Raw genomic sequence first — 113,574 nt, 5'->3', positions numbered from 1 at the left:
GCGGTTTCCAGCATGGCCAGCGAGCCGGCCGGGGCCAGCAGTTCAGGAGTTTTCATGGCCAACTCAGGCTTGGGCGGCAATGGGTGCCAGCACAGACTGCACATCGCCGCACTGGGCGCGCTGGCGCAGCGCATGCTCCATCACGACCAGCGCCAGCATGGCTTCCAGAATGGGCGTGGCGCGAATGCCCACGCAGGGGTCGTGGCGACCCTTGGTAACCACCTCGGTGGGCGCGCCGTTCATGTCGATCGAGGCGCGCGGCGTCAAAATGGAACTGGTTGGCTTGATGGCCACCGACACCTCCAGGTCTTGCCCGCTGGTAATGCCGCCCAGCGTACCGCCGGCGTTGTTGCCCATGAAGCCCTGCGGTGTCAGTGAATCACCGTGGCTGCTGCCGCGCTGCGCCACGCTGGCAAAACCGGCGCCAATTTCCACGCCCTTGACGGCATTGACGCCCATCATGGCGTAGGCAATGTCAGCGTCCATCTTGTCGAACAGCGGCTCACCCAGGCCCACCGGCACATTGGAGGCCGTCACGCGCAGGCGTGCACCGCAGGAGTCGCCGCTTTTGCGCAACTCGCTCATGTAGTCTTCCAGTTTGGAGACCTCGGCCACCGGCGCAAAAAACGGATTCCGCGGCACATGTTCCCACGACTCGAAGGCAATCGGCAGTTCGCCAATTTGCGTCATGCAGCCACGAAACACCGTGCCGTATTTCTCGAACAACCATTTCTTGGCCACCGCACCGGCGGCCACCATGGGCGCGGTCAAGCGTGCGCTGGAGCGACCGCCACCGCGCGGGTCGCGGATGCCGTATTTCTGGAAATAAGCGTAATCGGCGTGGCCAGGACGGAACGTTTGAACAATGTTGCCATAGTCCTTGCTGCGCTGGTCGGTGTTCTTGATCAGCAGGCAAATCGGTGTGCCGGTGGTTTTGCCCTCGTACACGCCAGACAAGATTTCGACCGCATCGGGCTCATTGCGCTGGGTGACGAATTTGCTGGTGCCCGGCCGGCGCCGGTCCAGGTCGGGCTGAATGTCGGCTTCGGACAGCGCAAGCCCCGGCGGGCAGCCGTCGATCACACAGCCAATGGCCGGGCCGTGGGATTCACCAAAATTGGTGACTGCGAAAAGGTTTCCAAAGGTATTGCCGCTCATGGGGCGCGATTATCCCAGAGCGGGGCCCAATCCGGGCGAAAAGCCGGAAACTACAGCCTTGGCGACTCGGCGGGTGCCTGGCCTTCGGGCCAATCATGAATGTAGGCCTTGAGCATCTTGTTTTCGAAGTTCTGGCTGTCCACCACAGCGCGGGCCACGTCGTGAAAGCTGATCACCCCCATCAGCATTTTCTTGTTCATGACCGGCATGTAGCGCGCATGGCGCTCCAGCATCATGCGGCGCACTTCGTCCATGTCGGTCTCGGTGGTGCAGGTCAGCGGAGAGTCGTCCATGGCGCTGCGCACAATGGTGGCGCTGACCTTACCACCCATTTTGACCAGCACCTGGGTCAATTCGCGCACGGTGATCATGCCCGCCAGTTCACCGTGTTCCATCACTACCAGCGAACCAATGTCGCGATCCGCCATGCGGGTGAGCGCGTCGATCAAAAGTTCATCCGGCGCAGCCGTAAACAGCGTGCCGCCTTTGATGCGCAAAATATCACTGACTTTCATGGTGCTCCTCGTTATGGACAGTTGAAGGTTAATCAATGGTTATAGAGTAAATATAGCCCACAATCCGACCGGCGCCATCAGTGATTTCCATCAGCTTGTGGTTAATTGGTTAAAAATAACGCCCACAAGCACCCAATTCCAACCGAAAGCCCCTTATGCCTGGCTACTCTGACCCCGGTTTTGACACCCTCGCCCTGCACGCGGGCGCGGCGCCAGACCCCGCCACCGGCGCCCGCGCGCTGCCCATCTACCTCACCACCTCATTCGTGTTCGAGAGCAGCGACCATGCCCAGTCGCTGTTCAACCTGGAGCGCGCAGGCCATGTCTATAGCCGCATCAGCAACCCCACCAATGCGGTGCTGGAGCAGCGCATCAGTGCGCTCGAAGGCGGCATTGGCGCCATTGCCGTGGCCAGTGGCCAGGCCGCGCTGCACCTGAGCATAGCCACGCTGATGGGCGCCGGCAGCCACATTGTGGCCAGCACCGCGCTCTATGGCGGCAGCCAAAACCTGCTGCACTACACGCTGCGCCGCTTTGGCATCGACACCACGTTTGTCAAACCCGGCGACATCGACGGCTGGCGCGCCGCAGTGCGGCCCAACACCAAACTCTTCTTTGGCGAAACCGTGGGCAACCCCGGCCTCGACGTGCTGGACATTCCCACGGTCTCTGCAATAGCCCATGCGGCCGGCGTGCCGCTGCTGGTGGACTCAACCCTGACCACACCCTGGCTCCTGAAGCCGTTCGATCACGGCGCCGACCTGGTCTACCACTCGGCCACCAAGTTCCTGAGCGGCCACGGCACGGTGATTGGCGGGCTGGTGGTGGATAGCGGAAGTTTTGACTGGGAGGCCTCCGGCCGGTTCCCCGAGCTTTGCCATCCCTATGACGGCTTTCACAACATGGTGTTTTCAGAAGAATCCACCGTCGGCGCGTTTTTGCTGCGGGCGCGGCGCGAAGGCCTGCGCGACTTTGGCGCCAGCCTTAGCCCGCATTCGGCCTGGCTCATTTTGCAGGGTATGGAAACGCTGCCGCTGCGCATGGCACGGCACATGAGCAACACCCAGCGTGTGGTCGAATTCCTGGCCAGCCAGCCCTTTGTGGCGCGCGTCGGCCACCCCATGCTGGGCAGCCACCCCAGCCACACGCTGGCGCAAAAGTTGCTGCCGCGCGGTGCGGGCTCGGTGTTCAGTTTTGACCTCAAAGGCACACGCGAGCAGGGCAAGGCCTTTGTCGAAGCCCTCAAGCTGTTCAGCCACCTGGCCAATGTGGGCGACTGCCGCAGCCTGGTCATTCACCCGGCCAGCACCACGCACTTCCGCATGGACGACGCGGCATTGGCGGCAGGTGGCATTACGCAGGGCACGATCCGCCTGAGCATCGGGCTGGAAGACCCCGATGATCTGATCGACGACCTGAAACGGGCACTGAAAACCGCGGAGAAAGCAGCATGATCTTCACCGTCAACGGCGCACCAGCCTATTGCTACACCGGCGGTAAAGCCTTCGATGCTGCCAAGCCCACCGCCATCTTCATCCACGGTGTGCTCAACGACCACAGCGTCTGGATTTTACAAACGCGCTACCTGGCGCACCACGGCTGGAACGTGTTGGCCGTTGATTTGCCCGGCCATTGCCGCAGCGGCGGCGAGCCGCCTGCCAGCGTTGAAGAAGCCGCCGACTTTGTGCTGGCCCTGATGGACTCGGCAGGGCTGGACAAGTCCGCGTTGGTCGGTCACAGCTTTGGCTCGCTGATTGCATTGGAAACAGCATCCAAAGCGCCCAGCCGCGTGAGCCAACTGGTGCTGGTCGGCATCGCCTTCCCCATGCGCGTGTCCCCTGCCCTGCTGGAAGCCTCGATCAGCGCGCAAATGAAAGCGCTGGAAATGGTCAACGTGTTTTCCCGTTCCACACTGGCACCGCCGCCGTCCGCTCTGGGACCGGGCACCTGGGTCTATGGCGCGTCGATGGCGCTGGGACGCCGCGTCATCGCGAGCAATTCAAAGACCAACGTGTTCTACACCGGCTTCAAGGCCTGCGACAGCTACCAGAACGGCCTGCAGGCCATGGCCCGGGTGACTTGCCCGGTGCTGTTTGTGCTGGGCAAGATGGACCAGATGACGCCGCCCAAGACCGCGCAGGAGCTGATCAAGCTGGCCAGCAATTCAAAGGTGGTCTATTTGCCCGGCGGACACCAGCAGATGAATGAAACGCCTGAGGAGATGCTGTCGGCGTTGAGCGGTTTTTTGGCGATGAACAAAGTGGGGTGAGGTGGGGTCAGTTGGCGACTCCTGAAGACCCAAAGCGGGTCTAGCGGTTGGAGGTCTGCCTGCTCCAAAGCGGCCGTTGACTACGATGAGTCGACGGACAGCTTTGGGTTGAACACTTCGTCAAAGCGAGAACCCGCCATGGGTTGATCGGTGGCAGTTGCCCCATCCGAGCGAACGACTGCTGATCCCGCAATACTGCCGGTCAGGAATGCAGACGTGAGGCTCAACCATCGCCGGTGCCGTTACCGAATGTGTTCAGACAGTCAAACACCGCCAACTGCTGCAGCCCATCTGCTATTGATGTCCTCACAGCTAGCCTGCACTCTTCTTGACCCGTGCGCGTTTGCGCCTTTCGAACGCCTGATGCCAGTCTTCTTGCCAAGACTGAAGCCCCAGGTATATCTGTTGGCTGGCGTTGCAGAGTTCCATGAGCGTGTGTACGTTCTGGAAACGCTTCTGATTCTCCTCATTCCAGCAGTGCGGGGGACGTTCCCAGGTCAGGATCTCGGTCCCCGTGAGGATCAATACGGGGTTCAACGGTCGCTCCGCTTTCCAGTACTTGCGCCCAAACTTTGTCAGCCGAATCAGCGCAGCGACTTCTTCCTTGGTAAGACTCTCGCGCAGCGTGCTGAAGACCAAAATCGCGCCAGGAAACGTCTCGGCAATGTATCGCATGCGCTGAAAGTCTTTGGCCTTGAAAAGACCGTAGGTCTTGCACTCCCCAAACAAGATTCCGTCTGTGTCCTCGCCGTAACTCATCTCTCGCCAAAACATGGCGAAGTCAGCTTCCAGATTCACTTTGCCAGGCGCAGTCGCCTCAAAACTAGGGACTGACGTGGTTCGGCGTGAGGACACCCTCCGTCCCGCAAGTGCTTCCATCGTGAGTAGAACCGAGAACGCACCGTCAGCAAAATTTGGCACGCTGAATGGTCCGGCCGTCCGATAGAACCACCCACTTCTACCCTGGTCAATATTGCCCACTGCGGGAAACGTGTTCAAACATTTCGGGCAGTCGAACTCCTCACTCAAGGCCACCATTGAGAACCAGCTGTTTCGCTGGCAGTTTGGGCACTTCGTCTGAAGACCGAGCTTGAAGACGCCTTTCTGAATGAACCATTCGTAGCGGTTAGCGTTGAGCTTTCTCTTGACTTCGGCTACGGACGCCTCCCGCTCAGCGATAACCCTGTTGTCCTTCTGCGAACCGTCTCTACTTACTGATCCGCCGTTCATGTGCTCGATCAGGGAAAGAACATCCTTGTTAGCGAGCATGCTGACCTCGCCGCCGAGTCGCTTGTAGATCTGCTTGGCCAGAATGCCAGGAGTCGACAGCTTCGCCTCCCACCCACGGTCCTTCAGCCAGGCGAAAAAGATCTTCTCCGACTCGGGCACTTTGCGCGACTCACCAGACACGCCGTCGACAACTTTGACCAGTCCGTGGCGCCCTACGCGCCACTCGCCATAAACGCTGGTGTAGCCTGAAATCGCTTGCAGCAGATGGTTGCCATCGACCTTTGGATAGACCTCGGCTAGATGCTCGTCCGCTCCAAAAAGTCGTAGATCGAACTCGTTCGCACAAACACCGTCGCTCCGCAACCAGTTCTCGCGAGCAAACGAAGGAATCAACGGTTTGATCCGAATAGAAAGGTCCTGTGCTCCCGCGATGTCAATGGCTTCCTCGTCCTTGCCATACACGTCTGCAACGCCGCCGTCCTTGCCTCGAGCCCATTCGTCCCAGAGCCTTGGATACCAATGCTGTAGGGACATCTGTCGTGTTGCGGAGCCCTGCGTGCCGTTCTCGACCGCCGGCCCCAGGGTCTTGGCGAATGCCTGCATCTCATCCATCGTGCTATTGCGGCTGCGAACTAAGCTGGCGACATCGAAGCCATTGCTCCCGTTCCCCCAGGGACGACGATGCGCGTCGAGAAATTCGACCACGACTTTCCTGTAGGACTCTTCTTCCAGGAACTGCTTCGGCAACGGAAGAACAGGGCGTCCGGAAGCTCTAAGGTTCCAGAAGTCGATGACGTCTTCGACTCTCGAGGCGTCCATGAAAAAGACCGAGGCGTTCCCACGGGAACTGTTCCCGCCCTGCAAGCGCGTGGCCCATTGAGTAATCCGTCTTGGAAAGAGCACGTCCCCGTCAGTGAGCTCGCTAAACTTGTCTGCTCGTGCCTCTGGCTTCGACAGGTCCAAGGCATCCGAGAACTCTTTATCGATGACTTCGGCAATGTGCACCGGGTACTCGCCAAAGACGCTAGCCCAGAACAGCCCCAACGTCTTTGGTATCGCGGGGAAGACGGCCTTGGCGGGAAACTTGGCCTTGAACTTGAAGTGTTCTTGGAAGATATCCAACAGTAGATCAAGAACGCCGATCCCGTAAACTGGATCGGTAGCGTCTCGACCTCGGCGGCCACTCCAAAAATCTTCCGGTTTGACGACCTTCAGCTTCGAATCGAGGATGTACTTCGGGAGCTCCTTTCCGAACTGGACTAGGATATCTGGGTCGAAGCTGTCCAGGTAGCCTCGCACTACGTTTGCTGCAAGTGGAGCCTTAAAAGGTTCATCGCGCCAACTGGCTGGCATGCGCTTGTACACGGGGATGATTGGAAAGAACATACCTCCCCACAGGCTGCACGCCAATCGAATCGCCTCGCGCACCTGTGGAACGCTGTTCGGGTCGACCATGAGAGCCAGTTTGAGCGGCCGGACCTTGATGTTTGCTGTACCGAGCATTTCCTTCCCCTGTTTTACTCACCTAGGTCCAGTCTAATTGATGACGCATCGCGCTCAAATGGAAACCGGTCTGCAGCGATTCCGTGTCACGAACAGCGCCCGAAGGCCATCGGCGTAAACTTCGCTGCGCAGAAGCGCCTGGTGGAAGCAGCTGCTCAGCGAAAGCCGTCGTCTGAGCTGGCACCGCAACCGGCAGCCACCGCGGCAGACGAGAAGTATACGAACGACTCCTGACTGGCAATACAGTGGACTGCCAGTAACCCGCCGTTCGTGACCGACAGCAACCGCTGCACACCTGTCAACCATTAACAGCATTGCACTTGGAAAACTCCTACCTGACAATCCCCAAAAACACCGCCAGGCAGCGGCCAATTTCATAAAGCAATTCATCGCTGGCCACGCCGAAGGTTTCACCCAGTTTGTCTCGCCGCACGGTCATGGCTTTATCGACCATGACCTGCGACGTTTTTTGCAGTCCATTTTCCTTGGTGGGTTGAACTGTCACACGGAACATAGGGGCGTCGATGAGGGTACTCGACACCAGCAAGACCGTTACCGTTGCATGCGCGTCGAACTACGTTTTCGTTTCATGTAACGCAAATCAAAGTCCAAAACCATCGGCCCGAGTCGGGCCTCCCACAGGGCAGGCGCAGCAGGTTGTAGGAGCAGCGCCCTGGCAGCGATTCCCATTTATTTATAAAACGCCTCCACCCTGCCCTTGAGTTTGATCAGCAGCGGGTTGCCCTTGCGGTCGCGCGTTTTGCCTGCGGGCACCTTGACCCAGCCTTCGCTCACGCAGTATTCCTCCACGTTGAACAGTTCCTTGTCGTTGAGCCGGATGCCGATGTCATGTTCGAACACGGCCGCCACATGGTGCGGGCTGCGGGCGTCGCTGGACAAGTGGTCGGGCAGCTCGGGTTTTTGCGGGGTGTCTGTCATGAGGTACTTCTTTGGATATCAAAATGAAAGAGGCCGATTTTCCAACATTCGGCAGTAACGAATTCCGGACGCTTCACAGCGCCTGGCGCATCGTCATTTCCTGCCAGCGTCCGTTTTCCCATAAATGCAGGGTGCTGGGTTCGCAGGGCAAGAGCAAGGTGTGCAACAAGGGTTGCAGCGGCGTGCTGTCGGGGTCGGCCAGCAGCACGTAACGCGCTTCGCCGTCGGCGCGCTCTTCCTGCAACTGGCCCACCCAATCGAGTTCCACCAGAGTCTCCAGCACGGGCTCGAGCTGCAGGGCATCGACCCTGAGCAGATGCGTCAAATCGGTCATGGTCAAACCCTTGTTCGGGGTGGTTTGCACCGGTGTCAACTGCTGCAGCACCTCAATGGCCAGCAAAAACTGCCAACCCTGGGCACTGGCGCGGCGCTGCACGCCGCTGAGCAGGCTCGGCAGATAGGCGGCAATCACCGCGCCCAGCAGCACAATCACCCAGCCCACATAAATCCAGATCAGCATGATGGGCAGCGTGGCGAAGGCGCCATACAACACCGAATAGGTGGGCACTTTGCCGAGGTAAATCACCAGCAGTTTTTTGGCCAGTTCGAAACCCACCGACACAAACAGGCCGCCCGCCCAGGCATGGCCCCAGTGCACCCTGGTATTGGGCACATAGCGGTATAGCGCGGCCATGCCCCAGGCTAGCAGCACGAATTGCAGGGTATCCAGCAGCAATTCAACACCGCCCGGCAGCCCGCCCACCAGCCCCTTGGAGGCCGACAAGGCATACGACGTCAGGCTCAGGCTCAGCGCCAGCAAAACGGGGCCGAGCGTCATCACCGCCCAATAGACCAGCACGCGCTGCCCCAAGGGGCGCGGCCGGCGCACCCGCCAGATGGTGTTCAAGGTGCGGTCGATCGTCAGAATCAAGGCCAGCGCAGTGATGAACAACACCGCCAACCCGACGCCGCCGAGCTTGCTGGCCTTGCCGGCAAATTGCGTCAGGTAGCCCAGCACCTGGCGCGCAATGTTGTCCGGAATCAGGCTCTGAATCAGCCACTGCTGCAGCACGCCCTGCAGCTTGGCAAACATCGGAAACGCGGTAAACACCGCCAGCGCCACGGTCACCAACGGCACCAGCGCAATGGTGGTGGTAAAGGTCAGGCTGCTGGCCGTCAAGCCCAGATGGTCTTCACGGAAACGCTCGCGCAGCGTGTGGGCCGTGTTTTTCCAGGGAAAATTGGACAGGTCTTTTAAAAAGGCATCCAGGCTTTGGGGCCAGTGGCTGCGGGCAGCGGGTTGTGAACTCATGGCCGCTATGATGCCACTGTCATGAACACGACTCTTAACGCACTGCCAACACGTGCCACCCCCAGCGTCGCCCTTACCCGCATTCTGGCGGTTGGCAGCCTGCTGGGGCTGATTGCCCTGGGCTTGGCCTGGGAACTGCTGCTGGCGCCCCTGCGCCCGGGTGGCTCGTGGCTGGCGCTCAAGGTGCTGCCGCTGTGCCTACCGCTGGCGGGCCTGCTCAAGAACCGCATGTACACCTACCGCTGGGTCAGTTTGCTGGTGTGGCTGTACTTTACCGAAGGCGCCGTGCGCGCCTACAGCGACAAACCTCCGGGCAATGTTCTGGCCATGGTGGAAGTTGTTCTGTGTCTCACCCTCTTTACCGCCTGCGCGCTGCATGTGCGGCTGAGGCTCAAGAACGCCGCCGAGGCGGCCAAGCCAGCCCTTGAGATACCGGATCCCTCCTCATCCAGCCATGCCAACCCTGCTCTCTGATCTTCAAGCCATCGTTGGCGCCGCCCATGTGCTGACCGAAGGCGACCTCAGCGCCTGGACTCAGGACTGGCGCAAACGCACTTCGGGCAAGGCGAAGGCCGTGGTGCGCCCGGCCTCCACCGACGAGGTAGCGCAGGTGGTGAAAGCCTGCGCGGACTATTTGGCGCAGCACCCCGACAGCGGCCTGAGCATCGTGCCGCAAGGGGGCAACACCGGCCTGGTGGTGGGTTCCACGCCCGACGAGACGGGCCGGCAAATTGTGCTGAGCCTGCAGCGCCTGAACGCCATGCGCGGCGTCGATGCGGCCAATCTGACGATGACGGTGGAAGCTGGCTGCATTTTGCAAACGGTGCAGGCGCAGGCCGCGGCTGCTGGTTTCTGGTTTCCGCTGAGCCTGGCGGCCGAAGGCTCGTGCACCATCGGCGGCAACCTGGGCACCAACGCCGGCGGCACGCAGGTGCTGCGCTTTGGCAATGCGCGCGACCTGTGCCTGGGGCTGGAGGTGGTGACGCCGCAGGGCGAGGTCTGGCAGGGCCTGAGCGGCTTGCGCAAGGACAACACCGGTTACGACCTGAAAAATCTCTACATTGGCGCCGAGGGCACACTGGGCATCATCACCGCCGCCACGCTCAAGCTCTATCCGTTGCCCAAGGCGCAGCTCACCGCCTGGGCCGCCGTACCTTCAGTCGAGGCTGCCGTGCAACTGCTGGGCATGGCGCACCAGCACTTGGGCGCCAGCCTGACCGGCTTCGAGATGATGGGCCAGTTTGCCCTGAGCCTGGTGGCCAGGCACTTTGACCATGTGCGTGTGCCGCTGTACCAGGGCAGCGCCTTTTGCGTGCTGCTGGAAAACGCCGACGCCGAATCAGAAGCCCATGCCCGGGCACAGTTCGAGGGCTTGCTCGAAGCCGCGCTGGACGCGGGTTGCGTGACCAACGCCGTGGTGGCCGAAAACCTCACGCAGGCGCACAGCCTGTGGCACATCCGAGAGAGTATTCCGCTGGCGCAAGCGCTGGAAGGGCTCAACATCAAGCACGACATTTCGGTGCCGGTATCCGCTTTTGCAGCGTTTGTGGCCAGCACCGATGCGCAATTGGCGCAAGCCATTCCCGGCGTGCGGATGGTCAACTTTGGCCACCTGGGCGACGGCAACCTGCACTACAACGTGCAGGCCCCCGAGGGGCAGGACGCGGCCGTGTTCTTGCGTGAGCAGGAAGCGCGCGTGAACAGAATAGTGTTCGACGCGGTGCTGGCATACGGGGGCTCCATTTCTGCCGAACATGGTGTGGGCAGCCTCAAAGTGGAGCACCTCACCCGTTACAAATCACCCGTGGCATTGCGCACCATGCGCGCCATCAAACAGGCGCTCGACCCACTCAACATGATGAACCCGGGGCGGGTGGTGCGGCTCGGTTAACCGAGAATTTAGCGGATCAAAAACGCCAGCACCCGGTCTGCCAGCTTGCCGTAGGGCGGCCACAGGAATTTGAGCGTGCTGAACCGGGTTTGGTAAAACACCGGGCGCATTTTGGAAAAGGTCTCAAAGCCTTCACGGCCGTGGTAGTGGCCCATGCCCGAATCACCCACGCCGCCAAAGGGCAGGTCGTGCTGGCCCACATGAAACAGCGCATCGTTCACAGAAACGCCGCCCGACATCACGCGGTCGATGAGGCTTTGCACCTGCGCCGCATCATGGCTGAACGGGTAGAGCGCCAGCGGGCGCGGCCCGGCGTTAATAAAATCGATCACCTGGTCCAGCGCGGCATAGCTGCACAGCGGCAGGATCGGGCCAAAGATTTCGCGCTGCATCAGCAGGCAATCCGGGGGCGCGTCCAGCACAATGTGCGGCGCAATTTTGCGGGTGGCCGCATCAAAGGCGGGCCCGTCCAGCAGGGGCAGCACTTTGGCGCCCCGGTCTTGCGCGTCCTGCAGCGCGTGCATCAGCCGCTCAAAAGCACGCTGGTCAATGATGGCGGTGTAGTCCGGGCTGTCAAGCCGCGGGTAGCGTTGCCGGGCAATGCTGCGCGCCAGGCGCACAAATTCATCCACCTTGGGCGCGGGCACCCAAGCATGGTCCACAGTGGTGCAGATCTGGCCCGCGTTGAGCAGCTTGACAAACATGATGCGCTCGACCGCCGTGCGCAGCGGGAAGTCGTCGCAGACAATGGCCGGCGCCTTGCCGCCCAGCTCCAGCGTGACCGGGCACAGGTTCTGCGCGGCGGCGGCCATCACCGCCCTGCCCGTCTGGCCGGAGCCGGTGAACAACAAATGGTCGAATTTGAGCTGCGAAAAGGCAATGCCCACGCCCCCGGTTTCGTCAAAAAACTGCAGCTTTTCCGGCGGGAAGTAGGCGGGCATGTGCTCGATGAGGTAGGCCGCCAGGTGGCGCGAGTTTTCACTCATCTTGACCATGGCGCGGTTGCCTGCGGCAAAGATGTAGGTCAGCGGTACCAGGCTCAGGTTGAGCGGAAAGTTCCACGGCACGATCACGCCCACCACGCCCAGCGGTTGTGGAATGACGCGGTTGCTGGCGCCCAGAAAATTGCGCCAGTCCACCATGCGGCGCTGCGGCTTCATCCAGCCGCGCAGGTGTTTGATGACATGGTCGATGCCGTCGACCACCGGGAACACCTCGGCCAGCAGGGTTTCAACGCGCGAGCGGTGGCCATAGTCAGCGCTGATGGCCTCGCACAGGGCTTCCTTGTGCTCGCGCACGAAGCGCTGCAAAGTGCGCAAATCCGCCTTGCGCTCGGCCAGCGTGGGGACAGGATGGGCCAAATAGGCTTGGCGCTGTAGCGCAAGGGCGGCCTCTAGCGGGCTCGGGGGAAGGGTCTGGTTCATGGTGTCGGGAAGTTTATTCCGGAAGGCTTGAACTAGTTGAACTCAGCCCCCTAAACCCCGGAGGAGCCAGGAGCCAAGATCATTCGCTGCGAGGGCGCAGCTCCTACAAAAGCCAACATCCGGCTGTTTTTGTGGGAGCTATGCGCTCGCAGCGAAATTCATGGAACTCACCACAAAGTTGCAAGCCGGCCATCGCTCAGGCGCACGGCGCGCGCGGCCATGGCGCGGGCTTCCTGTTCGTCGTGCGTGACCAGCAGCGTCGGCACGCCCGCGGCCTGGATGCGGTCTTTGAATTCATCGCGCAGGCTGGTGCGCAAATCGGCGTCCAGCGCCGAAAAAGGCTCGTCGAGCAGCAAGGCACGCGGCTCGGTGATCAACGCACGCGCCAGTGCCACGCGCTGCTGCTCACCGCCCGACAAATGCCAGACCTTGTGCCGGGCATGGTCGGCCAGGCCAAACAGCGTCAGCATGGCCAGCGCTTTTGCGCGTGCCTTCGACTTGTCCAGTCGTTGCTCGACCAGACCAAAGGCCACGTTGTCAAGCACGTTCAGGTGCGGGAACAGCGCAAAGTCCTGAAACATCAGGGCAAACCGGCGCTGCTCGGGTGGCAGCCGGGTGATGTCCTGGCCGTCAAACCAGACGCTGCCGCTCAAGGGGGTCTGCAAGCCCGCCACGATGGCAAGCAAGGTGCTTTTGCCGCTGCCGGACGGGCCGAGCAAAGCCACAATTTCGCCAGCCGCCACTGACAGGTTGATGTCTTGCAGCAAGGCGCGCTCGCCATAGTTCTGGCTGATGTGACGCAGTTCAAGCATGGTGCAAAACCCCAACAGGCAAGGCGCCGATCGCCGGCCGCCTGCGCTTGTGGCCATCCATCTCCGGCCACTCGATCAGCAAAAACGCCAGCAGCGCCAGCAGCATCAACAAGCTGGCCAGCACAAAGGCCTGGTCCAGGCTGGCGGCCCCCGGATGGCCCAGGCGCCGGTAGATCAGGGTGGTGAGCGTAGCCCACTCGGGGCGCGACAAAAACAGCGTCACGGCAAATTCGCCCAGCGCGGTGGCGGCGGCAAACGCCATGCCGCGGCGCAAGGCCGGGCGCAACAGCGGCAAGGTGACGCGCCAGAAAGTGCGCTGCGGGCTGGCCCCCAGCGTTCGCGCCGCGTGCAGCACATGGGGCGGCAAACTGTCCAGACCCGCGGCCATGGCCTTGGCCACAAACGGGTAAGCCAGCACGGCATATGCCGCCAGCAGCAGAGACAAGCTGGCGGTCCAACCCGGGTACAACAGCAGCAAGCCAAACGCCACCGTGACCGGCGACACCACAAACGGCAAAAAAGCAGCGGCGCGCCAAAGCACCGAGCGCTGCGCCGCCAGCGCATGCAGCACACCCAGCAGCGTGGCCAGCACCAGCGCCATGGCAGAAAAGCGCAGCGTGTTCCACAACGCGGCGCGCATCTCGGCATCGAACACGCTGGCCCAGGTGGCCCAGCCCGCCGCCAGTGCGCGCCACACAATCGCCAACACCGGCAGCGCGCAAATGAAAAACAACGCGCCCAGCGTCGCCAGCAAGGCCAGCCACTGCGCCATTCCGTGCGGCGGCCGGCGCAGCACGGGCTCGACGCGACTGGGCGCTGCCAGGCGCTTTTCCAGCAGCGCATACAGCAGGGCCACACCGCCGGTGAGCCCCAGCATCCACAACGCCAGCACACTGGCCTGCCCCAGTTGCAGCTCATGCGCCACCAGGGTGTAAATCTCGACCTCCACCGTGGCAAAACGCTGGCCGCCCAACACCAGGGCCAGGCCAAAACCGGCAAAGCAATACAGGAAAACCAGGCACAGGCTCGACATCAGCCACGGCGCAATGGCGGGCCACTCGATGCGCCAGAAGGCGCGCCACGGCGTGGCCCCCAAGGACCGTGCCGCCGCCACCTGACGCGCGTTGACCTGGCCCAGCGCATCGACCCCGGCGCGCACCACCAGGCACAGGTTGAAAAACAGATTGCCATACAGCAGCAGCCAGGGCGTGTCCTGCAGGTTGATGCCGAGCCAGCCGCTGAGCAGGCCGCGCGGCCCCCACAGTGCCAGCACGCCGAGCGCTGCCACCAGCGTCGGCACCACAAAAGGCAACATCAGCAAGCGCAGCACCAGCGCGCGCCCGGCAAACTCGAAACGCGCCAGCACCCAGGCCAGCGGCAAACCCAGCACAAACGCCAGCGCACAGGTGATGCCCGCCTGCGCCAGCGACCAGAGCACGCGCCAGCGCAAGTAATCATCTTGCCACGGCGTCCAGAATGACCATGTGCTGGGAGCGGCACCCGGCCAACTGGCCTCGCCGGTCAAGCCGGTCACCGCCAGCCGGGCCAGGGGCGCGATCAGCAAAAGCAACAGCGCCGCAGCGGGCAGCACGGCGAGCCACAGGCTGCCGCGTGCGCAAGCATGGACAAAGGACATCCATTGACGCACTTCATGTTTCATGACGCGTTAGCTCCCGCATGCAATCGCGGCGTGGGCGCCTCTCCTACAGGGTACCAATGTCAATCCCGGCGTTTTACTAGTACCGTATTTGAAGACAGAAGTTCTGCACCCTGTAGGAGCTCCGCCGTCGGGCCGATGGTTGTCCATGGTGTATGTTTATTTGAGCACCACCTTGGTCCAGCGTGCCACCCACGCGGCTCCCTGGCTGGCCATCACATGCGCGGCCGGGGCTTCGAAGGCGGTGGGCTCGACGGCATGGCGCATGACCTCGGCGCGCGCGGTGCCGATTTGGGCCGGGTACATCCACATCTCGGTCTGCAGGGCTTGCTGCACTGGCCCAGAGCGCATGAAATCGACAAATTTCAGCGCTGCGGCACGCTGGCCGCCGCCCCTGACCAGGCCCACACCTTCCACCTGACGAAAGACGCCGCCCTTGAGATTCAGGCTGGCGGTGGGGGACTCGGTGATTTTTTCCTTGCTGTAAAACACCTCGGCTGCCGGGCTGGTGGCATAGCTCACCACCAGCGGATAGGCACCCTTGTTGCGGGCAAAGTCGGTGTAATAGGCTTCGCTCCAGCCCTTCACCACTTTCAGGCCGTTGGCGCGCATCTGCCCCCACCAGGCAAAGGCTGGCTCCTCACCCATGCTTGAGATGGTGGCCAGCATGAAGGCATAGCCGGTGCTGCTGGTGGCCGGGTTGGGCGTGACCAGCCAGCCCTTGTAGGCGGGCAGCGTCAGCTCCTGCAATGTAGTGGGCAAAGCCATGCCGCCCTTGGCCACCGCCGCCTTGTCGTAGTTGAGCGTGACAAAACCATAGTCCACGGCGGCCAGCGCCGTGCCCAGCTGGGCATCGGCCGCATTCGCGGCCTGGGGCAAGCTTGGCTCCAGCACACCGGCCGCCAGCGCCTTGCCGACCAGCGTGTTGTCAATGCCGAACACCGCGTCGGCCACGGGCTGGGCGCGCGTCAGAATGAGTTTGTTGAGCATCTCACCGGCATCACCACCCTTGATGATCGCCAGCTTGAGGTTGTTCTGAGCCTCGAACTGCGCCAACAGGGGCTTGGGCAGGGCAAACGAACTGTGCACCATGACGCGCAGTTCATCGGCCGCCAGGGTTTGGGTTGACACAGACAAAGCCGCCAGCGCGGTGGCGACGAGGGCAAACAGACGACGGTTCATGGCAAGGCCTTTCAATGCGCCAGCGCAAGATGCGCTGGGTGAAAAGCAAAACCGGCAGGCGGCTGAGCTCGAACCTTCACGCTCCCTACGCTGGCATGATCCAGATCAGGTGTGGGGACTGTCTCAGTCCGTCTTGCAACGGACACCCCCGGTGAGGCCGCCATTGTAATGAGGCGGAGCCAAGGCTCAGCAGGTCAGCGTCTCCACCGCTTCGATCCCCGCCTGCAATCGCGCTTCATGCAGGCCGGCCACCTCGATCTGTGGCATGTGCATGGCTTGCAGCGCATGCTGGATACGGCTGTGAACCGCGGCGCGCACCACTTCGCTGGCGCGCTGCAAGCCGTCGGGCTGCCATGGCAGGTCGGGCGACAAAACCAGCGTCAGCGCGTAGCGTGCGTGCAAGGCGTGGGCGCAGTCGAAGAGTGACGGGTCCGAGAAATAAAAGTCGCTGTAAACGGCGGTGAGCAGCGGCGGGCTGTCGCAAAACACATAAGCACAGCCTGTTTGCAGGGCCTGTGCAGCCACCTGCTCTTCCCGCTCGAACTGGGCCCGCATGATGGCGCCTTGTTCGTCCATCCTGGGCGTGCGGCCCTGCAGGTCACAAAAGTCGCGCAACTGTTCTGGCACCCACAGCCCGCCGAAATGCGCCGCCAAGGCCTGGGCCAGCGTGGTTTTGCCGGTGCACTCGGCACCAATCAGGCAGATGAGCTGCGGGCTAGGCATAAGCGTAAAGCGTCACTGCGAGGAGCGTCAGCGACGCGGCAGTCCATGGATTCAGAAATCATGGATTGCTTCACTGCGTTCGCAATGACGATGTTTTTTCACATCAAGGCATGCAAGCTCTGCAGGCCACCCAGGTAGGGCCGCAGCGCCTCGGGCACGGTGACCGAGCCGTCGGCATTCTGGTAATTCTCCAGCACCGCCACCAGGGTTCGGCCCACGGCCAGGCCGGAGCCGTTCAAGGTGTGCACCAGCTCGTTTTTGCCTTGGGCGTTCTTGAAGCGGGCCTGCAGACGGCGCGCCTGGAAGGCTTCGCAGTTGCTCACCGAGCTGATCTCACGGTAGGTGTTTTGCGCCGGCAGCCAGACTTCGAGGTCGTAGGTTTTGCTGGCGCCAAAACCCATGTCGCCGGTGCACAGGCTCATCACGCGGTAAGGCAAGCCCAGCTTTTGCAGGATGGCTTCGGCGTGGCCGGTCATGACTTCGAGCGCTTCGTAGCTTTTGTCGGGGTGCACGATCTGCACCATTTCCACCTTGTCGAACTGGTGCTGGCGGATCAGGCCGCGGGTGTCGCGCCCGGCCGAGCCCGCCTCGGACCTGAAGCATGGCGTGTGGCCGGTGAGCATGATCGGCAGGTCGCCTTCAGCCACCACCACATCACGGACAAAATTGGTCAGCGGCACCTCTGCCGTGGGAATCAGGTACAGCGCCGTGTTGTCGGGCTGTTCCTCGCCCTCCTGGCCACCTTTTTTAGCAGCGAACAGGTCGCCCTCGAACTTGGGCAGTTGGCCCGTGCCCTTGAGCGTGTCGCCGTTGACGATGTAGGGCGTGTAGCACTCGGTGTAGCCGTGCTCTTGCGTTTGCACGTCCAACATGAATTGCGCCAGCACCCGGTGCAGGCGCGCCACCTGGCCCTTCATCACGGTAAAGCGCGCGCCGGTGAGCTTGACACCCATGGCAAAGTCCAGCCCCAATGGTTCACCCACATCCACATGGTCCTTGACGGCAAAGTCGAAGCTGCGCGGCCCCTTCCCGTCAGGACTCCAACTGCGCACCACCAGGTTGCCATGCTCGTCCGAGCCCACCGGCACGCTCTCGTGCGGCAGGTTGGGCACGGCCAGCAGCAGGGTTTGCATGTCCAGCTGAATCTGGTCGAGGCGCTTGCTGGAGGCCTCCAGCTCGTCCTTGATGCCCGCCACCTGCGCCATCACGGCGTCCACCTCGGCGGCACCGGCCGGCCCCTTGGTCTTGAGCTGGCCGATTTGCTTGCTGGCGCTGTTGCGCTGGGCTTGCAGCGCCTCGGTGCGAACCTGAATGGTTTTGCGCTCGGTCTCAAGCGTGCAGAAAGCGGCCACATCCAGAAAGGCTTGCGGGTTCTTGCGGGTTTCCAGGCGGGCCACCACATGGGCCAGGTCTTTGCGCAGCAGGGTAATGTCTAGCATGATGGTGAAAATATAAAGGGTTGTGAGGTGTCACTGCGAGCGTAGCGCGGCAGTCCATGCAGTCGGAAGTCGTGGATTGCCACGCCGCTGGGCGGCTCGCAATGACGATATTTTTGCTTAATCGGCTTCATTCTGATCCAGCCGCAAGCCCTTGGGCAGCGGAAACTTGACGCTCTCGGGGTCGCCCGGCATGCGCTGCACCGACACGGCGCCCAGCGCCTTCAGGCGGTTGATCACCTGCGCCACCAGAATTTCAGGGGCTGACGCGCCGGCGGTCAGGCCCACGCGCTGGCAGCCCGCAAACCACTGCGGCTGCACATCGTCTGCGTTATCGACCATGTAGCCGGGCGTGCCCAGCTTGCGCGCCACTTCGGCCAGGCGGTTGCTGTTGGAACTGGTGGGGCTGCCCACCACCACCACCACATCCACCTGCGAGCTCATCAGCTTGACGGCGTCCTGGCGGTTTTGCGTGGCGTAGCAAATGTCTTGCTGCTTGGGTTCGCGCACGTTGGGAAAGCGCGTCTTGATGGCCGCGGCAATGGCCGCCGCGTCATCGACGCTGAGGGTGGTTTGCGTCACCACGGCCAACCTGGCTGTCTGCGCCGGCTGGATGCGCGCCACGTCCGCCACGTCTTCCACCAGGTGAATGCCGCGCTCCAGCTGGCCCATGGTGCCTTCCACCTCGGGGTGGCCCTTGTGGCCGATCATGATGAACTCATAGCCCTCTTTGGCCAGCTTGGCCACTTCCACATGCACTTTGGTCACCAGCGGGCAGGTGGCATCGAAGACACGAAAGCCGCGCGCGGTGGCATCATGTTGCACCGCCAGACTCACACCATGGGCCGAAAAAACCAGCGTGGCGCCCTTGGGCACGTCATCCAGATCCTCAATAAAAATCGCGCCCTTGGCCTTCAGGTCATTGACCACATAGGTGTTGTGCACAATTTCATGGCGCACATAAATGGGCGCGCCAAACTTGGCCAGCGCGCGCTCCACAATCTCGATGGCGCGGTCCACGCCGGCACAAAAGCCGCGCGGCTCGGCCAGCAGCACCTCCAGACCCGCTTGTTGGTTCATAGGACCCCGATCACCTGGACTTCGAACGTGACCGGATGGCCCGCCAGCGGATGGTTGAAGTCAAAGCGCACCGCCTCGCCCTGCGCGTCGCTGCGAAAGTCCACGATCACGCCGGCAAATTCACCCTGGCCGTCCGGCGTGGCGAACTTGACCACATCGCCCACCGCGTAGCTTTCATCGGCGGCACCGAGTTCGGTGAGTTCCTTGCGCGCCATCCACTGCAGCATGTCGGGGCTGCGCGGACCGAACACCTCGCCGGAGGGCAGTTCCAGGGTGGTGCGAACGCCCTCGGCCAGTCCGATCAGGCGCGCCTCCAGAGCGGGCGCGAGCTCACCGGTGCCCAGGGTGAGCGTGGCGGGCGCGGCTGCAAAGGTGTTGACCACATCGCCAGCCGGGCCGCTCAGGCGGTAGTGCAGGGTCAAAAAGGAACCGGGTTGGATCGTGGCGCTGCTGCTTGTCATGAAGTTCCTGTGGTGCAAGGGTGCGGTAATGGTGGCTGGCATAAACTGGGTCACATTGTAAAAGCCGCACCATGCCCCTCAAAGACCTGCCCCCCGATGCCCGCCCGCGTGAAAAAATGCTGGCGCGCGGCCCCGCCGCGTTGAGCGATGTGGAGCTGCTGGCGCTGCTGCTGCGCACCGGCATCAAGGGCAAGGGCGTGTTTCAACTGGCGCGGGAGCTGCTCGACATCAAGCCCGGCGCCGACGGCCAAAACGGTTTTGACGGCATTGCCGGCCTGCTCAACGCCACCGCCGAAGACCTCAAGCCGGTCAAGGGCCTGGGCCCGGCCAAGCGCTCCGAACTGCTGGCCGTGCTGGAGCTGGCCCGCCGCGCGCTGTCGCAGCGACTGCAGGAGCGCACCGTTTTTGCCACGCCGGACGCCGTCAAGCAATTTTTGCAACTGAAACTGGCAGCGCGCCAGCAGGAAGTGTTTGCGGTGCTGTTTCTCGACGTGCAAAACCGGCTGGTGTCGTATGACGAAATGTTTCTGGGCACCTTGACGCAGACCAGCGTCTATCCGCGTGAGGTAGTGCTGCTGGCGCTGAAACACCAGGCCAGCGCCGTGGTGCTGTCGCACAACCACCCGAGCGGCTCGGTGCAGCCATCAAGAGCCGACGAGATGTTGACGCAGACCCTCAAGACCACGCTGGCGCTGATCGACGTGCGCGTGCTCGACCACGTCATCGTGGCCCCGGGCGAGGCGCTGAGCATGGCAGAGCGGGGGCTGCTGTGAAGCCGGTCAAGGTCAAGACACTGGGCGACCTGAAAGTGGTCAAGCGCGCCATTGCCGAGCAGGCTCAACTGCGTACGCTGCAAGCCAGCCAGGAGGTCAAGGCGGTCAAGCAGGCCGCCAGCGACAAAGACTTGTTCACCCGGGCAGCGGGTGCTGTCAAACCGCTGGCTGACAAGCGCAAGCTGCACCACGCCCTCAAGCCAAAACTGCCGCAGGCCATGCAGTACCAGCGCGATGAAAAAGAAGTACTGAAAGAAGCCATCAGCGACGAGTTCGATGTCTCGACACTGCTCGAATGCGACGAGCACCTGAGTTTTCGCCGCCCCGGCATTGGCGTCGATGTGACGCGCAAGCTGCGCCGCGGCGACTGGAGCATCCAGCGCCAGATCGACCTGCACGGCCTGCGCCGCGACGACGCCCGCGAAGCCCTGAGCATCTTCATCCGTGAGGCGCACAAACAGGGCATCCGCTGCGTGCGCGTGGTGCACGGCAAAGGCCTGGGCTCTCCCGGCAAAGCGCCTGTTTTGAAAAGCCGCGTGCACAGTTGGCTGGTGCAAAAGAACGAGGTGCTGGCCTTTGTGCAGGCCAAACCGGCCGATGGCGGCGCCGGCGCGCTGGTGGTGCTGCTGATGGCGGCGAGGGCGTGAGTTTTAGCCAAAATTAAGCCTTAAAACGAAAAAACCCCAGAACATCTCTGTTCTGGGGTGATTCGTTTGGTGCGGCTGGCAGGAATTGAACCCACGACCCTCTGGTTCGTAGCCAGATACTCTATCCAACTGAGCTACAGCCGCTAAGCTGCATATTCTAGCAACGAAACCCGGCTCTTTTGCCCATGGCAGCGCTCAAGGTCCTGAAAAATTCGGCATTTTTTGCGCTTCCGGCTGGTTGCGCATCCAGTCTGCCGTCTGATAAAACGACTTGTTCAGCCGTTCGCGCAACTCCGGGGGCACCCCGGTTTCAACCATCGCCTGATCCATGCAGGCCAGCCACTGGTCGCGCTCGACCACGCCAATCTTGAACGGCATGTGCCGGGCCTTCAGGCGCGGGTGACCAAAACGGTCGGTGTAGTATTGCGGCCCGCCGAGCCAGCCGCACAAAAACCAGAACAGCTTTTGCCGCGCGTCGTCCAGCAGACTGCCGTGCACCACCCGCAATTCAGCGTAACCGGGCTCCAGGTCCATCAGGTCATAAAAACGCTCGACCAGTGCGTGCACTGGTTCTTCGCCACCGATCCACTCGAATGGGGTGTCGAAAGCGGGTTTTTCTGCAATGTTCATCGTCATGGTGATTTGTAGTCCTTCTTTTCCAGTCGTTGCCACTAGCGCCTGGCCGCCTTCATCGCTTCCACCAGCTTGACCGTCTCCACGCTCACGGCGGTCTCGCGCTGGCTGCCGCTCGCCTTTTTGATGATGTCGAGCTGCTTGAGGTAGTCGTTGATGAGAATTTGACTCATGGTGGCCCTGGTTATTTTGCTGTCATGCGCAGCTTGGCCAAATCATAGACCGCGCTCTTGTCTCGTCTGCCCACGGCAATCGTGAGCAACAGCAATTTGTCGTCCATGACCTGGTACACCAGCCTGAAGCCCGCGCTGCGCAGTTTGATCTTGTAGCAGTCCGGCATGGCTGTGAGTGCCGCCGCCGGCACACGCGGGTTGTCCAGACGGCGTAGCAAAACCTTGGAAAATTGCTGGCGAATGCTGCCGTCGAGCTTGTCCCACTCGGCCTTGGCCTCGGGCAAGAACTGCAGGCGGTAGCGGGTCATGCGGCAGGTGCTACGCGGCAACTTGCATCATTTGCCCGCGGCCCTGGCAGCGCGCTTTGGCACATCACGCGCAATTTTTTCAAGTTCCTCACGACTGACGTCGATGACCTTGTCCGGGTCGGCTTGCCAGGCTGCCATGCGCTCTCGCACCACAGGCAGCAACTGCAGGTCGTCCAGCACATCCATCAATGCTTCGTAACTGCGAGCGGGCACCAGGTAGGCCGAGGGTTTGTTGTGATGAAGAATTACCACGGTGTCAGCACCGGCATCGCGGATCACGGCCGACGGGTTTTTCTTGAGTTCGGTGATGCCTATCGAGGTTTCCGCGAGTACAGCGTCCATGTCGGTGTTCCTGTGCGTGGTGTGATGTGAGCCTGATGTTAACAAAAGACCACTTAAATGGTCTGATCACTGCGCCGCATTGCGCAGCGTCTGCACCACCGGGCGACTCAAGACCTCGCGCAGGCCCCACCAGCCGGCGGCCAGCGCCAGCACGGCACCGGCCAGCGCGCCCAGCAGCGGCACCCACCATGACACCACCCAGTCGAATTCGAACACGTAGCGCGCCAGCGCCCAGCCCACCGCGCTGGCGACGATGGAGGCCAGAAAGCCCGCCAGCAGGCCGACACCGGCCAGCTCGATGCGCTGCACCTGGCGCAGCAGGCTGGCGCGCGCACCGACGGCGCGCATGATGGCGAATTCGCGGGCGCGCTCCTCACGCGTGGCGCTCACAGCGGCAAACAGCACCACCAGACCGGCAGCCAGGGTGAAGGCAAACAGGAATTCGACCGCGCCGATCACCTGGTCGAGCACGCGCTGCACCTGGGCGATGGTGGCGGTCATGTCAACGCTAGTGATGTTGGGAAACTGGCGCACCAGCGCGGCATCGAAGCCCCTGGTGTCGGGCGCCTTGAAGGCGCTCATGTAAGTGGCAGGCACACCTTCGAGCGTGTCCACCGGGTACATGACAAAGAAGTTGGCACGCATCGAAGCCCAATCGACCTTGCGCAGCGAGGTGATTTTTGACACGGTTTGCTGGCCGCCCACGTCAAAGCTCAGGCTGTCACCGAGCTTGAGGCCCAGCGTTTTGGCAATGCCCTCCTCCACGCTGATGGCGCCCGCCTCATTGGCCTGCCAGCGCCCGGCCACCACCACGTTCTGGTTGGGCTGGGTGGCGCTGTGCGAGAGGTTGAACTCGCGGTCCACCAGGCGCCGGGCGCGATCATCCGGGTAATCCTCGGGGCTCACGTTGCGCCCGTTGATGGCCACCAGACGGCCGCGGATCATGGGGAACCAGTCGAACTGCGCCACACCCGCGCTTTTGAGCGCCTGCGTGAAGTCAGGACCCTGCTCGGGCATGACGTTGATGACAAAGCGATTCGGCGCGCCGGGTGGCGAGGCCGCGCGCCAGCTGCTGATCAGGTCGGTGCGCAACAGCACCAGCAACACCAGCGCGAGCAGACCCACGGCCAGGCTGCTCACCTGCACCACGGCAAAGGCCGGGCGCGCCGCAATTTGCCGCGTGGCGAGCACCACGGCCGTGGGCGCGGTGGCGTCGTTGACGCTCACGCGCAGCAGCTTGACTGCCAGCCAGCTCAAGACCGCGAACAGCAGCGTGGCCCCGGCAAAACCGCCCACGGCAATCAATCCTAATTTAAGGTCGCTGCTGGCGGCCAGCAGCAAGGCGGCAAAACCCGCCACACCCACGCCCAGTACCATGAGGGACGCCGGTTTGAGCCCGCCGACGTCGCGACGGATCACGCGCAGCGGCGGCACCTGGGCCAACTGCAACACCGGCGGCAGGCCAAAAGCCAGCAGCAGCGTCAGCCCCATGCCCATGCCGAACAGCACCGGCCAGATGCCGGCCGCAGGCAAGGCTGAATCCACCAAGCCGGCGAGCAGCGCGACAAAACCGTAATGCACCGTAAAACCCAGCAGCACGCCCAAGGCGCTGGCGAGCAGGCCGATCAGCACAAACTCAAAGGTGTAAGCGGCGGCAATGGTGCGCTGGCGCAAGCCCAGCACGCGCAGCATGGCGCAGTCGTCCAGGTGGCTGCTGGCAAAACTGCGCGCCGCCAGGGCGACTGCCACGGCACTCAGCAACGCCGCCAGCAGCGCCACCAGGTTCAGGAATTTTTCAGCGCGGGTGAGCGTGGTGCTGAGCTCGGGGCGGCCGCCTTCGAGCGCCTCCACCCGGGCACCCCGCACGGCGTGCGACTCGACCTGCGCTTGCGCCCAATCGACAAAACTTTTCACCGCGCGCGCCTCGCCCGCCACCGCGAGCCGGTAACGCAAGCGGCTGGCCGGCTGGATCAAGCCGGTGGCTTGGACATCGGCCTGGTTGATCATCACGCGGGGCGAGAAATTCATGAAGCCCGCGCCCCGGTCGGGCTCGTTGACGATGATGCGAGTCACCTTGAAGGTGCTGTCACCCAGCAGCAGATCGCCCCCAACCGGAACAACCAGCGCATCGAGCAACGCGGCATCGACCCAGGCCTGGCCGGGCTGTGGAATGTCGCTGGTCAGGGTGCCGTTCGAGTCTGGCTGCTCGCTCACACGCAAGCGCCCGCGCAAGGGATAGCCCTCAGTCACCACTTTCAGCGTCACCAGCTTGATGGCGCCACCCGCGGTGTCCGGCGCTCGCGCCATGGTGGGAAAGCTCATGTGCTGGGTCTGCTGCAAGCCCAGGGCGCCTGCTTTTTGCAGGAACACCTCAGGCATCGGGTTGTCGCCCACCACCACCGCGTCGCCGCCCATCAACTGGCGCGCATCGCGCTGCAAACCACCCTTGAGCCGGTCGGCGAAAAAGCCCACCGCAGTCAGCGCCGCCACCGCCAGCGTCACGGCCACCATCAGCAAGCGCAGTTCACCGGCGCGCAAATCACGCGTGAGCGAGCGCCAGCCCAATTCGACAAAAGAGATTTTCATGGCGCAACGATAGCGCACTCAGGGAAAAGCCGGGGCCAGGCGGGTTCAGCAACCCGACACGGCGGGCGTGTTTGGACACCTCAGATCAATAAAACTTTGTCACTGCGAGCGAAGCGCGGCAGTCCAGGCAGTTTTGAATTCATGGATTGCTTCACTTCGTTCGCAATGACGGAATTTGTTCACGAAAAGCGGAGCGCGATGACGAATCCAGATCGGCATTCAGCGCCGCAACACGCGCTCCTGCCAGTTCGGGCTGCAACTGCAGCCGATGGGCCGCGCTGTAGCACAGGAAGCGCTTGTTGGTGGCGCGGCCGATGGTGCACAGGCCCAACCGCTGGGCCACGTCCAGCCCCATTTGCGTGATGCCGCTGCGCGACACCACGATCGGCACACCCATTTGCGCCGACTTGATGACCATCTCGCTGGTGAGTCGTCCCGTGGTGTAGAACACCTTGTCAGCGCCCGACATTTTTTGTTCCGGATTCATCCACATCCAGCCGGCAATGGTGTCGATGGCGTTGTGGCGGCCCACGTCTTCGACGAACACCAGCATTTCCGGCCCGCGAAACAGCGCGCAGCCATGCACCGAACCGGACGATTTGTAGGTGGTTTCCTGCAGCCGGATGGCGTTGACAATGCCGTACAAGTCGGCTTGCGAGAGCGTGGCTGCGGGCAAGGTGATGCTCGCCACCTCGGCCATCAAGTCGCCAAATATGCTGCCTTGACCACAGCCGGTGGTGACCACGCGGCGGGCGGTGCGCGCCTCGATGTCCGAGATGCCCTGGCGGGTTTTGACGGCGGCGGCGCCAACGTCCCAATCGACCGTGATGGACTCGACCTCGGCCACGCTGGCCACCAGCCGCTGGTTGCGCAAAAAGCCCAGCACCAGCAATTCGGGGTGCGCGCCCAGCGTCATAAGCGTGACCAATTCACGTTTGTCCACGTAAACCGTGAGCGCACGTTCGGCCGGGATGGACACGGTGTCGGACGCACCAAACTCGTTGACGACCGATACCTCGCGCGTCAGCGGCGCGCGGGCCTGGGTGAGTCGGGGCAGCAAGCTCAGGATTTTTTGGCTGGTTCAGCCACTTTGGGCGCAGCGGGTGCGGCAGCAGCGGCGGGAGCGGCACCCGCCGGTGGATAGACAAACGGGCCGGGGTCAGCACAAGAACTGGCTGGTGCTGCAGCGGCTGCCCCCTTGACGGGCGCTTTGGCCTCTTTGGCGACAGGCACTTTTTTGTAGTGAGCAACCACTTTGTCTTGCGCCTTGCACAGCTTGAAGCCATCCACTTTGCCCGTCCACGCGGTTTTGGCCGCCGCTTCAGCCGCCTTGGCCTTGGCTTCATCTGAAGGCGCGGGCAGCTTGGCAAAAGCCACAGAACTCATCAGCGCCAGCGCAAAGGCGGCACTCAGGGTTTTCATCATCTTGTTCATGGGAATGTCTCCAACGGTGTCACACTTGAACCGGATTGCCCGCCGGGGCCGCTGCTGCGCCCACAGCTGCACGCTGCGCCGGAATCTTGCCGGCCTTGATGTCATCGTACCAAAGCTCATGATGCGCCTTGGCCCAACCTTCATCGACGTAACCGGTGCGCATGCCCTCATAGGCGTCCTTGGTGCCCAGCGTGCCCATGTAAATGTGGCCCAGAAACATGCAGATCATGGCAACGTTGGACACGGCGTGCAGCATCAGGCCGATTTGCATGTTGCTGCGGCTGTAATCAAACACGGGCAGCAAGTGGTTCAGGAACAGGCCGGTCAGCACCGCGACCAGTCCCAAACCAAACACGCCGCCCCAATAGGTGACCTTTTCACCGCCATTGAAGCGGCCGGACTTGACCTCTTTGCCCTCGATCAGCCCGCCGCCTTTGAGGAACCATTCAAGGTCGCCCTTGGCTGGCAGGTTGTCGCGCATGAAGGTGATGATGACCACAGCCAAGGAGACCGCGAACAGCGGGCCGGCAAAGTTGTGCGCGTTCTTGAGCGCATACGCCAACCAGCCGAACAGGGTGGTGCCCATAATTGGCAACAGGAAAAACTTGCCAAAGGCCATCACCACGCCAGACACGGCCAGGATGACGAAAGCAATCGCATTGGCCCAGTGGGCAGCGCGCTCGAACGGCGTAAAGCGCTCGACCTTGCGCCCGGTGTATTCCTCGTGCGCCACCATCGGGCCGATGCGCCAGTGAAACAGGCCAATCGCCACCAGCACGATCAGCACCAGTGAGCCGCCATAGGGAATGATCCAGTTGTTGCGCACCTGGCGCCAGGCCTCGCCGGCATTGGTCAGGCGCGAACCCGGGTATTGCACAAAAGGCTGGATCAGCACGCCGGCCTCGGGTGCCTGGGATTTGGGCAGGCTGCTGTAGCCCGCCACGCCCGACCCCACCTGGCGCCACATGGGCGCGTTGTTGCCGGGTTGCACGCGCGCGCGCTCGCCGTTGGTCTGGTTGGCATAACCCGGCTCCTGGCTGGCATCGGGCTTGACATCGGCGATGTTCTGGCTCTGGATGCCAGACATTTCCGCAGCGGGTGCCGCCACGGCTGCAGGTGCAGGTGCGGCGGCAGGTGTGTTTTGGGCCACGGCGCTGCCCCAACACAGGGCCAGCGCGGCGACAACTGAAAAGGCTTTGATCATGGTGGCCTCCAGCTCAGTTCATGCGGGTGTAGTCGTTTTGACCGTACTGGTTGCGCGCTTTCAGCTGCGACTCCCAACTGGCTTTGTCACCCGGTTTCCAGCCTGGATTGGCAAACGCCTTGCCGGTGCCGGCGTAAGCCGGTGCATCGTGCTTGTTGGTCTCGAGGGCCTGGGGTTTGTCGCCGCAAGCCGCTAAACCGGCCACCAATGCTGCAGCAAAAATAATGGCTTTCATGATTTCGCTCCTTCAGGGGCGGCCACGCCGGGTTGGCCAGCCTGTTTGGACCCGTAGGCGGTGCCCCAGCCCCACACTTCGGCACCCTTGCCACGGCGCAACACGCGGTTGCGGAAGATGTCGGCCACCACGTCGCCATCACCGGCCATCAGGGCCTTGGTGGAGCACATTTCGGCGCAGGCGGGCAATTTGCCCTCGGCCAGGCGGTTGCGGCCATATTTCTCGAACTCGGCCTGGCTGCCGTTGGCCTCCGGGCCACCGGCGCAGAAGGTGCACTTGTCCATCTTGCCGCGCACACCAAACGTGCCTTGCGATGGAAACTGCGGCGCGCCAAACGGGCAGGCATAAGAACAGTAACCACAGCCGATGCACACGTCCTTGTCGTGCAGCACCACGCCCTCGTCGGTACGGTAAAAGCAGTTGACCGGGCACACCGCCATGCAGGGCGCGTCCGAGCAATGCATGCAGGCCACCGAGATGGATTTTTCACCGGGCACCCCGTCGTTCAAGGTGACGACGCGGCGGCGGTTCACACCCCAGGGCACTTCGTGCTCGTTCTTGCAGGCGGTGACGCAACCGTTGCATTCGATACAGCGCTCTGCATCGCAAACAAATTTCATACGGGCCATGTTTTTCTCCTAATCAGTTGAGGACAGAGCAAATTTGCTGCACAAATCTTGGTCTGTCCCGCAAGGTTTCACGCTCTCTCGATGTTGCAGACGGTGGTCTTGGTTTCCTGCATCATGGTCACGCTGTCATACCCGTAGGTGGTCGCGGTGTTGATGGCCTCGCCGCGCACCACAGGGGCCGCACCGGCCGGGTAATAGGCCAGCATGTCAGCGCCCTGCCAGCGACCAGAAAAATGGAACGGCATGAACACCGTGTCGGGCCCGACGCGCTCGGTGACCAGCGCCTGCACGTTGAGGCGCGCCCCGGTGGGGGTAGACACCCAGGCGCGCTCGCCGTTGCGAATGCCTTTGTCCGCCGCCACCTTGGGGTTGATCTCGATGAACATCTCCTGCTGCAATTCGGCCAGCCAGGGGTTGGAGCGGGTTTCCTCGCCGCCGCCCTCGTACTCGGTCAAGCGGCCCGAGGTCATGATGAACGGGAATTTCTCGTGCACCTTGTCCGCGACATTTTTGTCTTGCACCGTTTTGTACAGTGTGGGCAAGCGCCAGAAAGCTTTCTTGTCGTCGTGCGTGGGGTACTTGGCCACCAAGTCGGGGCGAATGCCATACAGCGGTTCGCGATGCTTGGGAATGGCATCGGGAAAATTCCACACCACGGCGCGTGCCTTGGCGTTGCCGAACACATGGCAGCCATGCACCTTGAGCACCACACGCTGGATGCCGCCGGAGAGGTCGGTCTTCCAGTTTTTGCCCTCGGCGGCTTTTTGCTCGGCCTCGGTCAGATCGCTCCACCAGCCGAGCTTTTTGAGCAGCACATGGTCGAACTCCGGGTAACCGGTGGTGATGTCCGCGCCCAGCGAATGCGAACCATCTTCGGCCAGCAAATTCACACCGTCTTTTTCAACGCCGAAGTTGGCGCGGAAGTTGCCGCCGCCATCCATGACGTGTTTGGAGGTGTCGTACAGGTTGGGCGAGCCGGGGTGCTTGAGCTCCGGGGTGCCGTAGCAGGGCCAGGGCAAGCCAAAGTAGTCGCCGGTCATGTCATAACCTGTCACCTTGTCCTTGACCGTGCCCTTGCAGCGCAGCGTTTTGACGTCGAACGCGCTCATGTTGCGCATGTGCGCTTTGAGGCGATCCGGGCTTTGGCCGGTGTAGCCGATGGTCCAGGTGGCGGTGTTGATTTCGCTCAAGATGCTCTCGGGCGTGGGTTCGTCCATGCCGTTCACTTTTTGCATCTTGTAGTTGACCGAGAGCTCTTTGCCAAAGCCCAGCTTGTCGGCAAATTGCTGCATGATCATGTGGTCTGAGCGAGACTCCCACAGAGGCTCGATCACTTTTTCACGCCATTGCAAGGAGCGGTTGGACGCTGTCACCGAACCACTGGTTTCAAACTGCGTGCAAGCGGGTAGCAGATACACCGCGCGGTTCGGATTCAAATCTTCAGGCTTGCCCGGCATGGCGGCCATGGCGGCGGTGGCGCTCGGGTATGGGTCCACCACCACCAGCAAATCGAGCTTGTCCATGGCGCGCTTCATCTCCAGCCCGCGCGTTTGCGAGTTGGGCGCATGACCCCAGTAGAAAACGCCGCGCAGGTTGCTGTCCTGGTCGATCAGCTCGTTCTTTTCCAGCACACCGTCGATCCAGCGCGACACGGTGATGCCGGGTTTGGTCATCATGGCGGGCGAAGCGAACTGTTTTTTGATCCACTCGTAGTCCACGCCCCACACTTTGGCGTAATGCTTCCAGGAGCCTTCGACGATACCGTAGTAACCGGGCAATGAATCGGGGTTGGGGCCGACGTCGGTGGCACCCTGCACGTTGTCGTGGCCGCGGAAGATGTTGGTGCCGCCGCCGCTCTTGCCCACGTTGCCCAACGCCAGCTGCAGAATACACGAGGCACGCACCATGGCGTTGCCGATGCTGTGCTGCGTTTGCCCCATGCACCACACCAGCGTGCTGGGGCGGTTGTCGGCCATCATCTTGGCCACCTTGAAGACTTGCTCTTCCTTGACACCACACACTTCTTCCACCTTGTCCGGGGTCCAGTTGGCCATCACATCGGCCTTGACCTTGTCCATGCCATAAACGCGGTCGTTGATGTACTGCTTGTCTTCCCAACCGTTTTTGAACACATGGTGCAACACGCCAAACAAAAAGGCGATGTCGGAGCCCGAGCGGATGCGCACGTATTCGTCAGCCTTGGCTGCCGTGCGGGTGAAACGCGGGTCCACCACGATCATCTTGGTGCCGGTTTCCTTGGCGTGCAACATGTGCAACAGGCTCACCGGGTGCGCCTCGGCCGCGTTGGAGCCGATGTACAACGCGCACTTGCTGTTTTGCATGTCGTTGTACGAATTGGTCATGGCGCCATAACCCCAGGTGTTGGCCACGCCGGCCACCGTGGTGCTGTGGCAAATGCGCGCCTGGTGGTCGCAGTTGTTGGTGCCCCAGAAGCTGACAAACTTGCGCATCAGGTACGACTGCTCGTTGTTGTGTTTGCTGGACCCCACAAAGTACACGCTGTCGGGGCCGCTGGCTTTTTTCAGCTCCAGCATTTTGGCGCTGATCTCGTTCAAGGCAACGTCCCAGCTGATGCGCTGGTACTTGCCGTCCACCAGCTTCATGGGATAACGCAGGCGGAACTCGCCATGGCCGTGCTCGCGCAAGGCCGCCCCTTTGGCGCAGTGCGCACCGAGGTTGATGGGCGAATCGAACACCGGCTCCTGCCGCACCCAAACCCCGTTTTCCACCACCGCATCGACCGCACAGCCCACCGAGCAATGGGTGCAGACCGTGCGTTTGACCTCGATCTTGCCTTCGCCCACCGCCACCTTGCCGGTGGCGGCACCGGCTTTTTTCACCAGCGTGAGCTGCGACGCGGCCAGCCCGACCCCCACGCCCAGACCCGAGCGGCGCAAGAAGGCGCGTCGGTCCATGGTGGGCAGGGCCTGGCTCAGGCCACGACGCAAGCTGTGAACAAACGTTGTGCGCGCTGCACCAGGGGCACCGGATTTCTTGGTTAACAACATGGGAGTCTCCGAAAAAACTTGATTTTTTGTGGGTCAGACCACTCACGAAGCGACGTGCTCTGACCCCAACTGATCAGACGCGTGCCGTCTGGTAATAGTGCTTGACGTGCTCGCTCAAGGCGTACCCACCGCCCTTTGCGGGCTTGGCGCGTGGCAGTGGCGCAGCCGCCTCGGGCAGCGCCTTGACAGACGGCAAAACACTGACGGCAGCGGCCAGTGCGCCCGCCATGCCTGCGCCGGCAAATAGGGTGCGTCGTGATACTTTGGAAGGGGATGAAGGCATAAAAAGACTCCTCAGGTGAAAAGCTTATGAACTCAGGAACATAGCTTTGATGCGTCCGAATCTAACAACATGCAGGCGCTTGTTCAATGGGGTATTTCCCTATGCTGTCACCAGCACGACAACTGGGTGACGACGCTCGAACGTGACGCATGCTGATCAGTCCAGCATGTCAAAGCCCTGCGCTTCCACACTGGCAAAGGCACGGGTCAATTCGGCCAACGCGGCATAAAAACGCGCCTTGGGGTGCTGGGCAATGGCGTCGCACAGTGGCACGGCCCAGGGTTGCAGGTGCCCGGCAAAAAAGCCTCGCTGACGCGCCAGGTTGACCACTGCCACATCGTCGCCGGCAATCAGGTAGCGCATCACCTCGCACAGGTAGGCGATGTGGTCCTCGGTGTCGGACATGGCGTCATCACGCGTCAAACCCAGGCTGGCGAGTTCGGTGCGCAGCCGTGCCAGTGGCTTTTCGTTGAGGAACCCGCTCAGGTAGTGCGAGCCATAGAGATAGACCTCGGGCTTGCCGACACCGCCGAACAGGGCGTTGTATTCATCGGCAATGACGTCATCAGGCAGATCACGCGCCACGCCCACCAACGCACGCCAGGGCTCTTCCAGAAAGCCACCGGCAGCCGGGGCCTCGGTGGCAGCAGCCCGCAGCTTGGTCAGCAGTTCCGGCGCAGGCGGCGCGTAGTAAAGCTGGGCCAGCAGGCCATACAGCTCGGCACGGGCGGTTTCTTCGTCGAGCGCGCTGCTCATGGCAGTTTCGGGCAAAGGCATCATGATTTGATATCCGTGATTTTGATTTCGTTGTCGGCCGAGTAGATGTCGATGACGCGGCAGTCGCCGCACATTTTCAGGCGTTCCAGCGCCGCGCCCTGGAACATGCTGTGGCCTGCGAGCTTGGCCAGCATGCCCTCGATGGCCTTGAGCGTGCCAAAGGGTTTGCCGCAGCGCACGCAAGCATAGGGCTGCATCTCGTTGAGCACCGCGAAGTTATTGCGCTGCGCTGCCAGATTGAGCTGCGGCATCAGGGACAGGGCTTTTTCCGGGCAGGTGGTCACACACAGCCCGCACTGCACGCAATTTTTCTCAATGAAACGCAATTGCGGCGCCTGCGCGTTATCGGCCAGCGCACCCGCCGGGCAGGCATTGACGCAGCTCAGGCACAGCGTGCAGGTGTCCTTGTTGATGGCCAGGCCGCCCAGCGGTGAGCCGCTGACGGGCAAGGCAATGGGCACCTGGCTGGGCTTGGGTGCGTGGCTGATCAGGTGGTCCAGCGCCAGTTCCAGCGTGGCGCGTTTGTCCGCTTGCACCGCAAAGCCGGCATGGCGCGCCGGGGCCTGCGCAGCGGGCACCTGCAGGTCGCGGTCGAGCGCGGCCAGGTCGCGCGCGTCGCGCACCTGCAGCAGCCTGAAATGTTCACCGGAATAGCCCAGGCCCGTCAGAATGTCTTGCGCGACAGTCATCTGCTCGCGCAGCGCCACCGCGTACTGCGGCGCTTCCTCGTCGGTCAACAGCACCCAGACGTTCGTCGCACCGTAAGCGATGGCGGTGAGCCACAACTCCAGTCCGGTCGAGGACGTGTGCCACAGCGCCAGCGGCAGCACCCGCGCTGGCACACCATGGGTGCCGTCCTTCTGACCCTTTTCAAGTTGCGCGGCACGGCCGAGGTCACCCAGCAGGCGCGCTCCAGCGCCCTGACTGTGCAGCAGCAGTGCGGCGTCCTTGCCACCGCTGCGCTGGTAGGTCGCCAGCAGCGTTTTAAGCCTGACGCCCTGGTCGCTGGCGCGCGGGTAGGCAAAACCCATGGCACCGGTCGGGCACACCGTGCTGCAGGTGCCGCAGCCCACGCACAGGTTGGGATTCACCTTGATTTGCTGACGCTTGAAATCGCTGCTGATGGCGCTGGCCGAGCACACGTCGATACAGGCCGTGCAGCCCAGCTTGTCGTTGCGGCTGTGCGCGCAGAGCTTTTGCCTGTAGTTGAAGAACTTGGGTTTTTCAAACTCGCCCACCAACTCGCGCCAGGCCAGCAGCGCTTTCATGTCGCGGCCATCCCAGTGCAGGTAGCCTTGCGGCTTGGCGTGCTGGCTGAACGCGGGGGCTGCGCGCAGGTCGAGCACCAGATCAAAGGTATCGGTGTGGCTTTGCGGCGTGCGGTTGAAGTCGATGGCACCGGCCACCTTGCACACCTTGACACAGGCGCGGTTGGCGTCGCAGGCTTTCAGGTCAATCTGGTAGTCCAGCCCGATGGCGTCTGCGGGGCAGGCGGCCAGGCAGGCGTTGCAGCGCGTGCACAGGTCCAGATCGATCGGGTTGTTTTGCAGCCAGACCAGCTCGAACGCGCCAAGCCAGCCGGTCAGCGTTTGCAGTTGGCCACCGAGCACCGGGTAACGCCGATCCTGCGCCGCACCCAGGTTGCCCGCACCCTGGGTAAACAAGGTCACATCGAGCGCGTCGCCCAGCAACTCGGCCACTTGCTCTGCGGCGCCGAGTTCACCCACGATGAGGGCACGCCCGGCGCTCTTGTAGGTGACCATGGCGACCGGGTCGGGCTCGGGCAAATGCGCAGCCGCCAGCAGGGCGGCCATCTTGGGGCTGGCTTGTGCCCCGTCGCGGCTCCAGCCGCCGGTTTCGCGGATGTTGACAAACCTGATCGGGATGCTCAGATTAGCCTGATCGGCCAGTTCGTTGAAGAGCCGGCTTTCCTGGGTGCAGGCCACCACCAGTTCCTCACCCGCACCGGCAGCCTTTAAAAACTCATCGGTCTGGCGGCGGCACAGGCTCGAATGCAGGCTTAGCGACTCGCTCAGGCTCGCGCTCAGTGCCCGCGGGTCGAGCGGCATGGTCTGGTTGCAGTCGCAAATCAGTGTAGTCATGGTCTGGGTCTTGGGTTGAATTCAGGGATGGCTCTTGCTGCGGGCTGACAGCAGGCGCCGCCAGCTTGGCCTGCGCTTGCCCTGCTGGCGTTTCTTCTTCGTCGAACAGCTTGAGAAACTTGGCGCTCGCCATCTGGCGCAGCATGGCAGCAGGCATGGGGCTTGGCACGCTGTAGTCGTCGATGTAGATATCCAGCCCGTCCATCACGTTGTAATGCGGGTCGGTAAAAAGCTTTTTCATGGCAGCGTTGCGCACCTCGGGGGCCACATCGCGCGCCACGAACGGGGCGAAGCTGCTGTCGGCGTCGAGCGCCTGCACATCGGCCAGCGTGGGGGCTGGTGCAGGCTGCGTTGTCGACACGGCTTGCTTCGGTTCCGTTGAAGGTCTTGATGCGTCCGGCACCGGACCGGTCGCGGGTTCAGCGGGCACCATCGGCTTGTCGAGCGCAGGCTCTTCCACCACCCTGCCCTCACGCAGCGCCTGCTTGCGCTGCGACCAGCGGACCAAAAAGCCGTCAGCCATGTCCACCGCCCTGGCCGTTGCCAAAGGTTTTATCCGTGCTGATGGAGGCCGGGTTGCCAAAGCGGTCGGTGAGCGACTTGAAGCTCTCGGGCCGCTTGCGCCGCTTGGGCTCCACCACGTAATGTTCGTCAACGAAGGTCTGCAACCACGCCACCACCGGCGCCGGAGCCGGCACCTGCTCCACTGTTTCCTGCGCGTCGAGCCAGCGCCCCGCGTCGTAGTAGCTCAGGCTCACCACCAGTGGTCGCGCAAGCGGTTCGCCCGCCACACTGGGTTCGTCTTCCATGCGCCACAAGACAAACCAGCTCGGCACGTCGGTGCTGGCGTTGAGGTAATAGCCTTCGCCGTCGTCCTTGAACAATTCCACCTTAAGGCCGCCATGCAGCCAGCGCTGTTCAGTCTCGCTTTGGTAGAGCAGGCGCGGCACGGTGCCAAAACCTTCTTCGTGCAGCACCACATCGGCCAGTTGCCAGCGCCAGGGCTGCCAGCGCGCCGCCACACCGGTGTTGGCCAGGCGCTGCATGATCACGGCGACTTCGATGAATGGGCGTGAGATAGTCATAAGATACAGAACTGTAACGGATTCAAATAGCCCCTGAGAGCGTTGGGCGCGTGGCAAGCTGCGGCACCACGGGCTGCCCCTTGTTCAACGACACCCTGAAAGCTCCCGATGTTTCAATCTGCCGAAATTGGCCACAGGCTGAGCAAAGCTGCCTTCCGCGAGGCCGTTCCCGGTTTGCGGGCTGCCTTGCTGGCGGCACAGGTCGATTTGTTCGAACAACACAAAACCCCGGTGCTGGTCCTCATCAGCGGCCAGGACGGCGCCGGCAAAGGCGAGACCATCAACGTGCTCTACGAGTGGATGGATGCGCGTTTTCTCTCCACCCTGGCATTTTCCCAACCCAGCGACGAAGAGCGCGAGCGCCCGCCCATGTGGCGTTACTGGCGCAGTCTGCCACCCAAGGGCAGGGTCGGCGTATTTGCCGGCTCCTGGTACTCCGACCCGATTCGCGAGCGCATCGAAGGCAAACTGTCGCTCAAGGAGCTCGATGCCCGCGCCCAGCAGATCAACCGCTTCGAGGAAATGCTGGTCGATGAAGGCGCGCTGGTGCTCAAGTTCTGGTTTCACCTGACCAAGGAAGGGCAAAAACAGCGCCTCAAGGCGCTTTCCAGCGACCCGCGTACCGCCTGGCGCGTCACGCAATGGAACTGGGACCGCCTCAAAACCTACGACCAGTTGCAGGACGTGGCGGGCCATTTGCTGCGCGTGACCAACACTGCGGCGGCGCCCTGGGTGGTGGTCGAAGGAACCGACGACCGCTACCGCTGCATGACGGTGGGCCAGGTGCTGCTCAAGGCCATGCAAAACAAGCTGGCCACCAAGGAGCCGCCGCGCATGCCCATGGCACCCATGGTGCGGGTCGATCTGGACGGCCGCAACGTGCTCTCAGCGCTCGACTTGACGCTGACGCTGGCCGACAAAGCCTACAAGGACGAACTGGCCAAGTGGCAGGGAAAGCTGTCGGAACTGGTGCGCGACGCGCGCTTCAAGAACCGCGCGCTGGTGTGTGCCTTCGAAGGCGCCGATGCGGCGGGCAAAGGCGGCGCCATCCGGCGCATCGCGGCGGCGCTGGATGCGCGCCAGTATCAGGTGTCGCCGGTGGCGGCGCCCACCGACGAAGAAAAGGCGCAGCCCCACCTGTGGCGCTTCTGGCGCAATCTGCCTCGCCATGGCCATGTCGCCATCTTTGACCGCACGTGGTATGGCCGCGTGTTGGTGGAACGGGTGGAAGGCTTCTGCTCCGAGGCCGACTGGCTTCGCGGCTACAGCGAGATCAACGACTTCGAGCACGAGCTGATCGATGCCGGCGTCATCGTGGTCAAGTTCTGGTTGCAAATCAGCCAGGCCGAGCAGCTCAGGCGCTTCAAGGAACGCGAACAGATTGAGTTCAAACGCTTCAAGATCACTCAGGAAGACTGGCGCAACCGCGAAAAATGGCACGACTACCAGCAAGCCATTTGCGACATGGTGGAGCGCACCAGCACCGGAGAGGCTCCCTGGACGCTGGTCGAGGCCAATGACAAGAATTACGCCCGGGTGAAGATTTTGCGCACCCTGTGCGAACGCCTGGAGTCTGCCTTGCAGAGACCAGCCAAGTCGGTCGAGGCAATCAGCAACAAACCAACCAAGCCCAAAAAAATCAAACAGGGCAATTCGGACCGCAAGAAATAAGCTGCCCAGTGCCAAAATCAGTCCATGAGCACCTTACCCTCCGACCCCCAAGCTGCACCACCCGCGCCGCAAGCCCGCAACCCCTTGCACGGCATCACGCTGGAAGCCATGGTGACGGCCTTGAGCGCCCACTACGGCTGGGCTGGCTTGGGCGAACGCATTCCGGTGCGCTGCTTCACGCATGACCCCAGCGTCGCGTCGAGCCTGAAGTTTTTGCGCAAAACGCCTTGGGCGCGCGACAAGGTGGAAAGCCTCTACCTGTTCATGCTGCGTGAGATTCGCCGGCAGGGCTGAACCGCCGAGGGTCAGTGCGTTCACCGCAAAAGCATCACGATAGCGAACGGGGGCGTCTGGCAGGGTCTGCTTTGACGCTTGGATTCAACCGGTCGCAGCAGGTATCGGATTCACCGGCTCTTGAGCAGCGGTTGCAGGTATTCCTCAGTGGCTGCTGAATGGCACTGCAATAGTTGGACTTTTCTTGTCAGTCGGGTGCAGTTGATAGCATTTACCCTCAGGGTTGAAGGCTGCCCACCCTCAGTCAGATGGTTTCCTAATGCAATCCTGATACGGGCAGTGGTACGCTGATGTCACCATGAGCGTTTCCCGGACATCAGCCACGAATCTTTCCAGCATGCGAAGCTGGGGAATAGTGGCGTTGCTGCTGGGATGTGCCACCGCAGGAGGATACCTGCTCGATCACCATGTCTCCCTGACCAGCCAAGCCATGGTCTATGTGCTGGCCGTGGTAGTTGCCTCCTACAACCTGAGATGGATGCAATCCGTGGCTTGTGCGGTAGGCGCCGTGACCGCCTTCAACTTCTTCTTTGTACCACCACGTTGGACCTTTGAAGTCGATAACCAGGAACATTTGATCGCCCTGTTCACCATGCTCCTGGTCGCATTGGTCATCAGCCATCTGGCCGCACGATTGCGTCGGGAAACCGAAATGGCAAAAATCAACTTTCAACGTGCAAGCCAGTTGCAGGAGGTGGCGTCCAACCTGTCAGGTGTTACAACACTTGGGGAAGTTGCATCCCTGGGTCAAATTGCCCTGGAATCAGCATTTGAGGGGCCATGCCTTCTGGCGTTGCGACGCAGTGACGATGAGCTTGACTTGCCGGAGACCTTGTCCTCTAACGAGGCTGACGGAATGCGTTGCTGCATGCGCGAAATGGCTGTTCTTGGCCCTGGCACCGGACGATGGCCCGGTCTGAATGCCTGGTTCCTTCCCTTGGGCAACAAACCCAACGTGAGCGGTGCGGTCAGCGTCCGACCCGCGCTGGCCAGTGATACCGCCGGTCGTGAACACGCGCAGGCCCTTTGCGCCCTGCTTGGACAGGCATTGCATCGTCTGCGTATGACCGAAACCATGCAAACCGCGCAAATCGAGGCACAACGCCAGCAACTCCAAAGCACCTACCTGGCCGCCATTTCCCACGATTTACGCACCCCACTGGCCGCGGTGGTGGGTGCAGCCTCTTCATTGCAACTCCAGCGCGACAAGCTCAGTGTCGAAGAGCAAGACCGCTTGCTGGGCAGTATCGTCAATGAGGCGTCCTATCTTTGCACCGTCACAGAAAACACGCTCCAACTGGTTCGCCTTGCCAATGCTGACGAAGAAATCAAGCGCGACTGGGAATCCATGGAAGAGATTGTTGGCGCCGTCCTGGCTCGAATCCGGCATCGTGATCCGGCGCATCGCATCAAACCCAAGGTTCCAGAAGGACTGCCATTGATCAAGGCCGATCCAGTGCTGCTGGCTCAACTGATCGGTAACCTCCTGGACAACGCCCTCAAGTACAGCAACGGGGCGATTGAATTGACTGTGAGCGTGAACGACAAAGATTTGCAAGTGGCAGTCAAAGACCGGGGCAAAGAAATCCCGAAAGAGAAGTATGCAAGCATCTTCGAGCCATACACCCGTGATGATTTGTCAGGTCAACACGGCACTGGATTGGGTTTGGCGCTGTGTCGTGCCATTGCTGCAACCCATGGCGGCACCTTGACCCTGCGACGCAGAAGTGGCGGAGGCAACAGTTTCACGTTTGCCATGCCTCTGAGTGCGAAGCAACCTGAAGGCGAACCAATATGACCTTGCGTGTCCTGGTGGTGGAGGATGACCCTGAAATTCGGGCTTTGATCCAGTCGACCCTTTCGGTTGAAGGTTTTGATGTTCAAACCGCAGTGTCCGTCAGTGAGGCAACCGCACTTCTGTGCCATTCCTTGCCAGACATCTTGCTGCTGGATTTGGGTTTACCCGACGGAAACGGTGCCACGTTGGTCCAGAAGGTTCGCAAACACCACGCTTTACCGATTCTGGTGGTGTCGGCGCGTCATCAGGAAGCGCAGAAGATTGAGCTTTTGGATGCTGGTGCAGACGACTACCTGACCAAGCCGTTCAGCGTGGCCGAACTGCTGGCCCGAATACGGGTGGCTTTGCGCCACCGTGGCACTACTGTGGCCGCCGCCGTCACCGTGCATGAACTCGACGATTTGCAGGTAGACCTTACCCTGCACACTGTGGTCAGTCGGGGGCGGGAGCTGCATCTCACGCCCACCGAATTCAAATTGCTGGCTCGACTGGTCCGCAGTGCCGGTAGGGTTGTCACCCATCGTCAATTGCTCACCGACGTTTGGGGTGCAGAATTCACCGAACACACCCACTACCTACGCCTTTACATGGGCCAGTTGCGTTCCAAGATTGAAATCGACCCGGCCGAACCCAGGCATCTGCTGACAGAAACCGGCGTCGGATACAGGCTGGCGGTTTCCTGACTTCGGCAATCCTTATGCGTTCCTGATGCGCCAGGTCGGACAGTGCGTGTCTGTTGAATCACAAGCACGCGATATGAGCAAAACCACCAGCCGCGAAAGTCTCGCGGCTCTGACCCTGGGTGCCATGGGTGTCGTCTACGGCGACATTGGCACCAGTCCGCTGTACACCATGCGGGAAGTGTTCGGCCCAGCCACTGGCATTCCGCTGGATAGCGTCCACCTGATTGGCGCTGTATCGGTAATCTTCTGGGGGTTGATGATGGTGGTCACACTCAAGTATGTGCTGCTGATCCTGCGCGCCGACAACCGGGGCGAAGGCGGCATCATGGCCTTGACCGCCCTGGCTGTGGAGGCTGCTGGAACCAACCCCACCAAGCGGCTGGTCTTGCTGCTGCTCGGGGTCATTGGTGCGGCCCTGTTTTATGGGGACAGCGTGATCACCCCGGCGATTTCGGTGCTCAGCGCGGTAGAAGGGCTGGAAGTCGTGACGCCAACGCTGAAACCTTACGTTTTGCCAGTTTGCAGCGTCGTGCTGATCGCTCTGTTTGCAGTGCAACGATATGGAACCGGCCTGGTTGGCAAGCTCTTTGGCCCAATTATCGTGATGTGGTTTGTGGTGCTGGCTGGTTTTGGAATCGTGGAAATCGTTCGGCAACCCGCCATACTAGCTGCGCTCAATCCAATCAATGCGATCCAGTTCCTGGCCCACCAGGGATGGCATGTGTTTGTCGGTGTAGGAGCCATTGTGTTGGCCTTTACCGGGGCAGAGGCTCTGTATGCCGACATGGGTCACTTTGGAAAGCGGCCGATCCAGTTCGCCTGGGGTGGCTTGGTGTTGCCAGCGCTGGCGATCAACTATATGGGACAAGGCGCCTTGCTGATGCGGGATGCGTCAGCCATAGAAAACCCGTTTTACCGCCTGTTTCCTGAGCCGCTGCTGATCCCGGCTGTGGTGCTGGCAACCTGCGCCACAGTGATTGCGTCTCAGGCAGTGATTTCAGGCGCCTATTCCATGACCAAGCAAGCGGTTCAACTGGGTTTGTTGCCTCGCATGGCGGTGCTATACACCTCCGCAAAAGAAGCCGGGCAAATCTATATGCCAGAGGTGAACTGGATGCTATTGGTTGCGGTTTTGCTGGCTGTGGTTGGCTTTGGCAGTTCGTCAGCGATGGCTGCAGCCTATGGAATTGCCGTCACAGTGACCATGCTGATCACGACCTTGCTGACGTTTTTTGTGGTCCGGTATGGGTGGCAGTACCCACTGCCGGTAGCGCTTGCCGCAACCAGTGTGTTTCTGGCATTGGATCTGCTGTTGGTGGTGTCATGCGCAATCAAGTTCTTTCAGGGTGGCTGGTTTCCGCTGGCGCTCGGTCTTGCCATATTCACGGTCATGGCAACTTGGCGGCGTGGTCGAGAACTGTTGCTCGAGAGCATCCGCCGGGATGATCCTGAACTTATCCCGTTCATCACCGGTTTGTCGGAACATGGAGTTCACCGCGTGTCCCGGACGGCCGTTTACGCAGTGGCCAACTCCAGTACGGTTCCGCAGGCATTGATGCACAACCTGAAGCACAACCAGGTCTTGCATGATCGCAATGTGATTCTGACGGTGGTTTTTCATGAGGTTCCCTGGATACCGTTTGAGGATCGGGTGCAGGTAACGCCCCTGTTGGCTGGATTTTGGCGGGTTCAGGTGAACTACGGTTTCAAGAACACACCGGATATTCCCAAGGCGCTGGAACTGTGTAAAACCAAGGGCTTGCCCATCAATCTGTTCGAGACGTCTTACTTTCTGAGTCGTGAAATCATTGTGCCCACCAAGGGTGCTGGCATGTCACATTGGCGTGAAGCTCTGTTTGCATTGATGTCGCGAAATTCAGGTAGCGTAGCGGGTTTTTTCAGGTTGCCCAACAACTGCGTCATTGAGTTGGGGACAAGAGTACAGATCTGAGGCAGGCGTTACCCGATGCAGGCCACGATCGGGCCGGGGTCTGTCGTTGGGCATGGCGCGGGCTTATCACTTGCCCTGCGTACGGGCGCGCACAGACATGGTTTTGGGTCCTGACTAATATCCAGCCACATGTTGAAAAAGCATGGGGCCGATACAAGCCTGCCTCCGGCCGTCGTCGATTCAACAACGGTCTAACAACTCAGGAAACACCATGAAATCAAAATTCTTCACCACTTCACTGTTGGCCTCTGCCCTCTTTTTGGGCCTGGGCATGGCCCCGGTCCTGGCACAAGGCACCAATACGCCGGCTCTTGACCGTGCGCAGCAAGCCATCAGCGCCCGCATTCAGCAAGGCATGGCGTCCGGCCACATCACGCCCTCCGAGGCAAGAGAGCTCCTTCGCCGTGATCGCGAGATTGACATGCGCGAAAGCCGCTTCAAAGCCAATGGCACGGCCACACCCCAAGAGCGCCAGCAGTTGCGCGCTGATGTGGACAGACTTGGTAATGAAGTTGAACGCATGATGGCGAACCGCGACTATGTTCAGCCACCGGGCAACCCTGCCGGCACAACGCCCGGCATTGACAACCGCCAGCTCAACGTCAGCGCGCGCATTGATGAGGGCATACGTTCTGGCCGCATCACCCAGCGCGAAGCGCGCAGGTTGCAAAACCGCGAGCGCACCATTGCCCGCCACGAGGCCGCCTTCAAGCGCGACGGTGTGGTGACCCCGCAAGAGCGCCGTCAACTGCGTGATGAACTGGCCCGATTGAATGCCGATGTGGACCGATTGATGCGCAACAATCGCAGCAATTAAAACGACCGGCGTTGATCACGCGCCGCGCCCATTGCGGCGCGGCCAATTTGCGCGCCCTTGCCGCTACAGCCACGCTGACCTCGTCGTCATAGTCAATGCGCGCCACCGACTGGCGGCTCGGGGTCACAGCGATTTATCATGCGGCATGAACAGCACACCACCCGACCCGACATCCGAGCCCGCTCACCGTCGATTCTGGCTGATTCTGGCCCTTGTGCTGATGCTGATCGGCTGGTGGGTTTATGCCACGCAGCGCCAGGCGCCAGAGGTACCTGGCGCTGCCGCAACCGCGCCCTTGCCAGCAGGTAGCGAGGTGGCGGTGTTTGCCGGCGGATGTTTCTGGTGCACCGAGGCCGACTTCGACAAAGTGCCGGGGGTGCTGGCCACTACCTCGGGCTACACCGGCGGCAAAACGGCCAACCCAAGCTACGCCGAAGTGTCTAGTCACACCACCGGCCATGCCGAGGCCTTGCAGGTGATCTTTGACCCCAGCCAGGTGAGCTACCGGCAACTGGTGGACTATTTCTGGCGCACCATTGACCCCACCGTGAAAGACCGCCAGTTTTGCGACATTGGCTCGCCCTACCGCACCGCGATTTTTGCAACCAGCCCTGAGCAACTGCAAGTGGCTCTGGCCTCACGCGCGGCGCTGGAAACGACCAAACCCTTCCCCGAGCCCCTCGTGACGCAGTTGCTGATGGCCGACGACTTTTACCCGGCCGAGGCCGAGCATCAGAACTATCACCAGAACAACCCGGTGCGCTACGATTTTTACCGCAAGGGTTGCGGCCGCGATGCGCGCCTGGCGCAACTGTGGGGTGACCAAGCCAAGGCCAGACCCTGACCCCGCGTCTTGCGGCTTCAGGTTTCCTTGGAAATCTTGATGCTGGGGAACTTGCTGGAGAAGTCCTTGTTCTTGGCGGCAATCGACAGCGCCACCTTGCGCGCCACGGCCTTGTACAGTCCGGCCACCTCGCTGTCGGGGTCGGACACCACGGTGGGTTTGCCGTTGTCGGCTTGCAGGCGAATCTGCATGTTGAGCGGCAGGGCACCCAGGTAGTCCATGTTGTATTCCGCGGCCATATTTTTGCCGCCATCGGCGCCAAAAATATGTTCCACATGGCCACAGTTGCTGCACACGTGCACTGCCATGTTTTCCACGATGCCCAAAATCGGCACACCCACTTTTTCAAACATCTTGATGCCTTTTTTGGCATCGAGCAGGGCAATGTCCTGCGGCGTGGTGACGATCACGGCGCCGGTCATGGGCACGCGCTGGCTCAGGGTGAGCTGAATGTCGCCGGTGCCCGGCGGCATGTCGACGATCAAATAGTCAAGGTCTTTCCAGTTGGTCTGGCGCAGCAACTGCTCCAGCGCCTGCGTGGCCATGGGGCCGCGCCAGATCATGGCTTCGTCCTGCGCCACCAAAAAACCGATCGACATCACCTGCACGCCGTAGTTCTCCATGGGCTCCATGGTCTGGCCGTCTTCGCTCTCGGGCTTGCCCACAATACCCATCATCATCGGCAGGCTCGGGCCATAAATATCGGCATCCAGAATGCCGACATTGGCGCCTTCTGCCGCCAGCGCCAGCGCCAGATTGACGGCCGTGGTGCTCTTGCCCACGCCGCCCTTGCCCGAGGCCACCGCCACGATGTTCTTCACCTTGGGCAGCAAGGCCACACCGCGCTGCACTGCGTGCGCCGTGATGTTGGTGGTGATGTTGACCGACACATTGACCACGCCGGCCACGCTTTTAACGGCCGCAATCAGGTCTTTGCGAAAGCCCGGAATCTGGCTCTTGGCCGGGTAGCCCAGCGTCACATCGAAGGCCACATCGCCGTCGGTCACGGTCAAATTCTTGATGCATTTGCTGGACACAAAATCGCGCCCGGTATTGGGGTCTATGACGCCTTTGAGGGCATCTAACACTGTCTGCTCAACTACTGCCATTTGGTTCTCCTAAGGGGGCTCTAGTCTAGCCAAGATAAGCTTGACCTTATTGAACCGGGCAAATCAGGGTTTACCCGTGTTGGCACTGACGCCAGACGTACCAATAGGGCTCAGGTCCAAACACAAGCGCGTTGACTAAAATCATCGCTTGCCAAGAAAGTGAACCCCATGCCCCGTCAACTGTTCGTCACCACCGCCCTGCCCTACGCCAACGGTAATTTCCACATCGGCCACATCATGGAGTACATCCAGGCCGACATCTGGGTGCGGCACCAGCGCATGCGTGGCACGGCGGTCGATTTTGTCTGTGCCGACGACACCCACGGCGCGCCGATCATGATTGCCGCCGAAAAAGCCGGGCTCACGCCGCAGCAATTTGTTGCCAACATCGCTGCCGGACGCAAGCCCTACCTGGACGGTTTTCACATCGGCTTCGACAACTGGCACAGCACCGATGCCCCGGAAAACCACGAATTGGCGCGCCAGATCTACCGCGACCTGCGCGACAACAAGGACGGCTCGCTGATCGAATCGCGCACCATCGAACAGTTTTTCGACCCCGACAAGGGCATGTTCCTGCCCGACCGCTTCATCAAGGGCGAGTGCCCCAAGTGCCACGCCAAGGACCAGTACGGCGACAACTGCGAGCAATGCGGCGCGGTCTATGCGCCCACCGACCTGATCAATCCCTATTCGGCGCTCTCAGGCGCCAAGCCCGAACTGCGCAACTCGGTGCATTTTTTCTTCAAGCTCTCCGACCCGCGCTGCGTTGGGTTCCTGCAGCAATGGACGCAGGACGGCAAGTTGCAGCCCGAAGTGGCCAACAAGATCAAGGAATGGTTCACCGTGCGCAGCAACCCGGACGGGTCAAGTAGCGAAGGCCTGGGCGACTGGGACATCAGCCGTGACGCGCCCTACTTCGGCATCGAGATCCCGGACGCGCCGGGCAAATACTTTTACGTCTGGCTCGACGCCCCTATCGGCTACCTGGCCTCGCTTAAAAACCTGCTCGGCCAGCGCGGCCAGGACTACGACGCCTACATGGCCAACCCGGCGCTGGAGCAGTACCACTTCATCGGCAAGGACATCGTGACCTTTCACACGCTGTTCTTCCCGGCCTGTCTGCATTTCAGCGGCCGCAAGACGCCCGACAACATCTTCGTGCACGGCTTCCTGACCGTGAACAACGGCGAGAAGATGAGCAAAAGCCGCGGCACCGGCCTGGATCCGCTCAAGTACCTGAGCCTGGGCATGAACCCCGAATGGCTGCGCTACTACCTGGCGGCCAAGCTGAGCGCCCGCAACGAAGACATCGACTTCAACGCCGACGACTTCATGGCCCGCGTCAACAGCGACCTGATTGGCAAGTACATCAACATCGCGTCACGCGCTGCCGGTTTCATCAGCAAGCGCTTCGGCGGCCAGTTGGGTGAGGTGTCGGAGGATGGCGCGGCGCTGCTGCACCAGTTGCGCAGCGAAGTCGGCGCCATGGAGCAGCTCTACGAGGCCCGCGACTACGCCAAGGCGCTGCGCGAAACCATGCTGCTGGCCGACAAGGTAAACGCCTATGTGGACGCCAACAAGCCCTGGGACCTGGCCAAGAAACCCGACCAGGAAGCGCGCCTGCAGGATGTTTGCACGGTGTGTATCAAGGCCTTCCGCATTCTGACCTGCTACCTCAAGCCCGTTCTGCCGGCATTGGCGACACAGGTGGAAGCGTTCCTGAACATCGAGCCGCTGAGTTACGCCAACATTGCCCAGCCCATGCCAGCCGGCCATGTGATCGACACCTACCAACACCTGATGCAGCGCGTCGACATCAAGCAACTCGAAGCCCTGTTCGAGGCACCCGAGCCGGCTGCGGCGGCGCAAGAAATCGCCCATCCGGGCGGCGAGGCCATCGCTCCGACCATCGGCATTGACGACTTTTCCAAAATCGACTTGCGTATTGCCAAGATCGTCAACTGCCAGGCGGTTGCGGGTTCGACCAAACTGCTGCAATTGACGCTCGACGTGGGCGAGCTTGACGAAACCGGCGAGCCCCGCCTGCGCAACGTCTTTTCAGGCATTGCCAGCATGTACAAGCCCGAAGACCTCGCCGGCAAACTCACCGTGATGGTTGCCAACCTGGCGCCACGCAAAATGAAGTTCGGCTTGTCAGAAGGCATGGTGCTGGCCGCCAGCCACGCCAACGAAAAGGCGCAGCCCGGCATCTATGTGCTGGAGCCCTTTGCCGGCGCCCAGCCGGGCATGCGGGTGCACTGAGCCCCTGGCCATTCTGTTGCTGGTCTGGCATCCCATGCCTTGCCGCCCCGGCAGAACTGACAGACAAGGGGCGGGTTGGTCACTCAAGCCACTTGCAAATGGTGCGTCACCAGCTTGAAGTCGGGATCTTCGGGGAACGGTTTGACGGCAAAGCCCAGGCCCCTCATGAGCTTGAGCATGTTGGGGTTGTTGGCCAGCACCAGGCCCTCGATCTCGGTCAGGCCTTTTTCGCGGGCAAAGTCCATGATCGACAGCATCAGGCGCGAGCCCAGGCCGCGGCCCTTGAACTCGTCGGCCACCACCAGCGAGAACTCGCAGGTGCTGCGGTCGGGGTTGGTGATATAGCGCGACACGCCGACGATGCGCGTGCTCTCCACGGTATTGCCCTGCGCATCGGTGCTTTCTTCGGTGACGAGCGCCACCAGCGCCATCTCGCGGTCGTAATCGATCAGCGTGAAGCGCGACAGCATGGTTGCAGGCAACTCCTGCATGCTCGAGACAAAGCGGAAGTAGCGGCTTTCGGGCGACAGGCCGCGGACAAATTCCTGCAGCATGTTGGCATCGTCGGGGTGCACCGGGCGCACGATGTATTCGCCGCCGCCGGCCAGCATGCACAGCTGCTCGTGCTGTGCCGGATACGGCAGGATGGCCAGGTGGTTGTAGTGGCGCACCGATGGCGCCGTGTTATCCACCACGATGCGCGCATCCACGGCCAGCGCACCCGATTCATCGACGATGATGGGGTTGATGTCCATCTCGCGCAGTTGCGGCAACTCGCACACCATTTCCGACACACGCAGCAAAATCTGCTCCAGCGCCTCCATGTTGACCGCGGGCGCGCCACGCCAAACGCCCAAGGTTTCGGCCACGCGCGAGCGCTCGATCAGGCGGCGCGCCAGGAACTGGTTCAGCGGCGGCAACTCCATGGTGCGGTCGTTGATGAGTTCGATCATGGTGCCGCCGGCGCCAAAGGCAATCACCGGACCAAAGGGCTCATCGGTCACCAGGCCCACGCACACCTCGCGGCCGCGCTTGAGGTTGGCCATGTTCTGGATCGTCACGCCGTTGATGCGGGCATTGGGCTGCAACTTGGTGACCGCCTGGATCATGTCCAGGTAGGTGTCGCGCACGCTGGTGGCGTTCAGGATGTTGAGCGCCACGCCCTGCACGTCCGACTTGTGGCTGATGTCGGGCGAGTCGATCTTGAGCGCCACAGGAAAACCCAACTGGGTGGCGATCATGATGGCTTCGTTGGCGCTGCGCGCCAAAATGGTTCGGGTGACCGGGATATGAAAAGCCGCCAGCAGCGCCTTGGATTCCATCTCGGTGAGCACCTTGCGGCGCTCGGCCAGCACGCTCTCGATCAGCAGACGCGCCCCTTCAATGTCGGGATTGGCCAGGTCGGACAGCGGCGGCGGCGTTTGCTGCAGCAGCTGCTGGTTTTGGTAAAACGAGGCGATGTTGCCAAAGGCGCCCACCGCCGCCTCGGGGGTGCGAAAGGTGGGAATGGCTGCATCGTTCAATATTTTGCGGGCATTGCCCACCGAGGCATCGCCCATCCAGCAGGTCAGCAGGGGCTTGCTGACATGGCGGTTGAAGTCGGCAATGGCGCCAGCCAGCGCATCACCATCAGCGCCCATCTTGGGCGAGTAAATGGCCAAAATACCATCAATCTGCGGCGCTTTGTTCAGGGCGTCAATGGCGGCGCGGTATTGCTCAGGGCCGGCGTCTTCCGACACGTCGATCAAATCGGTCAGGGTGGCCAGCGGCGGCATTTGGGGCGCCAGCGCCTGCGCCTGCTCGGGGGTCAGGCGCCCCAGTTCCAGATTGATTTCACTCACCCAGTCAGCGGCCAGCACGCCCGGACCTCCCCCATTGGTGACAATGGCCAGGCGCTTGCCCACCGGCTTGTAGCGCGAAGCCAGGCATTTGGCCGCCGAAAACAGCGCCACGAACGAGCGCACCCGCACCGCGCCGGCACGCCGCAGCGCGGCATCGAACACGTCGTCGGTGCCAACGATGGTGCCCGAATGGGTCAGCGCCGCACGGTTGCCGGCCGGCTTGCGACCGGCCTTGAGCACCACCACCGGCTTGGCATTGGCTGCCGCGCGCAACGCGCTCATGAAGCGCCGCGCGTTGGTGATGCCTTCCAGGTAGATCACGATGCTGTGCGTTTTGGCGTCCGAGGCCAGAAAATCCAGTACCTGGGCAATATCCACCGCGGTATTGGGGCCAAGCGACACCACCGTGGAAAACCCCACCGCATTCTTTTTGGCCCAGTCCAGAATCGACGAGGTCAGCGCCCCCGACTGCGATATCAGCGCCAGCGGCCCGGGCGTTGCCAAGTCCCCCGCCACACTGGCGTTGAGCTGCAGGTGCGGCCGCTGAAAGCCCAGGCTGTTGGGGCCCAGCAGGTAAATGCCATCGCGGGTGGCCATTTTGTGAAGCTCGGCTGCCAGCGCGGCATCGATGCCGGAGGAAATCACCAGGGCGGAACGGCATTTGATGCGTCCGGCCAGTTCCAAAGCGGCGGCCACTTCGGCGGCTGGCAAGGCAATGATGGCCAGGTCGGCATGGACAGCGGCCAGGTCGGCCAGAGTGCCACTGGCATGAATGTCCAGAAAAAGCAGTTGACCAGAAAAGCGTTGGTCCGTGATGGCTTGGTGCAGCGCGCGCGCCTGCGGCGTGAGTGAAGCGACATCTTCCGGCTTGCCCGCAAACACCACGATCACGGCGGGCGAAAACAAAGAACTCAAAAAATGCTTATCCATGAAACCACCTATTGACAATTAATCCGAGCTGATGAAGCAATAGCGCAGAGCTTACCCTGATTGGAGCGCAATTTTTTGACTTGGCGCACGATATACGCAAGCAGCCGCGCCACTTTATGCCACATTGCAGCGGCTGGTTCAGCCCGAACCCACTTGCCGCGAAAATAGTATCAACATGAGCACTCCCAGGCCTGCCACCCTCCGCCGCATTGCGCATCTGGACATGGATGCCTTTTACGCATCCGTGGAACTGCTGCGCTACCCGCAACTCAAGGGCTTGCCGGTCGTGATCGGTGGCGGGCGCAGGCCGCAGGATGAAGACCTGAAAGCGGCCCAGGGCGAGCGGGCGCCGCACCACATTCCGCTCGCTGAGTTCCCACGGCTGCAAGGCTACAGCGGGCGCGGCGTGATTACCACGGCCACCTATGCGGCGCGCCAGTTTGGCGTGGGCTCGGCCATGGGGCTGATGAAAGCCGCCAAACTTTGCCCCGATGCGATTTTGCTGCCGGTGGACTTTGCCGCCTACCGGCACTACTCACATGCGTTCAAAACCATCATCCAGGAGATTGCGCCGCTAATGGAAGACCGCGGCATTGACGAGGTGTACATCGACTTCACGCAGGTGCCGGGGGGCCAGCGCGAAGGTGGTCGCGTGCTGGCGAGGCTGATCCAGAAAAGCATTTTTGACGCCACCGGGCTGACCTGCTCGGTGGGTGTAGCGCCCAACAAGCTGCTGGCCAAGATGGCCAGCGAGTTCAACAAGCCAAACGGCATCGCCATCGTTTTCGAAAACGATTTACAGGCCAAAATCTGGCCGCTGGCGTGCCGCAAGATCAACGGCATTGGTCCCAGGGCGGATGAAAAATTGCAACAGCTCGGCATCCGCACCATCGGCGAGCTGGCACAACAGGATGTGGGCTGGTTGATCGACCACTTCGGCCAGAAAACCGGTGCCTGGATGTTCGACGCCGCGCACGGCATTGACCCCCGCCCCGTGGTGCTGGAGAGCGCGCCGGTGTCCATCAGCCGTGAAACCACCTTCGAGCGCGACCTGCACGCGGTGCGTGACAAGGCCGAGTTGGGCGCCATCTTCACCCGGCTGTGCGCGCAGGTGGCGCAAGACCTGGTGCGCCAGGGCTATGTGGGTAAAACCATTGGCATCAAGCTGCGCTATGACAACTTCAAAAGCGTCACGCGCGACATGACGCTGCCCGACTACACCTTTGATGCAGCCACGATTCGCCACCATGCCGGGCTGTGCCTCAAGCGGGCGCCCCTGCAGCAGCGCCTGCGGCTGCTGGGCGTGCGCGTGGGCTCGCTGATGACGGCGGCTGAGCACCTGGACTGGCTCAAGCACAAAGCGCCGCAGCCGATGGCCGCCGTGCAAACGGCGATGGATCTGGCGCCACCCGATGCGCCATAATTTGCACCCTTGATCGCCGCCGTTTGGTGCCTGCTTGTTGGCTGCTGGACGTATCCAACGCCACCGTTTCAGCCATGCACCGAACTGTTTTCTCCACCCCCGTCGTCAACACCTTGCTGCGCACGCTGTCCGTGGCTTACCTCAAACTGGCAGGCTGGCAAGTACAGGGCGCCTTGCCCGCGCAGGCGCAAAAAAGCGTGCTGATTGCCGCACCCCACACCAGCAACTGGGACCTGCCCTATACCCTGATGGTGGCCTTTGCGCTGCGCCTGAACATCTACTGGATCGGCAAGGCCAGCTTGTTCCGCTTTCCGTACGGGCCGCTGATGCGCTGGCTGGGCGGCATTGCAGTGGACCGCAGCAAGAGCAACAACCTGGTGCTGGCGTCGGCGCAGGCCATTCAGGCCGCAGACGGCGCGCTGCAACTGATCGTGCCGCCCGAGGGCACACGCAGCAAAACACGCTACTGGAAAACCGGCTTCTATCACATTGCCGTCACCGCGCAGGTGCCGATCGTGATGGCCTACATGGACTACCAGCGCAAGCTCAGCGGCCTGGGGCCGGTGTTTGTGCCAACGGGTAATTTAGAAGCCGACATGCAGCAAATCAAAGCGTTTTACGCGCCTTTCAAAGGTCGGAATGCGGGCCAATTCGAGGCCGATTAGCGTTCGACGGCCAGCAGTTAGCGCCTTGCCGCCCGGTCGATCTCGGCGCGCAGCTCGGCATAGTTCAGCGTCACCGGAAACTGCGGGAACTCGTCGATCACGTTTTGTGGCGGATGAAACAAAATGCCGGCGTTGGCCTCGGCCAGCATGGCCGTGTCGTTGTAGGAGTCGCCAGCGGCGATCACTTTGAACTGCAACTCGCGGAAACGCTGCACCGCTTCCTTTTTCTGGTTCGGCATGCGCAGGTGGTAGTTCACCAGAAAACCATCGGCGTCGGCTTCGAGCTTGTGGCAAAACAGCACCGGCATGTTGAGTTGCGCCATCAGCGGCATGGCGAACTCGTAAAAGGTGTCCGACAGGATGATGACCTGGTAGTCACGCCGCAGCGCATCCAGAAAGTCGCGCGCTCCGGCCATCGGCCCCATGTCCGAGATCACTTTTTGAATGTCAGGCAGGCCGAGCTGGTGGGTCTTGAGCAACGCCAGCCGATAGGTCATCAGCTTGTCGTAGTCGGGCTCGTCACGGGTGGTGCGCGAAAGCTCCGGGATGCCGGTGCGCTTGGCAAATTCGATCCAGATTTCGGGAACAAGAACACCTTCGAGGTCAAGACAAACAAGCTGCACTGAAATTCTCCGTAAATTGGTAACCAATGGCGGGCATGTTAACGTGAAAGAGCGGTGCCCAGCGCCTCAGGCGCTGCCCTCGTCCAGCGTGGCTTCCTCCAGGTGGCGGGTATCGCCCCAACCCACCAGCGTCAGGCCCTCGGTGGTCCAGAGCAGGCGGTTGATGGCGGCATTTCCCAGATGCCAGCTGCGTGGGGCCTGCAGCTCCTGACCGGTGGCCAGCCGGTACAGCACATCCAGAACGCCGCCGTGCGCCACCAGCACCACCTGGCCGCCAACGTGCTGCCGGGCCAGGGCGTCCACGGTGGCAGTGATGCGCTCGCGCAGGGCCAGCAGCGATTCGCCTCCGGGCGGCGCCCAGTCGGGCTCACGCTTGCGCCAGCGCAGCGCGTCTTCGGGCCAGCGGGATTCAAGCTCAGCGTAGGTGCTGCCTTCAAAGCTGCCAAAGCTGCGTTCGCGCAAATTCTGGCTAGCAACCAGGGGCGCCGCCGTGGTTTGCGCAATGGCTCTGGCGGTATGCCAGGCGCGCAGCAGGTCGCTGGCATAAATGGCGTCAACGGGCTCGTCGGCCAGCGCGCGCGCAACTTGCGCCGCCTGCCAGAGGCCTTTGGGATTGAGCGCAATGTCCAGATGCCCCTGCAGGCGGGTGTCCACGTTCCAGGCGGTTTCACCATGGCGGATGGCGATGATGCGGGTGAGTTGCATAGTCTGATATTTTGCGGGACAGACCGCAGCTACACGCAGTGAGCCAGCTCTGTCCTCAACTGATTAACCGGAAACAACCCACCCCGGCTGCCGACGCTGATGGCACCGCTGCCAAACACCCAGCCCATTCCCCAGCCGATGCCCACACCGCCTTGATTGACCTTGTTTTCCTGTCGCTCCACAGCCGTGACATGCACAGTCAATGGGGCATTATTCTGGCGCCTGAGACCCACTTTGCCGAGCACCAAAGTCATGATTTTTCTCCAGCTCAGAACTGCATCACCTGCACACCCGCCACGCCGGGCAGCGGAAAATCTTCCTCGTCGAAGACCTTGTCGCCGTCAACATCGGCCTGTCCCGTGATTTTGATGTTTTTGAAGTCGTAGCGATTGACATCCATCAAATGCGAGGGCACCACGTTTTGCAGCGCGGTGAACATGGTCTCGGTGCGCCCCGGGTACTGTTTTTCCCAGTCCCGCAGCATCTGGCCAATAAGCTGACGCTGCAGGTTTTCCTGGCTGCCGCACAGGCTGCACGGAATGATCGGGAACTGGCGGTGCGCGGCCCATCTTGTGAGGTCTTTCTCTGCCACATTGGCCAGCGGCCGGATCACGATGTGGCCGCCGTCGTCGCTCACCAATTTGGGTGGCATGCCCTTGAGCTTGCCGCCAAAAAACATGTTGAGAAAGAAGGTCGCCAGCATGTCGTCGCGGTGGTGGCCAAGGGCAATTTTGGTGATCTTGAGCTCGTCGGCCACCCGGTACAAAATGCCGCGCCGCAGACGGCTGCACAGGCTGCACATGGTCTTGCCCTCGGGCACCACTTTCTTGACGATGCTGTAGGTGTCCTGCGTCTCAATGTGGTATTCAATGCCCAGTTTGGCCAGGTATTCGGGCAGGATATGCGCCGGAAAGCCGGGTTGTTTCTGGTCGAGGTTGACGGCAATGATCTCGAAATTGATCGGCGCGCGCTTTTGCAATTTAAGCAGGATGTCGAGCAGTCCGTAGCTGTCCTTGCCGCCGCTCACGCACACCATGACACGGTCGCCTTCCTCGATCATGTTGAAGTCAATGATGGCTTGGCCGACCTGGCGGCACAGGCGTTTTTCGAGCTTATGGATTTCTCGCTCGATTTTCGGCTCGCGCGGCGCCGGGGCATCCTGGGCTTCGCTTTCTGTCCAGAGGGCATTCATGGCGTCAATCCTTGTTCCACTGGCCGGTTTCGACCCGGATGGCAACTTCGCAATCGGCAAAAATCTCCAGCTTGGCAATCTTGACGCGCACACCCTTGACGTTGGGCAACTGCATGAGCCGGTTGGCCAGCTTGCCGATCAGCGTCTCGAGCAGGTTGACGTGCTCCGCGGTGCATTCGTCGATGATGATCTTGCGCACCTTGCGGTAGTCCAGCACGTGCATGATGTCGTCGTCCGCAGGCAGCAGCGGCTGGTGTCCCAGGCTCAGTTCGGCATCGACCTGGATCGGTTGCGGCGCGGTTTTTTCGGTTTCCAGGATGCCCAAATTGGCGTCGAAACGCAGGCCGGTCAGCGTCAGGGTTTGCTGGCCCAGCATGTGGGATGAGGTGTACGTAAGAGTTGTCATGAACAGTCTGGCAGAAATGAGTCGAAAATTGAGATACAGCGCGAATGGCAGGATCAAGTTGGGCAGCAAGCCTGGAAATCACAGCAGCGAAAAATCGCGCTCGAATTTCATCAGGTGCTGGCCGCCATCGACCAGCAGCGTGGTGCCGGTGATGGACTGGTTTTCCAGGGCAAAGGCCACGGTGGCCGCCACGTCCGCAGCCGTCGAGGAGCGGCCCAGCGGCGACAGTTTGTGCAGCGCCTCGAATTTTTCCGGCGTCAGCATGTGGCTGGTCAGCGTCAGGCCTGGGGCCACGCCCACCACCCGCACCCGCGGCGCCAGCGCCAGCGCCAGCATGGTGTTGGCTGACTCCAGCGCGGCCTTGGACAGCGTGTAGCTGATGAAGTCGGGGTTGGGGTTCCACAGCTTTTGATCGAGCAGGTTCACCACCGCGCCCTCGGCCTCGGGGCGTGTTTGCAGGTGTGCGTGCAGCGCCTGGCTCAGCAAAATGGCGGCCCCCGTGTTGGCGCGCATGTGCTTTTCCATGGCGGCAAAGCTGAAGGTTTCGGGGGTGTCGTGCTCAAAAGTGGACGCACTGTTGACGATGGCATCGACATGGCCGAGTTCTTCCACCACCCTGGGCAGCAGGTTGCGTACCGCCGTTTCATTGGCCAGGTTGGCGCGAAAAGAGGCGCTGGCCCCAGCCAGCCTGGCGCAATCGGCGACCGTTTTGCGCGCATCCTCGACCGAATCGCGGTAATGCACGGCCACCCGCCAGCCCGCGCGGGCCAGTGCCAGGGCGATCTCGCGGCCTAGTCGTTTGGCCGCGCCGGTGACCAAAACGGTACGCTGCTTGGGTGCTGGGAACAGGGGTGACGTGACAGGGTGAGACATTCGGGGACAATTCCAGGCTATGACAAGTCCCCACAGTTTAACGAGCGAGCTCGCGCGCCACATCGCCGGGGCGATTTGTGCGGCCGGCGGCTGGATCGGCTTCGATGTCTTCATGGACCAAGCGCTGTACACCCCCGGCCTGGGTTACTACGCCCATGGCAGTAGCCAATTCGGCGCCTTGCCCTACGCCGTGCAGGACGGCACGCGCGTGGCGGGCAGCGACTTTGTGACCTCGCCCGGCATCACGCCGTTGTTCGGCTGGACTCTGGCACTGCAGGTGGCGCAGGCGCTGGAAGTGACGGGAACGCAGGAGGTGTGGGAGTTTGGCGCCGGCTCGGGCGCGCTGGCGCTGCAGATTTTGCAGGCCCTGCAGGCCCAGGGCAAGCCCTTGCCGCGCTACACCATCGTCGATATATCCAGCAGCCTGCGGGCGCGCCAGCAAGCCACGCTGGCCGCCTTTGCCGGGCAGGTGCGCTGGGTCGATGCGCTGCCCGACGACTTGCATGGCGTGGTGCTGGGCAATGAGGTGCTCGACGCCATGCCGGTCAAATTGCTGGCGCGGGTGAACGGCGTTTGGCATGAGCGCGGCGTGGTGCTGGGCGCGGCGGACAGCGACGGCACGCCCACTTTTGCGTGGTTCGACCGGCCCACCGATCTGCGCCCGCCGCTGGCGCCCGAAGGCGCGCACGACTACCTGACCGAAATCCACCCGCAAGGCGAATCCTTTGTTCGCACCCTCGGCAGCAAACTCGCGCGCGGCGCGGTCTTTCTGATCGACTACGGTTTTCCGGCGGCCGAGTACTACCACCCACAGCGCCACATGGGCACCGTGATGTGCCACCAGGCGCACCAGATGGACACCGACCCGCTGGCCCTTGTCGGCCAGAAAGACATCACCGCCCACGTCAACTTTACCGGCATCGCGCTGGCGGGCAACGAGGCCGGCCTGGGCGTGCTGGGCTACTGCAACCAGGGCCGCTTTTTGATGAACTGCGGCTTGCTGCAGCAGATGGAAAGCGCTGACCTGCCGACCCGGGTGATGGCGCAAAAACTGATCATGGAGCACGAAATGGGCGAACTTTTCAAGGTGATCGGCTTCTACCAGGGCGAGCCTTGGCAGGCGCTGGGTTTTGCGCATGGCGACAAAACACACACCCTCTGATACCCCTTAATCAAGGCATAAAACATGTTCCGCTGGCTCATTGTTGTCTTTCTGGCCCTGGTGCTGCTCAACGGACTCACACCCTGGCTGCAGCGCCTGGGCTTTGGCAGGCTGCCGGGTGACTTTCGCTTCAAGGTTTTTGGCAGGGAATTTTTCGTCCCGCTCACCACCACCATCATTTTGAGCATGGTGGCGGCGGCCATTGCCAAATTCGTTTGAGTCCGGTGCTTGAATTCCTGCCAGGTGCGGCCATCTGAAGACCTGAAAGGATTTGCCATGACTGACTCCCTGCACATTGTTTGCCCTCACTGTCACACCACCAACCGCGTCGGCCGCGCCAATCTGGGCAGCGCGCCAGATTGCGGCAACTGCCACAAACCGCTGTTTACCGCGCATCCGGTGATGCTCGACGAAGCCAGCTTTGCACGCCACATCCAGCGCAACCAGATCCCGGTGCTGGTTGATTTTTGGGCGCCCTGGTGCGGCCCCTGCCGCCAGATGGCACCGGCGTTTGAGCAGGCAGCCGCCCAGTTGGAGCCGGCGGTTCGTCTGGCCAAGGTGGACACCGAGGCCGAGCAAAATTTGGGCGCCCGTTTCAACATTCGCAGCATTCCCACGCTGGCCCTGTTTGTCGGCGGGCGCGAGGTGGCGCGCCAGGCCGGCGCCATGGGCGCGGCCGACATCGTGCGCTGGGCGCAGCAGCATATGCCGCGTACTTGAAGCAGGGCCCAGCTCTCCGGGGGCGGCTTCATTTCTTGACGCCATCGCCCAAACTGTTGAGCAGGCTGAGCTGGACAGCCCCATGAGACAGCTTTTGCGGCTTACCATTTCGTTTTGGGATTACCATTTGTGTTTAGTCAATGTCCAAGGCATGGAGACAAACAATGCAGAGCGCCAAAGAGCACTGGGAAAAGGTTTACCAGACCAAGCAGCCGGATGCGGTGAGCTGGTTTCAGGAGCACGCAACGCGGTCACTTGAACTCATCCGTTCGGTTGGAACACCGTTGGACGCCAACATGATTGATGTCGGTGGCGGTGCATCGACACTGGTTGATGATCTGTTGCGCAACGGCTTCAAGAACATATCCGTGTTGGATTTGTCGGCAAGTGCCTTGGATGTTGCTCACAATCGGCTGGGCACCCAAGGGGACAGCGTTACATGGATTTCAGGGGATATTTGTGTTGCAAATCTGCCAGACCAAACGTATGACATTTGGCATGACCGCGCCGTTTTCCACTTTTTAACCGACCCAGCTGACCGCGCCGCGTATGTTCAGCAGGTCATGAAGTCGGTGAAACCCGGCGGACATGTGATCGTTGCGACCTTCGCGCCCGATGGCCCTGAGCAATGCAGTGGGCTGCCAGTGGCACGCTACGCGCCTGGCCAGCTTCACCAAGAGTTCGGGCCTTCGTTTGAGCTGCTTGAACACATGAGCGAAGAACACAAAACCCCTTGGGGCTCGGTTCAACACTTCGTTTACTGTCATTGCTTAAAGCCACATTGAACGGCCGCTTCAGGCCGGCCAACTTCATTGCCCACACAACAGCCTTCAGCGTTGAATTCAAGGTCAGAAGCGGTCAACGACGAGCAGGTCGGCTCATTTTCAGTGGCTTTACAGGGCATTGATATCGAAATAGCCGGACGCCATCCGTAAAACCCTATATTCAAAACTTAAGTTCTCGTGTAAATTCGGTGAAATTTTTTGGAATCTACATGAAACTCATCAACTATTTATTTACTGTCGTCTTGGCGATTTCGAGCTTCTCGTCAATGGCGCAACAAACATTGTTAGGTGTTAATGGCGGCGGAGAGGGCTCTTCGTCGCCGGGCGCGGTGGTGTCAATCGACCCCGCAACTGCTGCTGTGACCGTGCTCGCCACTCCCTTGGAGGGAGCGGGCCTGACGGGAGTGTCTGCCAACTCGCAGGGCAAGGTATTTGCGGTGTCTGGTAGTGCTGGTGGCCCAAACGGTCCGCGGCTCCTTGAGATCAATCCGACCACCGGAGCGCTGATCGCCGACGTTGGGCGTCTCCAGACGGCCGGCGGTAACGACTGTTATATCGGGGACTTGAGCTTCCAGCCCGGCACTGACGTGCTTTTTGGAATTTTGGGAAATCAGGGTACGTCACCGCGCTGTGGAATCCTGAATGACTCATCGGTTGGCGGGTACCTGCTCACGATTGACACAACCACTGCTCAGGTGACCGTGATCGGGCGTGATGAGACATTGGGCAATTCGAACGGTGGACTGGCCTTTGCGCCAAACGGAACTCTGTATTTCACACCATGCTGGGACAACCCCGGCGTGATTCAGACGTTGAATCCCGCAACCGCCGCCGTCATCACGAACGTGGCGCTCGCCGATAGTTCCTGTTACATGGGGCTAGGCGTGCGATCTGATGGCGTTATTTTTGGCAGCTACGACAACGAAAATAGCGACAAAAGCATCTATACGATCAATCCTGTATCAGGCGTTCGCGTGCTGGTCGGATCGACGGAGAGCAATCTGGTTCATGATCTGGTCTTCATCGGAGACGCTGCGCCGGCGGTTCCTCATTCAATTCCAACCATTTCCGAATGGGGAATACTTGCATTGAGTGCATTGATGGCGCTGATGGGTGTGGCCAGGATGCGGCGTCGGACGCAGCGCTAATCGCGCCCCGAGTCTCCAGAAGCACTAAGGATTCGTAAAGCAAAACAGAGGTCAGCACCTTCGTGGGAGTGACCTGCGTCCCACGCCCGCGTTTGAGAACCGGCGCACCCAGCATGTCCTCAGTCCACGCTGGATTGCCCGGGTCGTTGGCCCTAGCCAAGGTTTTCTTTGGCAACTTGGCGATAGTGGCGAGCTTCATGTTTTTCTGCCTTTCGCGGTGATATCACGCGAGGCCCTTGCGGGCGCTCGGTGTAAACCATCACGACCACGTCTGTCGCAAAAAGACTGAGGCAAACCAGGCATTACTCGCCATAGCCTTGTCGCTCGTCTTCGCGGATCACCGTGAAGTGGTCCCAGGTTGCATCGCATCCAACGAAGTCAAGCCGGTGATTCTTGATGTTCAGTTTGCGCTTTGGTTCGTCCCGTCTGAGCATGCCTTGTTGTATCTACAAAATAATGAAATGCAAGGCGCATAGACTCGGAAGCAGACTCGCCAGCTTTCTGAGGGGCTGGCACTGGTGGCGCAGAAGGTCTCTCCCTCGCACCGCCTGAAATCGAATGTGACCTGCAAAGCGGCATCATCGGTGTAGTCTCACTCGCCCAGCGGGATTGACTGCCAGGGTCGTACCAGAAATGCCCGGCAATCGTTGGCAGGTTGGAAAATGGCCGGGATGCCATTGTGAAATATCAATGGTCAGTGCGTTCCATGACCGGCTTCGGTTGACCACTGTCAACCTCGAACAGGAAAACTGAATTTCGTCCCGCGTCTTTGGCACTGTACATGGCCTGATCTGCCCGTTTCAGGATTTCGTCCTGGCTGATGTCATGACTTACGAACACCACCAAGCCGATGCTTGCTGTGCAATGGTGCTCGACCACCGCATGACCATCCTCGGAAGTGTTCAATTGATAAACCTTTGACAAGGTATTCCGAATTTTCTCAGCAACTCCCAACGCCTGAGACACCGAAGTGGCCTGGTCAAAAGCCAGTTCACTGAGCATCACCACAAACTCGTCGCCACCGTAGCGCGCAATTGTGTCGCTTTCCCGCACACAATCAGTCAAACGCCGCGCCACCTCAATCAGCAACAAGTCTCCCGCCTCATGCCCGTGGGCATCATTGAGCGGTTTGAAATTGTCCAGATCCAAAAACATCAGCGCCGCATAACAGCCACTGCGCTTGCTGGCTAACAGCACCTGACTCAAGCGATCGTGCAGCAATCTGCGGTTGGGCAAATTGGTGAGTGCATCGTGAAATGCAAGTTGGTGAACTTGCGCTTCCATTAACTTGCGTGTGCTGATGTCACGGGTGACCGCCAACTGCACTGTCTCGCCCTGCATTTGCATTGGGACTGCATGTGTTTCCAGCCAGTGCCGCCTTCCTGTTAGGCCGATCACCTCAAACTCCATCAGCAAAGATTCACCCGCAAGCACTCGCTGGTGCATGTCGGCATAGGCTTGGCGGAATTCGGGGGCAATGATGTTCAGCACAGGGATGTCCTTGACTTGGGCGAAAGAACTCGCCTCGATCATCTTCAGGCCAGCAGGGTTCATCTGAATCAACAGCCCCTGTGCATTTACGACCTTGATACATTCCGGTTCATTCTCGATAATGGTTTTCAGGCGCGATTCGCTCTCATGAAGCAGTCGCTCCGTCTTCTTGCGCTCGGAGATGTCACGGCATGAACCAAAGACGCTGCCGTCAGGCAGCACCGAGCCGTTGAAGTCAACCGGAATGACTTCACCCGTCTTGCATCGGAGCCGAAACTCGCCACGTAATGAACCCGTGGATATCAGCAGGCCAAAGTAGATGCTTGTTTGTGGCCAATCCGCTTTCAAGATGACGTCATGGATGGACAAGCCCATCAATTCGTCAAAACGGTAGCCAAGCATGTTCACGGCCTGGCTGTTCGCGTATTGGAGTTTCCCCTCTTTGTCTGCGATGAATATGGCATCCGCAGCACCTTCAAGGATCCCCTTGATCTTGGCTTCACTCTGAATCAAGCGACTTTCCGCCATCATGCGTTGGGTGATGTCGTTGAACACCCAAAGCGAATCTCCGGTGGCCCGATTCAATATTTCCCCGCTCACATCCACCCAAATACCGAGACCATCCTTGCGCACGTATTCGGAGCGTGTGCGGTACACCTCCCCACGATCGATGACAGGATAGGCGACAGCCCCGAATGCCAGATAGTCGTCGTCGTTGAGGTAAATCTGACGGGTCGAGGCCCCGATGAGCTCCCCTGGTGCGTAGCCGAGCATCTTTTCAAGGCCGGTGTTGGCCCAGATGATTTTTCGGTCCCTGACGGTGATGATGCCCAGGAGTTCGTTATTCAGGATGGCCTTCTGTTCGCGCATCAGGGTGGCGATTTTTTCAGCGCTGCGGATTCGATCCGTGATATCGCTTATGAAGCCGTGCCATAACGTGGAACCATCGGTTTCGCGCTCAGGCACGGCGTTGCCTAAAACCCAACGCACCGTACCGTCGTCAGCTTTTACACGGTATTCCTGCTTCCAGGGGCTGAGTTCCCTGGCTGATATTTGGATCGAAGACACCACAATGCCAAGGTCGTCCGGATGAAGTTTGGTAAAAACACGGGACGCATCCTCGAGTACCTCATCCGGACTGACCTGATAAATCTCCCGAATGGCTTCACTGGCGTACGGAAAACATGAACTGCCATCCGGGCGCAATCGGTATTGGTAAAGCAGTCCGGGCACGCGACTGGCAAGCTTCTGAAGGCGACTCAGTGCCAATGCCTTTTCCTGCTCTGCCAGAATGCGATCGGTGATATTCATGTGCGTAATCACCACCCCGGCATCCACACCCCGCCCTATAGGTGAAACCACCATACTGAACCAACGCATTTGCGTCGGTGCGTGACAGGGGTATTCCAGACTGTAGCGAGGCGACTGCCGCCGCAGTACGGATTGGATGCCTGCAATGATCAATTTCACTTCGGACGACTCCGGACCAGTCACGGCCTCGCAAACCGACAGATAGTTTGCACCTATTTCGATCGACGGATCCGGTTTGCCAGGCTCGTTTCCATTGTCCAGAGCAAAACGCCGCCAAGGGTCATTGACTGCGAGAATGCCCCCCTCATGGTCAAGCACCGCGATCTCGGCGTCGATAGAATTCAAAATGACATTCTTAAAATCTTCGCTTTCTTTCAGATTGTCTTCCGCCTGTTTGCGTTCCGTGATGTCCTCGTAAAGGCCCAACACGCCGACCACCTCATTGCGCCCGTTTTTGAGCGGCACCTTGGAGGTGCGTAACCAGATGTTCTTGCCACTGGGTGCTGTTTGCGGTTCATCATAGGAAAGCCTGGCCGTGCCCGATTCCATGACCAGGTGATCGTCGGCACGGTACAGCTCGGCTTGTTCGGCCCAACCCATGTGGAAGTCGTCTTTGCCGATGACCTCGCCAGGGGTCGGCATACCGGCGTCATGGGCAAAGGCGGCATTGCAGCCGAGGTAACGCAGATCGCGGTCTTTCCAGAAAACTCTTACCGGCACCGCATCAATGATGGCCAGCAGCAGATCCCGTGATTCGGCGATGGCGGCGGCCGCCAAATTGCGCTCAACCTGTCGTCGGTAGGCCAGATAACCCACCCACGCGAGCAACAGAATGATGACCGGGCTGATGTATTTCAGCCAGTCTTGTAGCCCCAGCTCCTTGACCTCGTAGTTACCAAACCATTTTTCATACAAGGTGTCATAACCACCACTGGCTTTTGTGACAGCCAGCTCTTCATTGATCTTGGCCAAAAGATCGACTTGGCCACGATGCGTTGCAAAGGCAAATTTTTGCGCAAAGCCTGCTTTTATGGGCAGCGGCTTGATGTTCTTAAGTGCCAATGTGTGCAGCGTTTGCAAACCGGTGAGTTGACTCAACAGCATGGCGTCATGGCGTCCGGCCGCCAGTAGCCGAAGGCCTTCCGCAGCGGTGTCCACGGTGACCAGTTGTGGGCCCCAACCATTGGCCACCGCGTAGTCCTGGGCCAAGTCTGCGTTCAGGACGAGGATGGATTTACCGGCAAGGTCGGCCTCCGATCGGATGTTGGTCTGGTCGTCGCGCACAAAGATAGCCCCGTGAACCGTGACATGGGGAATGCTGAAGTCGGCAAATTGGCGGCGCTCGTCCGAGATCGCAAGGTTGATCAGGACATCAATGTGTCCTTCCCTGAACTCCTTCAGAAGCTGATGAAAAGGCAGCACGCGCAAGGTGTAATTTAAGCCGGCTGCCTGTGCCACGACCGTCCATAGGTCCACGGTAAAACCGCCAGCGGTGGTGTCTGTAATTCCTGTGGCGAATGGTGGATAGTCTTGTTCGCTGCCAACCACCAAGGTCCGAGGTGCAAGTGCATTGGTGGCTGACGCTTGTTCCATTGATCGGACCTGATCGGCAGGTGCTGACGCATGCGCCATGACGGCGCCAGCGAGCCAGAGTGTTACAGCCATTGCCGAAGCCCGCCAAACCATGGTTAGCGTTCGCCAGAGTGACGGCTGTAGCCTGAGATGCTTTCCCGTCGCGGCCTGGTTGATCACAAACTCAACGATTGAGAAACTTTTGGAGCGCATTGGAAATGGGTTGTTTCTTGTTTTGCTCAATCATTTTGCGCCCAAATTTTGAGCCATACAAGCCATAGCCATAGCCATAGCCATAGCCATAGCCATAGCCATAGCCATAGCCATAGCCATAGCCATAGCCATAGCCATAGCCATAGCCTTGTCCCTGAGCCTCGTCCAGCCGCTCGTCAAAGTGCTCTATCGCATGTCGAAGATCGCGCGACCGCAGCGGGCTTTCGTCTGTTAGGCCATAGGTCTGCCGTAGCTCCTCGCCTCGCGCTGCGTACTGTCGAGCGTAAATGAGTGCCAAGATAGAGAGACAAAACTCTTCATCAACTCACCTGGGAGGGGAAATCATGGCTATCGTAACCCTTGGAATTAACCTCGCCAAAAACGTCTTTGCCATCTTTGCCGTGCGCATGCCAAATCTGTCAGCAGCGCAAGGCGAGGTGGGGCAGATGCTGGGCGCCCGGCGTCTGCCCCGCCCCTGCCGACTCAACCCCAACGCAGTCTTGATCAGCAAAAACTCAATTGACAACCTGCGCCAGTTCGCCGCGAGCATATTGCCGGGCGACTTCGATCAGGCTGTAACCTTTGATCTTTGCCCCTTGGCCTTCGCAGCCGAACTGCAGATAGCGCTGCTTGCATAGGGCTTTGGCGGCCTCGCGGGCCGGTTTGAGCCAGTCGCGGGCGTCGAATTTCTCGGGGTTCTCGGCCATGAACTTGCGCACGGCGGCGGTCATGGCCAAGCGGATGTCTGTGTCGATGTTGATCTTGCGCACACCGTATTTGATGGCTTTCTGGATTTCTTCCACCGGCACGCCGTAGGTTTCCTTCATCTTGCCGCCGTACTGGTTGATAAGGGTCAGCGACTCCTGCGGCACACTGCTGGAGCCGTGCATCACCAAATGGGTGTTGGGCAGGCGGCGGTTGATTTCCATCACGCGGTCGATGGCCAGAATGTCGCCGGTGGGCTTGCGCGTGAACTTGTAGGCGCCGTGGCTGGTGCCGATGGCAATCGCCAGCGCGTCTAGCTGGGTGCGCTTGACGAAGTCGGCCGCCTGCTCGGGGTCGGTGAGCATTTGCTCGCGCGTCATGGTGGCGTCGGTGCCGTGGCCGTCTTCCTTGTCGCCCTTCATGGTTTCCAGAGAGCCCAGGCAGCCCAGTTCGCCTTCTACCGTCACGCCCACGGCATGGGCCATTTCGACCACCTTGCGCGTAACCTCGGCGTTGTACTCATAACTGGCAATGGTCTTGCCGTCCGCCATCAGCGAGCCGTCCATCATGACCGAGCTGAAGCCCAGGTTGATGGCGCCCTGGCACACGTCCGGGCTCTGGCCGTGGTCTTGGTGCATCACCAGCGGAATGTGCGGATAGGCCTCGATGGCGGCCAGAATCAGGTGCTTGATGAAGGGCTCTCCGGCATACTTGCGGGCGCCCGCGCTGGCTTGCAGGATGACCGGCGCACCGACTTCGTCGGCGGCCGACATCACGGCTTGCACCTGCTCCAGGTTGTTGACGTTGAATGCCGGAATGCCGTAGCCGTTCGCCGCCGCATGGTCCAGCAGTTCGCGCATAGAAACAAGTGCCATGGTGAAGTCCTCCAAAGTTTGGTAACAAGGTAATAACTGAGGCCAATTCTAGCGACGCACCTGCGCCCGGGCGCATGACCATCGGCCCCCGCCAGGTTCAAGACACCCGGCAAATTTTGAGCATGTTGGTGCCGCCTGGCGAGCCCATTGGCTCGCCGCAGGTGATGGCATAGATGTCACCGGTCTTCACAATGCCGCGCGCCTTGAGGTCGCTCTCGGATTCGGCCAGCGCGGTATCGCGGTCGGCGCTGGTGTCGATCAGCAGCGGGCGCACGTTGCGGTAGAGCGTCATTTTGCGTTGTGTGGCAACTTTGGAAGTCAGGGCGTAGATAGGCACCTGGATCAGATGCCGGCTCATCCAGAGCGCGGTCGAGCCGCTGTCGGTCATCGCCACAATGGCCTTGGCGCCCAGATGATGCGCGGTGAACAAGGCACCCATGGCAATGGTTTGGTCGATCCGCGTGAACGTTTTGCCGCTGAAGTCAGCCTCGAGCTTGAACATTTCCCCGCCTTCCGCCGCATGGCAGATCTTGGCCATTTCAATCACCGTCTCCAGCGGGTATTTGCCGGCAGCCGTTTCCGCTGACAGCATCACCGCATCGGTGCCGTCGAGCACCGCGTTGGCCACATCGCTGACCTCGGCACGGGTGGGCACCGGGTTGGTGATCATCGACTCCATCATCTGCGTGGCCGTGATCACCACCCGGTCGTGCTCGCGCGCCAGCTTGATCATGCGTTTTTGCAAGGCCGGGACCACGGCGTTGCCCACTTCCACCGCCAGGTCACCGCGCGCCACCATGATGCCGTCGCTGGCCAGCAAAATTTCTTCGAGGTGCGGAATCGCCTCGGCGCGCTCGATCTTGGCGATCAGGCCCGGACGATGGCCGTCCTCAGCCGCCACATTGCACAGTTGGCGCGCCATTTCCATGTCAGTCGCATTTTTGGGAAAGCTCACGGCCACATAGTCCGCATGAAAACTCATGGCGGTGCGGATGTCTTCCATGTCCTTGGCGGTCAGGGCCGGGGCCGTCAAGCCGCCACCCTGTTTGTTGATGCCCTTGTTGTTGGAGAGCACGCCGCCGAGCTTGACCGTGGTGTGAATCGCCTCGCCCTTGACCGCATCGACCACGATGACGATCAGGCCGTCGTTGAGCAGCAGCACATCGCCAGCCTTGACTTCGCGCGGCAATGGCTTGTAATCCAGGCCAACGGCGTGGATATCCCCCGGTTCGGTGCGCGCCGCATCCAGCACGAAGGGCTGGCCCGGCTGCAGCAACACCTTGCCATCGGCAAACTTCCCGATCCGGATCTTGGGACCCTGCAAATCGGCCATGATGCCGACCTCGCGCCCGGCCCGCCTGGCGGCCTCGCGCACCAGGCGCGCCCGCTCGATATGGTCTTGCGCCGTGCCGTGGCTGAAGTTCAGGCGCATCACATTGACCCCGGCGCGAATCATCTGCTCCAGCATTGCGGGATCGCTGGAGGCGGGGCCTAAAGTGGCAACGATTTTGGTCGCACGACGTGGCATATAAGAATCTCCATGTAATTTAGTTTCTTGATTTTCACACAACGAAGTTACAGGGCAGCAACAAGAACGCCCGTCCTACCAACCCAGCCCCAAGTGCAGCGGCAGATAGACCGCCATGCCAGAAACAATAGTGCCCAACACCGCCTGACCCTGTCCCCGGCGCCAGAAAAAATAGCCGGCGCCAACCAGGGCGGCGTAGATGCGCGCGTCTTGACAGCTCGTGATCAGCGAGCCCTGTGTCATGATCACCTCGGGCGCCACCACCGCGGCCAGCGCCGCTATGGGCGCATATTGCAAGCCTCGCTGTGCCCAGTGCGGCAGATGCCAGGCCTGGTTGCTCATGAAAAAGAAACAGCGCGTGATGACTGTGACCAGCGCCAGGCCCACGATCACGCCCAACGTCCAGAGGTCGGTGCCATTCAGGTCGGGGCCGCTCATGCCGCCGCGCCCGGCCTTTTGGGCCAGCTTTCCTCAAGGATCAGGCACAGCGCCACCGCGCAGGCGATGGCCACCACAATGTTGAGCTTGAGCGGCAGCGCATACGCCGCCACGGCGGCCATACCCGCCACCCCGGCGGCAACGCGTCGCAAATGGCTGGAAGCCAGCGAGCAACCGATCCCCAGCAGCGCCAGGATGCCCGCAAAAGCCAGCCCCCAATGGGTTGGAATCACATTCGCCAGCGCGATGCCGATCAGGCTGGCTCCTTGCCAACTCACCCAGTTGAACAGGCTGCCGCCACTGAGGAAAGCCAACTGCTCGCGGCGCTCTGCGGCATGCTCTGACGGATGGTGGTAGTGCTTGGTAAACAGCACATAGCTCAGGTCGGTGGTCAGGTAGCCCTGAAACAGGCGCCAGTGCAGCGGCAGGTGCATCAGATAGGGACGCATGTGGGCGCTGAACACCACAAAACGCAAATTGACGCAAAAAGCAGTGGCCAGAATCACCCACACCGGCGCGCCTGCCGTCATGAGAGGCATGGCTGCCAGTTGCGAGCTGCCGGCAAACACCAGCAAACTCATGGCGACCGCCTCGAAGGTGCTCATGCCCGACTTGACCATGGCCACACCCGTCATCAAGCCCCAGGCAGCTAGGCCGGGCGACACCGCGGCCATCTCGCGCAGTCCCCGGCCAAACGCCGGGTGCTGCCACCAATTGCGTGCATCAACCAACAGGCCACGCATCAGGCCAGCACCTGTCCGACTTGCAAGGGGCAACCACGCAGGAACTCGGCACTGGCGAGGCGTTTGCCGCCAGGGCGCTGCAGTTCGGTGATGACGACGATCGAATCAAGTGCGGCGACTGCGATACCGGATGCTGTGATCGCCACGATCTGGCCCGGCGTTTGTGCGGCTGATGGACTGCCCGCACCAACCTCGACCGCCCATATCTTGAGCGTCTCACCGGCAAACTGGGTGCTGGCACCCGGAAAAGGATTGAAGGCGCGCACCCGCCGGGCAATGCCTTGCGCCGGCTGCGACCAGTCGATCGCGGCCTCGGCCTTGTCGATCTTGCTGGCGTAAGTGACACCATGTGCCGGTTGCGCCACGGCTTGCAGCTGGCCAGCGACAGCACGCGCCAGCGTCTGCACCATCAGTTGTCCACCCAACTCGGCAAGGCGGTTGTGCAGGCTGCCCGTGGTGTCAGACGACAAAATCGGCAGTGACTGCGAAAGCAGCATGTCGCCAGTGTCCAGACCGGCGTCCATTTGCATGATGGTGACACCGGTTGCCGCATCGCCGGCCTCGATGGCGCGGTGAATCGGGGCGGCACCGCGCCAGCGCGGCAACAGCGATGCGTGAATATTGAAGCAACCCAGCCTTGGCATGTCCAGCACCCACTGGGGCAGGATCAGGCCGTAAGCCGCCACCACCATGGCGTCGGCCCGCGCCGCTTCAAGCGCCTGGCGGGCGGCCAGCGCATCGTCAGGGTATTTGCCGTCCAGCCGCAGGCTGCGCGGTTGCGCCACGGACATGCCATGCGCCAGCGCAAATTGTTTGACGGGAGATGGATGCAGCTTCATGCCGCGCCCGGCGGGCCGGTCGGGCTGGCTCAACACCAGCACGATGTCATGGCCGGCCGCATGCAAATGCGTCAAAGCCACCGCGGCAAACTCGGGCGTGCCCGCAAAGACCAGCTTCAAGCGCGGTCCTCGCGCTGCGCCTTGAGCAGCTTGGTCTTGATGCGGTTGCGTTTGAGCGGCGACAAATATTCGACGAATACTTTGCCCATCAGGTGGTCCATTTCGTGCTGGATGCACACCGCCAGCAAGCCATCGGCCTCGATCAGCTGCGGCGCGCCCGCGCCATCGAGCGCCTCGACCTTGACCGCGTCGTGACGCCGGACGCCGTCGTAAATGCCGGGCACCGACAGACAACCCTCTTCATTCAAATGCATCTCGGGACTGGCCCACAGAATTTTGGGATTTATCAGCACCAAAGGCACATCGCGGCCCTCGGAAATATCCATCACAATCAGGCGCTCGTGCACATTGACCTGGGTGGCGGCCAGGCCAATGCCCTTGGCCTCGTACATGGTCTCGAACATGTCGGCAATCAGGGTTTTGATGCGCGCGTCCACTGCGGCCACAGGTTTGGCCACGGTGTGCAGTTTGGGATCTGGATAGCAAAGAATGGGGAGTAGCGCCATGATGTCACTTTAAAGATGTCGTTATTTTCGCTATTTTTGCCATGCTGCGTCCATTACCCGCAGGACAATCGTTGTCCCGGCAAGGGCTTGGGCGCACAATCTCATGTGAGTTAATCAAATGCAAAACACCATGGCCAAAACTTTTTTTGACACTGTTTCCAATCAATTGACCTGGACTGCGCTCGCCTGCAGCTTGCTGGCTGGCCCTGTGATGTCGCAAAATTTCCCGATCACGGCGCAGCAGCGCGCCATCGCCAACCAGGTCGCCCAGAGCGGCGTGGCCTTGAGCGAGTTGAGCCCCAATGCACCGCAAAGCTATACGGTGAAGTCGGGCGATACGCTGTGGGACATCTCCGGCATGTTCCTGAAAAGGCCCTGGCGCTGGCCCGAACTGTGGGGCATGAACCTGGCCGACATCAAGAATCCGCATTTGATTTACCCCGGGCAAACGCTGTATCTTGACACCAGTGACGGCCGGGCGCGCCTGAGCATGCGCCCGGGCGGCGACCTGCCCACGGTGCGGGTGTCACCACGCACACGCATTGAAAATTTGGCAATCAGCGCCCTGCCGACGCTCAAGAGCAGCCTGATCGAGCCCTTTCTGGCCGAACCCCTGATCGTCGATGAACGGGGTCTGAGCGCCGCACCGCGGATCGTGGCGGCGAAAGACAACCGGGTGCTGCTGACACGCGGCGACCGCGCCTATGCCCGCGGCAACGCCGGCTCCGAACTAACGGACGACCCCCTCAAGAAACAACAGGCTTTCCGGGTGTTTCGCAACGCCACGCCGCTCAAAGACCCTGTCAGCGGCGAAGTGCTGGGCTATGAAGCCCAATACGTTGGCAAAGCCTTGCTGGCGCGTAGCGAAAGCAGCAAGGACAGCCTGGACGCCGACGGCAAAAGCCGCACCGAGATCGTGCCAGCCACCATCGACATCATTGACACCAAGGAAGAAATTCGCGTCGGCGACCGCCTGCTGCCCGAGCCACCGGTGCAACTGCAAAGCTACGTCCCCCACGCCCCCACGGGCGTCATGGACGCCCGGGTTGTCTCCATTTACGGCAGTGCGGTGGTCAATGCAGCCCAAAACCAGGTGGTGAGCCTCAATCGCGGCAGCCGTGATGGCTTGGAGCCAGGCCATGTGCTGGCCATCATGACTGACGGGATACGCCTGGTGGACAAAACCGACGCCAACCGGCCCATGATCAAATTGCCCGATGAGCGCAATGGTTTATTGATGGTGTTTCGCACTTTTGAGAAAGTGTCATACGGTCTGGTGCTCGACATCACCAGCGGTGTCAAGGTGGGTGATCGACTGGTCAACCCGCTCTGACATCGCCAGCCCTGGCCGGCCATGGAACGCGGTGAACTCAAGGCATGGCTGAGGCTGACACTGAGCCCGGGCATCGGCAACGTCACGGCGCGCAAGCTGCTGGTCACTTTTGGCTTGCCACAAGCCATTTTTGAGCAGCCCGCCTCCACCTTGCGGCAAGTGGCTACTCCGGTGCAGACGCAGGCTTTGTGTGCCGAGCCCGGGTCGCTCTCCGCGCTGCTGGAAACCACCTGGGATTGGCTTGGTCAAAGCGAGCCTGATGGCTGCCAACGCCAAATTGTCACGCTCGGCGACGCCGGCTACCCGCAAACCCTGCTCGACATCGACGACCCGCCCTTGATGCTGTACCTGCTGGGCAACGCCCACTTCGAAGATGACAATGCTTCAGACGCTGTTGCCTCATGGCCGATCGCCTCAAGGCGCTGCCTGGCCGTGGTCGGCAGCCGCAACCCCACGCCGCAAGGTGCGCGCAATGCCAGGCAATTTGCCAAGGCGCTGGTTCAATCCGGCCTGACGGTGGTGAGCGGCTTGGCTTTGGGGGTGGACGGTGCCGCCCACGAAGGCGCCCTTGAGGCTTTGCCGGAGGGCGCCACAGGCCAGGCGCTAACGCTGGCCGTGATCGGCACCGGACTGGACCGGGTATATCCCAAAGCTCACCACGGGTTGGCACACCGCATTGCGCAGCACGGACTGTTAATGAGCGAATACCCGTTGGGAACGCCGCCCTTGAATGCCAATTTTCCCAAGCGCAACCGTCTCATCGCCGGGCTCGCGCGCGGCACGCTGGTGGTGGAAGCCGCCCTGCAATCGGGCTCGCTCATTACCGCAAGGCTCACCGCCGATCAGGGCAAGGACGTGTTTGCCATTCCCGGCTCGATCCACTCGGCGCAATCGCGTGGTTGCCACGCGCTGATCAAACAAGGCGCCAAACTGGTGGAATCGGCGCAAGACGTACTGGAAGAACTGCAGGGCTATCACGCGCCGTCCGTTGCGACTGCTTGCCCTGCTGATCCTGGCGGCCCGCAAATGATGGAGAGTACGGACAACGCCGACCACATGCTGCTGCAAGCCATCGGCTTCGATCCCGTCAGACTCGACGCCTTGCAGGGGCGGACCCAATTGAACACTGCAGATTTGCAGGCCCGATTGATGACGCTGGAAATCAATGGCTTGGTGGCACGTTTGCCGGGTGGCCTGTTTCAACGCCTGTCTGACGCCTGAAGTCGGGCTGACCAGAAACAGCGGCGCGAACAGGTGCATGTTTCACGCCAGCAGGAGCGCGGGATTTGCTTCCAGTTTGGCCATGGCATCACAGGTGGCGCGCACCGTCAATGAGACTTCTTCCTGGGGTCTCAGCATGCCGTCTTGCAGGTAGGCTGCCAGCCGCGTCGTCTGAATGAGGTAGCTGCGCCCGACGAATGAGGAAAAGAGATGCAGATGACCCAGCGGACTGCGCCACACATACTGTATCTGGAAGGATTGACCCAGAAAATCCAGGGCGAACCAGGCACCCAGACTCAGGTTTTGCGCCCAAGCCATCATGACCGGGTTGGCCTCGGTACCGCCGCTGGTCACGACCTCCAGGTCGGACGTATCGATGTCCAGCAAATCTTCGATGCTCTGGGCATCCAGTGGCAATTCCTCGGCGCCATCGTTGCTGAAATAGTCTTCCAAATGAGCAAGTCGTTCAGCCATGGCCTGGATTTCTTCCAAATCGATAGCGGGAGTCTTGGACATGAACGCATCGGCCAGGATGTCGCTGATCACCTTGACATGGCCATCCTGGACCGCCCCACTCAAAGCCAGCAAACTCATCCCGTAGCGCAAAGATTGCAGCAACACGGGCAAGTCAGCAATCACTCGGGCACGATCAGCCCGATCGGGTTTGGCACTGGCAGCCCAAATTAAATCAGTGGCCGTTTTCTTCAGCGCCAGGGTTGTCTCATGCTGGCCTCCCTGGCGCATGCTGGCCACAGCAATCACCTCCGACCAGACTTTGTATAAAAAATCCCGGATGCCGTCACGCACAGGCATTTCTTTGATCTGATTACGCAACTCGATGGTGCACTGAATGGCCAGGGTTTCTTTTTGCTCGACCTGCTGTGCCACGCCCACGACCTTCTGGATTGCGGTTTTTTGCGTCAGGAAGCTTTTTAGGAATTCTTTGAACTCTTCGTAAACTCGTTGGTAAACGCGCTCACCCACTTCCGGATACTGCTCGATCACCTGAACCACGCGTTTGATTTCCGCCGCCAGATCGTCGCTATTGACGGCGCTGGCATCGAAACCCAACACGCAGGAACCCATGTGATCGATCAACAGACGCGCCGGGTGGTCCTGCCGATTGAAGAAATTCGGATCGGTCAAAGCCAGGCTCAAAACAGGCATTTGCAGCCTGGCAAACCAGACCCGGATGCCCGGCGGAATGCGGTCTTCCTGCAAAATCGACTGGAACATCAAGGTAATGAGCTCAATGATGGCCTTTTCATTGTCGTTTTGCGCCAATTTTTTGAGCTCGACCGACTTCTGCTGCAAGTCGCCGGCCATCTGAGCCACCTGCTGTACCAGAACCTCAGGCAGCACTTGCCCTGCACTGTCGCCGCCCCAGGCTTCAGCCGGCAAAGGACGATGCGCCAAGGCGGTCATCAGCCGTTGCGAAGGTGAAGAGCGGAAAGCCGCCGCAAAATTCTGAACAGGAACAAGGCTCGTCATCAAGCGACCCACCCGGTCCAGAACGCCCATCTCGCGCGCGTCGCCCTGCGGGGCGCTATCCCCTGTCAACACAGGCCAGCCTGGCGCACCCAGAGAGGGTATGTCAGGCGCGCCCTGAGTGGGCGCAGCAGCCAGTTCAGCCTGGCCATAAGAACGCGCCGCCGGTTTTGGCTGGGCTCGCGCTTCAGCCGCGATCACGGGCATCACGCCCTGCTCCACCAATTCGGCATTGCAGCGCGCATAGATCTGGCGCCACTCGGCGTTGATATGCTGCTGCACCACCGAATTGATCAATTGCCATGACTCAAGCGACAAACCACACGCGACCCATTGCTCGACCATGGCCAGCGCCAAAACCTCGGGATGAACGATGTCTTGTGCTGACAATTCCTGTTGTGGATTCAGTGATTTAAGCCGCTTGCGCAAACCATTGACTTCACTGGCGGCGACTTCCATCACCGACAAGGCAATGCGCGAGGCAAGAATCTGGTTTTCGACCGTCTCGGTACTGACCAACTCCAGGGTAGTGCTCAACGGCAAGCCGGATGGCCGTGGTACGTCGGGCTTTAAAGCAGCCCGCCAGGCCTTGGCCGTGCCCTCCAGCCACAGTTTTTCCTGATTTTGGTACAGAGTCCAGGTTTCACGAAGCAACTGCGGCGCTGCCACAGAAGCAACATCCCTTGACAAAGTTGTCAAATGTAGTTCTACCGTCACCAGCAACGCAGCCATGGACTGCACCGCCTCATCGACCAGCCGCTGACGAATATGCTCCGCCAGTTGTGCCTTGTTCTGCGCTGGAAGGAAAGTGGCCATGCAAGAAATTCTAAACGGTGGCACCCGCGTTGGGGTCATTCGGATCCAGGTCCTTTTTGGCCACGCCACCCTTGACCAGATCTTCGCGCTGGATGCCCAGCCACATGGCAATGGCGGCAGCCACAAACACCGACGAGTAAATGCCAAACAAAATGCCGATCGTCAGCGCCAGCGCAAAGTAGTGCAGCGTGGCGCCGCCAAACAGCAGCATCGACAACACCATCATTTGCGTGGAGCCATGGGTGATGATGGTGCGGCTGATGGTGGATGTGATGGCGTTGTTGATGATTTCCACCGTGCTCATCTTGCGGTAGCGGCGAAAGTTCTCGCGGATCCGGTCAAAAATAACCACCGACTCGTTCACCGAATAGCCAAGTACTGCCAGCACGGCGGCCAGCACCGGCAGCGAAAACTCCCACTGAAAGAAGGCAAAAAACCCCAGAATGATGATCACGTCGTGCATGTTGGCGATGATGGCCGCCACGGCAAACTTCCACTCGAAGCGCACCGCCAGGTAGATCATGATGCCGACCACCACAAAAGCCAGCGCCTTGAGGCCGTCGGCGGCCAGCTCGTCGCCCACCTGCGGCCCGACAAATTCGGTGCGGCGCATGGTCGCTGTGGCATCGAGCTCTTTCAAAGCCGACATCACCTGGGTGCTTTGCTGCGCCGAGCTCACACCTTTCTGGGCCGGCAGGCGAATCAGCACATCGCGCGCGGTGCCAAAGTTTTGCACCTGCACATCGGCAAAGCCGAGCCTGGCGACGGAGCCACGCACCGCCCCCAGATCAGCCGGTTGCGCATAAGTCACTTCCAGCAAAGTGCCGCCGGTAAATTCCACCGACAGGTGCAGTCCGCGCGAAAACAGGAAGAACACCGCCGCCAGAAAGGTCAGGCCAGAGATGATGTTGAACACCAGCGCATGGCGCATGAACGGAATGTCGCGTTTGATTCGAAAAAATTCCATGATCGCTTTCGGTTTTATTCGTTGGTCTTGAGGGCCGTGCCGCCATCGGGACGCCAGATGGTTCCGATCGACACCGTTTTCAGGCGGTTTTGACGGCCATACCAGAAGTTGACCAAGCCGCGCGAGAAAAACACCCCCGAGAACATGCTGGTCATGATGCCCAGGCAGTGCACCACGGCAAAGCCGCGCACCGGGCCGGAACCAAAGGCCAGCAGCGCCAGACCCGCGATCAGGGTGGTGATGTTGGAGTCGAAAATCGTGGCCCAAGCACGGTCATAACCGGTATGGATGGCGGCCTGCGCCGAAGCGCCACCACGCAATTCTTCGCGAATGCGCTCGTTGATCAGCACGTTGGCATCGATCGCCATGCCCAGCACCAGCGCCATGGCGGCCATGCCCGGCAAGGTCAGGGTGGCCTGCAACATGGACAGCACCGCCACCAGCAACAGCAAGTTGAACGCCAGCGCCACGCTGGAAAACACGCCAAACAGCATGTAATACACACACATGAACAGGGTCACCGCCAGAAAACCCCAGGCCACGCTCTGGAAGCCCTTGGCAATGTTCTCGGCGCCCAGGCTTGGGCCGATGGTGGTTTCCTCGATGATTTCCATCGGCGCGGCCAAGGAGCCAGCACGCAGCAGCAGGGCCGTGTCGTTTGCTTCCATGGTAGTCATGCGACCCGAAATCTGCACCCGGCCGCCGCCGATTTCGGTGCGGATCACCGGCGCGGTCACGACCTCGCCCTTGCCTTTTTCAAACAGCAAAATGGCCATGCGCTTGCCGACATTTTCACGTGTCACGTCGCGGAAAATGCGCGTGCCCTTGGCGTCCAGGTTCAGGTTGACTGTGGGCTCCTGCGTCTGGCTGTCGAAGCCGGGCTGCGCATCGGTCAGGTTTTCGCCAGTCAGAATCACCTGTTTCTTGACAATGACGGGCTGGCCGTTGCGCTCCAGATAGCGCTCGGAGCCAAACGGCACCACACCGTTGCCAATCTCAGCGGCCCGCGCCTCGGTGCTTTCATCGACCATGCGCACTTCAAGCGTGGCGGTGCGGCCCAGAATGTCCTTGGCCTTGGCGGTGTCCTGCACGCCCGGCAACTGCACCACGATGCGGTCGAGCCCCTGCTGCTGGATCACGGGCTCAGCCACGCCCAGCTCATTGATCCGATTGTGCAGCGTGGTGATGTTTTGCTTGAGCGCCTGGTCCTGGATGCGACGCGCGGCCTCGGGCTTGATCGATGCGGTGAGCTTGAACTCTGCACCCTCGGCAACTTCTACGGTTTGCAAGTCGGTGAACTGGTCCAGGAACACCGCCTTGGCGGCTTCCAGCGTGGCAGCATCGCGAAAACGCACCTCAATGGTTTGCGCATTGCGATTGATGCCACTGTGGCGAATATTTTTTTCGCGCAGACTGGTACGCACATCGCCGGAAAGAGATTCAGCGCGCTTGGTCAGTGCTGCCTGCATATCGACTTGCAGCATGAAGTGCACGCCGCCGCGCAAATCCAGGCCCAGGTACATTGGTGACGCATGCAGGCCGGACAACCAGACCGGCGAGCGCGACAAGAGGTTTAAAGCCACAACAAAACCCGGATTGCCCGGATCCGGGATCAAGGCTTTCTGAATGGCGTCCTTGGTTTTGAGCTGGGTGTCGGTATCGAGCAGGCGGACCTTGATCGAATTGCCATCGAGCGTCACCATGTCTGGTGTAATGCCGGCCGTTTTGAGGGTCGCCTCCACCAGCGTCAGTGTGCCCACATCCACCTTGACCAGCGGTTTGGCCGCCGACACCTGCACGGCGGGCGACTCGCCAAAAAAGTTCGGCAAGGCGTACAAGCCCCCCACCACCAGCGCGATCACGATGATCACGTATTTCCAGACCGGGTAACGATTCATGATCGCCCTTATGACATCAAACTACAAAATGCTGACACCTCGGCCAGCGCCAGGGCAATTTACTTGATGCTGCCCTTGGGCAAGACCTGCGCCACCGCGCTACGCTGCAGATGCACCTCGACGCCGGCAGCCACTTCAATGTCGATAAAGCTGTCGCCCAGCTTGGTCACTTTGCCCAGAATACCGCCAGCCGTGGCGACTTCGTCCCCTTTGGTCAGCGCTTCAATCATGGCTTTGTGTTCCTTGGCCTTCTTCATTTGCGGACGAATCATCACGAAATAGAGCACCACAAACATCAGCACCAAAGGCAACATGCCCATGAGCGAAGACTGCAAGTCACCGCCAGCGGCGGCGGCAGGGGCGGTTTGTGCAATGGCAGAAGATATAAACACAGCAAACTCCAAATAGATAAAAAATAAAAACAAAACGACTTGAATAAGCGCACCCAAAGCTAACTTTCAGGCAACTGGGCATTGTATGCGGGCCTCCAGTGCGTCATTTCAGGGTATCAAGGGCACCCTGAACTCGGTCAGAAGCATCTGCCATTTTTCCATGGCGAGCGCAGAATGGCGCGCTTTGACATGGCCAAAGCCACGAATATCCTGCGGTATTTGCGCCAAAAATAGGGCATTTTGATAGCGAGCCACGTCTTGTCTGCTTGGCTCGGCATCCAACACCTGGCAAATTTCCTGCACCATGGCCTGGTAGCGCACCAGCCAGGCGCGCTCCTGGCGCCGCTCTTCGGTGCGGCCAAACACATCGAACGCCGTGCCGCGCAAACCCTTGAGGCGCGCCAGCCATTTGAAGGCCGTCATCATCCACGGGCCATAGCGCTGCTTGACCAGTTCACCCCGGTCATCGGTTTTGGCCAGTAGCGGCGGCGCCAGATGGAACTGCAATTGGTAATCGCCCTCGAACTGCTGCGCAATTTTTGCTGCAAAGCTGCCGTCGGCATGCAGCCTGGCGACCTCGTACTCGTCCTTGCAGGCCATCAGCTTGAACAGGTTGCGCGCCACCGCCTCGCTCAAGGCGGTTTTGCCCCATGACGCATCGACCTGCTGCACCCGCGCGACCCAAACCCGGTAGGACTCGGCATAAGCCGCGTTCTGGTACGCCGTCAAAAACGCCATCCGGGTCGCCACCAGTTCGTCCAGCGCTGGCTTTTTGACGAACTCAATGACCCGTGCAGTCTGGAACAGCGCCAGCACCGTCGGCAAATCGTGGGCGCAGTGGCGCCCCCACTCGAATGCCGTCTGGTTGTTGGCCACCTGCACGCCGTTGAGCTCCATAGCGCGCAGCACGGCGGCGCGGCTCAGCGGCACGCGACCTTTTTGCCAGGCGTATCCCAGCAACAGCGGGTTGGTGTAGATCGAGTCACCCAGGGCGTGGATAGCCACCTGCTCGGCATCGAACACACCCAGCTTGGGGGCACCCACATGGGCGGCTATGGCCGCCTCGCAGCCGCCCTCGGGAAACTGCCACTGCGGGTCGTGAACAAAAGCGGCGGTGGGTGTGGCGTGGCTGTTGAGCGCGACATAGGTGCGGCCGGACTGCATCACCGCCAGCGTGGCTGGACTGGCCGCCACGATGGCATCGCAGCCGACCACCAGGTCCGCCTTGGCGGTATCGACCCGGCTGGTGTAAATGGCTTCCTGGCGGTCGGCGATCTGGATGTAGCTCCAGGTGGCGCCACCCTTTTGCGCCAGGCCACCGGCATCCTGCGTCACCACGCCCTTGCCTTCGAGATGCGCCGCCATGCCCAGTAACTGGCCGATGGTGATGACCCCGGTGCCGCCGACACCGCCTACCACAATGCCCCAAGCTGATGTCAGATCAGGCAGCAGCGGGTCCGGCAACGCCGGCAACGTGCCCAGGTTGTCCGGCGCATCCTTCGTGGGTTTCCGGAGTCGCCCGCCCTTGACCGTGACAAAGCTCGGGCAGAAGCCCTTGACACATGAAAAGTCCTTGTTGCAAGTGCTCTGATTGATGCGGCGCTTGCGACCGAATTCGGTCTCCAGCGGCTCAATGCTGAGGCAGTTGGACTGCACGCCGCAGTCGCCGCAGCCCTCGCACACCGCTTCGTTGATCACCACCCGCTCATCAGGCTCGGCCAGTGTGCCGCGCTTGCGCTTGCGGCGTTTCTCGGTGGCGCACATCTGGTCGTAAATCAGCGCAGTGGTGCCCTTGATCTGGCGCAACTCGCGCTGGACGCTGTCGAGTTCGTCGCGGTGCTGCACCGTGACACCCGGCGCCAGCGCCGCGCCCGCGTATTTCTCGGGATGGTCGGTCACGATCACCAGCTTGGTCACGCCCTCGCTCAGCAGGCTGGCCATGATTTGCAGCACGCTGTGGCCCTCGGGGCGCTCGCCCACGCGCTGGCCGCCGGTCATGGCAACGGCGTCGTTGTACAGAATCTTGTAAGTGATGTTGACGCCGGCGGCAATGCTCTGGCGAATCGCCAGCAGGCCGCTGTGAAAGTAGGTGCCGTCGCCGAGGTTGGCAAACACATGACTGTCAGTGGTGAACGGTTGCTGCCCGACCCAAGCCACACCCTCGCCGCCCATCTGGCTGAAGGTGCTCGTTGACCGATCCATCCACAGCGCCATGAAGTGGCAGCCGATGCCGGCCAGCGCACGCGATCCCTCTGGCACGCGGGTGCTGGTGTTGTGCGGGCAGCCGCTGCAAAACCAGGGTGTGCGCTCGCCGGCGTCGGTTTTGATGTCCAGCGCGCCGCGCGACATGGCGTCAAGCACGGCCAGATGCGCGTCCATGCGGGCCGCCACGCCGTCTGGCACACCCAGTTTTTTCAGCCGCTTGGCAATCGCCCTGGCAATCAGCGCCGGGTTCAGGTCGGCCTTGGCCCGCAGTAACCAGTTGTCGATCGGGTTGGGGCGACTCCACTCGCCACCGCCCTCGTCACCCGATTCATCGAACTTGCCGACCACGGTGGGGCGCACGTCAGCGCGCCAGTTGTAGAGTTCTTCTTTCAGCTGGTACTCGATGATCTGGCGCTTTTCTTCGACCACCAGAATCTCTTGCAGGCCAAGCGCAAAGTCGCGTGTGATGCTGGCTTCGAGCGGCCACACCACGTTGACCTTGTGCAGCCGAATGCCCAGTTGTCGGCAAGCGGCCTCGTCAAGCCCCAGATCGTGCAGCGCCTGGCGCGTGTCGTTGAAAGCCTTGCCGCTGGCGATGATGCCAAAGCGGTCTTGCGCACTGGCGAACACGTTGTAGTTGAGCTTGTTGGCGCGCACATACGCCGCAGCGGCATACCACTTGTAGTCCATCAGGCGGGCTTCCTGCGCCAGCGCCGGGTCGGGCCAGCGGATGTGCAGACCGCCAGCGGGCATGGCAAAGTCCTCGGGCAGAACGATCTTGACGCGGTCCGCACCGACATCCACCGGACTGCTCGACTCGACCACTTCCTGGATCGTTTTCATGCCGGCCCAGACGCCGGCGTAGCGGCTCAGAGCGATGGCGTGCAACCCCAGGTCCAGAATGCCCTGCACGTCGGACGGGAAAAACACCGGCAGGCCGCAGGCCTTGAAGATGTGGTCGCTCTGGTGCGCGGCGGTCGAGCTTTTGCTGACATGGTCGTCACCCGCCACCGCCACCACGCCGCCATGCCGTGCCGTGCCGGCCATGTTGGCGTGCTTGAAGACGTCGGCACTGCGGTCCACGCCCGGCCCCTTGCCGTACCAGATGCCGAACACGCCGTCATACTTTTTGCTCTGCGGGTACAGGTCGAGCTGCTGCGTGCCCCACACCGCGGTGGCCGCCAGCTCTTCATTGACACCGGGCTGAAAGACGATGTGATGCGCGTCCAGGTGTTTTTTGGCCGCCACCAGCGCCTGGTCGTAGCCGCCCAGCGGCGAGCCACGGTAGCCGCTGATGAAGCCGGCGGTGTTCAAGCCGGCCATGGCATCGCGCTGGCGCTGCAGCATGGGCAAGCGGACCAGCGCCTGGACGCCGCTCATGAACGCCCGGCCCTGCGGCTGGCTGTATTTATCGTCCAGGCTGACCGTTTGCAAAGCCGCTTGGGCCGTTTTGGGTAACGGTGCATTCATGGGCAAGTCTCCGATTCATGGTTCTTAATTATGGGATTCAAACGAATTATTGATCCGGAAGTGAAGTCGGGGGGGCATCAATGCCATGCTTGAGTTTGCGCCAGGCGGGCCAAGGCAGGGGGTCTCAGACGCGCTTCGCTTTGCGACATCGGCCCCCTGCCTTGGCCCGCCTGGCCTGGACCGGTCTGGATTGAATTGACAACAAAGAAACCGATAGCATGACGGCATTGGCCATTGGATGCTGACAAATCACAGCACGCCCCGCATTGGGTGGGGTATTGGGGCACGCCGATGTCGCAAAGCGCAGCGCGTCTGAGGCGTGCCCCAATACCCCACCCAATGCCGCTCCGAAGCTCAACCGCTCAGAGTTTGCACCTTCTTCAAATCAGCCGGCATCAATAGTTTAATAAGGCAGTGCCTTGGGCCACAGCACCCACAGGCGCAACGGCTGTTTGAGGCGCCCAGCCAACTCACCCGCCGCCTCGCCCCAGCCGGCAAAATAATCGGCCCGCACGGCGCCGCGAATGGCGCCGCCGGTGTCTTGCGCCAGCACCAGACGCCACAAGGCAATTTGCGGACCCTCGGAGGCCAGCCACACCGGCGTGCCATAGGGAATACTCTGTGGATCGACCGCAATCGAGCGCCCGGGAGTGAGCGGCACACCTTGCGCGCCTTTGGGGCCAAAGGCGGCGTCGAAGTCGCTCAGGCGCTCCTCCCTGAAAAAAACCACGCGCGGGTTACGCCACATCAGCTCGTTGACCCGCTGCGGGTTTTGTTTGAGCCAAGCCTGGATGCCGGGCCAGCTGGCATCCCGCAGTTCGCCCTGATTGAGCAGCCAGCCGCCAATGCTTTGGTAGGGGTGGCCGTTATGACCAGCGTAGGCCAGTCGCACCCGGCGCACGCTGCCGTCGGGCTCGGTCACTCGGATGCGCCCCGTGCCCTGGATTTGCAGCAGCATGGCCTGCACCGGGTCGCTCAGGTACACGATTTCGCGACCGCGCAAGGCCTCCTGCGCCGCTGCCAAGGTGTCGATTTCCTGCCGGGAAAACCAGGGTTGGCGCGCCTTCAGATTGGCGGGCAACTGGTACAGCGGAACGGTGAAGCCCGGGCCGGGCAGGCGTTGCCCCTGCAACTCCGGCTCGAAATAAGCGGTCAGCAAGCCCGCCGTCGGGCTGCCCTGCAAGGGTTCAACGCGGTAAGGCTGCAGCCGGTCGATGAGCCACTGGCGCTGCTCGGCCTCGCTGCCAATGCTCAGGCGGCGCACCTCCGGGCACAAGGGCGCAAACACCGGCCCCGGGCGCTCGCAGCTTTTGAGCCAGGCGTTCCAGGCTTCGAACAGCGCATCGTTGTTAAAACCCGGCAGCTCGGACCACGCCACGGGTTGCCACCGGCTGTTGCCGCGTACAATGGCATCAAGCGTTGATGCGGCGCCAGGCTGGGCCAGTGGCGCAGTCGGCTGCTGCATGTCAGACGGCACTGGCGCGTCGATCTGCTCGGGCGCAGGCGGCGTGCCACAGGCCGCCACCACGGCGGCCAATACGGCCGCCAAAGTCGACCGGATTCGCCGAAAAAACGGGAATGTGTTCATCACAGCAAGCGGTGCTCAAGTGCCGGCAAACGGCTGCGGCACTGCGTCATGACATCCCACAACAATTCCGCCATCACTACGCCCGGCCCTGTCGCGCGCTCGGCCAGCACCTTGCCCCAGGGGTCCACCAGCATGGCGTGGCCCCAGGTGCGGCGCTGGTTGTCATGCAGGCCGCCCTGGGCAGCGGCCACCACATACGACAGGTTTTCTATGGCGCGTGCGCGCAGCAGCACCTCCCAATGGTCTTGCCCGGTGGTGTAGGTGAAAGCGCTGGGCACCAGCATCAGGTGCGCGCCGGCCCTGGCGTAATGCCGGTACAACTCGGCAAAGCGCAGGTCGTAACACACGCTCAGACCGATGCGCCAGTCGTGGCCATCCTTGGAGGCCAGATCAAAGGTGACAGGTTCGCGGCCGGCGACAAGCACCAGCGACTCGTCATAAGCCTCGACGCCGTTGTCGAACCGGAACAAATGCATTTTGTCGTAGCGCACCACACACCGGCCTGCCGGTGAAAACACCAGCGAACTATTGAACACCCGGCCTGGCGCTGGCGCGCTGGCCGGTGCAGAAGGCGGCGCACTGACAGGCAAGGTGCCGCCCACCAGCCACAAGCCCAGCGCGCTGGCGATATCGCTCAGGAACTGCTGGATCGGACCTTGACCAAAAGGCTCCTGGATCGTCAATTTATCAGCGTCGTGGCGGCCCATCAGGCAAAAATATTCGGGCAGCACGGCCAGTTCGGCGCCGGCCTGCGCGGCTTCCTGCAAAAGCAGCCTGGCTTGCGCCAGGTTGGCGCTCAAATCCATGCCCGAGACCATTTGAATGGCGGCGACTTTCATGGTTGCTTCTCCGGGTTATTGGTCTTGGTGCGCAACACCTTGGTGATATGAGGGTCGGCCCAGGAGCCGTCAATATGAAACTCCTGGGTGGCGGACTCGATCATCGGTCGGCGCAAAAACAACTCCGCAAGAAAGGTGCCCAGGCCGATCGCCGGGTTGATCACCGTGGCCAACAGCAAGGACGCAGTACCCGAGCTGATCTCAGGTATCACCACCACCTTGATGTCTTGCGTCTCGCGGGCGATATCGGCACTGCCCTCCATCAAAACCGCCGCGTTGACCCCCTTCATCTGCAGGTTGTTGGTCCGTGCCATGCCTTTTTCAATCGTCACATCGCCGCGCAAGAAATCAAACGAAAAGCCCTCGCTGAAGACATCCCTGAAGTCAAGCGTCAGCCGACGCGGCAATGCCTGCAGGCTCAGCACCCCGAGCAATTTGGCAATGCCCGGTTCGGCTTGGAGAAACTGACCGGACGCCACATTGACCGTAAACGAGCCGCTCAGCGAGGGGTAGTCAAGGGTCAAAGGCGAGCCCAGCCAGGCCACCTGGCCTTCGAGCTTGCCACGCCCGCCGCGCACCACATTCTTCATACCCAGGCGATCGAGCAAGGCGCCACTGTCGGCAATATCGAGGGCGAAGTTCATCTCGGTGCGCCGGGGCGCAGAGGTTTTCTGCGCTGACATCATGGCCGCATCCTGGGCCTGAATGGTCAGTGCGGCCCAGTTGCCACTGGCAACCAAGCTGGCCTCCGGCAAACCGAGGTTAAATTTATTCAAGTGCCACTCGCGCACGCCGGCCTCACGCGGCGCCGACAGGCGGCTGCGATTGACAGCCTCAACCTCCAGCCGACCCAGGTGCTTGCCGCGTAATTCAAAGTCGTCCACCACGATGTCCAGCGCCGGAATGCTGGTTGGCTGGGCGTCCAGCAACGCATCCACATCTGCCTCCACTCCTGGCGCAAGGGTCAGGCGTGCCAGACGGGCGTAGACACGCCCTTCAGCGCCGCCACCGACCTGTTCATTGGATTGGCGATACTCGAGATAGCCATTGAGTTCGCTGGCGGCCAGATTGGCACGCCACAACGTGCCCTCACGCCCACCACCCATCACGATGTGGTTGAACTGCCGACCACCAAACGTCAGCACTTCCGACCGTACTGCCAATTGGGTGGGCAAATAAGACACCAACAGCGCGTTGCCATCGGCCACCAACGACGCGGTCACGTTGTCGTTTGCGGTTTGCGCCAAGACATCACGCCAGGCATCCACGTTGAAATTTTGCAGCCTGAGATTGGCACTGACGCCAGCACTGGGCATTGGCGCCGACTCTTGCGCATCGAGCCCGACTGCAATGGCGCCGCGCAGCACGCGCGGCACGGCTTGCGACACGTCGCGCTCATACATCACCTGCACCAGATTGGCAAGCGACAGCGAAACCCGGTCTTGCAGTGGTGCTGGCGCATCAGCGAGCATGCCAGTCTCCAGCCGCAAGGGCAGCAAGGCCTCGGCGCTTTTGCCCAAAGGTGCCGGCAAACTCAAGGCCAGCCCCTGCAGATTGCTGTTGACCAACAGCTCGGTAGCCCCTTGGCGCCAGCCGAGAGTCGCGGTGTAGGCCGCGCTGCCGCTGGCGCGGCGCGCCAGCCGCGCCACAAAGCCGAGTTCAGCGGCTTGGCGCAAACCCTCCGCCGAGGCGCTGCCGCTGGCGCGAATCAGCGTTGGCGCGCCACGGCCGCCGGGCGACCCGGGCACCAGCAGCCAGCCGCCCTCCAGCCGCGCGTCGCCGCCCAGCATGCGCGCCTGCACACCGCTCAGGGAAAACCCCGCTTCAGTGAAGTTGATCCTGCCGCGCGCCTGCGTCAGCTTGGGGCTGTCGGGCGTGATGCGCACATCATTGCCGGTAAGCAGGATGCTGCCGCGCACGCTGGACTGGTCGATGCGGGCAATCGGCAACATCAGCCTGAGCTTGTAATCGGCATTGCCCATGACCGCGCTCTTGACCAAAGCCTGGCCCAGCATGTGGCTCAGCGGTGAGGTGTTGACCAGCCCCAAGAGTTCGGGCAGCGGCCCCTTGAAGTCGGCATCGACTTCAACCTGGGTCTGCATCAAATCGGCAATCCGGGCCTCCACCCGGCTCACCTGCAGGGACGTGGCATCGCCCAAGCGGGCGCGCGCCTTGTTGACCTGCAATTGCATGCGGTCGATCACCAGTTCGCCGCTCAGGTCGGTCAGCACCGGCCAGGGCAAATCGCCGCTGTCCTGCAAGCTCGTCGGCACATAGGCCAGCCGGGCGCCCTCGACCTGCGCGGTGATTTTGAACGCGCCTTCTTTGGGGTCGATCATGGGCATTTGATCAATGTCGCCCTTGATCTGAAAGCGCACCGAACTGGCGCGCCCCTCCTGCACCGCGTCGCGCACGTATTCACGCGCGGCGGGGTCGATGACGAGCGGCAGGTAGCGGTGCACCTGCTTGCCATCGGCGCGGCTCAAATTGGCCTGCAGATCGAGCACGCCGGATGAGCGCGCGCCGGAGGCCGACTTGGCCGGGTCGGCGCTTTGCCACTTGATCTGTGCTTCGCCTGCGGCGTCGGCATTGGCAAACTTGACCTTGTCCAGTTGCACCGCGATCCGCTCACTCTTGATTTGCCAGCGGGCCTCGGCCGACAAGGAATCAACCGGTACCACCGGCTGCTGAAAAATGTTCGGCAGGTCAACGCTGCCAGCGGCCATGCCAAGCCGCGCCTGGCCCGCCTGCTGGTTGAAATCAAAATCCACATCGAGCCCACTCAAGCCCGGTGTGGAGGCCACGGCGGCGATCTCCAACCGGCTCAGTCGGCCCCTGGCGGCGTATTTTTGCGGCTTGCGCCAGGACCCCTGCCAACTAGCCTGCAGCGTATCCACCTGACCTTTTGGCGCGTACGCGCGCAGCTTGTCGCGCGTAGCGTCATCGAGCGGCAGACGGCTGACAATTTGCGCCAGCGCGCCCAGATCCAGCCGGTCGGCCTTGAACTCGCCGCGCTCGAGCTGTCCGGCTTGCGCCTGCTGCAGCTGCAGACTGGCATTGCCGCCGGGCCAATGCAGGCCGTCCTGCGTGTCGAAGGTCAACGCCTGGGTGGAAAACTCAAAGCCATCCGCCAGCTTGCGCCCACCCAGGCGCCCCTGTAGCTGATGCAAGGCCAGCGGCTGCAAATCAGCGCCCAAAACAACGCGGACCTCGGACAAGGCGACATCAGCCACCACCTGGGTGATGCGCCCCCGGTCCACGTCCACCCAAGCCCGCAACGCGCCATTGCCCTGGCGCAAATCAACCCCCAACTGGACGTAACGGCGCAGCTCCGACAGGTCAGCCCGCTCGAACGCGGCGTAAATCTGGCCCTCCCAGTCCTGCCAATGCCCTTGCCGGCGCGACAGCAAGGGTTGCAAAAACCTCCCTTGCAAACTGAAGGTGCTGCCCCAGGACTCGGGTGGGGTGGCGTCCAGCCGCACATCATGCTCTCGGCCCCGGTTGCGCACCACCGCCGCCACGTTTTGCAGCACCACCGGTTCGGCCATGCGCAGCTCGTCGGTCCAGCGCAGGGCGCCGTCGTGAATGGCGAACTCGAACTGCGAAAAAAACCAGTCCAGCGCCGCCGGGTCGGCCCGGCTGGCAGGGTTGAAATCGAGCCCACCGATGGTGATCTTGCCGTCTGGCGCACGCCGGATGTCGAGTATGGGCTGGTCCAGGTATATCTGCTCAAAACCCAAACGCCACAAGGAGCGCGGCGACACGGCAATCAGGATGCGCGGCAGACTCAAACCCACCCTGCCCTGCGCATCGAGCAGGGCCACATCGGTCAATTCAAAGGAGGGCACCATGCCGTTGGACTGGGCCGACACCGCCCCCACCCGCACCGTTACCCCCAGCGCCTGCGTGGCCCGCGCTTCGAGTTGCGGGCGAAATTCGGCGATTCGCGGCACAATCACCCAATGCAGCGCCCCCCAGGCCAGAGCCAGCAGCAACCAGGCCAAGACCACCGCAGCCAATAGCCAGCGCGTCAGGACAGTCCAGGTTTTCAGCAGTTTGGAGGGAAGGGGCGGCACATTGATTCGATAAAAGTTGTTCAAGCAGAATTATGACCCGACCCTCCCTGGCCACCCACTCCCGCTTTGCCCAACGCGTGCGCCGCCGTTACGAGGCCGAACTGCCCCTGTTGGCGAGCGGCGTGCCCGGCCCGGCGCAGTTGCAGGCCACCTTCGAAGCCCTGCTGGCCCACGGGCAAAACATGGCCAATGCGCTGCGCATCACGCGCCAGCTGGTCATCGAGCGCCTGCTGTGCCTGGACTGCGAACAGCAGTTGCCGCTGGCGCAGGTGACCCGGGCCATGACCGACCTGGCCGAGTTCACCCTCAACCACGCCCTGACCCAGGCACAGGCCGAACTCGACAAAACGCACGGCGCCCCCATGACGGCGCAAGGGCAGCGGGCGCAACTGTGGATTGTGGGCATGGGCAAGCTCGGCGCCCGCGAACTCAACGTGTCCAGCGACATCGACCTGATCTATGTCTATGACGAAGACGGCGAGACAGCGGGTGATGCCCAGGGGCGCGGCTGCATCACCAACCATGAATACTTCGGCAAGGTGGTGCGCGCCGTTTACGCGCTGGTGGGCGACACCACCGAGCACGGTTTTGTGTTCCGCGTCGATCTGGCCCTGCGCCCCAACGGTAATTCGGGACCGGCGGCGGTGTCGCTCGACGCGCTGGAGGAATACCTGCATGTGCAGGGCCGCGAGTGGGAGCGCTTTGCCTGGCTCAAGAGCCGGGTTGTGGCGCCGTTCGGCAGCGTCAGCAGCGGCGCCACCCATGCGCTGCGCAAGATCGTCATGCCCTTTGTCTTTCGGCGCTACCTTGACTACAGCGTGTTCGATGCCCTGCGCGTGCTGCACCGGCAAATTCGCGAGCACGCAGCCAAGCGAAGTGCCGGCCACCCCGAGCGCGCCAACGACGTCAAGCTCTCACGCGGCGGCATCCGCGAGATCGAGTTCACCGTGCAACTGCTGCAGGTAGTGCGCGCCGGCCATTTCCCCGAGCTGCGCACGCGCCCCACCCTGAGCGCGCTGCCGCGCCTGGTGCGCGCCAATTTGATGTCGGCGCAGACTGCGCAGGCGCTGGCGCAGGCCTACGTCTTTTTGCGCCAGATCGAGCACCGCATCCAGTACCTGGACGACCAGCAAACCCACGTGCTGCCGACCCAGGACCATGACCTGAACTGGATCGCCCAGACCATGGGTTTTACCTCGTCTCAGACACTGCTGCGCCAGCTTGACGCCCATCGTGAGTTGGTGGCCCAGGAATTCGACAAACTGCTGGGCGGCCCCGAGCCTGAATGCAAGGGATGTCACAACGGCAAGCCCGGCAACGGCACCCAGACCATCGAAGAGCTGTTGCCGCAGCTGGGCGAAGTCTTCGGGCAGCGCCTGCAGGCCTGGTGCCGGCATCCGCGCGTGCTGGCGCTGCGCGACGAGGCCCGCGAGCGCCTGCAGCGCCTGCTGGTGCGCACCGCGCAGTGGGTGCACGAGGAGCGCGTCACCGAAGAAGCTGCGGTGCGGCTGGTGGACTGGATGGAGCCCTTGCTGCGCCGCGAAAGCTATCTCGCCCTGCTGCTGGAGCGCCCACAGGTGCACGAGCGGCTGTTGCGATTGCTGGGAGCAGCGCGCTGGCCGGCGCGCTATTTGCTGCTTCATCCTGGCGTCATCGACGAGCTGGCGAGCCCCGCCATGATGGAGGAGCGCTTTAACACCCAGGAGTTCGAGATCGAGCTGGAGCACCGCCGCTCGTCGCTGACCGGCACCGGCGAGGACGACGAAGAAACCCTGCTCAACCTGCTGCGCCGCGCCCACCACGCCGAGGTGTTTCGCACCTTGGCGCGCGACGTGGAGGGCAAGCTTACCGTGGAACAGGTGGCCGATGACCTGAGCGCGCTGGCCGATGCGGTGCTGCGCGTGACCACCCGCTGGAGCTGGAGCCGCCTTAAAAAAGCGCACCGTGAGCAGCCCCGCTTCGGCATCATCGCCTACGGCAAACTGGGCGGCAAGGAACTGGGCTACGGCAGCGATCTGGACCTGGTGTTTGTCTTCGACGACAACGACGACAACGCCCCGGAGGTCTATGCCGCGCTGGTGCGCAAGCTCATCAACTGGCTGACGGTCAAGACCGGCGAAGGTGACCTGTATGAAATCGACACCGCGCTGCGCCCCAATGGCAACGCCGGCCTGCTGATCACCAGCTTTGACGCCTACGCCAATTACCAGCAGCAACGCGGCTCCAACACCGCCTGGACCTGGGAACACCAGGCCATGACGCGGGCGAGATGCGTGCTGGGCGACGCAGCCATGCGCGCGCGCTTTGATGCGGTGCGCCAGGCCGTCATCACCGCACCGCGCGATGCGAGCGGCTTGCGCGCCGAGATTGCCGCCATGCGCTCTCGCATGGCCAGCGCGCAACCGGTCGCCAGCGACAAATTCGACATCAAGTACAGCGCAGGCGGTATGATCGACGCTGAATTCGTGATGCAGTTCCTGGTGCTATCGCAGTCTGGCGCGCACCCCGAACTGATGGCCAACGCCGGCAACATCGCGCTGCTGGAACGCGCCGAGATCCTGGGACTGCTGCCCGCGGGCGTGGGGCACCGCGCCGCCAGTGCCTACCGTGCCATGCGCCAGGTGCAGCACCATGCCCGACTCAATGAAACATCAACCCAACTTGCAGCGCAAGACATGCAAGCCGAACGCGATGCCATCCTGGCGCTTTGGCACACGGTTTTCAGCGATTTCCCCTCACACGACCAGACCTGATCCACATGCAAAAAATGCCCCTGATCGCGCTCGTCGCCGCCACCGTCCTGCTGAGCGCCTGCAGCGACCGCATCAAAGACACCCATCCGCAACAACTGGTCAGCAAGCGCCAGGCCGTTTTCAAGAAATTCACCAAGGCGCTGGAACCCATGGGCTTGGTGGCGCGCGACCGGCAGGACTACGTCAAGGCCAGCTTTGTCGCTAGCGCTCAGGCGTTGCAAGAGCTCGCAAGCCAGCCCTGGCCCTATTTCACGGCCGATGGCAATTACCCGCCGACGCGTGCCAAGCCCGAAGTCTGGAGCCAGGCCGGTGAATTCAAGCTGGCCCAAGACAAATTCCTTGCCGCCACCGACGCCTTGGTGCAAGTGGCCGGCAGCGCCGATGTGGCCGCCATTCGCACCAGCGTCGAGGCTGTGCAGACAAGCTGCAAAAGCTGCCACGACCAGTTTCGATTTGACCGACAGTAAGCCGGACGCCAGCCAACAGACGGGCGCCGTTTGCTCAGGTGTTTCGGATTTTCTGCACCAGCGCCGTGGTGGAATAGCCCTTGACAAAGGGCAGCGCCAGCGCTTTGCCACCCCAGGATTGCACCAGCTTTGACTCGGGCAAGCGCGCCATGTCGTAGTCGCCGCCCTTGACCAGAATGTCGGGACGCACCTGGGCGATCAATTCAAGCGGCGTGTCCTCATCGAACCAGGTCACCATACTGCTGCTGACCAGCGCCGCCATCACATAGGCGCGGTCCATTTCGTTGTTCAGCGGCCGATCCGGCCCCTTACCCAGTCGCCGCGCCGAGGCGTCGGTGTTGAGCGCGACCACCAGACTGGCGCCCAGTGCACGGGCTTGCGCCAGATACACCACATGACCGCAGTGCAGCACGTCGAAAACGCCATTGGTGAAAACCAGCGGGTGCGGCAAAAGGGCCAACCGCCGCCGCAACTCGTGCGGATAACAGAGTTTGGCCGTCAGCTCGGGGGCAGCACCGGCAGCATCCAGGTCAGTTGCAGATGTGTATTCAGGCATCCCCGGATGCTAGCAGGCATTTTTGAACCCACCGACCCGGGCGAAGGGTCTGGGGCCTAGCCTGGCTGCGCCTGGCGGCCCGCCGCAGGCTGTGGCGCCCACCAGGACTGCACATTCAGGAATCTGGTGTGACATCCGGTACAACGATATTGCCCATTGGGCAGCAGTGCGCCGTTGGGCGCACGTTCAATCACCGGCTGGTAGCAGGTAGAGCCGCACTGGCGACACTGGTAAGCCGTCTTGAAATTGGTTTTGATGCGTGTTGCCATGGTGGTCAAACTGTAACGCCAGACCACGGGCTCAAGGCCGTCGAAAATGTAAACCGATGTAAGCCGCGTGACCAATCGCCTCAGCGCCACCACTTGCGCCCGGACCGATGGTTCAGACCGGCTGCGTATCGACAAAACTGGCGCGCTGCATCAGCTTGTCCTGCAGCCTGACCAGATTGGGATATTGCTCGCGCCAGGGCAACTCGGGAAAGCGGAAGTCAAGGTAGCCCAGCGCCACGCCCACGGCGACATCGGCCAGGCTCAAATGGATGCCCACGCAAAAGGGCTTGTCGCCCAAATCCCTGCTGATAGCCTGCAAGGTGGTATCGACTTTGCCAAGCTGCCGGTCAATCCATGACTGGCAGCGCTGGGCGTCAGTGCGACCGCCCCAAGTGGCTTCGAGCCGCGCCAGAATGGCTGCATCCAGGATGCCATCGGCCAGGGCCTCCCAGGTCTTGACCTCGGCGCGCTCGCGCCCCACCGCAGGAATGAGCTTGCCCACCGGCGACAGGGTGTCAAGGTATTCCACGATAACGCGCGAGTCATGGATCACGTCGCCAGCTTCCATCACCAGGCAGGGCACTTTGCCAAGCGGGCTGGTGGCAGCGATGCTGGTATTGGCCGACCACACGTTTTCCAGCACATAGTCGTAGTCCAGTTTTTTCTCGGACATGACGATGCGTACTTTGCGCACATAGGGGCTGGTGTTGGATCCGATCAGTTTCATGGGCATGTGACAGAGGTGGAATAAAAATGTTGTTGGCTGATTCTATACATGCCGATTGAATGATGCGAACCCATCCAGCACCAAGCACAAGCCGGGCCGGGGCAAGCCGGACAACTGACGCCTTGCTTGCAAATTGAAGTTTTTGATCCTCCTACAATCCCGCGCATGACTACTTCCGCCATTTCTGCCCTCTCGCCGCTGGACGGCCGCTACGCAGCCAAACTCGCCAAATTGCGCCCCGCCATGAGCGAACAGGGCTACATGCACCGAAGGGTGCAGGTCGAAGTGGCCTGGTTCATTGCCTTGAGCGACTGCGGCTTCAAGGAATTCAAACCGTTGTCGCCGGGCGCGCGAACCTACCTGCTGGGCCTGGCGAAAAACTTCTCGGAAGTTGACGGCAAGGCCATCAAGACCATCGAAAAAACCACCAACCACGATGTCAAGGCGGTCGAGTACTGGATCAAGTCCAAATTCGAAGGTCGGCCCGAACTGGTGGCGGCGCAGGAATTCGTGCACTTTGCCTGCACCAGCGAAGACATCAACAACACCAGCCAGGCGCTGCAACTCAAAAGCGGCCGCGACCAGGTGCTGCTGCCCAAACTTGACGAAGTGATCGACAAGCTGCGCACCATGGCGCACGCCTTTGCTGAAGTGTCGATGCTCAGCCGCACCCATGGCCAGACCGCCAGCCCGACCACGGTAGGCAAGGAAATTGCCAATGTGGTGGTGCGCCTGGTGGCGGCGCGCGACAAGATTGCCTGCGTCAAATTGATGGGCAAGATGAACGGTGCGGTGGGCAACTTCAACGCCCACCTGTCGGCCTGGCCGGACTTCGACTGGGAAGACTTCAGCCGCAAGGTGATCGAGACCCCCGAGCCGCTGGGTCTGGGCCTGACGTTTCAGCCCTACAGCATCCAGATTGAGCCGCACGACTACATGGCCGAGCTGTTTGACGCGGTGGCGCGCGCCAACACCATCCTGATCGACTGGTCGCGTGATGTCTGGGGTTATGTCTCTTTGGGCTACTTCAAGCAGCGTCTGCGCGACGGCGAGGTCGGCTCCAGCACCATGCCGCACAAGGTCAACCCGATCGACTTCGAGAACGCCGAGGGCAACCTCGGGCTGGCCAATGCGCTGCTGCGGCACATGTCGGAAAAGCTGCCGATTTCGCGCTGGCAGCGCGACCTGACCGACAGCACCGTGCTGCGCAACATGGGCGTTGCGCTGGGCTATGCCGTGCTGGCCTACCAGTCGATGGCGGCCGGTCTGGGCAAACTCGAGATCAACGAAACCGCGATCGCCTCCGACCTCGACAGTTCCTGGGAGGTGCTGGCCGAGCCGATTCAAACCGTGATGCGCCGCTTTGGCCTGCCGCAGCCCTACGAGCAACTCAAGAAGTTCACCCGCGGCGAAGCCATGACGCGTGAACTGATGCAGGGCTTCATTGCCGGCCTGGACCTGCCAGAGGCCGAAAAAGGGCGCCTGCTGGCCATGACCCCGGCCAGCTACGTCGGTAAGGCGGCCGAACTGGCGCGCCGGGTCTGATATGACCCCCACGCTCGGCACTTTGCGTCCTCGCTGCCCCCCAAGGGGGCTGGTCCGGCTTGGGGCGGCCCGGCGCCGGACCACGCTCACGTTTGGCCTGGTCTGATGGCCACCAAATCCACCATCTTCAAGGCCAGCCTGCAAATTGCGGACATTGACCACAGCTACTACGCCGACCATGCGCTGACGCTGGCGCGCCACCCCAGCGAAACCGACGAGCGCATGATGGTGCGGCTGTGCGCGCTGGCCTTGCAGGCGCACCAGTTGCAAAGTGTCTGTGGTGGCGATGGCGTGCTGGCCTTTGGCGCGGGCTTAAGCGACCCCGACGAGCCCGATGTCTGGCTGCGCGACTTCACCGGCCAAACGCGACTGTGGATCGAGGTGGGGCAACCCGAGGACAAGCCACTGCTGAAAGCCTGCGGCAAGGCCGATGCCGTGGTGCTGTACTGTTTTAGCCAGGCTGCCGAGGTCTGGTGGCGCGGCATGGAGAGCAAGCTGGCTCGCCCCAGGAACCTGCGCGTCTGGCGCATTCCCACGGCCGCCGCCCAGGCGCTGATTCCGATGGCACAGCGCAGCATGGCGCTGCAGGCCACCATCCAGGAAGGCGTGCTGATGCTCGGTGACGGCACCCACAACGTCGATATTGAACCGATAAGCTGGAAGTAGTTGACGGGCGTCAACTTCGTGAAATATCACGGGGATACCATTCTCCTGTTTCTTTCACTACTTACTCAATCATCATGTCCGCACGTCTTTCCAACAAAGTTTCCATCATCACCGGTTCCGCTCAAGGCATCGGCCTGGCCACCGCGCTCAAATTCGCTCAGGAAGGCGCCATCGTCATCGTCTGCGACGTCAAACAGGCCGGTGTCGATGAAGCGGTGGCCCAGTGCCGCGCCCTGGGTGCCACGGCTGAAGGTTTTGTCATGGACGTGACCCAGCGCGCCATGGTCGATGCCGTGGTGGCCCAGGTCAAGGCCAAGTTCGGCCGTATCGACGTGCTGGTCAACAACGCCGGCATCACCCAGGATGCGCGCCTGCAAAAAATGACCGCCGAACAATTTGACAAGGTCATCGACGTCAACCTGCGCGGCGTGTTCCACTGCTCGCAAGCGGTGGCCGACGGCATGGTGGCCCAAGGCAGCGGTGTGATCCTGAACGCCAGCTCGGTGGTCGGCCTGTATGGCAACTTTGGCCAGACCAACTACGCCGCCACCAAGTTCGGCGTGATCGGCTTCACCAAGACATGGAGCCGCGAGCTCGGCCCCAAGGGCGTGCGCACCAACGCCGTGGCCCCCGGCTTCATCACAACCCCGATGGTGGCTGCCATGCCCGCTGAAGTGCTGGCAAAAATGGGCGAAAAAGTCGCCCTGCGCCGCCTGGGCAAGCCCGAGGAAATTGCCAACGTCTATGCCTTTTTGGCCAGCGACGAGGCCAGCTACATCAACGGCGAAGTGATCGAAGTCTCGGGCGGCATTTCACTCTGAACATGGCGGGTCAGACCACTCGCAAAGCGACGTGCTCTGACACCAACTAAGCCTGAGACTTTGCGGGTCAGACCACTCGGAAAGCGACGTGCTCTGACCCCAACTGATCAGGATTGTCCCTACCCGCCGGGCGTCGCTTGTCTTTCGGCAGCGCGCTCGGCGTATTTATTGAAACGCCAGGCCGTGCCTTCCTGGGTGATGCGGCGCCAAGTGGCGCGTTTTTGCACCGGCTGCATCTCGGTCCAGAACTGCACCTCGGCAAAGCTGCGGCCACAGCCCTTGCACACGTCGTCGCCTTGGCTGGTCGAGCAAATCGCTATGCAGGGTGTGTCGGGCGTGCTCTCGAACCAGGTCTGCCAGGCCTGCATGGCGACTTCGGGCAGGGTGACCGGGTCAATTTCATGGCGACGCTCAAAGGCCATCACCGCATACACTTCAGCCAGCGCACGTGTGGGTGCGGGCAGCGCTGCTCCCTCGCGGCAGGGTAGCTTGTCGCGCCAGAAGTTGATGGCCGCTTCAATGTCGGAGATGTGGATGCCGGTCATAGGGCGCGCATCATAGCCCTGCCGCCGCATTAACCCCACCACTTGTAGGAAAAATTCCGGTTTGCAGATAATGCGCCTCTGAAGGGGAGTAGTTCCCACCAGGGTGAATCGTCAATACGGAGGCTGTCTTGCTGACAGCAACCCGGTTCACCCGATGTGCCAGCCCGTCCGGGATCAGCACATTGAGCAAGACCTTCGCCGTGCACGGGTGCCTGTGCAGCGCGCGAAGGAGGCCTCGAAACCATCCTGAATGCGTTGTGGTGTCCGGTGCAAATTTCAAATTCATTTAAGGGTTTGCCATGGAACTATTTTCTACCGCCTGGTGGTCTGCGCTACTGGCCATTTTGCTCATTGACCTGGTGCTGGCCGGCGACAACGCCATCGTGATCGCGCTGGCGGCGCGCAATTTGCCGGCCCACCTCAAAACCAGAGCCATTATGTGGGGCACGGTGGGCGCGATCGTGGTGCGCTCGATCATGACCATCGGCGTGGTCTGGCTGCTGCAGATTCCGGGGCTGATGCTGGTCGGCGGCCTGGGGCTGGTGTGGATTGCCTACAAACTGCTGGCCGATGACGACGGCGGCGAACACAGCAACCCCATGGCCAGCACTTTCTGGGGCGCCATGAAAACCATCGTGGTGGCCGACGCGCTGATGGGGGTCGATAACGTGCTGGGAGTGGCCGGCGCCGCGCATGGCGCGTTCGACCTGGTCATCATCGGCTTGCTGATCAGCGTGCCGATTGTGGTGTTTGGCAGCTCGGTGGTGCTGAAACTGGTGGAGCGCTTCCCCGTCATCATCCAGGCCGGCGCGGCGGTGCTGGCCCTGACGGCCGCCAAGATGATCGTGTCCGAGCCACTGCTCGCTGAGCTGTTCGATGGCGACGAATCGCCTGCTGAAACCATGCAAACGGCGGTGCGCTGGGCGATCTATGCGGCGGTCATCATCGGCGTGCTGGCAGCCGGCTGGTGGCGCAAGCGCCAGCTCAGCGCCAACGCCCCGGTTTGAGCCGCAACGTGCTAAGCTGCACGCCATGAAACTGATCCTGAAATGGCTGCTCTGTGCAGCCGCCCTGTTGTGCGTGGCCTACCTTTACAGCGGCGTCGTGGTGAGCAGCCTGGGGGCGGCGCTGATCGCCGCCTTTGTCATCGGCCTCTTCAACATGGTGCTGCGCCCGGTGCTGGTGGTGCTGACCCTGCCCGTCACGCTGGTCACGCTGGGCTTGTTTTTGTTTGTCATCAACGCCCTGATGTTCTGGTCTGCCGCAGGCATCCTCGAAGGCTTCTATGTGCGCGACTTTTTCGCCGCGCTCTGGGGCTCGCTGATCTACTCTGCCCTGGGGCTGGTCATCGATTCAGTTGTCGAGCGCCTGTTCCTTAAATAAGGCCTCGATCTGGCGGCGCCGCGTGTCGATGATCGACGCGTCGATGTGATCCGCCGATGAATTTGCCACCCCCGTGGCACGCAGCCGATCCTGTGCAGATTTGAGCCGGTCCAGCGCCCCCGCGTAATCCAGTTGCGCGATTCGCGCCTCGGCTTCGGCGCGCAAGGCCCGCAGGCGGTGGTTTTGTGCGGCGTAAATGCTCGCCAGCCACTGCCAGGCCAGGGTATCCTGCGGCTGCTTGACCAGCCACACTTGCAGGTTTTGCGCCGCGCTGTCCATCACGCCGTCTTGTCCGGCCTGCATGGCAATTTGGGCCTGCAACAGCAAATCCGGGCGGCGCAGCGCTGTCACAGCCTCGGGCCTGACCAGGTCCAACCCCACGTTGCTGGCCAGTGCCAGCACCTGGGGTCGTGATCGGTCGCGTGCCGCCAGTTCGATTTCCACCCCAAGCCAGCGCGCTTGCCGGGCAGCCTCGGCGTCATCCGCAACCATTTTTTGGAGCCGCACAAACTGTTTGCGCGCCTGTGCCGCATCACGCAATCGGCTGGCCGCCATGGCCGCGCCATAGAGCGCGCCCGCCTGCTGCGCCGCGGTCGGTGCGCTCGCCAGTGCGTCGGCCTGCGCCTGCCAGCCGCGCAGCGCGTCGGCACCCGGGTTGGCCAGCACCCGGGCGCGCGCCGTCAGCATCGCGTGCGTCATGGTTGGCGCCACCTCGACGCTGTGCGGCGCGCCCAGCGGCAGGCGCGACTGCATGTCGGCGATGCGCTCGGTGGTCAGCGGGTGGCTGCGCAGATAGGGGTAGGCGCCGGTGTCATTGAGCCGGGCGGCCTGCTGCAGCTTGTCGAACATGCCGACAAAGCCCTGCGCCTCGAAACCGGCCTGCGTCATCACGCCAAAGCCGACGCGGTCGGCCTCGCGTTCCATGTCGCGCGAAAAATTGAGCTGGCTTTGCGCTGACAGCGCTTGCCCGCCGACAATCAGGGCGTTGCCGGCCTCCGGACTTTTGCTGGCCGCAAGCGCGCCCAGAATCATGGCGCCGATCATCCAGGGGGTTTGCTGTTCGTTCTTGGCGATCAGGCGCGAAATATGGCGCTGGGTGACGTGGCTCAGCTCGTGGCCCAGCACCGAGGCCAGTTCGTCGCGGCTGCTCACCACGGCCAGCAGCCCCAAGTGCACGCCAAAATAACCGCCCGGCAGGGCAAAGGCGTTGACGCTGCGGTCGCGCCCCAACACAATTCGCCAGGCAAAACGCTCGTCGAGCTCTGGCGTCAGATCACCACGCGCACGGGCGGCGGCCAGCAGCGGCAGCCAGATGCCCTGCACATAGTCGGAGAGCACCGGGTCGTCGATAAAATCAGGATCTCGGTACAGTTCACGGACGATGCGGTCGCCCAGTCGGCGCTCGGCGCTGGCGCTCATGGCGCTGCCATCACCGAGCAGGGGCAGCGTGCTGGCCAAGCTGCCTTGCGCCTGCAACGAGACCGGCATGGCCAGCCCGATGGCGGCCAGAAAAAGCGTTGCGCGCCCTGCTGCGATCAGGCCCGCCCTCAGCTTGGGTTTGAATGGATCCATCAACATGAGCGGTAAATTTTGTGCACCTACAAAAGAATAAATCAGACGACCACCGTATGATGCCAGCTGTGTGTAAAGGTTCGGTGAAGCCGACGCGCTGACTTTAGTTCACCACCCACCCTTAATTTTTTGTCATGAGCACCCTCACCCATTTTGACGAACAGGGCCAGGCCCATATGGTCGATGTGGCGGCCAAAGCGGCCAGCCATCGCATTGGCATCGCCGGCGGGCGCATCGAGATGCAGCCCGCCACGCTGGCCATTATCGAAGCCGGCAGCGCCAAAAAAGGTGATGTGCTGGGCATTGCCCGCGTGGCCGGCATCATGGCGGCCAAGAAAACCAGCGCCCTGATTCCCCTGTGCCACCCGCTGGCGCTGACTCATGTCGCCATTGAATTCAAGGTGCTGCACGTCAGCCCGAGCCATGCCGCCAGCATCCTGTGCCAGGCTACTGTCGAAACGGTGGGACCCACCGGGGTGGAAATGGAAGCGCTCACCGCGGTGTCGGTCGCGCTGCTCACCATTTACGACATGTGCAAGGCGGTGGACCGCGGCATGGTGATGACCGATATCACGCTGCTGGAGAAGCATGGCGGCAAATCGGGCAGTTTTATCAATCCGAACACAACACCCCATGGCAATGCTTGATCGTGCCATTTGGCCTGCGCGCCTGAGCACCTTTGCATTGGCTGCTCTGGCCGCAGCCAGCGTCGTCTATTGGGGTCTGCGCTGGTCCGAGCCGCTCACTGCGCCGCCTTCCAGCGGCGTCAGGTCCGAGCCACGCCCCATCGACACGGCCCGGGTGGCCCTGTTGCTGGGCGCCAGCGCCTCGCCCGCCGACGCAGGTGCTGCGGCACCGACGGTCAATGCCGCTGCCAATTACAAGCTTGAAGGCGTCATTGCCCAGGGTCGCAGCAGCGGGCGTGGCAGCGCCCTGATCGCCATCGGCGGCGAAAAAGCCAAACCCTACAGAGTGGGCGACCACTTGAGTGACGATCTGCTGCTGCAGTCGGTCTCGGCACGGGGTGCCGCCCTGGCGCCCGGCATGGCGGCGCCGGCATCGATCCAGCTCGAATTACCGCCGCTCGACGGCCTCAAACCCTAGCACCATGACCGCATCCCGTCGTTACCAATTCCAGGTTCAAGTTCAACCGCGCTATCTGGCTGACCAGTCGGTGCCAGGGCAGGACCAGTACTTTTTTTTCCTACACCGTCACCATCCGCAACAGCGGTCAGGTGGCCGCGCAATTGATTGCCCGCACCTGGAATATCAACGATGCCCAGGGACACCACGAAAAGGTCAAGGGTCTTGGCGTGGTCGGGCACCAGCCGCTGCTGCAACCCGGCGAAGCCTTCGAGTACACCAGCGGCACGCGCCTGCGCACGCCAACCGGCACCATGCACGGCAGTTTTTTTTGCGTGGCCGAAGACGGTGAAAAGTTCGACGTGGATGTGCCCATGTTCGTGCTCGACGCCTTGAGCGAGAGCGGCGGAACCCGCACCCTGCATTGACGTCCAGCGCCCCCAAGAAAAGTGTGAGCCATGGGTGAATTCGATCTGATCGCGCGCTACTTCACGCGCCCGGTGCGCCGGGCGGCGTTGGGCGTGGGCGACGACTGCGCGCTTCTGCAACCCGCGCCCGGCACTCAACTGGCCATTTCCTGCGACATGCTGGTGCAGGACCGCCATTTTTTTGCCGACACCGACCCGTGCCAGTTGGGCCACAAGGCGCTGGCCGTCAACCTAAGCGACCTGGCGGCCTGTGGCGCCAGACCGCTGGCGTTCACGCTGGCTCTGGCGCTGCCCGAGGTCAACGAACCCTGGCTGGCGGCCTTTGCCCAGGGCCTGTTCGCCCTGGCCGACGCGCATGACTGCGAACTCATCGGCGGCGACACCACCGCCGGGCCGCTCAACATCTGCATCACGGTGTTTGGCGAAGTGCCAGTGGTCAACGGCAAGTCCCAGGCCCTGCTGCGCAGCGGCGCCAGGGCTGGTGACGACCTGTATGTGAGCGGCAAACTGGGCGATGCCCGGCTGGCATTGAACGCGATGCAGGGCAAGTTGACCGTTCCCGCCGCGGTACTGTCGGCCGCACGCGAGCGGCTGCAGAGCCCAAAGCCGCGCGTGGCGCTGGGCCTGGCCTTGCGCGGCATCGCCAGCGCGGCGATTGACGTCAGCGATGGACTGATCGGCGACCTTGGTCATATCATGAAAGGCTCGGGGGTGGGCGCCACGGTGCAGGTTGATCAGGCAGTCTCCGCAGAGCCGCCAGGTGTCCATGTGTCGCTGGAGCAATGGCGCACCCTGGCGCTATGCGGCGGCGACGACTACGAGTTGCTGTTCACCGCCCCGACCCGGTTCAGAGCAGCCGTGGCTGCAGCCGCCCAAGCCAGCCAGACGCCCGTGCGCTGCATTGGCCAGATCGAAGCCGCCGCCGGGCTGCGGCTGCTGGACGCACAGGGCCGGTCGTTGCCCAACCACTACGTCTCGTTCGATCACTTCGCCTGACGCCGGTTCCCCCTGCATACGCTCGATAATCCGACCATGCTTGATCAAGAGACTGTTTTGCACCCTGGCGCAGCGGCACCAGCCCAAGCCGCCAGCGCCAGGGTAGTCCCGACGGGCAGCTTCATGATGGCGCACCCCGCTCATGTGATGGCACTGGGCTTTGGCGCCGGGCTGAGCCCGAAAGCGCCCGGCACCATGGGCACGCTGTGGGCCTGGGCGCTGTTTGCGCTGCTGCAACACCGCCTCACCGACGCGCAATGGGGCTGGCTCATCACCATCAGCGTCCTGGCGGGCTGGTGGGTCTGCACGCTCACCGCCAGGCATATGCGCGTGCTCGACCCGGGCAGCATCGTCTGGGACGAAATTGCCGCCTTCTGGCTGGTGCTGTGGCTGGTCAGCCCAACCGGCTTTTGGGGCCAGCTGGCCGCCTTTGCGCTGTTCCGCTTCTTCGATGCCGTCAAACCCGGCCCGGTGGCCTGGGCCGACCAGTTCTACCACCACGTTGACCCCGCCACCGACCCGGCAGCCTGGCGCAAGGCCGGCTGGGGCATCATGCTCGACGATCTGGTGGCCGCTTTTTGCACCCTGCTGGTGATCGCACTGTGGCGGGTCTGGTGATCCCATGGCGACCATGAACCCCTGGCGTCCAGCAACTTTGGCACCCGCAGCCGCCGCCCGGCTGGCCGATGAGTTATTGGCCAACCACTGGCTGCTTTGCACTGCCGAAAGCTGTACCGGCGGTCTGATTGCGGCGACCTGCACCGACCTGGCCGGATCCAGCCACTGGTTCGAGCGCGGCTTTGTCACTTACTCCAACGCCGCCAAAATCGAGCTGCTGGGCGTCGAAGCCCAGCTGATCGAGCAGCATGGTGCTGTCAGCGAAGCCGTGGCACGCGCCATGGCCGCCGGCGCGCTGGCGCATTCGCGCGCGCAGGTGACCATCGCCGTCACCGGCGTGGCCGGCCCCAGCGGCGGCACTGCCGAAAAACCGGTGGGCACCGTGTGGCTCGCCTGGGCCACCCCCGACAGCGTGACCAGTGAGTTGCAGCACTTTTCGGGCGACCGCGCCGACGTGCGCCAAGCCACCGCGCAACACGCGCTGAACCGCCTGACAGAACTCATCCAGAGGAAAACCCCGTCGTGAAGCTGTTGATTGTTGAAGATGACGAGATGATGGGCGCGGGTCTGCAGGCCGCCCTCAACAGCGCCGGTTTTGACGCGCAGTGGGTGACAGACGGGCAAACGGCCTATGACTTGCTTATCCATGATTTTTTCCGCGCAGCGGTGCTCGACATCACCCTGCCCGGCCTGAACGGGCTGACCCTGCTGAAGCAACTCCGGGCCAGCGGCAGCACGCTGCCGGTGTTGATGCTCACCGCACGCGACACCACCCACGACAAGGTGATGTGCTTTGACGCGGGCGCCGACGACTTTCTGGTCAAAACCACCGACGTGGAAGAGCTGGTGGCGCGCCTGCGCGCCCTGATTCGCCGGGCTGGCTTTGTGGGCCGCATCAGCGTCGGCAAGCTGACCCTGGATTCGGACACTCAGGCGGTCACGCAAGGGGGTCAATTGCTCAGCCTGTCCAACCGCGAGTTCGAACTGCTGAAGGTGCTGATGGAAGGTGCTGGGCAGGTCATTTCACGCAGCCTGCTCGAAGCGTCGGTGTTCGGCCCAAATCGCGGCAGCGACAGCAATGTGCTTGAAGTTCACATCCACAACCTGCGGCAGAAAATTGGCGAGGCCAGCATCAAAACGGTGCGCGGCGTTGGCTACACCCTGACCAAACTGTGCGCGTGAATCCGACAAAGCACATCACGCTGAGCCACCGCCTGCTGGTGGCGCTTGGCGTGGTCAGCTTCCTGTTCTGGGTGGTGATGACCAGCCTGTCCACGCGCGACAACATCGCGCAAATCGACGAGCTTTACGATGTGCACCTGGCCTACACCGCCCAGGCCTTTTTGCACATGATGGACCCCGACCACGGCGAAAAGCAGACCTTGCCCAAAATCCTGGCGTCGGAGACTATTGCCGAACTCTTGAACGCCTGGCCGGAATTGGCGCTGCGACCAACCGCTGAGTCCCGGGCATCGAGCACGGCTGAGCCCCCAGCGAGTTCTGCGCCTGGGGCCTTGAACGCCAAGACGACGCCCTACAGCCGCGGCCTGCGCTTCCAGTTATGGCGCCATGACAGCGAGCTGCTGTTTCGCTCCGACAACGCGCCGTCCGTCGTCATGGCCGAGTCACTGGGCTTGTCGGATACCGTCGATGCGCAAGGCAACGGCTGGCGCAATTACAAGGTGTATGACATCAACCACAGTGTGCACATGATCGTCTCTGAGCCCGATTCCTTTCGCGCCCAGCTGGCGCGCAGCATGGTCATCGCGGCGGCGACGCCTTTGGTGCTGGGGCTGCCGGTATTGCTGTTGTTGCTGTGGTTTTCCATCAAAAGAGGCCTTTATCCGCTGGCCTCCCTGAGCCAGGAAATCAGCAAAAGACAACCTGACAACCTGACGCCGATCGATGCAAAAAGCGTCCCTGACGAGGTGCAACCCATCGTCACCGCACTGAACGACCTGCTCACCCGCATGGCGCAAACCCTGGCCAACGAGCGCCGCTTCACCGACGATGCTGCCCACCAGCTACGCACGCCGCTGGCGGCCCTGCAGACCCAGCTCTACACCGCGCGCCATACCCAGGCAGAGGCGCCGCATCAGCTCGCCCTGGAACAGATGCAGCACAGTGTGGAGCGCGGCATCCGCCTGGTCAACCAGTTGCTGACGCTGGCGCGGCTCGACCCCAAGCAGGTCCGGCCAGAATTCACCAGTGTCCACCTCAATCAGATTGCCGAGACCATTTGCGCCGAATTGGCCCCGCTGGCGCTGCAGCGCGAGCAGAGTCTGGAATTAAATGCCGAGCCTGACTTGCCGCCACTGACCGGCAACGCCGACCTGTTGGCCATGCTGCTCTCCAATCTGGTGGACAACGCCATCCACTACACGCAGCGCGGTGGCAACATCATCATCAGCCTCGCGTCCGATGACGGCGGGGTGCAACTTGCGGTCAGTGACGATGGCCCGGGCATTGCGCCCGACCAGCGCAAACGTGTTTTTGAGCGCTTTTACCGCATCGCCCAACAAAACCAGCCCGGCACCGGCCTGGGGCTGGCCATCTGCAAGCGGGTGGCTGACCTGCACCTGGCCACCCTGACGCTGTCGGATGGCCTGCACGGCCGCGGGCTCACGGTGCGCCTGCACTTTGCCACTTAAGCATGGATTTTTCCAGTGGTTTTGCCACCGGGCTGGCACTGATCGTGGCCATTGGCTCGCAAAACGCCTATGTGTTGCGCCAGGGCATTTTGCGCCAGCATGTACTGCCCCTGGTGCTGTTTTGTGCGCTGTCCGACGCGCTGCTGATCCTGGCGGGCATTGGCGGGGCGGGCGTGCTGATTCGCGGCAACGACGTGCTGATGACACTCACGCGCTACGGCGGTGCCCTGTTTTTGGCCGCATATGGTGTGCTGGCTGCACGGCGCGCCTGGCAAGGCAAGCACATGCTGCTGCACGCTGGCGCTGGTGTCACCCTGGCCAGCGCACTGGCCGCGTGCTTTGCCTTTACCTTTCTGAATCCGCATGTGTACCTCGACACCGTGGTGCTGCTGGGCAGCCTGGCCAACCAGCGCCCCGACCCCGGCCGCTGGATCTTTGGCGCCGGTGCTGTCAGCGCCAGCCTGTGCTGGTTTGCCGCTTTAGGCTTTGGCGCGCGCTATCTGTCACCGCTGTTTGCCACCGTGCTGGCCTGGCGCGTGCTCGACGGCCTGATTGCGCTGACCATGGGCGCGCTGGCGGCGATGCTGCTGGCGGGATGACGTTACAGTCATGCCTGAGGCACCGAGCGGTGCAAAAAAGAATAGGGTCACTGGAGCTTTGCCATGAACTGGTTTGAAAATTTTGAAACGCGCCATTTCGAGGTCAACGGCGCGCGCATTTTTGCCCGGGTCTCGCGCGGCGCCCACGGCTCCCGCCCGGCGCTGTTGCTGTTGCACGGCTTTCCACAAAGCCATGTGATGTGGCACCGGGTGGCGCAACAACTGCAACAGGGCTATTACCTGGTGCTGCCAGACCTTCGCGGTTACGGCGACTCCAGCAAAGCGCCGGGCTTGCCCGACCACAGCAACTACAGCAAGCGCGCCATGGCGCAGGACATGGTGGCGGTAATGGACGCGCTGGGCGTGGATCGCTTCTTTTTATGCGGCCATGACCGGGGCGGCCGGGTGGCGCACAGGCTGGCCGTGGACCATGCCGCACGGGTAGAAAAACTCTGCGTGATCGACATTGCGCCCACCCTGGACATGTACGCTGCCACTGACTTTGCGTTTGCCAAGGCTTACTACCACTGGTTTCATCTGATCCAGCCGAAGCCCTTGCCAGAATTCATGATCGGCGGCAACCCATTGGCCTATCTGCATGCCAAACTGGGCGGTTGGGGTTCGACCGGCATGGACTACATCGAACCCGCGGCGCAGGCCGAATACGAGCGATGCTTCATCCAGAGCGAGACCATTCACGCCATGTGCGAAGACTACCGCGCCAGTGCCGACATCGACCTGGAACATGACCGCACCAGCCGCGCGCAGGGTCTAAAAATTGCCTGCGACACGCGGGTGCTTTGGGGCGCGCGCGGCGTGGTGCAGCGCCTGTTCAGGCCGCTCGATTTATGGCAAGCACAGTGCGCGGGTCAGGTCACGGGCCAGGCCATGGAAGCCGGGCATTTCATACCGGAAGAGTTGCCGCAGGAGATGGCGGCCCATTTGCGTCAATTTTTTACAGCTTGAACCGCCTGGATCGCCACGCGTCGCCCACGATGACCTGCATGGCTCAAGCGCCGCAGCATTTCTTGTATTTTTTGCCACTGCCGCAGGGGCAGGGGTCGTTGCGGCCAGGTTTGGCCCCGGCGTGCACGGTCTCCACGCGCGGACCGATGTGGCGCCAGAGTTCGCACAGGTCGTACACCGCCCACATGGCATCGGCAAAGTCGTTGAGGCGCTGCTCACTGATGGTGGGCGGCCCGTCTTCGTCAAAGGCCGCCACGCTGGGTGGATCGGTATCGTCCTCGGCCACAGCCACGATGCACTCCAGCGCGGCGTCGAGCACCTTGGCGGCCTCCCTGTCACGCGGCGGTGACCATTCTTCGGGCCAGCTTTCCACGGCATACATGAAGCCGATGGCCCAGATCTGGCCAAACGAGGGAATTGGCACGTCCCCCATCTCCATGCGCTGTTCGTCAGGCAAGGTGGCAATGGCACCGCGCATGTCCATCACCTCGGGCTGGTAGGCGCGCTCGTCTTCGAGCGATTCCACGTCGGCATTGAGGGCTGCGGCCACCTCGTTCCAGCGGCGCGTCCAGAGGTCAAAAAAGCGCTTGAACTGGGCCTCGTCGGCAAACAGCGGCGTTTCGCTATCGTCCTCCAGGTCCAGCAGCACCGAGAAATATTCGGTCGGGCTGATGACGCGGCGGCAGCACACCAGCGCCGCCATGAATCCCTCGCAAAACTCCCACTGCGGAGTTTCGTCGAAACGGCTGCGCAGGTCGTCCAGAATGGCGTCGAGCGCGTCGAAGTCGTCGGGTTGCATAAGCACCTCATCGGCAGCGACCGCATCGACAGGCGAAGTGAGTTCAGTGGTCATGGGAAATGGTTCTATGAGTGACGACGGCAGCATTTTGCCCCCTCCAAAGGGCGCTGTGACATCACGCACATCAGGCGCTTCCAAACTTGGTGTCAAAACGAATGCCAATTTTCTGCAACAGCGGGGTGGGCAGCAAACCACCGGCGCAGACGATGACGGCATCGTTGCGGTGCTGCTGCGACTGGCCTTCCATTTCGATCTCCACCGCCTTTTCTGAAATCTGCTTCACCCTGGAGTTCAGCATGACCCGCAAGCGCCCGGTTAGTTGCTGCTGCGCGAGCATCTCCCGGTTTTTTTGCTTGACACGGGAAAATGCACCACTGCGGTAAGAAAGAATGACATCGGTGTCGGCTTGCTCTGATAACGAGATCGCCGCTTCGAGGGCGCTGTCGCCGCCGCCCACCACCAGCACCGCCTGCCCCTTGAACTGTGCCGCATCCGCAAGCCTGTACATTACTTTGGGCAAATCCTCGCCCGGCACATCAAGTTTGCGCGGCGTGCCACGGCGACCCATCGACAGCAAGACGGTTCGGGTGGTATGGCTGCCTTTGGCGGTATGAACCACGAAGACGTCGCCCACTTTGTCGATCGACTCCATACGCTCGCAGAAATCGATTTGCAAGCCCGTTGTGTTGACCACGTCCAGCCAGAACGCCAGCAGTGTTTCTTTTCGAACTTCGTTGAATTTGGTTTTACCCACCAGCGCCAATTCCACCGGCGCTGTCATGGTGATTTTTTGCCGCGGGTAGTGGTAAACCGAACCCCCCAGGGAATCCTCTTGCTCAAGGATCTTGTAGCGCAGCTTGTGCTCCAGCGCAGACAGGCCGGCCGAGATGCCAGCGGGTCCGCAGCCGACAATAATCACATCGAAATCGGCGATGCCTGTGGACTTGCTCTTACGGATCGACTCAATGGCCTGGCGACCCTGTTCTGCCGCTTTGCGGATCAGGCCCATGCCGCCGAGTTCACCCGCGATATAAATGCCGGGCACATTGGTCTCGAAATCCGGGCTGATGTTGGGAATATCAACACCGCGTTTCTCTGTGCCAAAGACCAGCTTGATGGCATCCACCGGACAGGCCGCCAGGCAGGCGCCGTGGCCGATGCAGTGGGCTGCGTTGATCAACGCCATCTGACCATTGACAACGCCCAGCGCCTTCTCGGGGCAGGCTTTGGCGCAGGCACCTGATCCCATGCATCGCGATGGATCCACCACCGGATGCAGTGAAGAAGGTTCGCTCAAACCGCTGGCAATGGACTCGTGCAACTGGGCTGCCTGTGCGCCATGAATGCGCCGCTGGCGCCTGAGGTAAAGCGCCAGCACGAGGAGCAAGGGGACGAGGTATAGATAAAGATAATTCACGCAACTTGATATGACAGTCCGGCAAAATCGCCGCAATGGCTTCAAGCTTACTGCATCAGAACCTCATTGATTTCGATCTTCATGCCCTTTGCCCCCACGGCCACTGGAGCCGACAGGCCGGTCAAATCGCCTTTTTCAGGCATCGCGTGACCGCTTTTGCTGATGCGCGCGCCAATCACCACGAGACCCGCCTTGGACAAGGTCGATGCTGGCGACATGGCCATGCTGTCGTCCAGCGTAAACACAATGGGCAAGTCTTTCACCTGCCTGCGCAGCAGGGCCAGCGGCATGCGTGATCCTTCGGAGGGACGCGCAAAGACAAATACGACGTCTTCCGGATTGACCTGCTTCATGAGCGCGGGTGCCAGTACCACAGTGCCGCTCACAGTCTGCCCGGTCGATGCCGCCATCTGCGGCTTGACAACAGCTTGCGCCACGACAACACCACGGCTGTCGGGGGGGAGCCCCGCCTGCGCGCGGGCCTGCGCGTAATCGGAGCGCAAAACATTGTCATCACCACGTAAAGCAATGGCTTTTTCATAGGCAATCACTGCCTCCGGGAAACGCTTCAGGACACCATAGGTGCGTGCCAGCATGGCCCAGCCCTCGGAGTCTTTCGGCTGCTCTTTCAGCTTGGCTGCAAGCTTGTCGGTCATGGCGGCGATCTGGTCGATGTCGGCGGCGTGCGGATTGGCCGCTGGCGCGGCACCCGCTATTGGCATGCTACGCACCATGATTGGGCTGAAAGAAGCCGGGGACGCTGGCTGGGCGGAGTAACGCGTCCAGCCATAGGCTATTACGCACACCAAGACCGCCGCGGCCACCAGCAACGGCAGCACACGGCGTGCCGGGAGGATCGATTTGGGATCAGGCGAAGCCATTAGGGTAGCGGTGTTTGAAACAGAAGGATGAGGCATATGCATTGATCAAAAGTCGTACCGGAAGCCCAGGTAGTAATTCATCCGTGACGACGTGGTCGTGGCGCCAGGACCAATCATGGTCGGCGCGCTGTTGGCATTGGCGTGCTCGTAGGTCAATTCGGTTTCGAGCGACACTGTCTGACGAACCCGGTAGGCGGCGCGCGCGCCGGCGGTCCAGACATTGTTGCTTGAACCTTCGTTGCTGCTTTGGGTGTAATACTTCAGCGAGGGCTCAAGTTGCCACTTTTCACCCAGACTGGAGAGATTGTTGTAAGAAAGCAGTGTGCCGTGGTAAGTTGGACCACCCAGCAAAGAAAGGTTGAACACGTGCGTGTCACGCAAAGAGTACAAATTGGAACCGATCAACTGGACACCCGCATTCCACAGATTGCCGGTACTGGCCTGGCCATTCGGTAACAGATCAGCCACTGGCTTGATCTCTTCCACACTGGCGACTCCAAGGTCGGCCCCGACCTGCCAATTCTTCGTCAAGGACGTTGTGCCACCGATGTGCATCTGCATCTGATACGGCGTGAGCCCCTTGACTTGCTCGCGCAAGGTCTCAATGGAGGCAGTGCCGAGCAAATCCTTGATCCGCTGCGCTGGAACTGACAAGGCAGGATTCTGGAAAAACAACACATTGCCCAATGACAGAATAGGTGTGGTCCGGCGGTCAGCCATCGCATTGATCACAGTCGCTTCAGTTACCTGCCAGGTACCCTGAACCGAGGCGATATTGAGGCCATTGATGATCGTGTCATAGTCAAGCTGCGCCGACGCCGAAATACCGTCCTTGAAATAGCGCAGATCAGCCCCGATACCGCGACGATCGACCTCGCCGTCGATCATTTGCTGGATTAAAAAGGTGCTGCCGCTGAGTTCTTTGGTCAGGGCTTCTGCATCCACCGACATGCCGTAAAAGGTGCGACGCGTATCCAGCAAGGTATCTGAGGGGACACCGATCACGGCGTTCACTTTCCACTTGGGCTTGAAGACGTAGCCGGCCTGGATACCGTCAAAACGGTAGAGCACACCACCACCATTGGGCGACTGGCGGCCCAGGCGAATGCTGGTCCCGTTGAGCAATGAACGGTAGTCAAAATACAACGCAGATAAACGATTTCTACTTCTGTCCCTGATGTAGTCTGCGGCGAAGGCATCACGAAAAACAAAACGCATTTCCTTGTCGACATCCCGATAACGCCAGTTCAAGTCCACGTTTGTCTGCAATTGTTTTTGGTCGTCAGCCGACAGTGTGGAATCAGAGACCAGAATGGGCAGCCCGCCCAACACCGAGTCCTTGAACTCCTGGGTACGGATATCGGATTTGCCGCCATAGTAAAACATCGACACCGAGCCGCTGGTGCTGGCGTGCGCTTCCACCACCTTTTTGTCCTGGGTTGGCGACTTGGCAATCGTCGGCGCTGCCGCCGCCAACTGGCGCACGCGATCGCTATCACTGCCGACGGGATAGAGTTTGAGGAACAGATCAAATTCACTGGCAGCCCGGGCGCTGTCACCCATATTCAAACGCGACAAGCCGATCAGCTCTTGCGCCCGGCGCGATGATGCATTGGTTGGCAGGTTAAGGAGCTGGTTTAGCGACTCGATCGCCACGGCGTAATTGCCCCCATCAAACGCCGATTGCGCGGTGCCCAGCAGCGCCGCAGCCGAAGCCTCGACCTCGGCCGGTGCCAGCGCACCAGCTCTGTCGGCCGCCACTGGCGCACTTTCAGGCGCTTTGGCAAGGCGGGCGCGCAAGGTAGTAGCTGCAGCAGTCGCTGCCTTGACCGACGACCCCAAGCCATCCAGCACCACCTCAATGCTGCTGTTATTGCGACCAGCCCGCACCCGGAACTTGATGGGGCTGGCAAAACGTATCACCAGTTTCCGACTCGATTTAAGCTGCGCGGTATTGTCCGCATCCTCGTCTGAAATGATGACCGACGGAATACTCTCTGCACCGACCAGCCGACGCTCACTGCTGATATTGGCGATTGGATTGCGGGTTGGCAGAACAGAATAAAACACCTGCACCACATCCGAAGCACGCGCCGCAACTGACCTGGAATACTGGACCGGCGTCACCAATTTAATGTTCAGCACCGCGTTGGCGCCCTCTTGCCGGAACTCGACATCTTCCAGATATTGCGCGCTTGCAGTGGAAACAAAGCCGGCGCACAGACAGGCGGCAACAGGTAGCAAAAGATAATTATTTTTCATCATTTTTTGTGGTGGTTGGTCAATAAATTAGTGTGTGCTCATGAATCGTAAGTGCCAGCGGGGTCAGTCCCATTCGATGTAGGTGATACCTTTGCTACCTAACGGCTTGTGACAACTGGATGTAGAGCAATCAGTCTGGCCGGATTTCTCATGGGTCAGCGATTTTTTCTCCATGTCTCCAAGGTAACTGGTGCCACTTGCATGACAGGACTTGCACCAACCAGCGCCGTTGCCCATGCTGGCGTTGTGATTCATTTTTTCGGTACTCCAGGAGGCGGTACTGCTATGGCATGATTTGCAATCCATCGCAGCGCCGTTCAGCAATTGTGCCTCCGGAATATGGTTGGCGGGCTTGGCCAGCGCGCCGCCGTTGTTGCCTTGCGACACGTAAGTGCCGTTGTGGCACGACTTGCAGGTGACTGTGCTGACCACTGTGTGGTTCATGGTCACGGAAGTACTGAAACTGGCCTGCGATTTGTGGCAAGAATCGCACTTGGAGATACTGGAGTTGACCGGAATATGCGAATTTGGTTTGCCCAGGGCGGCTGTGCCGTTATGACAGGTATCACAGGTTCCGGTGCCGACTCCATTGGCAGGCGAGTGCGCAAACTGGACATTCGACCAGCTGCTGGTGGACTTGTGGCAGGTTTCGCACACGGTTACACCGCTGTGCGTTGGCGTGTTAGGTTTGGCAGTCAAGCCATAGGCTGTCGTGGCATGGCAAGTCGCGCAGCCCGTCAGCACCGAGACGTTGGCGTGGAATTTGGCTGGCGTCCAGCTGCTGTAGCTCTTGTGGCAGGTGCTGCAGTTGGCCGTGGTCGGAATATGGTTGGCGTCCTTGCCCGGCGCCGAGCCGCCAACGACGTGGCAACTGGCGCAGTTGGTGGCACTGTTGAAGACACTGTGATCGACCTTGGCGCCCGACCAGCTGCCCGTCGATTTGTGGCAGGTTTCACACACCGTGACGCCCGCATGGGTCGTGTTGTTGGGCTTGACGGTCAAACCGAAGGTGCCCGTGGCATGGCAAGTCGCGCAGCCCGTCAGCACCGAGACGTTGGCGTGGAAGCTCGCCGGCGTCCAGCTGCTGTAGCTCTTGTGGCAGGTGCTGCAGTTGGCCGTGGTCGGAATATGGTTGGCGTCCTTGCCCGGCGCCGAGCCGCCAACGACGTGGCAACTGGCGCAGTTGGTGGCACTGTTGA

At 61.4% G+C, this 113,574-nt stretch carries 103 protein-coding genes, 1 tRNA gene, 2 pseudogenes and 1 riboswitch (1 of these 107 running past the window's edge); of the genes and pseudogenes, 40 read left to right on the top strand and 66 right to left on the bottom strand.

Going from position 1 to position 113,574, the window contains the following annotated elements:
* The 3 genes in view from yegQ to PHF15_RS04770 are tightly spaced (at most 50 nt apart) and all read right to left on the bottom strand, a layout consistent with a single transcriptional unit that may run on beyond the window.
* Positions 1-56 carry the start of a tRNA 5-hydroxyuridine modification protein YegQ gene (gene yegQ / locus PHF15_RS04780; RefSeq protein WP_300119360.1) on the bottom strand. 1,330 nt of this gene lie to the left of the window's left edge, so the window shows 56 of its 1,386 coding nt (coding positions 1-56); the start codon lies at positions 54-56; the stop codon falls past the left edge of the window.
* A gap of 7 nt (positions 57-63) precedes the next feature.
* The gene (gene aroC / locus PHF15_RS04775; RefSeq protein WP_300119359.1) at positions 64-1,158 is read right to left on the bottom strand and encodes a chorismate synthase; all 1,095 of its coding nucleotides are present in this window, start codon (positions 1,156-1,158) and stop codon (positions 64-66) included.
* A 50-nt stretch (positions 1,159-1,208) separates the two neighbouring features.
* Positions 1,209-1,673, bottom strand: coding sequence for a CBS domain-containing protein (locus tag PHF15_RS04770; RefSeq protein ID WP_300119358.1), 465 nt, complete (start codon positions 1,671-1,673; stop codon positions 1,209-1,211).
* 155 nt (positions 1,674-1,828) lie between these two features.
* Here PHF15_RS04770 and PHF15_RS04765 point away from each other — a divergent pair, with 155 nt between their 5' ends.
* Complete coding sequence (locus PHF15_RS04765; protein WP_300119357.1) at positions 1,829-3,127, top strand: O-acetylhomoserine aminocarboxypropyltransferase; 1,299 nt, start codon at positions 1,829-1,831, stop codon at positions 3,125-3,127.
* A complete protein-coding gene (locus PHF15_RS04760; RefSeq protein WP_300119356.1) occupies positions 3,124-3,942 on the top strand; it encodes an alpha/beta hydrolase in 819 nt (272 codons plus the stop codon). Before PHF15_RS04765 ends, PHF15_RS04760 begins: the two co-directional genes overlap by 4 nt.
* Positions 3,943-4,254: 312 nt before the next feature.
* Here PHF15_RS04760 and PHF15_RS04755 read toward each other — a convergent pair whose 3' ends face one another.
* The 4 genes and pseudogenes from PHF15_RS04755 to PHF15_RS04740 all read right to left on the bottom strand — a co-directional run bounded on the left by PHF15_RS04755 (position 4,255) and on the right by PHF15_RS04740 (position 8,926).
* Complete coding sequence (locus PHF15_RS04755) at positions 4,255-6,675, bottom strand: hypothetical protein (RefSeq protein ID WP_300119355.1); 2,421 nt, start codon at positions 6,673-6,675, stop codon at positions 4,255-4,257.
* Between the two features lie 331 nt (positions 6,676-7,006).
* A pseudogene (locus PHF15_RS04750) lies at positions 7,007-7,234 on the bottom strand (type II toxin-antitoxin system PemK/MazF family toxin); the annotation flags it as partial.
* A gap of 131 nt (positions 7,235-7,365) precedes the next feature.
* Positions 7,366-7,614: a DUF3297 family protein gene (locus PHF15_RS04745; RefSeq protein ID WP_300119354.1), complete on the bottom strand. Its 249-nt coding sequence runs from the start codon at positions 7,612-7,614 to the stop codon at positions 7,366-7,368.
* A gap of 73 nt (positions 7,615-7,687) precedes the next feature.
* Complete coding sequence (locus PHF15_RS04740) at positions 7,688-8,926, bottom strand: YihY family inner membrane protein (protein ID WP_300119353.1); 1,239 nt, start codon at positions 8,924-8,926, stop codon at positions 7,688-7,690.
* 21 nt (positions 8,927-8,947) lie between these two features.
* Here PHF15_RS04740 and PHF15_RS04735 point away from each other — a divergent pair, with 21 nt between their 5' ends.
* Both PHF15_RS04735 and PHF15_RS04730 read left to right on the top strand, forming a co-directional pair.
* Entirely contained in the window at positions 8,948-9,400 is a 453-nt protein-coding gene (locus tag PHF15_RS04735; RefSeq protein WP_300119351.1) for a DUF2069 domain-containing protein, read from the top strand.
* Entirely contained in the window at positions 9,381-10,817 is a 1,437-nt protein-coding gene (locus tag PHF15_RS04730) for an FAD-binding oxidoreductase (RefSeq protein ID WP_300119349.1), read from the top strand. Before PHF15_RS04735 ends, PHF15_RS04730 begins: the two co-directional genes overlap by 20 nt.
* Before the next feature lie 8 nt (positions 10,818-10,825).
* On the opposite strand, the gene PHF15_RS04725 is transcribed toward PHF15_RS04730, so the two are convergent.
* The 8 genes from PHF15_RS04725 to PHF15_RS04690 form a co-directional block, all read right to left on the bottom strand.
* Positions 10,826-12,241, bottom strand: a complete 1,416-nt coding sequence (locus tag PHF15_RS04725) for a coniferyl aldehyde dehydrogenase (RefSeq protein WP_300119347.1) — start codon at positions 12,239-12,241, stop codon at positions 10,826-10,828.
* A 167-nt stretch (positions 12,242-12,408) separates the two neighbouring features.
* The gene (locus PHF15_RS04720; protein WP_300119345.1) at positions 12,409-13,053 is read right to left on the bottom strand and encodes an ABC transporter ATP-binding protein; all 645 of its coding nucleotides are present in this window, start codon (positions 13,051-13,053) and stop codon (positions 12,409-12,411) included.
* Entirely contained in the window at positions 13,046-14,713 is a 1,668-nt protein-coding gene (locus PHF15_RS04715) for an iron ABC transporter permease (protein WP_300119343.1), read from the bottom strand. The genes PHF15_RS04720 and PHF15_RS04715 overlap by 8 nt, the downstream gene beginning before the upstream one ends.
* A 156-nt stretch (positions 14,714-14,869) precedes the next feature.
* On the bottom strand, positions 14,870-15,892 hold the full coding sequence (locus PHF15_RS04710; protein ID WP_300119342.1) for a thiamine ABC transporter substrate-binding protein: 1,023 nt from the start codon (positions 15,890-15,892) through the stop codon (positions 14,870-14,872).
* A gap of 64 nt (positions 15,893-15,956) precedes the next feature.
* Positions 15,957-16,052: riboswitch (TPP riboswitch) on the bottom strand.
* Between the two features lie 26 nt (positions 16,053-16,078).
* Positions 16,079-16,615, bottom strand: a complete 537-nt coding sequence (locus tag PHF15_RS04705) for an ATP-binding protein (RefSeq protein WP_300119340.1) — start codon at positions 16,613-16,615, stop codon at positions 16,079-16,081.
* A gap of 98 nt (positions 16,616-16,713) precedes the next feature.
* Positions 16,714-18,054 (bottom strand): serine--tRNA ligase, encoded by a 1,341-nt coding sequence (gene serS, locus PHF15_RS04700; protein ID WP_300119338.1) that lies wholly within the window; start codon positions 18,052-18,054, stop codon positions 16,714-16,716.
* A gap of 117 nt (positions 18,055-18,171) precedes the next feature.
* Entirely contained in the window at positions 18,172-19,131 is a 960-nt protein-coding gene (gene ispH, locus PHF15_RS04695; RefSeq protein WP_300119336.1) for a 4-hydroxy-3-methylbut-2-enyl diphosphate reductase, read from the bottom strand.
* Positions 19,128-19,592 (bottom strand): FKBP-type peptidyl-prolyl cis-trans isomerase, encoded by a 465-nt coding sequence (locus PHF15_RS04690; RefSeq protein WP_300119335.1) that lies wholly within the window; start codon positions 19,590-19,592, stop codon positions 19,128-19,130. Before PHF15_RS04690 ends, ispH begins: the two co-directional genes overlap by 4 nt.
* A 71-nt stretch (positions 19,593-19,663) precedes the next feature.
* Here PHF15_RS04690 and radC point away from each other — a divergent pair, with 71 nt between their 5' ends.
* Entirely contained in the window at positions 19,664-20,365 is a 702-nt protein-coding gene (gene radC / locus PHF15_RS04685; protein ID WP_300119334.1) for a DNA repair protein RadC, read from the top strand.
* Positions 20,362-21,012: a Smr/MutS family protein gene (locus PHF15_RS04680; protein WP_300119333.1), complete on the top strand. Its 651-nt coding sequence runs from the start codon at positions 20,362-20,364 to the stop codon at positions 21,010-21,012. Before radC ends, PHF15_RS04680 begins: the two co-directional genes overlap by 4 nt.
* A 67-nt stretch (positions 21,013-21,079) precedes the next feature.
* Here PHF15_RS04680 and PHF15_RS04675 read toward each other — a convergent pair.
* The 17 genes from PHF15_RS04675 to PHF15_RS04595 all read right to left on the bottom strand — a co-directional run bounded on the left by PHF15_RS04675 (position 21,080) and on the right by PHF15_RS04595 (position 35,832).
* Positions 21,080-21,156 (bottom strand) — tRNA-Arg (locus tag PHF15_RS04675).
* Positions 21,157-21,207: 51 nt separating this feature from the next.
* Positions 21,208-21,642 (bottom strand): group II truncated hemoglobin, encoded by a 435-nt coding sequence (locus PHF15_RS04670; RefSeq protein ID WP_300119479.1) that lies wholly within the window; start codon positions 21,640-21,642, stop codon positions 21,208-21,210.
* Positions 21,643-21,683: 41 nt separating this feature from the next.
* Positions 21,684-21,818: a hypothetical protein gene (locus tag PHF15_RS04665; RefSeq protein WP_300119331.1), complete on the bottom strand. Its 135-nt coding sequence runs from the start codon at positions 21,816-21,818 to the stop codon at positions 21,684-21,686.
* Between the two features lie 11 nt (positions 21,819-21,829).
* A complete protein-coding gene (locus tag PHF15_RS04660; protein WP_300119330.1) occupies positions 21,830-22,126 on the bottom strand; it encodes a type II toxin-antitoxin system RelE/ParE family toxin in 297 nt (98 codons plus the stop codon).
* A 27-nt stretch (positions 22,127-22,153) separates the two neighbouring features.
* Complete coding sequence (locus tag PHF15_RS04655) at positions 22,154-22,468, bottom strand: type II toxin-antitoxin system Phd/YefM family antitoxin (protein ID WP_300119329.1); 315 nt, start codon at positions 22,466-22,468, stop codon at positions 22,154-22,156.
* Positions 22,469-22,534: 66 nt separating this feature from the next.
* On the bottom strand, positions 22,535-25,054 hold the full coding sequence (locus tag PHF15_RS04650; protein WP_300119327.1) for an FtsX-like permease family protein: 2,520 nt from the start codon (positions 25,052-25,054) through the stop codon (positions 22,535-22,537).
* A gap of 151 nt (positions 25,055-25,205) precedes the next feature.
* Positions 25,206-26,114: a formate dehydrogenase accessory sulfurtransferase FdhD gene (locus PHF15_RS04645; RefSeq protein WP_300119325.1), complete on the bottom strand. Its 909-nt coding sequence runs from the start codon at positions 26,112-26,114 to the stop codon at positions 25,206-25,208.
* Positions 26,115-26,116: 2 nt separating this feature from the next.
* Positions 26,117-26,488 carry a hypothetical protein gene (locus tag PHF15_RS04640; protein WP_300119324.1) on the bottom strand — a complete coding sequence of 124 codons (372 nt, stop codon included), beginning with the start codon at positions 26,486-26,488 and terminating at the stop codon, positions 26,117-26,119.
* A 19-nt stretch (positions 26,489-26,507) separates the two neighbouring features.
* Complete coding sequence (locus PHF15_RS04635; protein WP_300119322.1) at positions 26,508-27,692, bottom strand: formate dehydrogenase subunit gamma; 1,185 nt, start codon at positions 27,690-27,692, stop codon at positions 26,508-26,510.
* A 13-nt stretch (positions 27,693-27,705) separates the two neighbouring features.
* The gene (locus tag PHF15_RS04630; RefSeq protein ID WP_300119321.1) at positions 27,706-27,927 is read right to left on the bottom strand and encodes a hypothetical protein; all 222 of its coding nucleotides are present in this window, start codon (positions 27,925-27,927) and stop codon (positions 27,706-27,708) included.
* The gene (gene fdh3B, locus PHF15_RS04625) at positions 27,924-28,556 is read right to left on the bottom strand and encodes a formate dehydrogenase FDH3 subunit beta (protein WP_300119320.1); all 633 of its coding nucleotides are present in this window, start codon (positions 28,554-28,556) and stop codon (positions 27,924-27,926) included. Before fdh3B ends, PHF15_RS04630 begins: the two co-directional genes overlap by 4 nt.
* A 68-nt stretch (positions 28,557-28,624) precedes the next feature.
* Positions 28,625-31,585, bottom strand: a complete 2,961-nt coding sequence (locus tag PHF15_RS04620) for a formate dehydrogenase subunit alpha (protein WP_300119318.1) — start codon at positions 31,583-31,585, stop codon at positions 28,625-28,627.
* Between the two features lie 73 nt (positions 31,586-31,658).
* Complete coding sequence (locus PHF15_RS04615) at positions 31,659-31,868, bottom strand: formate dehydrogenase (RefSeq protein WP_300119316.1); 210 nt, start codon at positions 31,866-31,868, stop codon at positions 31,659-31,661.
* A gap of 156 nt (positions 31,869-32,024) precedes the next feature.
* Complete coding sequence (locus tag PHF15_RS04610) at positions 32,025-32,648, bottom strand: molecular chaperone TorD family protein (RefSeq protein WP_300119314.1); 624 nt, start codon at positions 32,646-32,648, stop codon at positions 32,025-32,027.
* Positions 32,645-34,747 (bottom strand): 4Fe-4S binding protein, encoded by a 2,103-nt coding sequence (locus tag PHF15_RS04605; protein WP_300119312.1) that lies wholly within the window; start codon positions 34,745-34,747, stop codon positions 32,645-32,647. The genes PHF15_RS04610 and PHF15_RS04605 overlap by 4 nt, the downstream gene beginning before the upstream one ends.
* Positions 34,629-35,294 (bottom strand): DUF3306 domain-containing protein, encoded by a 666-nt coding sequence (locus tag PHF15_RS04600; RefSeq protein WP_366520577.1) that lies wholly within the window; start codon positions 35,292-35,294, stop codon positions 34,629-34,631. Before PHF15_RS04600 ends, PHF15_RS04605 begins: the two co-directional genes overlap by 119 nt.
* Complete coding sequence (locus PHF15_RS04595; RefSeq protein WP_300119310.1) at positions 35,263-35,832, bottom strand: DUF3305 domain-containing protein; 570 nt, start codon at positions 35,830-35,832, stop codon at positions 35,263-35,265. The genes PHF15_RS04600 and PHF15_RS04595 overlap by 32 nt, the downstream gene beginning before the upstream one ends.
* A 108-nt stretch (positions 35,833-35,940) precedes the next feature.
* On the opposite strand from PHF15_RS04595, the gene pap reads away from it, so the two are divergent.
* The 7 genes from pap to msrA all read left to right on the top strand — a co-directional run bounded on the left by pap (position 35,941) and on the right by msrA (position 43,890).
* Positions 35,941-37,503 (top strand): polyphosphate:AMP phosphotransferase, encoded by a 1,563-nt coding sequence (gene pap, locus PHF15_RS04590; protein WP_300119309.1) that lies wholly within the window; start codon positions 35,941-35,943, stop codon positions 37,501-37,503.
* A 24-nt stretch (positions 37,504-37,527) separates the two neighbouring features.
* On the top strand, positions 37,528-37,797 hold the full coding sequence (locus tag PHF15_RS04585; protein ID WP_300119308.1) for a VF530 family protein: 270 nt from the start codon (positions 37,528-37,530) through the stop codon (positions 37,795-37,797).
* 298 nt (positions 37,798-38,095) lie between these two features.
* A complete protein-coding gene (locus tag PHF15_RS04580; RefSeq protein WP_300119307.1) occupies positions 38,096-39,595 on the top strand; it encodes a DUF4118 domain-containing protein in 1,500 nt (499 codons plus the stop codon).
* Positions 39,592-40,278, top strand: a complete 687-nt coding sequence (locus tag PHF15_RS04575; protein ID WP_300119306.1) for a response regulator — start codon at positions 39,592-39,594, stop codon at positions 40,276-40,278. Before PHF15_RS04580 ends, PHF15_RS04575 begins: the two co-directional genes overlap by 4 nt.
* A 73-nt stretch (positions 40,279-40,351) precedes the next feature.
* Positions 40,352-42,229: a potassium transporter Kup gene (locus tag PHF15_RS04570; protein WP_300119304.1), complete on the top strand. Its 1,878-nt coding sequence runs from the start codon at positions 40,352-40,354 to the stop codon at positions 42,227-42,229.
* Between the two features lie 211 nt (positions 42,230-42,440).
* Positions 42,441-43,046 carry a hypothetical protein gene (locus PHF15_RS04565; protein ID WP_300119302.1) on the top strand — a complete coding sequence of 202 codons (606 nt, stop codon included), beginning with the start codon at positions 42,441-42,443 and terminating at the stop codon, positions 43,044-43,046.
* Positions 43,047-43,191: 145 nt separating this feature from the next.
* Entirely contained in the window at positions 43,192-43,890 is a 699-nt protein-coding gene (gene msrA, locus PHF15_RS04560) for a peptide-methionine (S)-S-oxide reductase MsrA (protein WP_300119301.1), read from the top strand.
* A 17-nt stretch (positions 43,891-43,907) separates the two neighbouring features.
* Here msrA and apbC read toward each other — a convergent pair whose 3' ends face one another.
* Positions 43,908-44,999, bottom strand: a complete 1,092-nt coding sequence (apbC, locus tag PHF15_RS04555) for an iron-sulfur cluster carrier protein ApbC (protein WP_300119300.1) — start codon at positions 44,997-44,999, stop codon at positions 43,908-43,910.
* Between the two features lie 168 nt (positions 45,000-45,167).
* Here apbC and metG point away from each other — a divergent pair, with 168 nt between their 5' ends.
* On the top strand, positions 45,168-47,264 hold the full coding sequence (metG, locus tag PHF15_RS04550) for a methionine--tRNA ligase (protein WP_300119299.1): 2,097 nt from the start codon (positions 45,168-45,170) through the stop codon (positions 47,262-47,264).
* Positions 47,265-47,347: 83 nt separating this feature from the next.
* Here the strand turns inward: metG and PHF15_RS04545 are convergent, their stop codons facing one another.
* The gene (locus tag PHF15_RS04545) at positions 47,348-50,035 is read right to left on the bottom strand and encodes a bifunctional acetate--CoA ligase family protein/GNAT family N-acetyltransferase (RefSeq protein ID WP_300119298.1); all 2,688 of its coding nucleotides are present in this window, start codon (positions 50,033-50,035) and stop codon (positions 47,348-47,350) included.
* A 175-nt stretch (positions 50,036-50,210) separates the two neighbouring features.
* On the opposite strand from PHF15_RS04545, the gene dinB reads away from it, so the two are divergent.
* Together dinB and PHF15_RS04535 are read left to right on the top strand one after the other, a co-directional pair.
* Positions 50,211-51,458 carry a DNA polymerase IV gene (dinB, locus tag PHF15_RS04540; RefSeq protein ID WP_300119297.1) on the top strand — a complete coding sequence of 416 codons (1,248 nt, stop codon included), beginning with the start codon at positions 50,211-50,213 and terminating at the stop codon, positions 51,456-51,458.
* 74 nt (positions 51,459-51,532) lie between these two features.
* On the top strand, positions 51,533-52,123 hold the full coding sequence (locus tag PHF15_RS04535; RefSeq protein WP_300119296.1) for a lysophospholipid acyltransferase family protein: 591 nt from the start codon (positions 51,533-51,535) through the stop codon (positions 52,121-52,123).
* Between the two features lie 17 nt (positions 52,124-52,140).
* On the opposite strand, the gene thrH is transcribed toward PHF15_RS04535, so the two are convergent.
* From thrH to PHF15_RS04505, 6 genes are all read right to left on the bottom strand, one after another.
* A complete protein-coding gene (thrH, locus tag PHF15_RS04530; RefSeq protein ID WP_300119295.1) occupies positions 52,141-52,746 on the bottom strand; it encodes a bifunctional phosphoserine phosphatase/homoserine phosphotransferase ThrH in 606 nt (201 codons plus the stop codon).
* Positions 52,747-52,812: 66 nt separating this feature from the next.
* Positions 52,813-53,451, bottom strand: coding sequence for a histidine phosphatase family protein (locus tag PHF15_RS04525; protein ID WP_300119294.1), 639 nt, complete (start codon positions 53,449-53,451; stop codon positions 52,813-52,815).
* A gap of 29 nt (positions 53,452-53,480) precedes the next feature.
* A complete protein-coding gene (locus PHF15_RS04520) occupies positions 53,481-53,705 on the bottom strand; it encodes a hypothetical protein (RefSeq protein ID WP_300119292.1) in 225 nt (74 codons plus the stop codon).
* Positions 53,706-53,719: 14 nt separating this feature from the next.
* Positions 53,720-54,643 (bottom strand): tRNA 2-thiocytidine(32) synthetase TtcA, encoded by a 924-nt coding sequence (ttcA, locus tag PHF15_RS04515; protein ID WP_300119290.1) that lies wholly within the window; start codon positions 54,641-54,643, stop codon positions 53,720-53,722.
* A gap of 4 nt (positions 54,644-54,647) precedes the next feature.
* The gene (locus PHF15_RS04510) at positions 54,648-55,049 is read right to left on the bottom strand and encodes a dihydroneopterin aldolase (protein WP_300119289.1); all 402 of its coding nucleotides are present in this window, start codon (positions 55,047-55,049) and stop codon (positions 54,648-54,650) included.
* A gap of 78 nt (positions 55,050-55,127) precedes the next feature.
* Positions 55,128-55,922, bottom strand: a complete 795-nt coding sequence (locus PHF15_RS04505) for an SDR family oxidoreductase (protein WP_300119288.1) — start codon at positions 55,920-55,922, stop codon at positions 55,128-55,130.
* A 19-nt stretch (positions 55,923-55,941) separates the two neighbouring features.
* On the opposite strand from PHF15_RS04505, the gene PHF15_RS04500 reads away from it, so the two are divergent.
* From PHF15_RS04500 to PHF15_RS04480, 5 genes are all read left to right on the top strand, one after another.
* Entirely contained in the window at positions 55,942-57,084 is a 1,143-nt protein-coding gene (locus tag PHF15_RS04500; protein ID WP_300119287.1) for an SAM-dependent methyltransferase, read from the top strand.
* Between the two features lie 24 nt (positions 57,085-57,108).
* Positions 57,109-57,303 carry a DUF2905 domain-containing protein gene (locus PHF15_RS04495; RefSeq protein WP_300119285.1) on the top strand — a complete coding sequence of 65 codons (195 nt, stop codon included), beginning with the start codon at positions 57,109-57,111 and terminating at the stop codon, positions 57,301-57,303.
* Between the two features lie 57 nt (positions 57,304-57,360).
* Positions 57,361-57,804 carry a thioredoxin TrxC gene (gene trxC, locus PHF15_RS04490; RefSeq protein WP_300119283.1) on the top strand — a complete coding sequence of 148 codons (444 nt, stop codon included), beginning with the start codon at positions 57,361-57,363 and terminating at the stop codon, positions 57,802-57,804.
* Between the two features lie 164 nt (positions 57,805-57,968).
* Positions 57,969-58,589 (top strand): class I SAM-dependent methyltransferase, encoded by a 621-nt coding sequence (locus PHF15_RS04485; RefSeq protein WP_300119281.1) that lies wholly within the window; start codon positions 57,969-57,971, stop codon positions 58,587-58,589.
* A 209-nt stretch (positions 58,590-58,798) separates the two neighbouring features.
* Positions 58,799-59,737, top strand: coding sequence for an IPTL-CTERM sorting domain-containing protein (locus tag PHF15_RS04480; RefSeq protein ID WP_300119279.1), 939 nt, complete (start codon positions 58,799-58,801; stop codon positions 59,735-59,737).
* A 687-nt stretch (positions 59,738-60,424) separates the two neighbouring features.
* Here the strand turns inward: PHF15_RS04480 and PHF15_RS04475 are convergent.
* The 8 genes from PHF15_RS04475 to def all read right to left on the bottom strand — a co-directional run bounded on the left by PHF15_RS04475 (position 60,425) and on the right by def (position 70,078).
* Positions 60,425-64,204 carry a PAS domain S-box protein gene (locus tag PHF15_RS04475; RefSeq protein WP_300119277.1) on the bottom strand — a complete coding sequence of 1,260 codons (3,780 nt, stop codon included), beginning with the start codon at positions 64,202-64,204 and terminating at the stop codon, positions 60,425-60,427.
* Between the two features lie 91 nt (positions 64,205-64,295).
* Entirely contained in the window at positions 64,296-64,622 is a 327-nt protein-coding gene (locus PHF15_RS04470; protein ID WP_300119275.1) for a hypothetical protein, read from the bottom strand.
* 217 nt (positions 64,623-64,839) lie between these two features.
* Complete coding sequence (gene fba, locus PHF15_RS04465) at positions 64,840-65,904, bottom strand: class II fructose-bisphosphate aldolase (RefSeq protein ID WP_300119273.1); 1,065 nt, start codon at positions 65,902-65,904, stop codon at positions 64,840-64,842.
* Between the two features lie 97 nt (positions 65,905-66,001).
* On the bottom strand, positions 66,002-67,432 hold the full coding sequence (gene pyk / locus PHF15_RS04460) for a pyruvate kinase (protein ID WP_300119271.1): 1,431 nt from the start codon (positions 67,430-67,432) through the stop codon (positions 66,002-66,004).
* A 75-nt stretch (positions 67,433-67,507) separates the two neighbouring features.
* Positions 67,508-67,870 carry an AzlD domain-containing protein gene (locus PHF15_RS04455; RefSeq protein WP_300119270.1) on the bottom strand — a complete coding sequence of 121 codons (363 nt, stop codon included), beginning with the start codon at positions 67,868-67,870 and terminating at the stop codon, positions 67,508-67,510.
* The gene (locus PHF15_RS04450) at positions 67,867-68,613 is read right to left on the bottom strand and encodes an AzlC family ABC transporter permease (RefSeq protein WP_300119268.1); all 747 of its coding nucleotides are present in this window, start codon (positions 68,611-68,613) and stop codon (positions 67,867-67,869) included. Before PHF15_RS04450 ends, PHF15_RS04455 begins: the two co-directional genes overlap by 4 nt.
* On the bottom strand, positions 68,613-69,572 hold the full coding sequence (fmt, locus tag PHF15_RS04445; protein ID WP_300119267.1) for a methionyl-tRNA formyltransferase: 960 nt from the start codon (positions 69,570-69,572) through the stop codon (positions 68,613-68,615). Before fmt ends, PHF15_RS04450 begins: the two co-directional genes overlap by 1 nt.
* Complete coding sequence (def, locus tag PHF15_RS04440) at positions 69,569-70,078, bottom strand: peptide deformylase (protein ID WP_300119266.1); 510 nt, start codon at positions 70,076-70,078, stop codon at positions 69,569-69,571. The genes fmt and def overlap by 4 nt, the downstream gene beginning before the upstream one ends.
* Positions 70,079-70,208: 130 nt before the next feature.
* Between def and PHF15_RS04435 the strand changes: the two genes are divergently transcribed.
* Together PHF15_RS04435 and dprA are read left to right on the top strand one after the other, a co-directional pair.
* Positions 70,209-71,411, top strand: a complete 1,203-nt coding sequence (locus tag PHF15_RS04435; protein WP_300119264.1) for a LysM peptidoglycan-binding domain-containing protein — start codon at positions 70,209-70,211, stop codon at positions 71,409-71,411.
* Positions 71,412-71,432: 21 nt separating this feature from the next.
* Entirely contained in the window at positions 71,433-72,632 is a 1,200-nt protein-coding gene (dprA, locus tag PHF15_RS04430; RefSeq protein WP_300119262.1) for a DNA-processing protein DprA, read from the top strand.
* A 42-nt stretch (positions 72,633-72,674) separates the two neighbouring features.
* Here the strand turns inward: dprA and PHF15_RS04425 are convergent, their stop codons facing one another.
* From PHF15_RS04425 to PHF15_RS04390, 8 genes are all read right to left on the bottom strand, one after another.
* On the bottom strand, positions 72,675-74,936 hold the full coding sequence (locus PHF15_RS04425; RefSeq protein ID WP_300119260.1) for a DUF1631 family protein: 2,262 nt from the start codon (positions 74,934-74,936) through the stop codon (positions 72,675-72,677).
* Between the two features lie 10 nt (positions 74,937-74,946).
* The gene (gene secF, locus PHF15_RS04420) at positions 74,947-75,903 is read right to left on the bottom strand and encodes a protein translocase subunit SecF (RefSeq protein ID WP_300119258.1); all 957 of its coding nucleotides are present in this window, start codon (positions 75,901-75,903) and stop codon (positions 74,947-74,949) included.
* A gap of 14 nt (positions 75,904-75,917) precedes the next feature.
* Entirely contained in the window at positions 75,918-77,801 is a 1,884-nt protein-coding gene (gene secD, locus PHF15_RS04415; protein ID WP_300119256.1) for a protein translocase subunit SecD, read from the bottom strand.
* Between the two features lie 59 nt (positions 77,802-77,860).
* Complete coding sequence (gene yajC, locus PHF15_RS04410) at positions 77,861-78,193, bottom strand: preprotein translocase subunit YajC (RefSeq protein WP_300119254.1); 333 nt, start codon at positions 78,191-78,193, stop codon at positions 77,861-77,863.
* 108 nt (positions 78,194-78,301) lie between these two features.
* A complete protein-coding gene (locus tag PHF15_RS04405) occupies positions 78,302-81,868 on the bottom strand; it encodes an indolepyruvate ferredoxin oxidoreductase family protein (protein ID WP_300119253.1) in 3,567 nt (1,188 codons plus the stop codon).
* 403 nt (positions 81,869-82,271) lie between these two features.
* Entirely contained in the window at positions 82,272-83,456 is a 1,185-nt protein-coding gene (locus PHF15_RS04400) for an MltA domain-containing protein (protein WP_300119251.1), read from the bottom strand.
* Positions 83,456-84,295, bottom strand: a complete 840-nt coding sequence (locus PHF15_RS04395) for a carbon-nitrogen hydrolase family protein (protein ID WP_300119250.1) — start codon at positions 84,293-84,295, stop codon at positions 83,456-83,458. The genes PHF15_RS04400 and PHF15_RS04395 overlap by 1 nt, the downstream gene beginning before the upstream one ends.
* Complete coding sequence (locus tag PHF15_RS04390; RefSeq protein ID WP_300119249.1) at positions 84,292-88,371, bottom strand: YhdP family protein; 4,080 nt, start codon at positions 88,369-88,371, stop codon at positions 84,292-84,294. Before PHF15_RS04390 ends, PHF15_RS04395 begins: the two co-directional genes overlap by 4 nt.
* Positions 88,372-88,403: 32 nt before the next feature.
* On the opposite strand from PHF15_RS04390, the gene glnE reads away from it, so the two are divergent.
* Together glnE and PHF15_RS04380 are read left to right on the top strand one after the other, a co-directional pair.
* Entirely contained in the window at positions 88,404-91,124 is a 2,721-nt protein-coding gene (glnE, locus tag PHF15_RS04385) for a bifunctional [glutamate--ammonia ligase]-adenylyl-L-tyrosine phosphorylase/[glutamate--ammonia-ligase] adenylyltransferase (protein ID WP_300119248.1), read from the top strand.
* A gap of 5 nt (positions 91,125-91,129) precedes the next feature.
* Positions 91,130-91,591: a cytochrome c gene (locus PHF15_RS04380; RefSeq protein ID WP_300119247.1), complete on the top strand. Its 462-nt coding sequence runs from the start codon at positions 91,130-91,132 to the stop codon at positions 91,589-91,591.
* Positions 91,592-91,625: 34 nt separating this feature from the next.
* On the opposite strand, the gene PHF15_RS04375 is transcribed toward PHF15_RS04380, so the two are convergent.
* From PHF15_RS04375 to PHF15_RS04365, 3 genes are all read right to left on the bottom strand, one after another.
* The gene (locus tag PHF15_RS04375) at positions 91,626-92,147 is read right to left on the bottom strand and encodes an adenylyltransferase/cytidyltransferase family protein (protein WP_300119246.1); all 522 of its coding nucleotides are present in this window, start codon (positions 92,145-92,147) and stop codon (positions 91,626-91,628) included.
* Positions 92,148-92,203: 56 nt separating this feature from the next.
* Positions 92,204-92,416 carry a hypothetical protein gene (locus tag PHF15_RS04370; protein WP_300119245.1) on the bottom strand — a complete coding sequence of 71 codons (213 nt, stop codon included), beginning with the start codon at positions 92,414-92,416 and terminating at the stop codon, positions 92,204-92,206.
* A 112-nt stretch (positions 92,417-92,528) separates the two neighbouring features.
* Positions 92,529-93,143, bottom strand: coding sequence for a glutathione S-transferase N-terminal domain-containing protein (locus PHF15_RS04365; RefSeq protein WP_300119244.1), 615 nt, complete (start codon positions 93,141-93,143; stop codon positions 92,529-92,531).
* 165 nt (positions 93,144-93,308) lie between these two features.
* Here PHF15_RS04365 and purB point away from each other — a divergent pair, with 165 nt between their 5' ends.
* From purB to fabG, 3 genes are all read left to right on the top strand, one after another.
* On the top strand, positions 93,309-94,688 hold the full coding sequence (purB, locus tag PHF15_RS04360) for an adenylosuccinate lyase (RefSeq protein ID WP_300119243.1): 1,380 nt from the start codon (positions 93,309-93,311) through the stop codon (positions 94,686-94,688).
* Between the two features lie 105 nt (positions 94,689-94,793).
* Positions 94,794-95,354, top strand: a complete 561-nt coding sequence (locus PHF15_RS04355) for a YaeQ family protein (protein ID WP_300119242.1) — start codon at positions 94,794-94,796, stop codon at positions 95,352-95,354.
* Between the two features lie 74 nt (positions 95,355-95,428).
* Positions 95,429-96,175, top strand: a complete 747-nt coding sequence (gene fabG, locus PHF15_RS04350; RefSeq protein WP_300119241.1) for a 3-oxoacyl-ACP reductase FabG — start codon at positions 95,429-95,431, stop codon at positions 96,173-96,175.
* A gap of 119 nt (positions 96,176-96,294) precedes the next feature.
* On the opposite strand, the gene PHF15_RS04345 is transcribed toward fabG, so the two are convergent.
* Positions 96,295-96,720, bottom strand: a complete 426-nt coding sequence (locus PHF15_RS04345) for a DUF3717 domain-containing protein (protein WP_300119240.1) — start codon at positions 96,718-96,720, stop codon at positions 96,295-96,297.
* A gap of 299 nt (positions 96,721-97,019) precedes the next feature.
* Between PHF15_RS04345 and PHF15_RS04340 the strand changes: the two genes are divergently transcribed.
* Entirely contained in the window at positions 97,020-97,727 is a 708-nt protein-coding gene (locus PHF15_RS04340; RefSeq protein WP_300119239.1) for a TerC family protein, read from the top strand.
* Between the two features lie 25 nt (positions 97,728-97,752).
* On the top strand, positions 97,753-98,103 hold the full coding sequence (locus PHF15_RS04335; protein WP_300119238.1) for a phage holin family protein: 351 nt from the start codon (positions 97,753-97,755) through the stop codon (positions 98,101-98,103).
* On the opposite strand, the gene PHF15_RS04330 is transcribed toward PHF15_RS04335, so the two are convergent.
* Positions 98,074-99,591: a M48 family metalloprotease gene (locus PHF15_RS04330; RefSeq protein WP_300119475.1), complete on the bottom strand. Its 1,518-nt coding sequence runs from the start codon at positions 99,589-99,591 to the stop codon at positions 98,074-98,076. The two genes, PHF15_RS04335 and PHF15_RS04330, sit on opposite strands and share 30 nt — an antisense overlap.
* 218 nt (positions 99,592-99,809) lie before the next feature.
* Here PHF15_RS04330 and moaC point away from each other — a divergent pair, with 218 nt between their 5' ends.
* The 10 genes and pseudogenes from moaC (at position 99,810) to PHF15_RS04280 (ending at position 107,016) form a co-directional block, all read left to right on the top strand.
* Positions 99,810-100,322, top strand: a complete 513-nt coding sequence (moaC, locus tag PHF15_RS04325) for a cyclic pyranopterin monophosphate synthase MoaC (protein WP_300119237.1) — start codon at positions 99,810-99,812, stop codon at positions 100,320-100,322.
* A complete protein-coding gene (locus PHF15_RS04320; protein ID WP_300119236.1) occupies positions 100,309-100,779 on the top strand; it encodes a type II secretion system protein N in 471 nt (156 codons plus the stop codon). Before moaC ends, PHF15_RS04320 begins: the two co-directional genes overlap by 14 nt.
* A gap of 4 nt (positions 100,780-100,783) precedes the next feature.
* Positions 100,784-101,186, top strand: a pseudogene (gene apaG, locus PHF15_RS04315) (Co2+/Mg2+ efflux protein ApaG).
* A gap of 30 nt (positions 101,187-101,216) precedes the next feature.
* Entirely contained in the window at positions 101,217-102,182 is a 966-nt protein-coding gene (thiL, locus tag PHF15_RS04310) for a thiamine-phosphate kinase (protein WP_300119234.1), read from the top strand.
* 123 nt (positions 102,183-102,305) lie between these two features.
* Positions 102,306-102,800 (top strand): phosphatidylglycerophosphatase A, encoded by a 495-nt coding sequence (locus PHF15_RS04305; RefSeq protein ID WP_300119473.1) that lies wholly within the window; start codon positions 102,306-102,308, stop codon positions 102,798-102,800.
* A gap of 13 nt (positions 102,801-102,813) precedes the next feature.
* Positions 102,814-103,326, top strand: a complete 513-nt coding sequence (locus PHF15_RS04300; RefSeq protein WP_300119232.1) for a CinA family protein — start codon at positions 102,814-102,816, stop codon at positions 103,324-103,326.
* Entirely contained in the window at positions 103,323-103,982 is a 660-nt protein-coding gene (locus PHF15_RS04295; protein ID WP_300119230.1) for a response regulator transcription factor, read from the top strand. Before PHF15_RS04300 ends, PHF15_RS04295 begins: the two co-directional genes overlap by 4 nt.
* Positions 103,979-105,451, top strand: a complete 1,473-nt coding sequence (locus PHF15_RS04290) for an ATP-binding protein (protein WP_300119229.1) — start codon at positions 103,979-103,981, stop codon at positions 105,449-105,451. The genes PHF15_RS04295 and PHF15_RS04290 overlap by 4 nt, the downstream gene beginning before the upstream one ends.
* A gap of 2 nt (positions 105,452-105,453) precedes the next feature.
* Positions 105,454-106,050 carry a LysE/ArgO family amino acid transporter gene (locus PHF15_RS04285; RefSeq protein ID WP_300119228.1) on the top strand — a complete coding sequence of 199 codons (597 nt, stop codon included), beginning with the start codon at positions 105,454-105,456 and terminating at the stop codon, positions 106,048-106,050.
* A gap of 63 nt (positions 106,051-106,113) precedes the next feature.
* Positions 106,114-107,016, top strand: coding sequence for an alpha/beta hydrolase (locus tag PHF15_RS04280; protein WP_300119227.1), 903 nt, complete (start codon positions 106,114-106,116; stop codon positions 107,014-107,016).
* A 43-nt stretch (positions 107,017-107,059) separates the two neighbouring features.
* Here the strand turns inward: PHF15_RS04280 and PHF15_RS04275 are convergent, their stop codons facing one another.
* The 5 genes from PHF15_RS04275 to PHF15_RS04255 all read right to left on the bottom strand — a co-directional run.
* A complete protein-coding gene (locus PHF15_RS04275; protein WP_300119225.1) occupies positions 107,060-107,869 on the bottom strand; it encodes a UPF0149 family protein in 810 nt (269 codons plus the stop codon).
* A gap of 70 nt (positions 107,870-107,939) precedes the next feature.
* Entirely contained in the window at positions 107,940-109,232 is a 1,293-nt protein-coding gene (locus PHF15_RS04270) for an NAD(P)-binding domain-containing protein (protein WP_300119224.1), read from the bottom strand.
* A gap of 47 nt (positions 109,233-109,279) precedes the next feature.
* Positions 109,280-110,113, bottom strand: coding sequence for a hypothetical protein (locus tag PHF15_RS04265; RefSeq protein WP_300119223.1), 834 nt, complete (start codon positions 110,111-110,113; stop codon positions 109,280-109,282).
* Positions 110,114-110,158: 45 nt separating this feature from the next.
* A complete protein-coding gene (locus PHF15_RS04260; protein ID WP_300119221.1) occupies positions 110,159-112,375 on the bottom strand; it encodes a hypothetical protein in 2,217 nt (738 codons plus the stop codon).
* Between the two features lie 63 nt (positions 112,376-112,438).
* Positions 112,439-113,574: hypothetical protein (locus PHF15_RS04255; RefSeq protein ID WP_300119219.1), on the bottom strand; the 1,136-nt coding region annotated here is incomplete at its 5' end.

Origin of the sequence: Rhodoferax sp. (assembly GCF_028689295.1) — a bacterium.
Classification (GTDB): Bacteria; Pseudomonadota; Gammaproteobacteria; order Burkholderiales; family Burkholderiaceae_C; genus Rhodoferax.
Note: the sequence above shows the minus strand (reverse complement) of the source record. Positions and strands in the feature narration are given on the sequence as shown.

What these genes read in the sequence shown, in the direction of transcription:
- aroC (WP_300119359.1), bottom strand. Translation starts at nt 1,158, where the DNA reads ATGAGCGGCAATACCTTTGGAAACCTTTTCGCAGTCACCAATTTTGGT.
- PHF15_RS04770 (WP_300119358.1), bottom strand. Translation starts at nt 1,673, where the DNA reads ATGAAAGTCAGTGATATTTTGCGCATCAAAGGCGGCACGCTGTTTACG.
- PHF15_RS04765 (WP_300119357.1), top strand. Translation starts at nt 1,829, where the DNA reads ATGCCTGGCTACTCTGACCCCGGTTTTGACACCCTCGCCCTGCACGCG.
- PHF15_RS04760 (WP_300119356.1), top strand. Translation starts at nt 3,124, where the DNA reads ATGATCTTCACCGTCAACGGCGCACCAGCCTATTGCTACACCGGCGGT.
- PHF15_RS04755 (WP_300119355.1), bottom strand. Translation starts at nt 6,675, where the DNA reads ATGCTCGGTACAGCAAACATCAAGGTCCGGCCGCTCAAACTGGCTCTC.
- PHF15_RS04745 (WP_300119354.1), bottom strand. Translation starts at nt 7,614, where the DNA reads ATGACAGACACCCCGCAAAAACCCGAGCTGCCCGACCACTTGTCCAGC.
- PHF15_RS04740 (WP_300119353.1), bottom strand. Translation starts at nt 8,926, where the DNA reads ATGAGTTCACAACCCGCTGCCCGCAGCCACTGGCCCCAAAGCCTGGAT.
- PHF15_RS04735 (WP_300119351.1), top strand. Translation starts at nt 8,948, where the DNA reads ATGAACACGACTCTTAACGCACTGCCAACACGTGCCACCCCCAGCGTC.
- PHF15_RS04730 (WP_300119349.1), top strand. Translation starts at nt 9,381, where the DNA reads ATGCCAACCCTGCTCTCTGATCTTCAAGCCATCGTTGGCGCCGCCCAT.
- PHF15_RS04725 (WP_300119347.1), bottom strand. Translation starts at nt 12,241, where the DNA reads ATGAACCAGACCCTTCCCCCGAGCCCGCTAGAGGCCGCCCTTGCGCTA.
- PHF15_RS04720 (WP_300119345.1), bottom strand. Translation starts at nt 13,053, where the DNA reads ATGCTTGAACTGCGTCACATCAGCCAGAACTATGGCGAGCGCGCCTTG.
- PHF15_RS04715 (WP_300119343.1), bottom strand. Translation starts at nt 14,713, where the DNA reads ATGAAACATGAAGTGCGTCAATGGATGTCCTTTGTCCATGCTTGCGCA.
- PHF15_RS04710 (WP_300119342.1), bottom strand. Translation starts at nt 15,892, where the DNA reads ATGAACCGTCGTCTGTTTGCCCTCGTCGCCACCGCGCTGGCGGCTTTG.
- PHF15_RS04705 (WP_300119340.1), bottom strand. Translation starts at nt 16,615, where the DNA reads ATGCCTAGCCCGCAGCTCATCTGCCTGATTGGTGCCGAGTGCACCGGC.
- serS (WP_300119338.1), bottom strand. Translation starts at nt 18,054, where the DNA reads ATGCTAGACATTACCCTGCTGCGCAAAGACCTGGCCCATGTGGTGGCC.
- ispH (WP_300119336.1), bottom strand. Translation starts at nt 19,131, where the DNA reads ATGAACCAACAAGCGGGTCTGGAGGTGCTGCTGGCCGAGCCGCGCGGC.
- PHF15_RS04690 (WP_300119335.1), bottom strand. Translation starts at nt 19,592, where the DNA reads ATGACAAGCAGCAGCGCCACGATCCAACCCGGTTCCTTTTTGACCCTG.
- radC (WP_300119334.1), top strand. Translation starts at nt 19,664, where the DNA reads ATGCCCCTCAAAGACCTGCCCCCCGATGCCCGCCCGCGTGAAAAAATG.
- PHF15_RS04670 (WP_300119479.1), bottom strand. Translation starts at nt 21,642, where the DNA reads ATGAACATTGCAGAAAAACCCGCTTTCGACACCCCATTCGAGTGGATC.
- PHF15_RS04665 (WP_300119331.1), bottom strand. Translation starts at nt 21,818, where the DNA reads ATGAGTCAAATTCTCATCAACGACTACCTCAAGCAGCTCGACATCATC.
- PHF15_RS04660 (WP_300119330.1), bottom strand. Translation starts at nt 22,126, where the DNA reads ATGACCCGCTACCGCCTGCAGTTCTTGCCCGAGGCCAAGGCCGAGTGG.
- PHF15_RS04655 (WP_300119329.1), bottom strand. Translation starts at nt 22,468, where the DNA reads ATGGACGCTGTACTCGCGGAAACCTCGATAGGCATCACCGAACTCAAG.
- PHF15_RS04650 (WP_300119327.1), bottom strand. Translation starts at nt 25,054, where the DNA reads ATGAAAATCTCTTTTGTCGAATTGGGCTGGCGCTCGCTCACGCGTGAT.
- PHF15_RS04640 (WP_300119324.1), bottom strand. Translation starts at nt 26,488, where the DNA reads ATGAACAAGATGATGAAAACCCTGAGTGCCGCCTTTGCGCTGGCGCTG.
- PHF15_RS04635 (WP_300119322.1), bottom strand. Translation starts at nt 27,692, where the DNA reads ATGATCAAAGCCTTTTCAGTTGTCGCCGCGCTGGCCCTGTGTTGGGGC.
- PHF15_RS04630 (WP_300119321.1), bottom strand. Translation starts at nt 27,927, where the DNA reads ATGAAAGCCATTATTTTTGCTGCAGCATTGGTGGCCGGTTTAGCGGCT.
- fdh3B (WP_300119320.1), bottom strand. Translation starts at nt 28,556, where the DNA reads ATGGCCCGTATGAAATTTGTTTGCGATGCAGAGCGCTGTATCGAATGC.
- PHF15_RS04620 (WP_300119318.1), bottom strand. Translation starts at nt 31,585, where the DNA reads ATGTTGTTAACCAAGAAATCCGGTGCCCCTGGTGCAGCGCGCACAACG.
- PHF15_RS04615 (WP_300119316.1), bottom strand. Translation starts at nt 31,868, where the DNA reads ATGCCTTCATCCCCTTCCAAAGTATCACGACGCACCCTATTTGCCGGC.
- PHF15_RS04610 (WP_300119314.1), bottom strand. Translation starts at nt 32,648, where the DNA reads ATGATGCCTTTGCCCGAAACTGCCATGAGCAGCGCGCTCGACGAAGAA.
- PHF15_RS04605 (WP_300119312.1), bottom strand. Translation starts at nt 34,747, where the DNA reads ATGACTACACTGATTTGCGACTGCAACCAGACCATGCCGCTCGACCCG.
- PHF15_RS04595 (WP_300119310.1), bottom strand. Translation starts at nt 35,832, where the DNA reads ATGACTATCTCACGCCCATTCATCGAAGTCGCCGTGATCATGCAGCGC.
- pap (WP_300119309.1), top strand. Translation starts at nt 35,941, where the DNA reads ATGTTTCAATCTGCCGAAATTGGCCACAGGCTGAGCAAAGCTGCCTTC.
- PHF15_RS04585 (WP_300119308.1), top strand. Translation starts at nt 37,528, where the DNA reads ATGAGCACCTTACCCTCCGACCCCCAAGCTGCACCACCCGCGCCGCAA.
- PHF15_RS04580 (WP_300119307.1), top strand. Translation starts at nt 38,096, where the DNA reads ATGAGCGTTTCCCGGACATCAGCCACGAATCTTTCCAGCATGCGAAGC.
- PHF15_RS04575 (WP_300119306.1), top strand. Translation starts at nt 39,592, where the DNA reads ATGACCTTGCGTGTCCTGGTGGTGGAGGATGACCCTGAAATTCGGGCT.
- PHF15_RS04570 (WP_300119304.1), top strand. Translation starts at nt 40,352, where the DNA reads ATGAGCAAAACCACCAGCCGCGAAAGTCTCGCGGCTCTGACCCTGGGT.
- PHF15_RS04565 (WP_300119302.1), top strand. Translation starts at nt 42,441, where the DNA reads ATGAAATCAAAATTCTTCACCACTTCACTGTTGGCCTCTGCCCTCTTT.
- msrA (WP_300119301.1), top strand. Translation starts at nt 43,192, where the DNA reads ATGAACAGCACACCACCCGACCCGACATCCGAGCCCGCTCACCGTCGA.
- apbC (WP_300119300.1), bottom strand. Translation starts at nt 44,999, where the DNA reads ATGGCAGTAGTTGAGCAGACAGTGTTAGATGCCCTCAAAGGCGTCATA.
- metG (WP_300119299.1), top strand. Translation starts at nt 45,168, where the DNA reads ATGCCCCGTCAACTGTTCGTCACCACCGCCCTGCCCTACGCCAACGGT.
- PHF15_RS04545 (WP_300119298.1), bottom strand. Translation starts at nt 50,035, where the DNA reads ATGGATAAGCATTTTTTGAGTTCTTTGTTTTCGCCCGCCGTGATCGTG.
- dinB (WP_300119297.1), top strand. Translation starts at nt 50,211, where the DNA reads ATGAGCACTCCCAGGCCTGCCACCCTCCGCCGCATTGCGCATCTGGAC.
- PHF15_RS04535 (WP_300119296.1), top strand. Translation starts at nt 51,533, where the DNA reads ATGCACCGAACTGTTTTCTCCACCCCCGTCGTCAACACCTTGCTGCGC.
- PHF15_RS04525 (WP_300119294.1), bottom strand. Translation starts at nt 53,451, where the DNA reads ATGCAACTCACCCGCATCATCGCCATCCGCCATGGTGAAACCGCCTGG.
- PHF15_RS04520 (WP_300119292.1), bottom strand. Translation starts at nt 53,705, where the DNA reads ATGACTTTGGTGCTCGGCAAAGTGGGTCTCAGGCGCCAGAATAATGCC.
- ttcA (WP_300119290.1), bottom strand. Translation starts at nt 54,643, where the DNA reads ATGAATGCCCTCTGGACAGAAAGCGAAGCCCAGGATGCCCCGGCGCCG.
- PHF15_RS04510 (WP_300119289.1), bottom strand. Translation starts at nt 55,049, where the DNA reads ATGACAACTCTTACGTACACCTCATCCCACATGCTGGGCCAGCAAACC.
- PHF15_RS04505 (WP_300119288.1), bottom strand. Translation starts at nt 55,922, where the DNA reads ATGTCTCACCCTGTCACGTCACCCCTGTTCCCAGCACCCAAGCAGCGT.
- PHF15_RS04500 (WP_300119287.1), top strand. Translation starts at nt 55,942, where the DNA reads ATGACAAGTCCCCACAGTTTAACGAGCGAGCTCGCGCGCCACATCGCC.
- PHF15_RS04495 (WP_300119285.1), top strand. Translation starts at nt 57,109, where the DNA reads ATGTTCCGCTGGCTCATTGTTGTCTTTCTGGCCCTGGTGCTGCTCAAC.
- trxC (WP_300119283.1), top strand. Translation starts at nt 57,361, where the DNA reads ATGACTGACTCCCTGCACATTGTTTGCCCTCACTGTCACACCACCAAC.
- PHF15_RS04485 (WP_300119281.1), top strand. Translation starts at nt 57,969, where the DNA reads ATGCAGAGCGCCAAAGAGCACTGGGAAAAGGTTTACCAGACCAAGCAG.
- PHF15_RS04480 (WP_300119279.1), top strand. Translation starts at nt 58,799, where the DNA reads ATGAAACTCATCAACTATTTATTTACTGTCGTCTTGGCGATTTCGAGC.
- PHF15_RS04475 (WP_300119277.1), bottom strand. Translation starts at nt 64,204, where the DNA reads ATGGCTGTAACACTCTGGCTCGCTGGCGCCGTCATGGCGCATGCGTCA.
- fba (WP_300119273.1), bottom strand. Translation starts at nt 65,904, where the DNA reads ATGGCACTTGTTTCTATGCGCGAACTGCTGGACCATGCGGCGGCGAAC.
- pyk (WP_300119271.1), bottom strand. Translation starts at nt 67,432, where the DNA reads ATGCCACGTCGTGCGACCAAAATCGTTGCCACTTTAGGCCCCGCCTCC.
- PHF15_RS04455 (WP_300119270.1), bottom strand. Translation starts at nt 67,870, where the DNA reads ATGAGCGGCCCCGACCTGAATGGCACCGACCTCTGGACGTTGGGCGTG.
- PHF15_RS04450 (WP_300119268.1), bottom strand. Translation starts at nt 68,613, where the DNA reads ATGCGTGGCCTGTTGGTTGATGCACGCAATTGGTGGCAGCACCCGGCG.
- def (WP_300119266.1), bottom strand. Translation starts at nt 70,078, where the DNA reads ATGGCGCTACTCCCCATTCTTTGCTATCCAGATCCCAAACTGCACACC.
- PHF15_RS04435 (WP_300119264.1), top strand. Translation starts at nt 70,209, where the DNA reads ATGGCCAAAACTTTTTTTGACACTGTTTCCAATCAATTGACCTGGACT.
- dprA (WP_300119262.1), top strand. Translation starts at nt 71,433, where the DNA reads ATGGAACGCGGTGAACTCAAGGCATGGCTGAGGCTGACACTGAGCCCG.
- PHF15_RS04425 (WP_300119260.1), bottom strand. Translation starts at nt 74,936, where the DNA reads ATGGCCACTTTCCTTCCAGCGCAGAACAAGGCACAACTGGCGGAGCAT.
- secF (WP_300119258.1), bottom strand. Translation starts at nt 75,903, where the DNA reads ATGGAATTTTTTCGAATCAAACGCGACATTCCGTTCATGCGCCATGCG.
- secD (WP_300119256.1), bottom strand. Translation starts at nt 77,801, where the DNA reads ATGAATCGTTACCCGGTCTGGAAATACGTGATCATCGTGATCGCGCTG.
- PHF15_RS04405 (WP_300119253.1), bottom strand. Translation starts at nt 81,868, where the DNA reads ATGAATGCACCGTTACCCAAAACGGCCCAAGCGGCTTTGCAAACGGTC.
- PHF15_RS04400 (WP_300119251.1), bottom strand. Translation starts at nt 83,456, where the DNA reads ATGAACACATTCCCGTTTTTTCGGCGAATCCGGTCGACTTTGGCGGCC.
- PHF15_RS04395 (WP_300119250.1), bottom strand. Translation starts at nt 84,295, where the DNA reads ATGAAAGTCGCCGCCATTCAAATGGTCTCGGGCATGGATTTGAGCGCC.
- glnE (WP_300119248.1), top strand. Translation starts at nt 88,404, where the DNA reads ATGACCCGACCCTCCCTGGCCACCCACTCCCGCTTTGCCCAACGCGTG.
- PHF15_RS04380 (WP_300119247.1), top strand. Translation starts at nt 91,130, where the DNA reads ATGCAAAAAATGCCCCTGATCGCGCTCGTCGCCGCCACCGTCCTGCTG.
- PHF15_RS04375 (WP_300119246.1), bottom strand. Translation starts at nt 92,147, where the DNA reads ATGCCTGAATACACATCTGCAACTGACCTGGATGCTGCCGGTGCTGCC.
- PHF15_RS04370 (WP_300119245.1), bottom strand. Translation starts at nt 92,416, where the DNA reads ATGGCAACACGCATCAAAACCAATTTCAAGACGGCTTACCAGTGTCGC.
- PHF15_RS04365 (WP_300119244.1), bottom strand. Translation starts at nt 93,143, where the DNA reads ATGAAACTGATCGGATCCAACACCAGCCCCTATGTGCGCAAAGTACGC.
- purB (WP_300119243.1), top strand. Translation starts at nt 93,309, where the DNA reads ATGACTACTTCCGCCATTTCTGCCCTCTCGCCGCTGGACGGCCGCTAC.
- PHF15_RS04355 (WP_300119242.1), top strand. Translation starts at nt 94,794, where the DNA reads ATGGCCACCAAATCCACCATCTTCAAGGCCAGCCTGCAAATTGCGGAC.
- fabG (WP_300119241.1), top strand. Translation starts at nt 95,429, where the DNA reads ATGTCCGCACGTCTTTCCAACAAAGTTTCCATCATCACCGGTTCCGCT.
- PHF15_RS04345 (WP_300119240.1), bottom strand. Translation starts at nt 96,720, where the DNA reads ATGACCGGCATCCACATCTCCGACATTGAAGCGGCCATCAACTTCTGG.
- PHF15_RS04340 (WP_300119239.1), top strand. Translation starts at nt 97,020, where the DNA reads ATGGAACTATTTTCTACCGCCTGGTGGTCTGCGCTACTGGCCATTTTG.
- PHF15_RS04335 (WP_300119238.1), top strand. Translation starts at nt 97,753, where the DNA reads ATGAAACTGATCCTGAAATGGCTGCTCTGTGCAGCCGCCCTGTTGTGC.
- PHF15_RS04330 (WP_300119475.1), bottom strand. Translation starts at nt 99,591, where the DNA reads ATGCCGGTCTCGTTGCAGGCGCAAGGCAGCTTGGCCAGCACGCTGCCC.
- moaC (WP_300119237.1), top strand. Translation starts at nt 99,810, where the DNA reads ATGAGCACCCTCACCCATTTTGACGAACAGGGCCAGGCCCATATGGTC.
- PHF15_RS04320 (WP_300119236.1), top strand. Translation starts at nt 100,309, where the DNA reads ATGGCAATGCTTGATCGTGCCATTTGGCCTGCGCGCCTGAGCACCTTT.
- thiL (WP_300119234.1), top strand. Translation starts at nt 101,217, where the DNA reads ATGGGTGAATTCGATCTGATCGCGCGCTACTTCACGCGCCCGGTGCGC.
- PHF15_RS04305 (WP_300119473.1), top strand. Translation starts at nt 102,306, where the DNA reads ATGATGGCGCACCCCGCTCATGTGATGGCACTGGGCTTTGGCGCCGGG.
- PHF15_RS04300 (WP_300119232.1), top strand. Translation starts at nt 102,814, where the DNA reads ATGAACCCCTGGCGTCCAGCAACTTTGGCACCCGCAGCCGCCGCCCGG.
- PHF15_RS04285 (WP_300119228.1), top strand. Translation starts at nt 105,454, where the DNA reads ATGGATTTTTCCAGTGGTTTTGCCACCGGGCTGGCACTGATCGTGGCC.
- PHF15_RS04280 (WP_300119227.1), top strand. Translation starts at nt 106,114, where the DNA reads ATGAACTGGTTTGAAAATTTTGAAACGCGCCATTTCGAGGTCAACGGC.
- PHF15_RS04275 (WP_300119225.1), bottom strand. Translation starts at nt 107,869, where the DNA reads ATGACCACTGAACTCACTTCGCCTGTCGATGCGGTCGCTGCCGATGAG.
- PHF15_RS04265 (WP_300119223.1), bottom strand. Translation starts at nt 110,113, where the DNA reads ATGGCTTCGCCTGATCCCAAATCGATCCTCCCGGCACGCCGTGTGCTG.
- PHF15_RS04260 (WP_300119221.1), bottom strand. Translation starts at nt 112,375, where the DNA reads ATGAAAAATAATTATCTTTTGCTACCTGTTGCCGCCTGTCTGTGCGCC.